Annotated in this window: 101 protein-coding genes, 2 tRNA genes and 1 pseudogene (2 of these 104 running past the window's edge); 40 read left to right on the forward strand and 64 right to left on the reverse strand. The window is 66.2% G+C overall.

Features of this window, described 5'->3' with window-relative positions; genetic code table 11:
• The 12 genes from SOM47_RS00570 to SOM47_RS00625 all read right to left on the reverse strand — a co-directional run.
• On the reverse strand, positions 1 to 345 hold the beginning of the coding sequence (locus SOM47_RS00570) for a TrbL/VirB6 family protein (RefSeq protein ID WP_249404424.1). 777 nt of this gene lie to the left of the window's left edge; 345 of the gene's 1122 nt are visible here — the first part of the coding sequence; the start codon lies at positions 343 to 345; its stop codon lies beyond the left edge, outside the window.
• 67 nt (positions 346 to 412) lie between these two features.
• Positions 413 to 1204 (reverse strand): hypothetical protein, encoded by a 792-nt coding sequence (locus tag SOM47_RS00575; RefSeq protein ID WP_152620544.1) that lies wholly within the window; start codon positions 1202 to 1204, stop codon positions 413 to 415.
• 33 nt (positions 1205 to 1237) lie between these two features.
• A complete protein-coding gene (locus SOM47_RS00580) occupies positions 1238 to 3685 on the reverse strand; it encodes a VirB4 family type IV secretion/conjugal transfer ATPase (RefSeq protein WP_320504467.1) in 2448 nt (815 codons plus the stop codon).
• Positions 3686 to 3735: 50 nt separating this feature from the next.
• Positions 3736 to 4065, reverse strand: a complete 330-nt coding sequence (locus SOM47_RS00585) for a VirB3 family type IV secretion system protein (protein WP_080335038.1) — start codon at positions 4063 to 4065, stop codon at positions 3736 to 3738.
• Positions 4058 to 4444, reverse strand: a complete 387-nt coding sequence (locus SOM47_RS00590) for a TrbC/VirB2 family protein (protein ID WP_042612597.1) — start codon at positions 4442 to 4444, stop codon at positions 4058 to 4060. Before SOM47_RS00590 ends, SOM47_RS00585 begins: the two co-directional genes overlap by 8 nt.
• 66 nt (positions 4445 to 4510) lie before the next feature.
• Positions 4511 to 5488 carry a lytic transglycosylase domain-containing protein gene (locus SOM47_RS00595; RefSeq protein WP_414715739.1) on the reverse strand — a complete coding sequence of 326 codons (978 nt, stop codon included), beginning with the start codon at positions 5486 to 5488 and terminating at the stop codon, positions 4511 to 4513.
• A gap of 49 nt (positions 5489 to 5537) precedes the next feature.
• The gene (virB11, locus tag SOM47_RS00600; RefSeq protein ID WP_042612595.1) at positions 5538 to 6581 is read right to left on the reverse strand and encodes a P-type DNA transfer ATPase VirB11; all 1044 of its coding nucleotides are present in this window, start codon (positions 6579 to 6581) and stop codon (positions 5538 to 5540) included.
• A 27-nt stretch (positions 6582 to 6608) separates the two neighbouring features.
• On the reverse strand, positions 6609 to 7832 hold the full coding sequence (locus SOM47_RS00605; protein ID WP_042612594.1) for a TrbI/VirB10 family protein: 1224 nt from the start codon (positions 7830 to 7832) through the stop codon (positions 6609 to 6611).
• Positions 7829 to 8602 carry a TrbG/VirB9 family P-type conjugative transfer protein gene (locus SOM47_RS00610; RefSeq protein WP_042612593.1) on the reverse strand — a complete coding sequence of 258 codons (774 nt, stop codon included), beginning with the start codon at positions 8600 to 8602 and terminating at the stop codon, positions 7829 to 7831. The genes SOM47_RS00605 and SOM47_RS00610 overlap by 4 nt, the downstream gene beginning before the upstream one ends.
• Positions 8599 to 9720, reverse strand: a complete 1122-nt coding sequence (locus SOM47_RS00615; protein ID WP_320504468.1) for a VirB8 family type IV secretion system protein — start codon at positions 9718 to 9720, stop codon at positions 8599 to 8601. The genes SOM47_RS00610 and SOM47_RS00615 overlap by 4 nt, the downstream gene beginning before the upstream one ends.
• Before the next feature lie 85 nt (positions 9721 to 9805).
• Positions 9806 to 10285 carry a hypothetical protein gene (locus SOM47_RS00620; RefSeq protein WP_042612591.1) on the reverse strand — a complete coding sequence of 160 codons (480 nt, stop codon included), beginning with the start codon at positions 10283 to 10285 and terminating at the stop codon, positions 9806 to 9808.
• Between the two features lie 407 nt (positions 10286 to 10692).
• Complete coding sequence (locus SOM47_RS00625) at positions 10693 to 12354, reverse strand: type IV secretory system conjugative DNA transfer family protein (RefSeq protein ID WP_414715762.1); 1662 nt, start codon at positions 12352 to 12354, stop codon at positions 10693 to 10695.
• A gap of 237 nt (positions 12355 to 12591) precedes the next feature.
• On the opposite strand from SOM47_RS00625, the gene SOM47_RS00630 reads away from it, so the two are divergent.
• The 3 genes from SOM47_RS00630 (at position 12592) to SOM47_RS00640 (ending at position 14829) form a co-directional block, all read left to right on the forward strand.
• Positions 12592 to 13068, forward strand: a complete 477-nt coding sequence (locus SOM47_RS00630; protein WP_042612589.1) for a DUF4189 domain-containing protein — start codon at positions 12592 to 12594, stop codon at positions 13066 to 13068.
• Positions 13052 to 14101 (forward strand): DUF4189 domain-containing protein, encoded by a 1050-nt coding sequence (locus SOM47_RS00635; protein WP_320504469.1) that lies wholly within the window; start codon positions 13052 to 13054, stop codon positions 14099 to 14101. Before SOM47_RS00630 ends, SOM47_RS00635 begins: the two co-directional genes overlap by 17 nt.
• A gap of 62 nt (positions 14102 to 14163) precedes the next feature.
• Positions 14164 to 14829: an NAD-dependent epimerase/dehydratase family protein gene (locus tag SOM47_RS00640; protein WP_320504470.1), complete on the forward strand. Its 666-nt coding sequence runs from the start codon at positions 14164 to 14166 to the stop codon at positions 14827 to 14829.
• 9 nt (positions 14830 to 14838) lie between these two features.
• Here the strand turns inward: SOM47_RS00640 and SOM47_RS00645 are convergent, their stop codons facing one another.
• The 3 genes from SOM47_RS00645 to SOM47_RS00655 form a co-directional block, all read right to left on the reverse strand.
• Complete coding sequence (locus SOM47_RS00645) at positions 14839 to 15228, reverse strand: DUF6180 family protein (RefSeq protein WP_320504471.1); 390 nt, start codon at positions 15226 to 15228, stop codon at positions 14839 to 14841.
• Between the two features lie 38 nt (positions 15229 to 15266).
• On the reverse strand, positions 15267 to 16469 hold the full coding sequence (locus tag SOM47_RS00650; protein WP_320504472.1) for an OmpA family protein: 1203 nt from the start codon (positions 16467 to 16469) through the stop codon (positions 15267 to 15269).
• Between the two features lie 199 nt (positions 16470 to 16668).
• On the reverse strand, positions 16669 to 17238 hold the full coding sequence (locus SOM47_RS00655; protein ID WP_320504473.1) for a nuclear transport factor 2 family protein: 570 nt from the start codon (positions 17236 to 17238) through the stop codon (positions 16669 to 16671).
• Positions 17239 to 17340: 102 nt separating this feature from the next.
• On the opposite strand from SOM47_RS00655, the gene SOM47_RS00660 reads away from it, so the two are divergent.
• On the forward strand, positions 17341 to 17595 hold the full coding sequence (locus SOM47_RS00660) for a DUF3253 domain-containing protein (protein ID WP_320504474.1): 255 nt from the start codon (positions 17341 to 17343) through the stop codon (positions 17593 to 17595).
• A gap of 46 nt (positions 17596 to 17641) precedes the next feature.
• On the opposite strand, the gene SOM47_RS00665 is transcribed toward SOM47_RS00660, so the two are convergent.
• The gene (locus tag SOM47_RS00665; protein ID WP_320504475.1) at positions 17642 to 18025 is read right to left on the reverse strand and encodes a winged helix-turn-helix transcriptional regulator; all 384 of its coding nucleotides are present in this window, start codon (positions 18023 to 18025) and stop codon (positions 17642 to 17644) included.
• 88 nt (positions 18026 to 18113) lie between these two features.
• Here SOM47_RS00665 and SOM47_RS00670 point away from each other — a divergent pair, with 88 nt between their 5' ends.
• Positions 18114 to 19178: an SDR family oxidoreductase gene (locus SOM47_RS00670; RefSeq protein ID WP_414715740.1), complete on the forward strand. Its 1065-nt coding sequence runs from the start codon at positions 18114 to 18116 to the stop codon at positions 19176 to 19178.
• A 60-nt stretch (positions 19179 to 19238) separates the two neighbouring features.
• On the opposite strand, the gene SOM47_RS00675 is transcribed toward SOM47_RS00670, so the two are convergent.
• Together SOM47_RS00675 and SOM47_RS00680 are read right to left on the reverse strand one after the other, a co-directional pair.
• Positions 19239 to 21344, reverse strand: a complete 2106-nt coding sequence (locus tag SOM47_RS00675; protein WP_320505041.1) for a TonB-dependent siderophore receptor — start codon at positions 21342 to 21344, stop codon at positions 19239 to 19241.
• A 275-nt stretch (positions 21345 to 21619) separates the two neighbouring features.
• Positions 21620 to 23044: a DUF4832 domain-containing protein gene (locus SOM47_RS00680; protein ID WP_320504477.1), complete on the reverse strand. Its 1425-nt coding sequence runs from the start codon at positions 23042 to 23044 to the stop codon at positions 21620 to 21622.
• Between the two features lie 380 nt (positions 23045 to 23424).
• On the opposite strand from SOM47_RS00680, the gene SOM47_RS00685 reads away from it, so the two are divergent.
• The 4 genes from SOM47_RS00685 to SOM47_RS00700 all read left to right on the forward strand — a co-directional run bounded on the left by SOM47_RS00685 (position 23425) and on the right by SOM47_RS00700 (position 25357).
• Positions 23425 to 23811: a DUF2628 domain-containing protein gene (locus SOM47_RS00685; protein WP_320504478.1), complete on the forward strand. Its 387-nt coding sequence runs from the start codon at positions 23425 to 23427 to the stop codon at positions 23809 to 23811.
• 183 nt (positions 23812 to 23994) lie between these two features.
• Entirely contained in the window at positions 23995 to 24249 is a 255-nt protein-coding gene (locus SOM47_RS00690; protein WP_042612573.1) for a FitA-like ribbon-helix-helix domain-containing protein, read from the forward strand.
• Positions 24246 to 24662 carry a type II toxin-antitoxin system VapC family toxin gene (locus SOM47_RS00695; RefSeq protein ID WP_320504479.1) on the forward strand — a complete coding sequence of 139 codons (417 nt, stop codon included), beginning with the start codon at positions 24246 to 24248 and terminating at the stop codon, positions 24660 to 24662. The genes SOM47_RS00690 and SOM47_RS00695 overlap by 4 nt, the downstream gene beginning before the upstream one ends.
• A gap of 218 nt (positions 24663 to 24880) precedes the next feature.
• A complete protein-coding gene (locus SOM47_RS00700; RefSeq protein ID WP_320504480.1) occupies positions 24881 to 25357 on the forward strand; it encodes a hypothetical protein in 477 nt (158 codons plus the stop codon).
• A 159-nt stretch (positions 25358 to 25516) separates the two neighbouring features.
• Here SOM47_RS00700 and SOM47_RS00705 read toward each other — a convergent pair whose 3' ends face one another.
• A complete protein-coding gene (locus tag SOM47_RS00705) occupies positions 25517 to 26596 on the reverse strand; it encodes a hypothetical protein (protein WP_320504481.1) in 1080 nt (359 codons plus the stop codon).
• Between the two features lie 253 nt (positions 26597 to 26849).
• Here SOM47_RS00705 and SOM47_RS00710 point away from each other — a divergent pair, with 253 nt between their 5' ends.
• The 5 genes from SOM47_RS00710 to SOM47_RS00730 all read left to right on the forward strand — a co-directional run bounded on the left by SOM47_RS00710 (position 26850) and on the right by SOM47_RS00730 (position 33540).
• Positions 26850 to 27971: a hypothetical protein gene (locus tag SOM47_RS00710; RefSeq protein ID WP_320504482.1), complete on the forward strand. Its 1122-nt coding sequence runs from the start codon at positions 26850 to 26852 to the stop codon at positions 27969 to 27971.
• Positions 27972 to 28016: 45 nt separating this feature from the next.
• Positions 28017 to 29993 carry a BCCT family transporter gene (locus SOM47_RS00715; RefSeq protein ID WP_320504483.1) on the forward strand — a complete coding sequence of 659 codons (1977 nt, stop codon included), beginning with the start codon at positions 28017 to 28019 and terminating at the stop codon, positions 29991 to 29993.
• Positions 29994 to 30140: 147 nt separating this feature from the next.
• Complete coding sequence (locus tag SOM47_RS00720) at positions 30141 to 32279, forward strand: TonB-dependent siderophore receptor (protein WP_320504484.1); 2139 nt, start codon at positions 30141 to 30143, stop codon at positions 32277 to 32279.
• Positions 32280 to 32287: 8 nt separating this feature from the next.
• Positions 32288 to 33418 carry a PepSY-associated TM helix domain-containing protein gene (locus SOM47_RS00725; RefSeq protein ID WP_320504485.1) on the forward strand — a complete coding sequence of 377 codons (1131 nt, stop codon included), beginning with the start codon at positions 32288 to 32290 and terminating at the stop codon, positions 33416 to 33418.
• Positions 33415 to 33540 (forward strand): hypothetical protein, encoded by a 126-nt coding sequence (locus tag SOM47_RS00730; protein WP_320504486.1) that lies wholly within the window; start codon positions 33415 to 33417, stop codon positions 33538 to 33540. The genes SOM47_RS00725 and SOM47_RS00730 overlap by 4 nt, the downstream gene beginning before the upstream one ends.
• 59 nt (positions 33541 to 33599) lie before the next feature.
• Here the strand turns inward: SOM47_RS00730 and SOM47_RS00735 are convergent, their stop codons facing one another.
• Positions 33600 to 34793, reverse strand: coding sequence for an MFS transporter (locus SOM47_RS00735; protein WP_320504487.1), 1194 nt, complete (start codon positions 34791 to 34793; stop codon positions 33600 to 33602).
• Between the two features lie 162 nt (positions 34794 to 34955).
• Here SOM47_RS00735 and SOM47_RS00740 point away from each other — a divergent pair, with 162 nt between their 5' ends.
• Positions 34956 to 35885 carry a LysR family transcriptional regulator gene (locus SOM47_RS00740; RefSeq protein ID WP_320504488.1) on the forward strand — a complete coding sequence of 310 codons (930 nt, stop codon included), beginning with the start codon at positions 34956 to 34958 and terminating at the stop codon, positions 35883 to 35885.
• A gap of 31 nt (positions 35886 to 35916) precedes the next feature.
• Here SOM47_RS00740 and SOM47_RS00745 read toward each other — a convergent pair whose 3' ends face one another.
• Both SOM47_RS00745 and SOM47_RS00750 read right to left on the reverse strand, forming a co-directional pair.
• A complete protein-coding gene (locus SOM47_RS00745) occupies positions 35917 to 36477 on the reverse strand; it encodes a DUF488 domain-containing protein (protein ID WP_320504489.1) in 561 nt (186 codons plus the stop codon).
• A gap of 123 nt (positions 36478 to 36600) precedes the next feature.
• Positions 36601 to 37191, reverse strand: a complete 591-nt coding sequence (locus SOM47_RS00750) for a hypothetical protein (protein ID WP_320504490.1) — start codon at positions 37189 to 37191, stop codon at positions 36601 to 36603.
• A gap of 120 nt (positions 37192 to 37311) precedes the next feature.
• On the opposite strand from SOM47_RS00750, the gene SOM47_RS00755 reads away from it, so the two are divergent.
• Positions 37312 to 37911: a hypothetical protein gene (locus SOM47_RS00755; RefSeq protein WP_320504491.1), complete on the forward strand. Its 600-nt coding sequence runs from the start codon at positions 37312 to 37314 to the stop codon at positions 37909 to 37911.
• Positions 37912 to 38072: 161 nt separating this feature from the next.
• Here the strand turns inward: SOM47_RS00755 and SOM47_RS00760 are convergent, their stop codons facing one another.
• The 3 genes from SOM47_RS00760 to SOM47_RS00770 all read right to left on the reverse strand — a co-directional run bounded on the left by SOM47_RS00760 (position 38073) and on the right by SOM47_RS00770 (position 41167).
• Complete coding sequence (locus SOM47_RS00760) at positions 38073 to 38447, reverse strand: hypothetical protein (protein WP_320504492.1); 375 nt, start codon at positions 38445 to 38447, stop codon at positions 38073 to 38075.
• 22 nt (positions 38448 to 38469) lie between these two features.
• Complete coding sequence (locus SOM47_RS00765) at positions 38470 to 40653, reverse strand: TonB-dependent siderophore receptor (RefSeq protein ID WP_320504493.1); 2184 nt, start codon at positions 40651 to 40653, stop codon at positions 38470 to 38472.
• A 148-nt stretch (positions 40654 to 40801) separates the two neighbouring features.
• The gene (locus SOM47_RS00770) at positions 40802 to 41167 is read right to left on the reverse strand and encodes a hypothetical protein (RefSeq protein ID WP_192083676.1); all 366 of its coding nucleotides are present in this window, start codon (positions 41165 to 41167) and stop codon (positions 40802 to 40804) included.
• A gap of 162 nt (positions 41168 to 41329) precedes the next feature.
• Between SOM47_RS00770 and SOM47_RS00775 the strand changes: the two genes are divergently transcribed.
• The gene (locus SOM47_RS00775; RefSeq protein WP_320504494.1) at positions 41330 to 41698 is read left to right on the forward strand and encodes a hypothetical protein; all 369 of its coding nucleotides are present in this window, start codon (positions 41330 to 41332) and stop codon (positions 41696 to 41698) included.
• Here the strand turns inward: SOM47_RS00775 and SOM47_RS00780 are convergent.
• Positions 41695 to 42939, reverse strand: coding sequence for an MFS transporter (locus tag SOM47_RS00780; RefSeq protein ID WP_320504495.1), 1245 nt, complete (start codon positions 42937 to 42939; stop codon positions 41695 to 41697). The two genes, SOM47_RS00775 and SOM47_RS00780, sit on opposite strands and share 4 nt — an antisense overlap.
• Before the next feature lie 104 nt (positions 42940 to 43043).
• On the opposite strand from SOM47_RS00780, the gene SOM47_RS00785 reads away from it, so the two are divergent.
• A complete protein-coding gene (locus SOM47_RS00785; protein ID WP_320504496.1) occupies positions 43044 to 44009 on the forward strand; it encodes an AraC family transcriptional regulator in 966 nt (321 codons plus the stop codon).
• A gap of 40 nt (positions 44010 to 44049) precedes the next feature.
• On the opposite strand, the gene cho is transcribed toward SOM47_RS00785, so the two are convergent.
• Both cho and SOM47_RS00795 read right to left on the reverse strand, forming a co-directional pair.
• Positions 44050 to 44910, reverse strand: coding sequence for an excinuclease Cho (gene cho / locus SOM47_RS00790; protein WP_320504497.1), 861 nt, complete (start codon positions 44908 to 44910; stop codon positions 44050 to 44052).
• Positions 44911 to 45028: 118 nt separating this feature from the next.
• Positions 45029 to 45346 carry a hypothetical protein gene (locus SOM47_RS00795; RefSeq protein WP_320504498.1) on the reverse strand — a complete coding sequence of 106 codons (318 nt, stop codon included), beginning with the start codon at positions 45344 to 45346 and terminating at the stop codon, positions 45029 to 45031.
• A 210-nt stretch (positions 45347 to 45556) separates the two neighbouring features.
• Between SOM47_RS00795 and SOM47_RS00800 the strand changes: the two genes are divergently transcribed.
• Both SOM47_RS00800 and SOM47_RS00805 read left to right on the forward strand, forming a co-directional pair.
• Entirely contained in the window at positions 45557 to 54265 is an 8709-nt protein-coding gene (locus tag SOM47_RS00800) for a glycoside hydrolase family 94 protein (RefSeq protein ID WP_320504499.1), read from the forward strand.
• A complete protein-coding gene (locus SOM47_RS00805; RefSeq protein ID WP_320504500.1) occupies positions 54262 to 54489 on the forward strand; it encodes a hypothetical protein in 228 nt (75 codons plus the stop codon). The genes SOM47_RS00800 and SOM47_RS00805 overlap by 4 nt, the downstream gene beginning before the upstream one ends.
• Positions 54490 to 54899: 410 nt before the next feature.
• On the opposite strand, the gene SOM47_RS00810 is transcribed toward SOM47_RS00805, so the two are convergent.
• Positions 54900 to 54989, reverse strand: a tRNA-Ser gene (locus SOM47_RS00810).
• 152 nt (positions 54990 to 55141) lie between these two features.
• Entirely contained in the window at positions 55142 to 56134 is a 993-nt protein-coding gene (locus SOM47_RS00815; protein ID WP_042612553.1) for a LysR substrate-binding domain-containing protein, read from the reverse strand.
• Between the two features lie 124 nt (positions 56135 to 56258).
• On the opposite strand from SOM47_RS00815, the gene SOM47_RS00820 reads away from it, so the two are divergent.
• A complete protein-coding gene (locus tag SOM47_RS00820; RefSeq protein ID WP_320504501.1) occupies positions 56259 to 56837 on the forward strand; it encodes an FMN-dependent NADH-azoreductase in 579 nt (192 codons plus the stop codon).
• Between the two features lie 279 nt (positions 56838 to 57116).
• Here SOM47_RS00820 and serS read toward each other — a convergent pair whose 3' ends face one another.
• Positions 57117 to 58397 (reverse strand): serine--tRNA ligase, encoded by a 1281-nt coding sequence (gene serS, locus SOM47_RS00825; protein WP_320504502.1) that lies wholly within the window; start codon positions 58395 to 58397, stop codon positions 57117 to 57119.
• Positions 58398 to 58512: 115 nt separating this feature from the next.
• On the opposite strand from serS, the gene SOM47_RS00830 reads away from it, so the two are divergent.
• Positions 58513 to 59157 carry an energy transducer TonB gene (locus SOM47_RS00830; RefSeq protein ID WP_320504503.1) on the forward strand — a complete coding sequence of 215 codons (645 nt, stop codon included), beginning with the start codon at positions 58513 to 58515 and terminating at the stop codon, positions 59155 to 59157.
• A 143-nt stretch (positions 59158 to 59300) separates the two neighbouring features.
• Positions 59301 to 59870 carry an energy transducer TonB gene (locus SOM47_RS00835; RefSeq protein ID WP_320504504.1) on the forward strand — a complete coding sequence of 190 codons (570 nt, stop codon included), beginning with the start codon at positions 59301 to 59303 and terminating at the stop codon, positions 59868 to 59870.
• Positions 59871 to 60064: 194 nt separating this feature from the next.
• Here the strand turns inward: SOM47_RS00835 and aroA are convergent, their stop codons facing one another.
• The 4 genes from aroA to SOM47_RS00855 all read right to left on the reverse strand — a co-directional run bounded on the left by aroA (position 60065) and on the right by SOM47_RS00855 (position 64860).
• Positions 60065 to 61378, reverse strand: a complete 1314-nt coding sequence (gene aroA / locus SOM47_RS00840) for a 3-phosphoshikimate 1-carboxyvinyltransferase (RefSeq protein ID WP_320504505.1) — start codon at positions 61376 to 61378, stop codon at positions 60065 to 60067.
• Positions 61379 to 61457: 79 nt separating this feature from the next.
• Positions 61458 to 62654 (reverse strand): prephenate dehydratase, encoded by a 1197-nt coding sequence (pheA, locus tag SOM47_RS00845; protein ID WP_320504506.1) that lies wholly within the window; start codon positions 62652 to 62654, stop codon positions 61458 to 61460.
• A gap of 62 nt (positions 62655 to 62716) precedes the next feature.
• Positions 62717 to 63802, reverse strand: coding sequence for a 3-phosphoserine/phosphohydroxythreonine transaminase (gene serC, locus SOM47_RS00850; RefSeq protein WP_320504507.1), 1086 nt, complete (start codon positions 63800 to 63802; stop codon positions 62717 to 62719).
• 257 nt (positions 63803 to 64059) lie between these two features.
• Complete coding sequence (locus SOM47_RS00855) at positions 64060 to 64860, reverse strand: FHA domain-containing protein (protein WP_320504508.1); 801 nt, start codon at positions 64858 to 64860, stop codon at positions 64060 to 64062.
• 114 nt (positions 64861 to 64974) lie between these two features.
• Between SOM47_RS00855 and SOM47_RS00860 the strand changes: the two genes are divergently transcribed.
• The 3 genes from SOM47_RS00860 to SOM47_RS00870 all read left to right on the forward strand — a co-directional run bounded on the left by SOM47_RS00860 (position 64975) and on the right by SOM47_RS00870 (position 67086).
• A complete protein-coding gene (locus SOM47_RS00860) occupies positions 64975 to 65250 on the forward strand; it encodes a polyhydroxyalkanoic acid system family protein (protein ID WP_042612543.1) in 276 nt (91 codons plus the stop codon).
• Positions 65251 to 65356: 106 nt separating this feature from the next.
• On the forward strand, positions 65357 to 65857 hold the full coding sequence (locus SOM47_RS00865) for a phasin family protein (RefSeq protein WP_320504509.1): 501 nt from the start codon (positions 65357 to 65359) through the stop codon (positions 65855 to 65857).
• 236 nt (positions 65858 to 66093) lie between these two features.
• The gene (locus SOM47_RS00870; protein WP_320504510.1) at positions 66094 to 67086 is read left to right on the forward strand and encodes a restriction endonuclease; all 993 of its coding nucleotides are present in this window, start codon (positions 66094 to 66096) and stop codon (positions 67084 to 67086) included.
• A 102-nt stretch (positions 67087 to 67188) separates the two neighbouring features.
• Here the strand turns inward: SOM47_RS00870 and hutC are convergent, their stop codons facing one another.
• The gene (gene hutC / locus SOM47_RS00875) at positions 67189 to 67920 is read right to left on the reverse strand and encodes a histidine utilization transcriptional repressor HutC (protein ID WP_320504511.1); all 732 of its coding nucleotides are present in this window, start codon (positions 67918 to 67920) and stop codon (positions 67189 to 67191) included.
• Between the two features lie 24 nt (positions 67921 to 67944).
• A complete protein-coding gene (locus tag SOM47_RS00880) occupies positions 67945 to 69315 on the reverse strand; it encodes a formimidoylglutamate deiminase (RefSeq protein ID WP_320504512.1) in 1371 nt (456 codons plus the stop codon).
• Positions 69316 to 69382: 67 nt separating this feature from the next.
• Between SOM47_RS00880 and hutI the strand changes: the two genes are divergently transcribed.
• From hutI to SOM47_RS00910, 6 genes are all read left to right on the forward strand, one after another.
• Positions 69383 to 70588, forward strand: a complete 1206-nt coding sequence (gene hutI, locus SOM47_RS00885; protein ID WP_320504513.1) for an imidazolonepropionase — start codon at positions 69383 to 69385, stop codon at positions 70586 to 70588.
• A 14-nt stretch (positions 70589 to 70602) separates the two neighbouring features.
• Positions 70603 to 72156, forward strand: coding sequence for a histidine ammonia-lyase (hutH, locus tag SOM47_RS00890; RefSeq protein WP_320504514.1), 1554 nt, complete (start codon positions 70603 to 70605; stop codon positions 72154 to 72156).
• On the forward strand, positions 72153 to 73007 hold the full coding sequence (hutG, locus tag SOM47_RS00895) for an N-formylglutamate deformylase (protein WP_320504515.1): 855 nt from the start codon (positions 72153 to 72155) through the stop codon (positions 73005 to 73007). Before hutH ends, hutG begins: the two co-directional genes overlap by 4 nt.
• On the forward strand, positions 73004 to 74671 hold the full coding sequence (gene hutU, locus SOM47_RS00900; protein WP_320504516.1) for a urocanate hydratase: 1668 nt from the start codon (positions 73004 to 73006) through the stop codon (positions 74669 to 74671). The genes hutG and hutU overlap by 4 nt, the downstream gene beginning before the upstream one ends.
• A gap of 395 nt (positions 74672 to 75066) precedes the next feature.
• On the forward strand, positions 75067 to 77181 hold the full coding sequence (locus SOM47_RS00905) for a TonB-dependent receptor family protein (RefSeq protein ID WP_320504517.1): 2115 nt from the start codon (positions 75067 to 75069) through the stop codon (positions 77179 to 77181).
• Between the two features lie 83 nt (positions 77182 to 77264).
• Positions 77265 to 79163 carry a sensor histidine kinase gene (locus SOM47_RS00910; protein ID WP_320504518.1) on the forward strand — a complete coding sequence of 633 codons (1899 nt, stop codon included), beginning with the start codon at positions 77265 to 77267 and terminating at the stop codon, positions 79161 to 79163.
• 22 nt (positions 79164 to 79185) lie between these two features.
• Here the strand turns inward: SOM47_RS00910 and SOM47_RS00915 are convergent, their stop codons facing one another.
• From SOM47_RS00915 to SOM47_RS00925, 3 genes are all read right to left on the reverse strand, one after another.
• On the reverse strand, positions 79186 to 79614 hold the full coding sequence (locus tag SOM47_RS00915; protein WP_320504519.1) for a hypothetical protein: 429 nt from the start codon (positions 79612 to 79614) through the stop codon (positions 79186 to 79188).
• Positions 79615 to 79729: 115 nt separating this feature from the next.
• Positions 79730 to 80170 carry a hypothetical protein gene (locus tag SOM47_RS00920; RefSeq protein ID WP_152620539.1) on the reverse strand — a complete coding sequence of 147 codons (441 nt, stop codon included), beginning with the start codon at positions 80168 to 80170 and terminating at the stop codon, positions 79730 to 79732.
• Between the two features lie 23 nt (positions 80171 to 80193).
• Positions 80194 to 80970 carry an SGNH/GDSL hydrolase family protein gene (locus tag SOM47_RS00925; RefSeq protein WP_320504520.1) on the reverse strand — a complete coding sequence of 259 codons (777 nt, stop codon included), beginning with the start codon at positions 80968 to 80970 and terminating at the stop codon, positions 80194 to 80196.
• A gap of 221 nt (positions 80971 to 81191) precedes the next feature.
• On the opposite strand from SOM47_RS00925, the gene SOM47_RS00930 reads away from it, so the two are divergent.
• A complete protein-coding gene (locus tag SOM47_RS00930; protein ID WP_414715763.1) occupies positions 81192 to 83354 on the forward strand; it encodes a translocation/assembly module TamB domain-containing protein in 2163 nt (720 codons plus the stop codon).
• Positions 83355 to 83372: 18 nt separating this feature from the next.
• Here the strand turns inward: SOM47_RS00930 and hisIE are convergent, their stop codons facing one another.
• From hisIE to hisS, 11 genes are all read right to left on the reverse strand, one after another.
• Positions 83373 to 83993, reverse strand: coding sequence for a bifunctional phosphoribosyl-AMP cyclohydrolase/phosphoribosyl-ATP diphosphatase HisIE (gene hisIE, locus SOM47_RS00935; RefSeq protein WP_320504522.1), 621 nt, complete (start codon positions 83991 to 83993; stop codon positions 83373 to 83375).
• Positions 83983 to 84759, reverse strand: coding sequence for an imidazole glycerol phosphate synthase subunit HisF (hisF, locus tag SOM47_RS00940; protein WP_042612530.1), 777 nt, complete (start codon positions 84757 to 84759; stop codon positions 83983 to 83985). The genes hisIE and hisF overlap by 11 nt, the downstream gene beginning before the upstream one ends.
• Positions 84753 to 85487 carry a 1-(5-phosphoribosyl)-5-[(5-phosphoribosylamino)methylideneamino]imidazole-4-carboxamide isomerase gene (gene hisA / locus SOM47_RS00945; RefSeq protein ID WP_320504523.1) on the reverse strand — a complete coding sequence of 245 codons (735 nt, stop codon included), beginning with the start codon at positions 85485 to 85487 and terminating at the stop codon, positions 84753 to 84755. Before hisA ends, hisF begins: the two co-directional genes overlap by 7 nt.
• The gene (gene hisH / locus SOM47_RS00950; protein WP_192083704.1) at positions 85484 to 86089 is read right to left on the reverse strand and encodes an imidazole glycerol phosphate synthase subunit HisH; all 606 of its coding nucleotides are present in this window, start codon (positions 86087 to 86089) and stop codon (positions 85484 to 85486) included. Before hisH ends, hisA begins: the two co-directional genes overlap by 4 nt.
• Complete coding sequence (hisB, locus tag SOM47_RS00955; RefSeq protein WP_042612527.1) at positions 86086 to 87159, reverse strand: bifunctional histidinol-phosphatase/imidazoleglycerol-phosphate dehydratase HisB; 1074 nt, start codon at positions 87157 to 87159, stop codon at positions 86086 to 86088. The genes hisH and hisB overlap by 4 nt, the downstream gene beginning before the upstream one ends.
• Positions 87156 to 88250 (reverse strand): histidinol-phosphate transaminase, encoded by a 1095-nt coding sequence (hisC, locus tag SOM47_RS00960; RefSeq protein ID WP_320504524.1) that lies wholly within the window; start codon positions 88248 to 88250, stop codon positions 87156 to 87158. Before hisC ends, hisB begins: the two co-directional genes overlap by 4 nt.
• On the reverse strand, positions 88247 to 89542 hold the full coding sequence (gene hisD / locus SOM47_RS00965; RefSeq protein WP_320504525.1) for a histidinol dehydrogenase: 1296 nt from the start codon (positions 89540 to 89542) through the stop codon (positions 88247 to 88249). Before hisD ends, hisC begins: the two co-directional genes overlap by 4 nt.
• Positions 89539 to 90450 carry an ATP phosphoribosyltransferase gene (gene hisG, locus SOM47_RS00970; RefSeq protein ID WP_192083707.1) on the reverse strand — a complete coding sequence of 304 codons (912 nt, stop codon included), beginning with the start codon at positions 90448 to 90450 and terminating at the stop codon, positions 89539 to 89541. Before hisG ends, hisD begins: the two co-directional genes overlap by 4 nt.
• Before the next feature lie 13 nt (positions 90451 to 90463).
• A complete protein-coding gene (locus SOM47_RS00975) occupies positions 90464 to 90790 on the reverse strand; it encodes a YerC/YecD family TrpR-related protein (protein ID WP_192083708.1) in 327 nt (108 codons plus the stop codon).
• Between the two features lie 171 nt (positions 90791 to 90961).
• Positions 90962 to 91228, reverse strand: a complete 267-nt coding sequence (locus tag SOM47_RS00980; RefSeq protein ID WP_320504526.1) for a hypothetical protein — start codon at positions 91226 to 91228, stop codon at positions 90962 to 90964.
• Between the two features lie 23 nt (positions 91229 to 91251).
• Positions 91252 to 92649 (reverse strand): histidine--tRNA ligase, encoded by a 1398-nt coding sequence (hisS, locus tag SOM47_RS00985; RefSeq protein ID WP_320504527.1) that lies wholly within the window; start codon positions 92647 to 92649, stop codon positions 91252 to 91254.
• Between the two features lie 140 nt (positions 92650 to 92789).
• Here hisS and SOM47_RS00990 point away from each other — a divergent pair, with 140 nt between their 5' ends.
• Positions 92790 to 93509: a Crp/Fnr family transcriptional regulator gene (locus SOM47_RS00990; protein WP_320504528.1), complete on the forward strand. Its 720-nt coding sequence runs from the start codon at positions 92790 to 92792 to the stop codon at positions 93507 to 93509.
• A gap of 213 nt (positions 93510 to 93722) precedes the next feature.
• Here SOM47_RS00990 and thrC read toward each other — a convergent pair.
• From thrC to SOM47_RS01035, 9 genes and pseudogenes are all read right to left on the reverse strand, one after another.
• Positions 93723 to 95003: pseudogene (thrC, locus tag SOM47_RS00995) on the reverse strand (threonine synthase); the annotation flags it as partial.
• A gap of 26 nt (positions 95004 to 95029) precedes the next feature.
• Positions 95030 to 95944 carry a homoserine kinase gene (locus tag SOM47_RS01000; protein ID WP_320504529.1) on the reverse strand — a complete coding sequence of 305 codons (915 nt, stop codon included), beginning with the start codon at positions 95942 to 95944 and terminating at the stop codon, positions 95030 to 95032.
• Entirely contained in the window at positions 95941 to 98454 is a 2514-nt protein-coding gene (gene thrA, locus SOM47_RS01005; RefSeq protein ID WP_414715741.1) for a bifunctional aspartate kinase/homoserine dehydrogenase I, read from the reverse strand. The genes SOM47_RS01000 and thrA overlap by 4 nt, the downstream gene beginning before the upstream one ends.
• Before the next feature lie 349 nt (positions 98455 to 98803).
• Positions 98804 to 99751 (reverse strand): DMT family transporter, encoded by a 948-nt coding sequence (locus SOM47_RS01010; RefSeq protein ID WP_320504530.1) that lies wholly within the window; start codon positions 99749 to 99751, stop codon positions 98804 to 98806.
• A gap of 66 nt (positions 99752 to 99817) precedes the next feature.
• A complete protein-coding gene (locus SOM47_RS01015; protein WP_192083715.1) occupies positions 99818 to 100516 on the reverse strand; it encodes an AraC family transcriptional regulator in 699 nt (232 codons plus the stop codon).
• A 46-nt stretch (positions 100517 to 100562) separates the two neighbouring features.
• The gene (locus SOM47_RS01020; protein WP_320504531.1) at positions 100563 to 101675 is read right to left on the reverse strand and encodes a hybrid sensor histidine kinase/response regulator; all 1113 of its coding nucleotides are present in this window, start codon (positions 101673 to 101675) and stop codon (positions 100563 to 100565) included.
• Positions 101672 to 102241 (reverse strand): chemotaxis protein CheB, encoded by a 570-nt coding sequence (locus SOM47_RS01025; protein WP_042612515.1) that lies wholly within the window; start codon positions 102239 to 102241, stop codon positions 101672 to 101674. Before SOM47_RS01025 ends, SOM47_RS01020 begins: the two co-directional genes overlap by 4 nt.
• Complete coding sequence (locus tag SOM47_RS01030; protein ID WP_192083716.1) at positions 102241 to 103065, reverse strand: CheR family methyltransferase; 825 nt, start codon at positions 103063 to 103065, stop codon at positions 102241 to 102243. Before SOM47_RS01030 ends, SOM47_RS01025 begins: the two co-directional genes overlap by 1 nt.
• The gene (locus tag SOM47_RS01035) at positions 103062 to 106205 is read right to left on the reverse strand and encodes a response regulator (RefSeq protein WP_192083717.1); all 3144 of its coding nucleotides are present in this window, start codon (positions 106203 to 106205) and stop codon (positions 103062 to 103064) included. Before SOM47_RS01035 ends, SOM47_RS01030 begins: the two co-directional genes overlap by 4 nt.
• Positions 106206 to 106349: 144 nt before the next feature.
• On the opposite strand from SOM47_RS01035, the gene SOM47_RS01040 reads away from it, so the two are divergent.
• Positions 106350 to 107507, forward strand: a complete 1158-nt coding sequence (locus SOM47_RS01040) for a two-component system sensor histidine kinase NtrB (protein ID WP_042612512.1) — start codon at positions 106350 to 106352, stop codon at positions 107505 to 107507.
• Positions 107500 to 107856 carry a response regulator gene (locus SOM47_RS01045; RefSeq protein ID WP_042612511.1) on the forward strand — a complete coding sequence of 119 codons (357 nt, stop codon included), beginning with the start codon at positions 107500 to 107502 and terminating at the stop codon, positions 107854 to 107856. The genes SOM47_RS01040 and SOM47_RS01045 overlap by 8 nt, the downstream gene beginning before the upstream one ends.
• A 14-nt stretch (positions 107857 to 107870) precedes the next feature.
• On the opposite strand, the gene SOM47_RS01050 is transcribed toward SOM47_RS01045, so the two are convergent.
• Positions 107871 to 108536, reverse strand: coding sequence for a MarC family protein (locus SOM47_RS01050; protein WP_052811794.1), 666 nt, complete (start codon positions 108534 to 108536; stop codon positions 107871 to 107873).
• Between the two features lie 233 nt (positions 108537 to 108769).
• Between SOM47_RS01050 and SOM47_RS01055 the strand changes: the two genes are divergently transcribed.
• Positions 108770 to 110005 carry a sensor histidine kinase gene (locus SOM47_RS01055; protein ID WP_320504532.1) on the forward strand — a complete coding sequence of 412 codons (1236 nt, stop codon included), beginning with the start codon at positions 108770 to 108772 and terminating at the stop codon, positions 110003 to 110005.
• Between the two features lie 32 nt (positions 110006 to 110037).
• Here SOM47_RS01055 and SOM47_RS01060 read toward each other — a convergent pair whose 3' ends face one another.
• The 3 genes from SOM47_RS01060 to SOM47_RS01070 form a co-directional block, all read right to left on the reverse strand.
• On the reverse strand, positions 110038 to 111066 hold the full coding sequence (locus SOM47_RS01060; RefSeq protein WP_320504533.1) for a TraB/GumN family protein: 1029 nt from the start codon (positions 111064 to 111066) through the stop codon (positions 110038 to 110040).
• A gap of 173 nt (positions 111067 to 111239) precedes the next feature.
• Positions 111240 to 111554: a hypothetical protein gene (locus tag SOM47_RS01065; protein WP_320504534.1), complete on the reverse strand. Its 315-nt coding sequence runs from the start codon at positions 111552 to 111554 to the stop codon at positions 111240 to 111242.
• A gap of 417 nt (positions 111555 to 111971) precedes the next feature.
• Positions 111972 to 112048, reverse strand: a tRNA-Arg gene (locus tag SOM47_RS01070).
• Positions 112049 to 112169: 121 nt separating this feature from the next.
• On the opposite strand from SOM47_RS01070, the gene SOM47_RS01075 reads away from it, so the two are divergent.
• From SOM47_RS01075 to SOM47_RS01085, 3 genes are all read left to right on the forward strand, one after another.
• Positions 112170 to 112802: a phosphatase PAP2 family protein gene (locus SOM47_RS01075; RefSeq protein ID WP_320504535.1), complete on the forward strand. Its 633-nt coding sequence runs from the start codon at positions 112170 to 112172 to the stop codon at positions 112800 to 112802.
• 94 nt (positions 112803 to 112896) lie between these two features.
• A complete protein-coding gene (locus tag SOM47_RS01080) occupies positions 112897 to 113241 on the forward strand; it encodes a hypothetical protein (protein ID WP_320504536.1) in 345 nt (114 codons plus the stop codon).
• A gap of 82 nt (positions 113242 to 113323) precedes the next feature.
• Positions 113324 to 114279, forward strand: partial view of a polysaccharide biosynthesis/export family protein gene (locus tag SOM47_RS01085; protein ID WP_320504537.1) — the 5' portion only. It continues 154 nt past the right edge of the window; only the first 956 of its 1110 coding nucleotides appear in the window; the start codon lies at positions 113324 to 113326; its stop codon lies beyond the right edge, outside the window.

Below are 114279 nucleotides of genomic sequence, written 5' to 3' on the forward strand. Positions count from 1 at the left end.
CTGCACGTAATGGGTCAGGAAGGAATGCACGTTCTGGCCGAAGATGGCCATCGTGGTGGCAGTGATGACGATCAGGGCGGCACGCGCCATGTCCGTCACCAGCGCCATCATCGAGTCCCGGCTGCGGCCGGTCACGATGCGGTAGCCCTGCAGCAGCAGCCAGATGGTCATCACCACCAATGCGATGATGCCCACCCACTCCATCATGCGGCTGAGGAAACCCAGGCCGAACTCGGATATCTCCCTGCTGAGATAGTCGAAGATCAGTTTGAAGAACACGAAATCGCCGATCGACGAGGTCGCGATCGGTCCGTGCAGCGCTCCTTGTGCCCACATACTGTCCATCATCCCTAGACTCATTGCTTCACCTGCCCCTTTTCGGGGCCTCGCAGGGGTGCATTACGCACGGTTTTCAATCGAGTGCCGTCTTCAACGCTGCAGCTTTGATCACCGAGCCGATCGGATTGGTTTCACCCTTCAGCGCACGCTGCGCCAGCGCACGCTGCTGGCTCTGCAGTGCCACGATCTGCTGGTCGTAGATGCGCATCTGGTTTTCCCAGGTTTTGAAGTTCGCATCGATCTGCAACTGCGATGCGGTTGCGTTCGCGGTGGTTTCCGCCAGCGCGCCTTCGTTGTCAAACAGCCGACGGATGTTGCGCAGCGTTCCCAGCGTCTGCTGCATGAGCGGCAACGACTGCTGCACGACCTTGACGGTCTCGTTGTATTTGCGGTTCTCCAGCGCCTGGATGTACGAGCAGATCGTCCGCTGCTGCGCCCCGATGTCGCCACCAGGGCTGATCCCCGCCATGGCCATGATGCCGGTGATGCTGAACACCGAACCGCCGCCGCAGCGCTCGGCAATGTTCCAGTCATCCGGAATGGTGGTGAGCGTCGGTGTCGCCGGCATGATCGGGTTGGCGATGATCTGCGACCAGTTCTGCAGCTTCTGCAGCCAGTTGTTCAAGGTCGCGGTGTAGTGCGAAGCGGTCTGGGTCCAGCGCCCGGCCGTTTCGATGTATTCCAGGCCGGTCGCGATATCGGCCTTCACGCTCTGGATAAGCGCTGGCGGGTCATTGACGATCCACTGTGCCTGCACCGGTGCAGGCGCCATCAGTGAAAACGATGCGCACAAGGCAAGCGTGGCCGTCGCCAGTGGCATCAGGCGACGACGAAGGGCGGGACGTTGGGGGGCAACGGTATTCATGGTGGCCTCCGGAATGAGGTGGGTGGTCATGGGTCAGGCTGCCTTGTCGCGGTCGTTGCTGGCCGGCTTTCCCGAACCCTTGCGGCGGCGGTAGAAATCCTCCAGCCACTGTTCGGGGGTCAGCATCGATTCCACAACATTTTCACGGGCAGCGGCGTCCTGCAGCACACGGTGCATGACGTCGATGTTGTCGGTGGAGGCAGAGATCACCGACAGGATATCGTCCATGCCGCGCATGTTGAGCTGGCAGACATTGGAGGCATGCCCCTGCTTGACCAGGAAGCAGCGTGAGCGCTCGTCCAGCGCGGTGACGACCTTGAATTCGGCATCGGTCAACTTCAGGCCGTCGATGTAATCGGTGCGGCTCGCATTCGGATTGGGCAGCAGGATCAGCGTGGCGGTCTGTTCGATCAGTGCGGCGGAAATATCGCTCTTCAGCGCGTCTTCCGGGCTCTGCGTGGCGAAGATGCCCAGGCCGTTCTGCTTACGGATGGTCTTCTGCTTGTTCTTGGCGAACTCCTTCAGTCCACCCTCGCCATCGAGGATCTTCCAGAATTCGTCCATCACATAGATCAGGCGACGCCCGTCGATGAGCGATTCAAGCCGGTGCAGAAGGTAGTTGATCACCGGCACGCGCACTTCCGGATTGTCGATCACGTCGGTGTAATCGAAGCCGATGATGTTCGCCCGCTCCAGGTCGATCGTGTCCACCGGATTGTCGAACACCCAACCCAGCGAGCTGCCGGCAGTCCAGCGGCGCATGCGCGCGTACAGCCCATCGTCACCGAGGTTCGGCAGGCTCTTCTGGAAGTTGGTCATGCTGCGCAGGTGCATGGGCGTATCAAGCATGTTTTCCACCGCGCGGAAGATGTCCTCTTCTTCGCGGGCGCTGTACTGGCCCTTACCGGCCAGCACCTTGACCAGATCGGCCAGGAACTGCACGTTCGCTTCGGTGCGTTCGCACTGGAAGGGATTGAAGCCGGTCGGCCGCCCGTTTTCCAGCGCCAGGTAGTTGCCACCACAGGCACGCACGAAGATCTCGGCGCCGCGGTCCTTGTCGAAGAAGAAGATGGTCGGCGCCGGATCATACTTCTGCACCTGGCTGAGCAGGAAGTTGATCAGCGCGGTCTTGCCGGTGCCGGACTTGCCGATGACCATCGTATTGGCGATGGCCTTCTCGCCCAGCGAGTTTTCCGCCGGATGGGTGGCGTGAAAATTGAAGTAGTACGGCTGCCCGTTGGTGGTCTGCAGCGTGGTCAGGCAGTCCCCCCATGGATTGTTGTGCTGCTTGCCGGTAGCGAAATTGTGCAACGGCGACAGCCCCAGGAAGTTCAGCGAACTGACGTTGGCCAGTCGCGTGCGGTAGCGCCAGTTCGCCGGAATCTGCGAATAGAACGATGCCGTGATCGCGATGTCTTCCTTGGCCGACACGAAGCCGGCGTTGGACAACTCCGCACGCGTGGTGGCCACGTTGGCCGAGAGCTGGCCCTGGCTGTCTGCAAACACCGCGACGGTGAAGTGATATTCGCCGAGTACGAAGTTGCCCGAGGACAGATGGTCCATCGCCTGGTCCAGCTCGATGATCTGGCTCACCGCCTTGTCGCCGGAGGAGATCATCATGCCCTTGGTACGGTCCAGGATCTTCAGCGCATCCTGGCGGCCCATCGGGCTGAAGGACTGGGTGACCACGTACTCGAAATCCAGGTACTTCAAGCCGTTCAGGATGCCGGGGTAGGTGCCCTCGGCGTATTCCTTGATGTTGAGGATCGCGCCGAAGTGATTCTTGCCGTTGGGCGTACTGATCACGAAATCGCCGGTCTTTGCCGAGAACATGTGGCGGCTCACCGGCAGGTATTCCTTCACCGGCGCAGCCAGCACCGGCACCGGCTCATCGATGCGGTTGATCAGGTAGCCGAAGAACTCCAGCGTCTCGGAAAACACCACGCCGTTGGCCGCTTCGTACATGCCCAGGCGGTACGGCGCATAGTCGCGCAGCACCGCTTCGACGTTGCCGGCCAGCTCCATCAGCTTCTCAACGGCCTGCTCCTGCTCAGCCTGCAGGCGTGGCACGTCGGCTGATTTCTCAACGAAACGCTTACCGGCCACCACCGGCCGATAGATCATCGTCAGGTACAGCTCGTTCTGCATGATCCGCTGGCTGGACAGCATGTCCAGGTAGGTGTCGGACACGTCCTGGTTGAAGCGCTGGGAGAACTTGCTGCGCTCCTTCAAATGCCTGCGGCGGCGGACGTCGTGCGTCCAGAACGCCACGTTGACGAAATCCGGCGCGCGCAGCGTCTGCAGCAGTCGGTTGAAGGTGTTGTGCTTGTGCTCAAGCTCCCATTCTTCCCGACCCACGAACGGCAATCCCTCGAGGTGCCACGTCAACAGGTAGTCGCCACCGCTGGTCTTCACCACCGATGGGGCCACGTGCGAGGACAAGGGAATGAACTCGCTGATCGACGTATCCGGACTGAACATGCCTACTCTCCAGGAACTGCCATATGCCTGCTGCTACGCCGCTGAAACATTCAGCGGCGGTTTCCACCCGGTGCCTTCGCAGGCGCCGGCTTGTCGCGGTAGTGGTTCGGGGTGAACACCCACATACCTTCATGGTCACGCACGTTCCGCGCCCGGAACTTGAACTGCAACCGCAGCCCCATCAGCCGGAAGATCATCTCGTCCCGACGCGCCATCTGCCGCATGATCATCACGGCTACCGGGATGCTGAGCAGAACCCAGAAATCCCAGTAGATGGCGAGCAGGAACAGGCCGCCGCATACCATGAAGAAGGGTACGTAGGGCACGCCCAGGAACATCGGTGGGCGCGTGCAGCCGCGGAAGACGACGTTCTTATGCACTGTAGTACTGGGCAGCGGTGCTCAGCATACCGACGGCCGAGCACTCGCCGTACTCATCACCCAGCAGCATGCGGGCGATCTGGCCAGCCGCGCCGATCAGCACGCCACCGATCAGGATCGGCGACACGTCGCTGATGCGCTTGTGGGCGAAGGCGATCTGGTAGCCGGCGAAGATCACCGCGATGGTCACCACGGCGATCGACACCAGGTTCAACAGGCCCTTGACGCTGTCGAAGAAGCCGCACACTTTCTTGTCGGTGCCCCCGAATTCCTGCGCGAAAGCCTGCGGGACGAACATCATGCCAACGAAGGCGACGGCCATTGCCAGGGTCTTCAGGGTGCGCTGGGCCTGGGCGAGATCATGGGTGTTCAGCTTCATGGGGACTTCCTTATTGATGGACGAAAAACAACATGTGCGGCCCCTGCCCGGCGGCCAGTGAACTGCTCAGAACACGAAAGCCGCGTCCCTGGCAGGTGCATCGGTGACAGGCGCGGCAGACGCGGGCATTGCCACCGCGCCGGTTGCCGCGGGTTGGTTGCGTTCACTCCAGGGACGCAGCAGCACCGGAGCGCCGGGGCTGCCAGCGGGCGCTTGCTGCGGACCCATGGGCGGTGCGGAGACGACCGGGTGGCCCTGCGGGTAGCCTTCATCGGCATAGCCGGCCATCGGCGCTGCGGAAGGCACCGCACGGTCGACCAGGTTGGTCACCGCACGCGCCAGCCCACCGTCAGCGGCGCGCAGCAGGCTGCCGCGCACCATGGCGCCGGTGTTGGGGTACACCACGTAAGCGCGCGCGGGGTCTTCCGGGAGCGGCATCACTACGCCGCCGCCCTGGGCGAGCATCTGTGTCTGCAGGCCTTCGATACGGGTGCGCAGGCGCGCGGCATCGGCGGATTCGGCCGGCGCGCGGGCTGCCGCAGTGGGTGTGCGCGGCGTGCGATCCACCACCGGAATCGGCAATGCACCGTTGGCGGAGGCGACCATCTGGCCGCGCTGCATCGAATTGAACACCTTCTGCACATAGCCGTGCCGGTAGCCGGTTTCAAAATTGCCCGAGTAGTAGCAACTGAATGCCTTGCCCCAGTCACCCTTCGAACGCGAATGGCATTCGGCCAGGATGCGCGATCCTGCCTGCAGGTTCGGGCATTGCTGGAAGGCTTTTTCGTAGGTTTCCAGCCCGTATTTCTGCAGGTTGTAACGATTGACCTGGGCCAGCCCCAGCGAGAAGTTGTAGCCGTTCTCTTCCAGCATCCGTGCCGTAGCCACCGCCTCGTCCAGAGCCTTCGGCTGGCGCGCAAGGCGACCGCCCACCACGCCGATGGCGTACGGGTTGCGCGAGGATTCCACGTTCACCACGTGGGCCATGACATCCATCGAAACGGCCAGCTCGGGGCAGGCCAACGCTTCCAGTCCGGGCAGCATCAGTGCACCTCCTGGCCAGCATGCGCGCAGTGACCGCCACGACGGGCATTCATACCGCGCCCCCTTGGCCCTGGGCACGTCCGGGATTGAAATCGATGCCGGTGATGTGCCGGTCGCCAGCGTGCGCCTTCACGTGCACAACGACGTCGATGGTCATCTGCAGCAGGCGCTTGATGACCGGGAACTCCAGCCCTGAGCCTTCGTTGGATGCCTTCACCATAAGCGCCAGCTGGTCCCAGGTCTGTTCCGGGCTGCCCGCATGGCAGCTGGTGATCGACCCGGGATGGCCGGAGGCGCAGTTGCGGATGAAGTAGAACGCTTCATCGCCGCGCAGCTCGGCCAGGATGATCCGGTCCGGCTTCATGCGCAGGCAGGCTTCCATGCAGGTTTTGGCACTGACATTGCTGCCACTCTGGCCACCCTTGGAATACAGCAGGTGCACGACGTTGGGCTGCTCGATGAACAGCTCGCGCGCATCTTCAATGGTGACCAGGCGTTCCCCTTGGGGAATGTGGTGGACCAGCGATTTCATGAAGGTCGTCTTGCCGCTGCCGGTGGCACCGGACACCACGATGTTCTTGCGGTACTGCACCGCACGACGGAAGAAGCCGGCGAAATCGCGCGCGCGGCGCAGCTCCATCAACTCCTCATCCTGCGCGCTGAGGCTGCCGTCGTGTTCGACGATGCGATCAAAGAAGCCATCGTCCTGATACTGCTGCAGGGTCCGCATCTGGCGTGAAGGAAGGCGGATGGTGATGGAGACCTTGCCCGCGTCACACGCGGGCGGAATCACGAACTGCGCACGCTGGCCGCTGGGGAAGGTCAGCGACACCATCGGATCGGCATCGGTGATGCGCTGCCCGGTGTTGCTTTCGTTCACCACTGCGGTGCAGAACTGGCGGGCCCGTTCGAAGGTCAACGTGGGCACCGCCACCTGCTGCCAGCCATCACGCGTTTCCAGGTAGATCTCACCAGGCCGGTTGACGCAGATTTCGGTGACTTCGGACGACCCCATGTAACCCGCGATACCCAGCACTTCGTACTGGTATTGCAGGAATTCGCTGGAAACCAGCGCGAGGGGTGAAGTCTCCATGTCCACGACGGGTCCTGTGCTCCTGGATCAGCGACGCGCCAGCACGGCGCTGAAGTCGACGTCCTTTGCGACGTAGACGTTGATGATGGTGCCCTGGTTGACCGTCACGGTCGGCGCGCGGCGCTGGCTCGCGGCCTGCTGTGCGAGGCTTTCCATGGTGCGGGCGGTTGCACTTTCATACGGCGACTGCATCGCAAAGCCACTGCTGTTGACCGTGGTGGTCTCCGGGCCATTTTCCGCGGCTGCGTATTTGAAGGCATCAGCGAGCAGGCTGATCATCAGGGCGCTGGCGATGCGCTGGCCCCAGTGAGCGGTGTACTGCCCCGGGATGCCTGCCCCGCCCAGCCCATCCGTGCCCGGGCTGGACATGGCAACGTCAATGCCGTTCGGCGTCGTGATGCGATCCCAGATCACATCCACGCGTTCGCCGATCGGGCCGCCACCGTAGCTGCCGTAGATCTTGGAACCCTTCGGCAACAGCAGGGTACGGCCGTTGATCGAGTAGACCGGTTCGGTCACCAGGCAGGAGGTGAACCCGGCCACGTCGGTGATGATGCGCGTTTCAAGCACGCAGCGCAGGTAGGTGCCGCGAACCAGAAGTGCATCCGGGCTGCGGATGAAAGCGGCGTTGGACACATCGTCCACATCCGCACCCCGACGCGTTTCTTCCGGCGCCTGACGGCCGTTCATCTGCTGCAGCGCCAGCAACGTCGGATCGACCGGCGCCTGGCGTTCGGAAGGATCACCGCCGCCACCGCTACCGGTGGCCGCAATGCGGCGATCGAGCAGCGAAGGCATGCGCGGCGCCTCGCCGATGGTGCGGCTGTTGCGCTCCATTGGCATCGGCATGTCGTCCGGCATCGGCGGCGGCGGCAGCATCGGAATTGGATCGGCCTGCATCGGCGGGGGTGTCTGCACCGTCGGCGCCACGCTCGGAAGGTCCGGCGTGCTCGGACGCGAAACTTCGGCGCCGCGCGCGGGGGCCTCCGCGTCGTCCCTGCCTTTGCGCAGCAGCAGGAAGCCCATCAGCAGCACCAGGGCGAGAATGCCGCCGATGAACATCAACGCCTTGCGATTCAATCGGCGTTCTTCCGCTGTGCGCAGCTGCGGCGCACTGGCATCAAGATCCGGCGCGTCCTGCGGCTGCACACGGTTGTAATACGGGTTACCCGGCTCCTGCGCGGTGCCTTCCTGGCGGTAGGCATCGTCGTCCTGGCGGGGGTCATTCCCTGGAGGCGTGTTCTGGCTCATTTCTTGGTATTCCTCCGCAGGCCGACCACGTTGTCACCGTGTCGGATCACCAGGTACGGGTGGGTGCCATGCACCACCAGGGTATTGCCCTCCACCGTCGTGTTGATGACGAAGTCCTCGCCATTCTCGGTCTCGCGGCCGAACACAGCCGGGAAGATGCCGGTCTTGAACTCCGGCGAAGACGGGAGGCGCACATAGGTGAAGCGGCCATCGTCGTAGGCATTGACCGGGATCAGCCAGCCCATCCGCTTGGCCTTGCGGGTCGAATAGGAGTAGTCGAAGTTGTAGCGACGATCCTTGGCGATGGTGGTGCTGAGCAGCGGCTTGCTCTCTTCCACCGACTCCTGGGCGACAGTGAACTCACTGTCACTGGGATAGGTGAAGGCGATCTTGTACTGCACGCCGGCCTTGCGCGCCTGGTCCAGCTGGCGCCAATCAGTCGCCACCACCTTCAGTTCGAAGATGTAGGAGTTGGTTTCCGTGCGCACCATCATGTTGGTGTCCACGTCCACGTTCTTCGGCTTCAGGTAGAACACGTTGCCGCGACGCGTCAGCTCCCAGCCACTGCTGAAGCCGGTGCTGTAGTCGAGGATCTTTTCATGCGGGCTCAACTCGATCTGGGTGGTGAGGCCCAGGCCGGTGCGGACCGTGTAGATCTGGTCCGGCACATAGGCGTAACGGTCCACGGCCTGGGCCGAGACGGTGGTGGCATACCCTGCCAGCATTCCCGCCAGCATCCAGGCACAGGCCTTGTTTCTGCGACTACTCATCGGTTGCTTGCTCCATCAGCAGTTCCGGTGGAAAGGTTGCGCGCGGGGACCGGCGTGCCGCGGCCTGGCGCTTGTTGAGCGGGTGCACCGGGAACCGGCGCGCTCTGCACCGGGTAGCCCTGCGCAGGTACGGCCTGTCCCGGCCCGGCAGCTCCGGGAATGCCCTGGGCAGGAATGCCTTGCTGTGCCGGAAGCATCTGGCCCGGGGGCGGCGGAGCCGGCGCCACCATGGGCTGGCCGGACACCGGATCAATCATGCCCTGGCCCATTTGCTGGTTCGGGTCAAACATCGCCGGGTCGGCCTGCACGGCAGCCTGCTGTTGTGCCTGCAGCATGGCCTGCTGCTGCGCCTGCGCGTCGGTGGCGGCCTGGTCAGGCAGCGGAACCGCGGCGGCGTAGTCGCTGTCCACGCGGTATTCGGTAACCTGGAAGCCCAACGGATTGAGCAGGCGATCCTGGTCGTTGAGCGCCAGCTTGGCGTCGTAGTTGAAGCGTAGGGTCACCAGGCGGTTGTCCATGAAGGTGGACGCACCACTGTTCTTGTCCACCAGGGTGCGCTGTACGCGCACCGATGCGCCACGGAATCCGCCGTTGTCCAGCTCGCCGATCGGGGTGATGCTGAGGATCTTCACCCGGATCGCCTTGGTGTTGCCGTACAGGACCACCGGGCTCTGCGGATTGGTGCGCGCATAGCGTGCCCGCAGCTGCGCGGCGATGTTGTCGGCGGACATGGTGAACACCAGGTTCCAGTCACGCAGCTGCATCAGCGCCAGGTCATAGGATTCGTGGGCCAGCACGTACTGCGCCACGTTGCTGCGGTTCACCGCCTCGACGTGGGTCACTGAACTGCTGCCGAAATCACCCTGCAGGCGCGCCACCGATGCGGTCCCGGTGTAGGCATCGGCCATCACCAGGAACGGCACCTTCTCCTTCAGCGGCAGCATGTAGTAATAGCCGCCGGCGAGCGCCAGCGACATCACCAGCGACGCACCGGCGACCCACCAGGCACGACGCTCGCTCTTGCGCGCCATGTCGGCCACGGTCAGCTCATAGCTCACCGCCTTGGCGACGGCCTGCTCCACCTTGGGACTATTGCCTGGGTCTTTCTTACGGAACATGGGGTTTTCCGGACTGCATGATCGTCAATGAGCGCCATGCCCCTGCGACCAGCGCAGGAGCATCACGACGGGAAAACGGCAGCGGTCAGCTACCGCTTGGCGCGATTTCGGCGGGTGCGGATGCGGGGGCGGCGCTGGGGGCGCTGGCTGGCGTGGTGGCCGCCGTCGGCACCGCGGCGCTGCTGCCGGCCACGATCTTGTTGCCCACGATGCTCACGTAGACGCCCTGCGCCGCATAAGCAGTCGTGACATCGGCCACGGCTTGCTGCGCACTGGTCGTGGAGATGCGGGAAACGCCGCTGTGCAGCGTGTAATCCGACCCCAGGCGGTAATCCAGCGACATCCCCGAATCGGCCGCCCAGCGCTCGAGCATGGCCTTCAAGGTGCCATCCATCGGCGATGCCTGGAAGGCATAGCTGGTGTACAGCGGAATTTCCGTGGGCGCGGCGTCAAAGCGATTGACCGGCTTCCACCGCCCGCCGAAATCCGGCGCAGGCTTGGTGGCACAACCCGACATCGCAACCGCCGCCACGGCGATGAAAATCTTCAGCAACGCTTGCCGCATACGAACATCCTTTGACGTACGAATAAGCAGCTTCGATGCGGGTGGTTCGGCAGTCCAGCGTTACATCTGCACGCTGGAACCGGTTACGCGGCGGCCTGTGCCGTCATGTGCAACCGTCTCCCCTGCGGCCAAAGCCGCCTGCCCAACGGGCGCTGCACCGCCCCATGGGCATGATGCATCGCCTGACACCTCGTTCGAAGCCATCCCTGTTCCGGTGATGTTCTGCACCACCTGATCGACTCCATCGGCTCGATGAACTGAACCGATGGCGAAGAGTGGCATAGAACGAGGTCAAGGATGCGTCAAGAACGCATGAAAGTTCAACGCATGCACGACAAATTGTTGACACCCGTCACCACTTCACGGGAGTGAATGCATTTATTTTCAGCGCCTTCGTCCCAGCTGATTCATATCTGCAAGCTGGGAACCTCAACCTTTGCTAGCAGGCGCGAAGTGAAGTGACGATCCTTGTAGTAGCGGATCTTGTCGCACATCACCGGGTGCGGAATGCCCTCGTAGAGGAACACTTCCTTGTCTGTGCCCATGGCCTTCAGCTCCTGCGGCAGCATCAGCGCCCGCCGCTCTTCACTGAAGCTGTGGCTCTTCTCGCGGCCCTTGGTGATGTTCTTCTTGCGCAGCGTGGTGTAACCCAGCATGTCCGAATAATCGTTGGCGTCCTGCTGCTCGCGCGGGGCAAACAGGATCTGCAGGGCGTGGTTGGTGATGATGGTGCGCGACACATCGCGGCCATAGGTGGCATCCAGCTGGGCCATGCTCTGGATGATCGGCAGCAGGCGCACGTTGTAGCCGGCCATGTAGGACACCGCCGAGGCGATGATGTCCACCTTGCCGATGGAGGTGAATTCGTCCATCAGCAGCAGCACCTGGTGCTTCAGCTCCGGATTGGACTTGGGCAGCTCCTTGGTGTTGAGGTTGATGATCTGGCTGAAGAACAGGTTGATGATCATCCGGCTTTCGGCCAGCTTGTTGGGCTGGATGCCGATGTAGATGGTCATCTTCTTCTTGCGCAGGTCGGTCAGCAGGAAGTCGTTGCTGCTGGTGGCGGCGTCCAGCACCGGATTGATCCAGGCGTTCAGCGGCTCCTTGAAGGTGCCCATGATCGAGGCGAAGGTCTCGTCAGCCTGCGACAGCAGGTTGGCAAAGGCCGACTTGGCATTGGCGCTCAGGAACGGACGGCTGGCCAGCGTCTGCAGGTACTTGCGCAGGTCCGTGCCGTCGCCGGAGGAGATCCGGTAGATCGCGCCCAGGGTCGGTACGCCCTGCCCGCCCGGGAAACCACTGCGGCGCTCGTCATCATGATTGTCGAACAGGTACAGCGTGAAGGCCATGAACGCGTTGCGCGCCTGGCTGACCCAGAATTTCTGGTCGTCCGAACCATCCGGATACAGCATCGCGGCGATGCTCATCAGGTCGGAAACGCGGAAGGCCGGGTCATCGGATACGTAGCTGAGCGGATTCCAGCGATGGCTGCGCCGGTCTTCGGCGAAGGGGTTGAACAGGAAGACTTCCTGCCCCTGCTTGGCGCGCCAGCCGCTGGTGAGCTCGTAGTTTTCCTGCTTGATGTCCAGCACCACCACGGACTCTTCGTATTCCAGCAGGTTGGGAATCACCACGCCCACGCCCTTGCCCGAACGGGTCGGCGCGGCCAGGATCACGAACTGCTGGCCGGACAGGCGCACCAGCTTGCCCTTGTAGCTGCCCACCACGATGCTGTCGCCGGTCTTTTTGAACAACCCGTGTGAAGACAGGTCCGAGCCCGTGGCGAAGCGCGCATCACCGTGCAGGCCCTTCTTCTTGCGCCGGAGCAGCAGGAAGCCGGCCACCACCACCAACAGGAACAGCGGGATGCCGAAGCCCACGTAACCGGCGGCCTTGATCTTGCCCACGAAGGGCGCGACCTGCGGCTGGTCCAGTGCGTTGACATACGGGTAGTAGGTGTTCCAGCTGAAGTGGCTGGTGTCCAGGCCAAGGAAAAGCAGGGTCAGGTAGCCCGAAAGCAGGTAGCCGATGACGAGGGCCGCGACGATGGCGACCGAATAACGAACCAATTTCTGCGTGGACAAACCCGATCCTCCGTGAGCGCATGATGGGCCGGACTCTACACAACTGACCGTGACACGGGTAGCTGCACCCGCACTGGAAACCTCCCGGTGGGTGACGACCGGCTCCGGTGGGTGACGACCGTTGGTCGCCACGCTCTTCTTCCCCAGCCCTACCACATCACACCATCCGGACCACTATCCGGGTATGCTCCGCGCGCCAAAAACAAAACCTGGAGCAAAGGAATGCAACGATCCTCTTCGTGGACGCGCTGTGCGCTGCTGGCCACCCTCGCCCTTGCTGGCCCTGTCTTCGCCGTCCCTCCGGCGAACGCGCCGTCGCGTACCGCGCCGGCACCGGGTGAAATCAGCAAGGCCATGCCCGAAGGCATGGACCTCTACACCAGCCTGGCCGTCAGTGACAGCAAACAGGTCGTAGGGACCGGTAACGGAATGGGCGCAGCGGAAGCGAAGGTGCGTGCGCGCAAGGACTGCCAGGACAGCGGCGCCACCGACTGCGTGGAACTGATCACCTTCCCTGTCCGCAATCACTGCATGGCGTTGGCCGTGGACAAGGGTGCCAAGCCTGGTGTCCGGGCCATCTTCGCCAGCAGCGCGCAGGCCGGCACCCCGGAAGCGGCAGCGCTGGGCAAGTCCTCGATGGATAAGTGCGTTGCGTCAGGCGCCAAGCAGTGCGGGGTGACCGTTGAACATTGCCTCTGACCGGATGATCCGCGCGGTGCTGGTGGCCGCCACGATGCTGGCCAGCGCCGGTATGGCACACGCGCAGAATGGTGCGCAGGCGCGGCAGCAGGCCCACGCCGCGCAGATGAACTTCCTGGGCTGGCAGCAGAGCCAGCAGGCCGCAACCTATATCAGCGCCGAAGAAGCCGCCGCGCAGCAGGCGGCATCCGCCGCAGCCGCCGCCGCCGCACGCCGCGTGCGCGACGACGCCAAGCGGGACTGGTGGGGCGCGCTGGTGGTCAACACCGCCGACGGCAGCTGGAACGTGATCCTCAACGAGTACGACCCGCGCATCGCAACCCGTAACGCCATGGGCAAATGCGATGGCACCTGCTGGCCTGTCGCCACCTTCGCCAACACCTGCGTGGCGCCGGCTTACAGCCAGCAGGGCGGCATGTACGTCAACACGGGCGAGAACAAGAAGAAGGCGGCCGAATCGGCACTGGCCAGTTGCCAGGCCGGCGGCGGCGCGCAGTGCCGCAGCGCGGAAGAACAGACCTTCTGCACCGGCTGGAAGTATGCCTATTCGGCGCTGGACCGCATCAGCTACCGCATGGAACTGATCGCAATCAACCGCGTGGCCAAGCCAAAGCTGGAGTTCTTCCCGGGCGGGGCCGAATTCGTGGCCAAGCCGCCGGAAGCCCGCGGCACTGCCACGCGCATGGCGGCCGGGGAAGGCCAGGATCCGAAGATGAACATCGCCCAGCCCTGGAGCGCCATTGCGGCGGAGCGCGGCGGTGACGCCTTCGCACTGCACTTGGGCGTGAACGAGAAGGACGCCAAGGACACCGCCATCAGCAAATGCGGCAAGCGCGGCTGCGAGACCGCCGTGGCATGGACCATGGGCGAATGCGCCGCCATCGTGCGCAGCAAGGCGGCGGGAGGCGGCTGGTCCACCTTCGGCGCGAAGGCCAGCAGCAAGGCAGCGGCCGAAGAAGACGCGGTCACCCAATGCATCGAGAGCGGCGCAAGCGTCTGCCCGGTGATGCTCAACGAATGCATGACCCGCTGATCGTCACCCCCTGTTCCTTCTGTTGCTTGTAGCGTTCCAGCAATCCTCCAGGGGGTTCTTCCATGCATATCCTTCTTACCGGCGCGACCGGCCTGCTCGGCCAGGGCGTCCTCAACGCCTGCCTCGCCTCGCCTGACGTCACCCGCATCACCGTGCTGGCGCGCCGGCCGCTGGACCGCGCCGACGCGAAGGTCGGTGTCGTGCTGCTGGAAGATTTCAGCCAGGCCGCCAGGGTCCAGGCACAGCTGTCCGGCATCGACGCGGCGTTCTACTGCGCCGGCGCTCCGCCCATCGGCACCGCCGAAAAGGAATACCGCCGTGTCACCTTCGAGCTGACCTTGGCAGTGGCGCGAGCTTATGCCGCGGCCAATCCACAGGGGCGCTTCTTCTACATTTCCGGCGCCAATTCCGATCCCGAAAGCCGGCTGATGCCGCTACGCATCAAGGGCGAAACCGAGGATGCGCTGCAGCGGCTGCCGATCACCACCGTGATGCTGCGGCCCGGCGGCATCCTGCCCGAAGAAGGCACGCACAGCCCACACGGTGTGATGCGCATGTTCCATGCGCTGGCCAGCCCGCTGCAGGGGATGATCGTCAAGAATGTGCCGGGGGCGGCCACCACCAACGGTGCCATCGGCCGGGCGATGATCTCCCTCGCCCGCTCCCCCAGCCCGCCTTCCATCGTCGAAAACCGCGAGATCAACCAGCTCGGCCAGCCTGTCACGTAACGCAGGGCTTCAGCCGCCGCGCGCGGCCTTGCGGACTTCCGCACCGACGCGCGCCTTGACGCGATCCACGTCCGGATTGTTCGGACCCGAATAGTCGAACGCCTGGATCACGAACACGGTGTGGTCGCCTGCGCTGATGCAGTACGAAATCAGCGAGCGCCCATCCTCGCGCGGGGCGGACACGTGCAGCACCAGCGTCTTCTGGTCCTGGTCCACGCGCGTGGTGTAGCCCACCGCTGCGGCCCCACGCGTCACCGCCGCGCGGCACGCCTGCATGCTCAACTTGGCCGCCGGAAAGCGGTCCACATCGTAGCCGAGGCTGAAATCATTCGCCTTGGCCGGCGAGGCCATTCCCAATGCGGCCACCGTGCCCAACGCCGCAAGTATCGCTGCCTTCATCCCGTTCTCCTGTCACTGTTGAACGTGCGCCGCCGAACTCACGAACGCACGAAGATTTCCACGCGGCGATTCAACTGCCGGCCGCTGGGGTTGTCCTTGCCCTCCAGCTCGTTGGGCGCCACCGGCTGCGTTTCGCCGTAGCCCTTTGACGCCGCCTGCTGGCCCGCACCACGCTGGCGCAATGCGGCCACTACCGATGCCGCGCGGCGTTCGGACAGGCTCTGGTTGTAGTCGTCCGCGCCCTTGGAATCGGTATGCCCGCGCACTTCCATGCCGGTCGTTTTCACTTCGGCCAGCGCCCCGGCCAGGGTATCCAGCAGATTCGCCGCGTCGGGACGGATGTCGGACTTGTCGAAGTCGAACAGTACCCGGTCGTTCAAGGTGATCACATAACCGCAGGGCGCACCGGGCGGAGCGAACTTCTTCAGCGGCGGGAACTTGCCGGCAGGCGCCAAGCGGGCCAGCGGCGGCATCCTGACCGGTCGCGCCGGCGGACCGATCGTCCCGGTGCCATCGCCATTGTTGGTGATCAGGCCTTCGTCGCCATTCCAGGTGCCCGAGCCATCTGCATTGACGCGCACCAGCCCCATCGGGCCGTTCCAGGTGCCGCTGCCATCGCCATTATTCGTGATCAGGCCACTGTCACCGTTCCAGGTGCCCGCGCCTTTGCCGTCCAGCCGGATCAGGCCGGCCACGCCGTTGTAGGTGCCCGACCCATCCGCTTCCACGCTGATGATGGCATCGTCGCCCCCTCCCCCGGGGTTGCCGTTGATGGTGCCGCTGCCATCGGCGTTCACGCGCACCAGTCCGCCTTCGAAGTTGGCGGTGCCGCTGCCATCAGGGTTTATCACGAAGATGCCTTCGTCGCCGTTCCGGGTCAGCTTGCCCTGCGCATCCACGCTGGTGATGCCGGCATCGTTGATCAGCGTGCCATCGGTACTGCAGCGTGCCGGGGAAACGGTAATCCCCTCCACCGGATTGAGGATCGACTGCAGTGAACGTTCCAGTGCACGCTGCGCCGGGGTGATGCCGATGATCTCCGGCACCACGATCGTCGGGATGACCGGGAATTCGGGGACATCGCTGTCCTGTTCCGCGTCCGCTTCCTCATTGGAAGCCGCAGTGGCGCTGCCGCTTACAGGCTCCGGAACTGCCTCAGCGGGCCCCTTGGAACACCCAGCAAGCGCAATCAACAGCACGGAAACAGCAGACAGCGGCAAAACACGGGTGGATGAGCTCATGTACTGGATCGATCCGTGATGGCAATGAGGCCAGCATCCTATCCGGCGCCCATTTGCACGGCGTGAACGTCCACAAATCGAACACATAGCCCCGCTTTGGTAGCGCCGAGCCATGCTCGGCGAGCGCACCGCGCGAACCGCGCGGACCGCGTCCGACATCGTGCTGCTGGAACGGAATGCCGCCGAGCACAGCTCAGCGCTAACGCGCGGTGTTCTCCGCCACCACCTTGTCATACGCCACCAAATCCAGGAATGCTTCGGCCTCCACCACAACGCCGTCTTCCATCCGGAAAATCCACACATACTGGTTCGTGTACGGGCGCCCCCCGGTGGTAGTGGATTCGGCTTCAAACCGGCTGATCACCGTATCGCCCACCGCCCAGATGGCATGCAACTTAGGCACCAACGGCCGCGCCAGCCGGCGTGTCAGCGGGGCCGCCGCCCCCTCCAGGAACGCTTCAACTCCCTCGTAAGTACCCGCCACCGTCCCGGAGCCATGAACCGTCCAGACGACATCGGGGGACAGCAGCGCAAACACGGTGCCGTTTCCCGTAGACCAGTTCGTGAACGCCCTCCGGACCAAGGCCTCGTTGTGTGCGGCGGTGGCGTGCACGGGCTCAGGCGTTGAGGCGTGGGCGGAACTCAGCGCTGCAATCGCCAAGGTGAGTACCAGCGCCAGGCGATTATTCGGAGTCGATCGGTTCACATGATTCTCCTTCCCGTTTCGTGGGAACGACAATGCGCTCACCCGCCCGGCGGCGGTATCCATCGGCCGCTGGACACGACGGTTAGCCGCTCTGGACAATCCCCTGCGCCCCACCACCACAAGACCTCCGCATGCCCATCACGCGCGCCGACGCATCGTGCAACGATGGATATCGCTGCTGCCATCATCGACCTGCTGGGCCAGCGCGCGCCGTCGGCCTCCCTCTGCCCGTCCGAGGTGGCACGGGCATTGCGCCCGGAGCCAGGTGACTGGCGCCCGCTCATGCAGCCGGTGCGGGAAGCGGCCGCTGCCTTGGCGCGGGAAGATCGGATCGTGATTACCCGGAAGAACGCCACGCTGGATCCAGATGACCCGGGTCCTGGCCCTGTCCGGCTGCGTCGGGGGCCTGGATTCCGCTAAGGCCCGCCTTCTGCGGCGCTGGAGCAACGCAAGGCCTTGGGACCGATCAACCACGCCGCCGCGACGTCGGCCGCGCTTTCAGCGCGTCCAGCGCATCGGCATTGCGTCGCGCCCAGTCGTAGATCAGCTCGATCGGCTCCACCAGCTGCCGGCCGAGCGCGGTCAGGCTGTATTCCACCGAAGGCGGCACGGTGGGATGTTCGGTCCGCAGCACGATGCCCGCCAGCTCCATCTCGCGCAGGGTCTGGATCAGCATCTTCTTCGAGATCGCAGGCAGGCTGCGGTGCAGGGCATTGCTGCGCGCCACCCCGTCATGGCGCACGGCCAGGGTGTGCAGCACCATCGACGTCCACTTGGTACTGAACAGCTCCAGCACCCGCCGCGGCGCACAGTCTTCGCGCCATTCCTGTTCCGGAGTGCCTGCTTTCATCGCGTGGTTACCATTTGGTGCCTTCTTTCGGGCCTGACCCCGTTATCCTAAGGTGTCTGCCTGTTATTTGATGCAAAGAGGCGACCCCATGACCTTGAAAGCGTTGGTAGTCGGTGCAACCGGCATTACCGGCAGTGCCCTGATCCAGCAGCTGCTCCAGGAAGGCTGGGAGGTTCACGGCCTGGCGCGCAACCCGGCTGCGCTGCCGGCGGGCGTCCACGGTGTCTCGGCCGATCTGCGCGATGCACAGGGCACCCGGGCCGCACTGGCAGGCCTGCGCCCCACCCATGTATTCATCACCACGTGGTCGCGGCAGGCCAACGAGGCCGAGAACATCCGCGTGAATGCGGCCATGGTGCGCCACCTGATGGATGCCCTGCAGCCGGCCGGCTCGGTGCAGCACGTCGCGCTGGTAACCGGGCTGAAGCATTACCTCGGGCCGTTCGAAGCCTACGCGCAGGGCGCGTTGCCACAGACCCCGTTCCGCGAGGAACAGCCCCGCCTGCCGATCGAAAACTTCTACTACGCGCAGGAAGACGAGGTATTCGCCGCAGCTGCGCGTGATGGCTTCAGCTGGAGTGTGCATCGTCCGCACACGGTCATCGGTGCAGCGGTGGGCAACGCCATGAACATGGGCACCACGCTGGCGGTGTATGCCTCGCTGTGCAAGCGCAGCGGCCGTCCGTTCTATTTCCCCGGCTCGCTGGCGCAGTGGAACGGGCTGACCGACATGACCGACGCGCGCCAGTTGGCACGCCAGCTGGTGTGGGCCACCCAGACCCCGACAGCAGCCAACCAGGCGTTCAATATCGTCAACGGTGATGTGTTCCGCTGGAGCTGGATGTGGGGCCGCATCGCGGACTGGTTCGGCATCGAAGCGGCGCCGTTCACCGGTGAGCTGCACCCGTTGGAACGGCAGATGGCGGACGACGCCGCATTGTGGGTGCAGCTGGCCATCGAACAGGGCCTGGCCGAGCCGGACATCCACCGGCTGGTGTCGCCGTGGCACACCGACGCCGACCTGGGCCGCCCGGTCGAAGTCATGACCGATATGTCCAAGAGCCGCCGGCTGGGCTTCCTGGATTACCAGCCCAGCGATGACGCCTTCTTCGACCTGTTCGCCACGCTGCGGGCACAGCGGCTGATTCCGTAGGCGCCAGCCAGCGTAGCCAGACGCCCCGGAATCCGTCCCGGGGCACCTGTGCCACAGCCATCAGAACCTGTAGTTCACCGTCAACCGCACGTTGCGCGGCTCACCCCAGGTGTAGGTGCTGTACCAGTTGAAGATGGTGTAGTAATGCTTGTCCAGCAGGTTGTTGACGTTGAGCGTGGCCGACAGCCTGTCATTGAACTCGTAGCGTGCCATCGCATCCAGCAGCCAGTACGGATCGGTGCGATGCACCAGGCTGCCCCCGTCCTGCGGGTTGCTGATGGTGCCGAAGGTGCTGCCCTGCCAGCGTGCGCCGCCGCCGATGCTCACCCCACGCAACGCGCCGTCCTGCACGCGGTAGGTGGTGTGCAGGCTGAACTGGTCTTCCGGCTCCAGCGTTGAGACCTTGGTGGACTGCTGCCGCGCAATCTTGTGCGCATAGCCACCCTGCACTTGCCAGCCCGGTGCGACCTGGCCGGACACATCGAACTCGTAGCCCTTGGTGCGCACGCCCATCAGTCCGCGGTAGGCGATGCCACCGCTCGGGGTCAGCCCGCCACTGGGCTCGGCATAGTTGTCCTGCTCCAGCTGGAACACCGCCGCGCTGGCGTTGAAGCGTCCTTCCAGGAACTCCGCCTTGACGCCGGCTTCGTAGCTGCGGCCTTCCAGCGGATCCAGCACCCTGCCCTGCTCGTCCTGGTTGCTCTGCGGCTTGAAGATGGAGCTGTAGCTGGCGAACACCGAGTAGTTCTGGTTGAGGTCGTACACCAGCCCGGCGTATGGCACGATCACGCCGCTCTCGTCGATATCCATGGCCTTGTAGTTGGCCACGCGGCTGCCCAGGATCAGCTTCAGCGGATCGGCCAGGTCGAAGCGGCCCACCACGTAGGCACCGCTTTCGCGGGTCACTTCATTGTTGCCGTAGCCCCACTGCCAGTCCGGCTCGGGCACATCGCCGGTCCAGCCGCGGTAATCGGCCACGCTGGTGACATAGCCCTCCTGCGGCGAGTAACCATCGTTGATCCAGCGCTTGCGCGACACGCTGCCGCCGACCACCAATTCGTGCTGGCGACCGAACCATTCGAACTTGCCGCTGACATACAGATCGGCCGCATTGCTGGTGGTCTCGCCCACGTACTTGCCGACCCACATGCTCACGCCTTCGCCGGTCACCGGATCCGGGTTGCCGCCGGCCGCCGCGCCCAACGGGGCGTCATACCCGTTGACCTGGTGATTCAGCTGCAGCTTGGCCACCCAGTCATTGCCGAAGGTATGTTCCAGCGTGGCGAAGGCGGTGCGGCTGTACTGCGCCCAGCTGCTCCAACGCGCGCCGTTGTTGAACGAACGCGGCATCTTGTTGAAGTTGCCGGTGCTGTCCAGCAGCGGAATGCCGCCCCAGCTGGAACCCTGCGGATCGCTGTCCTGGTAATCAGCGCCAACGGTCAGCAGCGTACTGTCATCGATGTCTGCTTCCAGGATGCCGTAGAACACCTTGTTGGTGCGCTGGTAGTGGTCGACATTGGAGTGCTTGTCCTGCTGCGCCGCCACCGCGCGACCGCGCACGCGACCGCTTTCGGTCAGCGGGCCGCTGACATCCACTTCGGCGCGGTAGCTGTCCCACGAGCCGACACCCAGGCCCACGCTACCGGCGAACGCGTGCGTCGGCTTCTTGCGGATCAGGTTGATGGTGGCACCGGGATCGCCCATGCCGGTCAGCAGGCCGGTGGCGCCCTTGAGCACTTCCACACGATCGTAGATGGCCATGTCACTGAGCGTATTGCCGGCCGAATAAGCCGAATCGCGCGCCATCGGAATACCGTCGTACTGGAAGTTCTGCACGGCAAAACCACGTGCGTAGTACTCGGTGCGCTCGCTGTCGTAGGTGACGATGCTGATGCCCGGGGTGACCTTCATGACATCGTCGATGCCGTTGAGGCCGAAGTCGTTCATCTCCTGCCGGGTGATCACGCTGATCGACTGCGGCGTCTGGCGCGGACTCAGCACCAGCCGGGTGGCGGTGGCGATGGTGCCTGGCGTGTAGGAGCCGCTGTTCTCGGTCACGGTACCCAGCTGGTTGGCGGTCACCTGCACGGTCTGCAGGGTCCGCGCGGCTTCGTCATCGGTCTGCGCGGCGGCGCTCTGTTGCGCGTGCGCGCTGGCGGTGAGCAGGCCCACGGTGAGCACGGCGGATACCGCCTGGGTCAGCGGCGAACGGGCAAGGGTGCGATGCAGGCGACCGCTACGGGTCGGGGCAACGAGGGACGGAACGACGGACACGGCAATGCCTCCAGGCAGGAAGTGATCCTCTGGCGGCGGCTGGAGGTAACAGAATGGGCGGCATGATGACGCAAATGTGACGACGGGGAAAGGCTGCGCCTGCCCCGCTGCCTGCGCGGCGATGCGGCCCCACGCCGCACCGCCATGCCCCAGTGAACCGCACTCCCTCAGTTCACCTGTACCTGCCCAAGCGGCAATCGACGCTGCGCATCCTGCCCATCGTTCTGCGGGGCGATGTTGCGGCGGCCCGGGGTGTCATCGGCCAGCGCAAGACGCAGGGCATAGCTTCCTGGCGCCAGGCTGCTGGGCACGGTGAAGGTGGTGCTGCGGCTCTGCACCGTGCCCGGCATGATCTCGCTCAGGGTCAACGCGGGTATCGAGGTACGCGCCTTGGTGCTGCCATCAGCCGCCACCCAGTGCAGTTCCACGTGGTAGGCGTTGTACAGCGGGGCCGAGCCGTGGTTCTTGATACCCAGCTGCAGCGCCGCCTGCTGGCCACGCACCTGTGTGTTGGGCCAGGTCACTGTGCTGATGCCCAGCCGGTATCCCAGATCGCTCTTCAGCGTCTTCAACTTGGCCGCATTGCCACTGGTTTCGTGCGCACCGGCCGGGCCGAGGAAGCTGAAGTGGTAATCGCGCAGCAGCTTGCGCACATCGGCGGTGCGATTGGTCCAGGTACTCTTCTGGTCGCTGTTCGGGCTCTCGCCGCTGACCGGGTTGACCATCCAGTTCTGTCGCGCCGCTGGCACCTCGTTGGCCAGCCCGTATTCCAGGTTCCACCAGCCATCGTCGCTGCAGCTGGGCATCTGCGGATTGAACGCGTTGCACTTGCCGGTGAACGAGGGGAAGTAATCCTCGTGGAAGCCAAACAGCGCCGATCCCACATCGGATGCCCGCGCATAGCGGGTCTGCAGCGGCGTCTTCAGGAAGGCAGCGGTGTAGGCATCGCGGATCAGCGAACGGGTCTGCGCGTTGGGCTGCAGGTCCTCGCAGCCACTGGTATGCCATTCGCCCCAGAAGCCAAGCAGGCCCACCTGGATGGCGGTGATGCGCGGATCGCCATCGAAGCGCGCGGCCAGTGCCTGCACGAACTGCTGCATCTGCTGGCGCGCCGCCGGATTGTTGTAATCCAGGCTGCGGATCGGACCGTCCGAATCGCATTTGGCGCGCACCGCATACGGAATGTTGAGTGGCGCCTGTTCGAGGAACTTCGGATAGTCACGTTCGTTCTCGCCGCCGGTGTAATGCGCGTCGATCTGGCTGGCGGCACTTTCCGGATAATCAGCGACGGGACGCAGCACGAAGGTCGCCAGCGGATCGTCGTTGAGGATCGGCTGCAGGTACAGCGTCTCCACCGCGTTCCAGTCGAATGCCTGGTCGGCAGTTTCGATGATCCGCCACGGCAGGTACACGTGATAGATGTGCGCCCCGTGGAAATTATCCACCCCGCCATCCACTGCATACGAACTGCCCCACAGCATGAAACCGCGATGCGGATTGTCGAACTCCTGGGTCGATACCGCGGGGGTCAGGGTGCCAGCATGGGCACAGGCGGCGGACAGGGCACTGGCGAGGACTGCGACAGCCAGCATTCCGGAACACGGACGTGACGACGACATGGACGTACCTCTTCGGTTGCACGGGGAGACGGCGACAGGGAGGCGTTGACCTGCCTCAGGGTTGTCGCAGACGACCTTATGCCATGTTTCGTTATGTATCAATATCGAAAGATACCGAAATTTCGCGACCGGATCACAGTTTCGATCTGTGCAGCGACTTCGGGTAGCGCCGAGCCATGCTCGGCGGCTTTCCACCCCGACAACACGATGTCCGACAGATGCCGCGCCCGCGCTCGCCGAGTGGGGCTCGGCGCTACCCTGCCCCCACGAGCGCGTAAATCGCAGGCGTTCCCGTGGTGAATGCGATTTGATCTCGCTATCATGTAAACGATTACATGGAGCTTTGATCAACAATGGAAACACCGAACACCGTCCCGCACAGTCCGAAATGGCAGTACCGCTTCGACTTCTTCGCGCAGCATGGCGCGCCGAAGACCAAGGAGTACCGACAGGCTCTGAAAGACCTGCCCTTCGCCGGCAAGCTCAGAGTGAACATCAACCTGTTCGCCCTGTTCTTCAGCTGGATCTATCTCTTCATCCTCGGCATGTGGCGCAAGGGCCTGGTTGTGTTTGGCCTGTACGTGGCGCTCATCACCGTCTCCTTCTTCGTACCGGACCTGCTGGTGCGCGCGCTGGTCGCAGCGCTTGGCCTGTCGGTGGCCATGAGCACCAACTACAGCTATTACGCCGAACGCGTAAAGGGCAAGGTGAGCTGGAACCCGTTCGAAGGCCTGTTCTAAGCAGGAAAACGGTAGCGCCGAGCCATGCTCGGCGGCTTTCCGGTCAGGCACCCGTGTCTGACTGCGGCCGCACCCAGAGCCGCCGAGCGTGGCTCGGCGCTACCGAAGAGGGGCATCTTAGCTGACTGATATCAAGCTAAACATAGTGATATCATCACCATCAATGCCAACAGGTGCCCTTACATGCCTGCCGTGACCATTCGAAATCTGTCAGACGAAGCCCACCGGGCGCTCAAGGTGCGCGCGGCACAGCATGGCCGCAGCACCGAGGCCGAAATCCGCGACATCCTGGAATCTGCCGTGCGGCCCGCCAGCCGTTTGCGGTTGGGGTCGGCTTTGGCAGCGCTGAGCGCCGACCATGGCCTCACCGACGCCGATGTCGATGCGATGGCGGCCACCCGCGATAAAACCCCGGCCAAGCCGATGGGGTTTGGGTGATCGTCCTCGACACCAATGTGGTCTCTGAAGCGATGAGGCCTGCGCCCTCCCCCGCTGTACTCGACTGGATGGACAGGCAGGCTGCAGAGACGCTCTATCTGTCCAGCGTGACGATCGCGGAGCTGCTGTACGGTGTCGGCGCGTTGCCGGCCGGACGCAGGAAGCAGACGCTGCTCAGCACGGTCGACGGCCTGATCAAGCTGTTCGACGGCCGGGTACTGCCATTCGATCTGGAGGCGGCGCGCTGCTACGCCGATCTCGCAGTGAGTGCACGAAGCGGCGGCAAAGGTTTTCGAACGCCGGATGGTTACATTGCCGCGATTGCGGTAGCTAATGGCTTCACCGTCGCCACGCGCGATGCCGGGCCGTTCGAGGCGGCCGGGCTGGACATCATCGATCCCTGGACCAGCTGAAGCATCCCTCCAGCCTCGGTAGAGCCGACTTCAGTCGGCTGCTTTCACCATCATCAGCCGACCGAAGTCGGCGCTACCGCGCTGCGCCGTCACCCGCGGCTGTGGCTGACTGGCTGTTATCTGCCTTCGGCTCATGCCGCACCGCATGCATTGCAACACCTGCACGCCAGCTCCATTACGGGGATGCGCCCGCGGTTGGGCGCTCTCAGGAGAAATGCATGCCGCACCACGAAAAGATCGCCCTTACCGGCGTCATCGAACACGTCTTTGCCCACCGTTTCACCTTCATCGCCGACGATGCCGCCTACCTGGCCGATCTCGGCCCGAAAGGCGCTGAAGCCTTCCCGCTAGCCGAAGGCCTTGCCATCCGCCTGGAAGGCGAGCAGCGCCCGTCGGAGATCAAGGTCAGCCGTATCGCCAAGAAGGGCGGCCGGTTTGTCGAGGTGGAACACAAGAAGCCGCACCACGGCCCCAAGCACCACCATCCAGACGTCCCCGCCGATACACGCGCGGTGCTGGCTGCGGTGAAGAAAGCGGGCTGGACGGTCAACGGCGCGCCTGAGCGCAAGCCCAAGCACTTCGAAGTGCTGGCCCATCGCGATGGCGGCGACTGGACCGAACTGCACGTCGATTTCTCCGGTGCCATCTACAAAGAGAAGCACGCCGACGCAGGCAAGTGGGACCTGCAGGACTGATCCAGAAAAACGCCAGGCCGCATCACTGCGGCCTGGCGTTTTTGCTTACTGGCGTGATGCTTAGAAGAAGATCGCGTACAGGATCAAGAGCGGAATCGGAACGCCCAGGAACCAGAGCAGCAGGGTTTTCATGTCGGTTCTCCTTGGTGGATACGAAAGTTACAGGTCGCGGCGGCGGCCGCCCCAGGTGGCGCTCAGGCTGGCGAAGAACGCGCCGATCAGCAGCGTGATGAACAGCCAAAGCGCGGCGTAGGCGGTGGCCTTGCGGGCATCATCCGCAGCGGTTTTGGCGGTGTTCTTGGCATCTTCCAGCGCGGCCCGCATGCGGGTCTGCACGTCAGTCACGCGTGCCTCTGCCTCGGCTTGGCTCATTCCGGTTTCGCGGGCGATCAGCTGGGCCAGGTACTGCTTGTCCGCCGGATCCAGGCCGTCGCTCTGCAGGCTGGAGACCACGATACGGTTGACCTCGGCACGCACCTCACGGCGATCCCCAGCGCGCTCGTTGCCCGGCATCGAGCGCGGCGGCGGCAGCATGGCGGCGTCACGCGGGCCGGCAGCCGGACCCATCGGTGCAGCCATCGGACCAGTGGGGGGTGCGCCTGCGCCGGCGCCCATCGGCGGAGCCGGCGGTGCCGGCGACGGGTTGGTGGAGGTGTTACGGAACAGGGAGTCGACCCAATAGTTCATGTCGCCTTCCTGCGGGCCCATCGCAGCCGCACCGGCGCCCGCACCTGCCGCAGCGGCGGTGGTCGCAGCGGCGCCAGCAGTGGCACCGGCCACCTTCGCGCCGGCACCCAGCACGCCGCCAATGGCGGAGGTGAGCAGGCCAGCGGTCAGCAGCGTGGCAACCGCCCACGACACGAAACCGTGCGCGGTATCGCGGAAGTAGGTCTCGTCACCGTGCAGGTTGGTCCACTTGGTCCGCAGACGGCCGGCGAGGTAGCCCCCTAGGCCGGAAGCCGCCAGCGCAGTGAAGGTCAGCCAAGCGACGCTGGTCCAGCCGAAGGTTTCCTTGGATACACCGTCGAACGACCACGGCGACACCGAAGACAGGCCCAGGCCGACGCCCAGGATCAGCAGCACCAGCGACAGCGCAGCGGCCGCCACGGCGCCGGCAATGATCGCGCCCCAGGACACCGCGCTTTCCGGCGTGGGGGTGATGACGGGGGTGGAGGTGACGACGGTTTCGAATTCGGTGCCGAGCGGCCGGCGGTCCGGGAATCCACTGGGTGTACTCATTGGTGATGCTCCATCTGAATGGCTGCGGGCGCAGCAAGCGTCGTGAGGCTGCGCGCTTTGCTGTGAACACGGGGAAATGGGGAAATCACGCGCATTTGATGGGCGGCGGTGAGCTACGCATCGATGGCCGATGATGGGGTGCACTGGAGGACGTCCGCGCTGTCCGCGACGCGTCGCCTGCAATCGCGGCGCCCCCTCGCACGTTTGGGTCTCCTGCGCCGCCGCGTTAGACTTGGACGCTTTCGTTCGCAAAATGGAGGCCACCGACACTATCGTGAAAGTATTTCCTCTCGTTTTTCTGTGTGCGGCGGCAACGGCCACGCATGCAGCACACGCTCAGGAAGCGCGCGGCGGACAGGTCGATCCGTTTGTCGACATCGGCGGTGCGGTGCGCTTCAACTACGGCTGGCTCGACTACGGCCCCACCAGCCGCCTGCAGCTGGAACTGCTCCGCGCAGATATCGAAGCCGGTGCCGGCCCGCTCTTCTTCTCTGCCCAATATCGCTGGTATGACGGGTTCGATGCCGTCCACCACGCCTACGCGGGATGGAATTTCAGCGAGACCACGCAACTCAAGGCCGGTATCCAACAGGTTCCCTTTGGCCTGCTGCCCACCGTTTCGCAGAGCTTCTGGTTTGGCTCGGGCTATTACCTCGGGATCGAGGACGATTACGATCCGGGCGTGACATTCAGCCATCAACAGGGCGACCACCACTGGACGGCGGGCTGGTTCTCAGGCGATGAATACGGAACCGGATCGCGCTATGACCGCTACTCGTTCGATGTGGCGCAGACACCCGAGCTGCCCTACCGCGAGCGCGGCCGCGTCCACGTCCGGTACGAACATACTGGCGTGTTGAACGAGGGCGAACTGCTGCTCGGCGCATCGGCATTCAGCGGCCGCGTCCAGGACACCACCACCGGCCGCCACCACGGACACCACGGCGCGGCATTGCACGCCCAGTGGAAGCGGGAGGGTTGGACCACCCAGCTCCAGTGGGCCCGCTACCGTTACAGCGTCCCGGGCGACCGGATTGCGATGTCAGCCTTCCTCGCCCCCTTCGAGATCGCCTCCGAAGCCGACGTGCCCAGTGCCAACGTCGCCTATTCCTTCGGCGCCCGGCGCTGGCTCGATGACATCACCTGCTACAACAACCTGAGCATGACGCGGCCGGTCGGTCGCCGCGCGGGCGTCAGGGAGTCCTGGCAGAACGTCACCGGATGCAGCCTGCAGAAGGGAATCATGCTGACCTACGTGGACTGGATCGCCGGCAAGAACATGTGGTTCGCAGGCGGCGATGGCATCGGCATCGACGACGGCGGCCCCTCCCGCTGGCACAGCCGGCTGAACCTCAACATCGGGTTCTATTTCTAAGAGCACTCCGCTCTCTCGCTCCAATCGCATCAACCGGAGGATTCCATGCAGAGCCCCGCTCCGCCATCCACTCCTGTTCGCCAGCGCATCCTGCCGCAGGTGTTCATCCCTACCGCGGCCATCGTCCTGCTCCTCGTGGCGCTGTCGATTTTCGTCCCGGAACAGGCCACCACCTGGTTTACCGCGGCCAAGAACTGGACCGCCAACGACGCAGGCTGGTTCACGATCCTGTCCGTCGCCGGCTTCCTTGTCTTCGTCATCGGCGTGGCCATCAGCGGTTATGGACGCATCAAGCTGGGTCCCGACCACAGCCGCCCCGACTACAGCTACGCATCGTGGTTCGCCATGCTTTTCGCTGCGGGCATGGGCATCGGCCTGATGTTCTTCGGCGTGGCCGAGCCGATCATGCATTACGCCACCCCGCCGACCGGCACGGCCGAGTCTGCCGAGGCAGCCCGCCAGGCCATGCGCATCACCTTCTTCCATTGGGGGGTGCACGCCTGGGCCATCTACGCGGTCGTTGCGTTGGCACTCGCTTACTTCGCGTATCGGCACAATCTCCCGCTGCGGGTGCGCTCGGCACTCTACCCACTGATCGGTGACCGTATCCATGGTCCCATCGGCCATGCAGTAGACACCTTTGCGGCCCTTGGCACCATCTTCGGTCTTGCCACCTCGCTCGGCCTCGGGGTCATGCAGATCAACTCGGGTCTGAATTATCTTTTCGGCCTGGAAATCAGCACTCTGGTGCAGGTGTCGCTGATCGGCGTGATCACTCTGGTGGCGACCGGATCGGTGGTTGCGGGCCTGGACAGCGGCGTGCGCCGCCTGTCCGAGATCAACATGATCATGGCCGTGGCACTGCTGGCGTTCGTGCTGGTCTGCGGCCCCACCGTGCATCTGATGCAGGCATTCGTCCAGAACACGGGCATGTATGCATCCCAGCTCTTCTCCATGACGTTCAACCTGTACGCGTATGAGCCGAGTGGCTGGCTGGGGGGCTGGACGCTGTTCTACTGGGGCTGGTGGATCGCCTGGTCGCCGTTCGTCGGCATGTTTATCGCGCGCATTTCCCGCGGCCGGACGGTGCGCGAATTCGTCGTCGGCGTGCTGCTGGTGCCGCTTGGCTTCACGTTCCTGTGGATGACCATCTACGGAAACTCGGCTTTGTTCATGGTGCGGTCCGATGGGGTCCAAGCGCTCGTCTCAGCTGTATCCAACGACAGCTCGATGGCGCTGTTCGAGTTCCTGCGCCACCTGCCATTGACGATGATCACCTCCTCGCTCGCCGTGGTGCTCGTGGCGCTGTTCTTCGTCACCTCGGCCGATTCCGGCGCGCTGGTGATCGACATGCTGACATCCAAGGGTGAAGAAGAATCTCCGGTCTGGCAGCGGATTTTCTGGGCACTGCTGGTCGGCGCCATCGCGGTTGCCCTGTTGATCGCCGGCGGTCTTGAATCACTCCAGGCCGCCACCATCGCCAGCGCCCTTCCCTTCACCGTGGTCATGATTCTGATGTGCTGGGGCCTGCTCAAGGCCATGCACCTGGACGCAACGAAGCGTTCGATCCTGCGTGAGGCGCGCATGCTTCCGGGCACCAGCGAAGACTGGCGGGCCAGGCTGAAGCTGCTGGCGCACAATCCCGTCAAGATCGAGGTGGTCGGGTTCATCAGGGACCATGTGCTGCCCGCACTGCAGGAAGTTGCCGTGGAGCTGCGCAAACAGGACCTGCCGGTCGAGGTGACCGCAGGCGATGATGGCCGGGCATGGCTGCGTGTAGGCCATGGCGAGGAAATAGACTTCTTCTATTCCGTGCGCCCCCAGCCTTACGAAGCGCCTACGTTTGCCCTGCAGGATCCCCGCCGTCCCGCCAGCGAGGGCACCCGTCACTACCGGGCGGAGGTCTACCTGCGCGAAGGCGGTCAGGACTATGACGTCATGGGATGGCCCAAAGTCCAGGTGATCCACGACGTGCTGGACCAGTACGAGCGTCACCGCCAGTTCCTGGATCACGTCCGCTGATGGCAATGCCGGAAAGCCTGCCCGGGCTGGCCGGCCTGCTTGAACGCTGGCATTCCGGCTTCATGGGTCAGATCGAAGTCTCGGCCACCAGCAGCCATCCGCTCTACATGCTAATCTTTCTCATTCTCAACCGCCTTTCGGCCTGCGATGACCCGCCCAACGCCTTCTCTCTCCCTGCTGGGCCTGGCCCTGACCCTCGCCTGTGCCTCGGCCCACGCAGCGCCGCCCTCTTCCGTCGGTGTGCAACAGCTGGATGCCGTGCAGGTGCATGGCCGGGCGCAGACCCTTTACCGGGTGGACGATGCGACGGTGGGGACGCGCACCGATACCCCGCTGGCGTTGGTGCCGCAGTCCATCCAGGTGGTTCCGCGCGAGCTGATTGAAGACCAGGCTGCGCGCCAGATCACCGATCTCTACCGCAGCATCAGCGGCATCAGCTTCTTCAGCTACGCCGGCGTCACCCTGCGCGGCTTCCGCCAGGAAAACGTGCTGTACGACGGCATGCGCGGCGACCCCTATGCCGGATTTTCGGTACCGCAACTGTTCAACATCGACCGCGTGGAAGTCCTGAAGGGCCCGGCCGGCGCGCTGTACGGCGGCGGCGACGCCGGAGGTGTCATCAACTACGTCACGCGCAAGCCCAAAGCCACGGCCGAGCGCCGCATCGAACTGCAGGCCGGCAACAACGATTTCAGGGCCGCATCGATCGACGCCACCGGGCCAGTAAACGCCGCGGGTAGCGTGCGCTATCGCGCCGGGCTGTATGGCGACACCGAACAGGGCGTGCGCTGGAACGCGGACAGCGAGAGCGTGATCGGCGATGCATCACTGGCCTTCGACGTGGGCGACACCGGCGAGTTGACCCTGCAGTTCACCGACATCACCCAGAACCTGGGCGGCAACCGCCTGCGCGGCGTGCCGGTGGACGACAACGGCAGCTTCCTGACCGACCGGCGATGGAACCATAACGAAGCCAGCGACTTCCTGGATATGCGTGCCAAGGTGGCGCTGGTGCAGTACCGCTTCTCGCCCGGCAGCAACCTGGACGTCGATTTTGGCGCACGCTGGTTCGAGAACAACGAGCATCAGATCTACCACGAGCCGATGGGCCTGATCGACCGCAACCGCGACGGCGTGCCCGAATGGATGACCCGCCAGCTGCGCAACCAGATCCGCGACAACGACGCGTTTACCGCCAACGGCAACGCCGTGTGGCGCTTCAATACCGGCAGCATCGGGCACAAGCTGCTGTTCGGCGCCGATGTCTACCAGCAGGATGCCGACTTCACCGCACAGACGGCCAACAGCGCCGACCTGGCGCGGGGTGCCGGCCCGGTGCCCGGCATCGACCTGTTCAACCCGGTGTATGGCGCCAGCTCGTGGCGCGACTACAACCTGGCCGCCCTGCCCTGGCGCAGCACCAGCACGCGCAGCAAGCGCTATGGCGGCTACCTGCAGGACGAACTGGCGCTGACCCCGCGCTGGCACGTGCTGGCCGGGCTGCGCTGGGACGGTTTCAAGGACGACGACCGCATCGCCGGCACCACCGTGGATGGCAACGACATCAGCTGGCGGCTGGGCAGTACCTACACCGTGCGCGAAGGCATCAATGTCTACGCCAACATCGCCAGCGGGTTCATGCCCCAGAACGCCGCCAACCAGAGCGCCGAAGCGGGCGGCCCGTTCGATGCCGAGCGCAGCAGGCAGTGGGAAGTGGGCCTGAAATCCCTGCTGGCCGAGCGCGTGACCTTGAACCTGGCCGCTTACCGGATCGACCGCAGCAATATCGTGCAGGCCACCGGTGAGATCATCGATGGCGTGAACCAGCTTGCTGCCTTGGGCCTGGTGCGCAGCACCGGCATGGAGCTGGACCTGCTGGCCGATGTGACCGAACGCTGGGTGCTCAACCTGACCTACGCCTACAACGATGCCCGGGTGAAGGATGCCGGCAGCGACGGCATCACCAATGCCTCCGGCGACCGATTCGCCAATGCCCCGCAGAACAAACTCGGCCTGTGGACCCGCTACGAGCTGCCGGCGATCAACTCCGCCATCGGCTTCGGCGCCGATTACGTGGATGAGCGCGTCAGCCTGGATGGCCAACGGGTAAAGCCGTACACCGTGTTCGACATGAGCTGGAAGACGCAGTGGCAGCAGTGGCAGTTCCAGGCCAACGTCAAGAACCTGTTCGACAAGGTCTACGCTGCCAGTGGTTTCACCGGACGCACCGGCCACTTCCCGGGTGAGCCGCGCCGGGTGTACGTGCAAGCCGCCTACGCGTTCTGAGCCCGCCCATGCGCCAGCCTTCGCCAGCGCCCCCCACCCGCCCGGCACGCGCCGGCAGTGGCCGGCGACTGTGGTTCGACCTGCATAGTTGGCTGGGCCTGAAGCTCTGCCTGTTCATGGGCTTTGTCTGCCTCACCGGCACGCTGGCGGTGTTCTCCCAGGAAATCGACTGGATGCTGCACGCCCCCATGCGCGTGGCCGATGGGGGTGAGCAGGCCGGCTGGGGCGAGGTCCTCCATGCCGCACAGACGGCACATCCGGATTGGGAACTGGAAGGCATCAGCGCCGGCCACACCCGCCTGTTCGCTGCGCGTGCGCAGATGCGCCTGCCCGACGGCAAGCGCCGCTTCGTCTGGATAAACCCGTATACCGCGCGGGTGACCGGCGACACCGGCTGGTTCAATACGCAACGGCTGCTGCGCAACACCCACCGCCACCTGATGCTGCCGGTAGCCTGGGGCGTGCCACTGGTGGCGGCGTTGTCCATTCCCCTGCTGCTCTCGCTGCTCAGCAGTCTCTACATCTACAAGAAATGGTGGCGCGGATTCCTGAAATGGCCCGACGCGTCGCGACCGCGCCGGTTGTGGGGCGATGTGCATCGCCTGGCCGGTGTGTGGTCGCTCTGGTTCCTGCTGCTGATCGGCCTGACCGGGGCGTGGTACCTGGTGGAATCGCTCGGTGGCGATGCACCGGCCGCGCCCACCCTTCAACTGGCCGAGGGCCGCGACCGGGTTGCCCCCGTAGACCCGGCTGCCGTCGACACGGCAGTGCAGACCGTCCGCCAGCAATGGCCCACCCTGGATATCCTCGCGGCCGTCCCCGCACGCGATGGCGACAGCATCCTCTTCATGGGCGAAGCTGACGCCTGGCTGGTACGCGAGCGGGCGAACAACATCGCCGTCGACCTGCGTACCGGGCAAGTGATGGGCCGGCATGACGGCCGTACGCTGAGCGTCCATCAGCGCATCGCCGAAATGGCCGACCCCCTGCACTTCGGCAGCTTCGGTGGCTGGCCCATCCGGCTGCTCTGGTTGCTGGCCGGCACCCTGCTGACCGGACTGTGCTTTACCGGCGTATATCTGTATGGACTGCGCACCGTGGATTCGCTGCGATCGGCGGCAAAGAGGAGGCCGGCATGAGTCACGAAAAGCTGCCGGGGCCTTGGCGCGCGGCATGGCATCGGATGGGCCGTTGGCGCTGGCTGTGGCTGGTGCTGCTGCTGGTATGGGCGTCGCTGGTGCCACTGGAAGCCATGAAGTAGCGGCGAGGCAGGCGCTGCCCGCGCGTCCACGCCATGGGTGCGCAAGCCGGTGAAGCGGCCTAGCGTGCCGGTGCCGGGAAACCATGCCGCCTGGCCGCCCATACCACCCCCAACGCAAGCGCTAGAAGCGCGACCAAGGCGGGGGCGAAAGCACCTGCGCCCACGCGTTCAAGCAGCACGCCCCCGACGATGGCCCCCCCGGCAATCGCCAGGTTCCAGGCCGTGACCAACATCGACTGCGCGACATCGGCGGCACTGCCTGCCACGTTGGCCAGCGCGGTCTGGAACAGCGTCGCCGAGCCCCCGAACGCCACGCCCCACGCGGCCACGGCCACATACACCACGCCAGGTACATCACGGGCCACACCGAGTGCCAACGCGGCCATCGCGAACACTCCGATGCTGCCCAGTGTCATTGCGCGCAGGCGACGATCAATCAGTACGCCGACAATCCAGATGCCCAACAACGATGCAACACCGAACACCAGCAGCACCGCATCGGTGCGCTGCGCCATGCCCGCCGCCGACAGGAACGGCGCGATATAGGTGTAGAGCACGTTGTGTGCCAGCACGAAGGCGAGCACTGCGACCAGCACCGGGCGCACGCCGGGCAGGGTGAACACCTGCCGCAGCGACAGCGCCCTGCCCGTCGCCTGCCCCGCGAAATCCGGCAGCTTGATGCGCGCCCACAGCATCAGTACCAACGCCAGTCCGCTCATGATGCCAAAGCACACCCGCCAACCCACCAGGTTGCCAACGAACGTGCCGGCAGGCACGCCCAACGACAGCGCCAGCGGTGTGCCGACCATCGCGACGGCAATGGCACGGCCCTTCTGGTGGTCGGGCACCATGCGCGCCGCATAACCGGCCAGCAGCGCCCACAACACGCCAGCCGACACCCCCGCCAGGAAGCGCGCCGTCATGGTCAGGGCGTAACTGGTGGAGAGCGTGGTCACCGTGTTGGCCAGCACAAAGCCCGCAAGAGCCGCCAACAGCAGCGGGCGGCGACGCAGGCCCTGCGTGGCGGCGGTCAACGGGATCGCCGCCATCAGCGACCCGATGGCATAGATCGTGACGGTCTGCCCAACCCATGCCTCGGACACTGCCAGGCTCTGCGCCATCTGCGGCAGCAGGCCGGCCGGCAGCGCCTCGGTCAGGATGGTGATGAAAGCCGCCATTGCCAGCGCAAGCAGCGACGCCAGCGGCAGCCGACCCTCCGCGGCGGCCCCCACCCGTGCCGTGGGCGCACTCATCGGTGAACCCTGCCGATGTGCGGGAAAACTGGGAGACGCGTCATGCTGTTCAACTCGCTGTGATTGCCAAGCCACAAAGATAGGAACCGGGCGATTAAAGAAAAAGTGGGCTACAGTTCCTCGATGTGCGGAACATCCTGTCCGCAATGAAGGGACTGGATCATGGACAGCCTGGGTGGCTTCGTCGTGTTCGTGCAGGTAGCCGAAACCCGGAGTTTCGTCTCCGCCGGGCGGCTGCTCGGCGTATCGGCCTCCGCCGTCGGCAAGAGCGTGGCGCGGCTGGAAGAAAAGCTGGGCGTGCGCCTGTTCCACCGCAGCACGCGCAGCGTCACGTTGACGTCCGAGGGCGCCCTGTTCCTGGAGCGCAGCCGCCGCATCCTGGCAGAGATCGAAGCGGCTGAAATGGAACTATCGCAGGCCACCGCCGCACCGCGGGGACGCCTGCGGGTCAGCCTGCCGCTGGTCAGCTCGCTGGTGCTGCCGGTGCTCGGCGAGTTCATGCAGGCGTATCCGGAGATCGAACTGGACCTGGATTTCACCGACCGCATGGTGGATGTGATCGAAGAAGGTTTCGACGCCGTGGTCCGCACGGGCGAACCTGCCGATTCACGGCTGTCCGCCCGTCGCTTGGGCGCCTTCCAGATGCGACTGGTCGCCTCGCCGGCGTACCTGGCGCGGCGCGGGACGCCCGCGCTGCCGGTCGATCTGCAGCAACACGCCTGCCTGCACTTCCGCTTTCCGAACAGCGGCAAGCTGGAGGCTTGGGCGCTGCGCCAGAAGCCCGGCGAACCCGAGCTGCAACTGCCAACCTCGATGATCTGCAACAACATCGAGACGCGCGTCTGTTTCGCGCTCCAGGGCCTGGGCATCGCCTACCTTCCCGACTTCGCCATCCGCGAGCCGCTGGATGATGGCCGGCTGCTGCCGGTCCTCGCTGACTACGTACAGCGCAGCGGGGTTTTCCACGTGCTGTGGCCGGCAAGCAAGCATCCCTCGCCCAAGATCCGGGCGCTGGTCGATTTCCTGTCCGCGCGGGTATTTCCTACATCGGAGGGCAAGGCTCCCGGATCCGAACGGAGGCGACGGCGGTAAGGTCGGTCATGACCCCGGGACGCGGGCGAACTCAGAACAGCGAGGCCTGCGCGGGCGGATAAATCAGGTCCTGCCCCACCGCCCGCGCCATCGGATTGAGCGGATGCGGCTTCGGTTCCGCGCCGGACACGATGTGCAGCACCTGATTGCCGCGGTGCGTCAGCAGGTCCGAGATCAGGCGCCGATGGCAACGCCACCAGGGCGCCTCCGCGCACATCAGCGCCGCCCGGTGCGTACCCGCCAGCGCGAGGACTTTCTCCAGCCCGCTGGCAAATTCGGCAGACGTCATATGGTCGGCATAGCCCTGAAACGCCGCGTTATCCCACGCGCCGTTGGGCGATGCCGGCTGCACCCTGCGACGCCCGCCCAATTCGGGAATCCATTGATATGTGACGCCGAGGGTTGGCAGCGTGTCTGCCATCTGCTCCGAAGCAAACCAGGGGTGGCGACGCGAGCCCGGAAAGCGACGCACGTCCGCAATGGCCGATATTCCGTGCGCGGACAGCAGCTGCAGGAACGTGTCCCAAGGCCGGGTGGAGTGGCCGATGGTCCAGAGCGTCAGCGGGTGCGGGGCAGGCAGATTGGACGGCATGAAATCATTAGACAGGGGTGCGCATAAAAGGCGCGTGGTCAGGGCATGGGGATGCTGCGCGAACTTGGAACGATGCGATTGCGAGGACACCCAGTGCGGCGGCGGTAAGTAGATTGGGTTTCGTCATTCCAGATCCTCCAGCCCGACCACGGCAGGCGTCGCTTGTCTGGCCTCGCCAATGGCCATGACGATGATCGGCAAGTCCAGTTCTGCTTCGGCCTCAGCGGCCCGATCCTGATAGGCCTTCATGGTCGAAGGCGCGTTCACGAGGACAACCACACGGCCATAGGTTGTGTCGGTGTAAATCCCTCTGGCATCAGGGAACCATTTGGCCATGAACTCGCCATCCGCCAACTCCTGCATATCGCGGACGGAATAACGGTATCCAGCGTCATAGGTGACTTCGGCAGGGCCTCGCGCTGTCTGGATCACTCGGCCCTGAAGGGGTGCCTCCCCCTTCAACAGCACCACCACCTTCAGCGGTTCGCAGACAATCCGCCGGCCTGCATATCGTTCCTGGGCCGCGAGGCGAAGTGGAATCACAGCGGTCACCAGATCCCGCTCGATAGAAGACCCTGCGCATGCAAGATCATCGTGCAGCCGTCCATCCGCCCGGTCTCCAGCGGACCCGGGATACGGCCGATCCTGCGAACAGCCCACTGACAGTGCAGTGCAGAAAATCAGCAGAAGGCGCGCCGAGCAGTACGCTTGCATGGGTTGAATGCTCCTGGGTCGTCCGGGTTGACCATTCTGATGATGAGCTTAACTGCTAGCCTACCTGCTTCAGGGCGTTGAAGATGCCCCCAGTTCACCCACCGGGATGCGGGCACCTATATGGAATGGAAGATTCTCGCTTGTACGCTCCTCCTGAGCCTGTCCACGACGGCCTGGGCACAAGTGCCTGAGGCAGACTCTGAGTTGGGCCAGGAGATGCAGACGCTGGTGAAGAACTACGTCGCAGAGCATCCTGGGATATCCATCGACGAAGCCATCAACAGGCTCGCAGTTCAGACGGAAATCCTGCAATCAATGCAGGACCTGCGCCGGGAGTTCGCGGGCAGATTGACGGAGATATCCATCCAACCAGCGCCGGATCAACACATCCTTGTTGAACTGAAAGGCTCAGCGCCTGTCGCCAATAGGCTTCTCGTTACCCCCAGTGGTAGCACGCGGGTGGTCTTCGAAGAGGGCCACAAGCACACCGCGGAAGAGTTCCACGCACGCATTGATAAGCACAAGGATCTTCTTTACAGCGCCATACCGGGCATGACCGGCTTGCTCGGTCGTCCAGGTGAAGATCGCTTGATCATCTACATCGAAGGCAATGAGCGGCAAGCGGAGGAGCTACAGGCTGCAGTCGAAAGGCTCGAGCGCGAGCTGGGCCTTTCGATATCCCTGCGGCCAAACATGGCCAGATCCCGGATCAGCTTATAGACATCGCTCGCGTCTACAACCAGAGGAAGATCCCAGCGTAGACCACCATCGCTATTCCGCTGACGGCCAGTCGACGACGATCCAGGCAAAAAGCGGTCGCAAGGCGGATCAGTATTGCGCCTACACCGAACCATCTACCTGCCCCTCCGCGTGCACTCTGTCTAGCTGGGGCGCCCCGGCGGCCACCCACACCAGTAGGCGCGGCCGCCCAGCCAGCGCGTCAAGTACGTGTTGGTCAACCAACCGCGCCAGCGCATCTGCAGTGCCTGCTCGAACCAAACCCTTGCCCTGCCGGCCACGACGATGCCGGCGATGATGAAGCCCAACTCCAGCATCTGGCGCCAGAATCCGTTGAGATCCCGTTCGACCAAGGCGTCGAAAAAGTTCTTCTGCCAGTATGTCTGGCGCACCCCGATGTAGGTCAGGAACACGCCCAGGCCCAAGATGGTGCCAAGCAGCGCATAGGCGCGCCACCGATCCTCGGACACCCAATAGGGGCTGACCAGACGCCACACGTCCCGCGTGGAAAGCTTCATGGCGCCTGGTCGTCCTTCCCGATCAGAACCGGGAACGCAGTGTCACCATCACGTTCCGGGGTTCGCCGGGCGTGTTGTAGGTGTTCAGTGCGCCAACGCGCTCGTAGTAGCGGCGATCAAACAGATTGTTCACCGCAACGGTCATCCGCAGCTCTTCCGTGAAGCGGTAACCGGCCTGCAGGCTCGCCACCGCGTAGCCCTTCTGCTCGCGCACGCCTGCGACGCCGGATCCAAGGATGCCGCTGTAAACATGCGCCCCGCCGCCGAATGACACACCGCGCAACAGCCCGGACTCGATGCGGTAGTTGGCGAACAGTTTCACCGTGTGGTCGGGCTCGAACAATGCAAATGGTGAGCCTTCCTGGAGTGACTGATGGCGGACATACCGGGTCATCAGACGGGTATAGCCCGCCGTCAGGTCCAGGTTGGGCAGCGGACTGCCGCTGGCCTCCACTTCCCAGCCCTTGACCTCCACCTCTCCGGCCTGCAGGAAGAAGCCGGGGTTGGCGGTGTCGGGGTAGGAACGGTTCACGTCGCGGGTACGGAACGCGGATGCTGCCACGTTCAGCGCCCCACCGCGCAGACTCGCTTTGGTGCCGATCTCCATCTGCTTGCCTACGCGTGGATCAATGGCTTCACCCGACACCTTTCGCTGTGTCTGGGGTATGAAGGTATCTGCGTAACTCGCATAGGCAGTCAGATCGTTGGTGAAATGAAGGACCAGACCCGCATAGGGCGTGAACTCACCGTCCGCATCGGCACCCGCCGCCCACGCACTCAGCGGTTGCGGAGCAACACTCCTGCTTTTGACGTCGAAGTTGCTCCAACGGCCACCGGCCACGCCTGTCAGCCGATCGGTCAACGACAAGCGAAGTTGTGCATAAAGGCCGCTTTGGCGCGTGATTGAGTTGTACCCGGAGGTCGGCGCGATCGGCAGGTTTTCTACGACGTCTGGCGTGGCTACCGGCACGTTCCTGACCGGAGTGCCTTGACCATATCGACTGGTACTCTCGTACTCTTCCACGTTCGCCCCCACCGTCGCGTGGTGTTCGCGCCCCAGCAACAGGAAGGGACCGGATGCGAACACATCCACGCCCTGCCTGACTTCATCATTGTCGCTCTGGCGGCGCGCGTAGCTGGCCACCGTACCGGTACCGGGAGCGACTCCGCTGGTGGGATAGCTGTCCTTGTAGAACCAATCCAGGCGCTGCCGGCTCGCGCGCGCCTTCAGGACCCAGTCGTTCTGGAACGCGTGCTCCAGGTCAAGCGCGAACGACTGCTTGTCCCAGCGCTGGATCACCCAACTCGGGTAGGCATAGAACGAGCGCGGAACATCGAGAAAACGTTGATCGGTGGACGCCGGCTGTCCCATGTACGGCATGACGTCATCGGACTGTTGCGTGGCCGACAGCGATACGGTCGTGTCCGGGGTGAGGTCGAAATCCAGCGTTCCGTAGAAAAGCTGCTTGCTGGAGTCGGCCTTTCTATAAAAGTATTCGCGGTCCTGGCTGGAAATGACCGCCCGGCTGCGCAACGTGCCGGCAGCATTCAAGGGTCCGCCAACATCGATCTCGCCTCGATGATTCGACCAGGAACCTGCAGACAGTGCCACAGCACCACCGAACACGTCCCTGCCTCGTTTCCGAACGAAGTTCGCCACCCCGCCCGGCTGGCTTGAACCCTGGAAGATACCGCCGGGGCCGCGCAGTACTTCTACCCTGTCATAGACGGCCAGATCGAACTGCTGGAACGCCGACAACGCGCCGTAGGCGGGGATGCCATCGTAAGAAGCTTCCAGGTTATATCCACGGGAGCGGATCTGGCTGGTGGCACCATCCCACGGTGTAACCGTGATGCCGGTGACTTCGCGCAGCGCGCTTTCCACGGTGACCAGGTTCTGGTCTTCAATACGCTGGCGCGTGATGACGCTGACCGAGTTGGGCACGTCCAGAATCCGCACGGGCGATTTGCCGCCCCAGGTCACCAGCGGCGATGTATACGAGCCGCTTCCTTCCGTCGTCCCCTCCCGCTTGGCTTTCACCCGGACCGTATCGAACTCGGAAACGCTGACATCGGATGGGCTGTTCGCAGCCTGTGCCTGGCAGGCGAGCGAAACGGTAAAGGCAAGCAGGGTCGTGGCAAGGCGGTCAGTCCGGCGGCCAGCTGCGTGGCGTTCCGGGGGCAAAGGCAGGGGGCTTCGTGGCATGGGCGTTTCGCAAAGAGTGGAATGCGGTCGGCCTGTCGAAGGGCGCCGCATGTGCCCCGTCACCTCAGCGGGCCGACGCTCGATTGTAACGTTATGACATTACACTTGGCTACGGACGGATCGCTGCTTGAAACGGAACCGACGTCGATCAATGAGAAGAAGCCACATCCTGAGGGTCCAACGGCCCGCCCCTGCCTCTCAGCACCACGTTGTCCTGGATCCATTGAAGCTTTATCGCCACTTTGCGGCGCAGCGCACGTTCGTGGCGCAGGGCCCATAGTTCGCAGCCTTTGCGGCCGGCATCGAAGGAGGTGCAGCGGCGCATTACCAGCGGGGTATCCAGGCCATCGTCCGCATGGAGACGAGCCAACCATGCGCCGTCGATTCGCTGGTGCATGCTGGCTACGATCTCGCCGTGGAGGAAGAGCCCGGTGGGGAGCGTGTCGAGGTGGCAGCGCGGCTTCCAGCGGAAGTCGTCTGGCATTGGGGTAAGGGTCTGGTGGGCGGCGTCCATGGGGCTGGAGGATAGGTTGGGCTGGTCTCAGGGATGGAGACGGAAATCGATGCGTCGACACGTGGTTGCGGAGCGGGTGCGCCCGGCATCCTGATGGCGTCACTGGTCATACGCCGTCAACGGCGACAGTGGCATGCTGCGCATTCGTGCGGGGGACCAACGATGCGGATGACGGGTAGTTTGCTTGCAGCAAGTGCGGTAACGCTGAAAGTCGGCGTGGTGTTCTGGGTGCTGGTGGCCTGGCGAACTCCGGGCGCCGAGCCTTGGGACGCGCCCGCGTTCTGGACTGTGGTCTATCCCATCGCACTGGGCATTGCCGCAGTCCTGGGCGCCTGCTTTCCCCGGCACGCGTGGCTGTGGGGGCTGTTGCTCATGGCGCTGCAGGTGCCGGTGGTGGCCGTGGTGTCGGGCTTTGGCCCGTTGTTGCTGGCCGGACTGATATACGCGCTGGTGCTGGCGGTGCCTTCCATGGCTATCGCGGCCGCGGCCGGCGCCCTGCGGCACCGCCTGGCTCCCCTGCGAAACGGCTAGATATGAAACGTCGGACCCGCTGAGAGCGTCCGCGAACTTACCTTGACTCGCAACGCAATGAGCAGGCTGGCGAGCAGCATCACGGCCGCGGCGACGATGAGCACGGCCACGATGCCGCCCAACCCGAACACCAGGCCGCCCAGCGCCGCCCCCGCCGCGATGGAGGACTGCACAGCGGCGACGACCATCCCACCGGCACTCTCGGCCTGGTCGGGCACCGCGCGCGCGACCCAGCTCGACCAGGCAACGGGCACGCCACCGAAAGCCAGCCCCCAGAGCGCGACAAGGATCGACAGCCCGCCAACGCCCACCGGCAACAGCAGCATGCCGAGAGCGGCCACGCCAACCAAGGCGGGCATGATCACCAACGTGACTTTCAGACTGCGCTCCATCAGCCAGCCGGCCAGTAGTGTGCCGATAAAGTTCGCCACACCGAATCCAAGCAGGATCAGCGCCAGGCCGTCAGCGCTCATCTGCCCGAGGCTTTCCAATGTGGGGCGGATATAGGTAAACAGCGAGTACTGACCGGTGTGCGCCAGAACGCAGCCCAGCATTCCTACGGCAATGCCCGGCCGGCGCAAGAGCCCCACCACCGACTCCGGGACTGCCGACTTGCGCGGGGCCATTCGGGGCAACGTGAACCACTGGAATGCAAAGGTGAGGCCACCTACCGCCGTCGCCGCCCAGAAGGCGCTGCGCCAGCCCAACAACCCTCCCAGATAGCTGCCCAAAGGAACCGAGACCACCGTGCCGACCGCGATGCCGCTGAAGATGATTGAAAGCGCGCGCGGCACGCGCTGTGGCGGCACCAAGCGCATGGCGACGGCCGCTGCCATGCTCCAGAAACCGCCCAACGCGATGCCTAGCAGGACACGCATCACCAGCAGGACGCCCATGCTGGAAGACAGCGCCACCAAGGCGTTGGAGAGGATCATCAAGCCCGTGAAACCCAGCAGCACCACGCGCCTGTCGATGGAACGGGTCAACCGAGGCACCAGCAGGCCGGCGAACAGGGCGACCACGGCAGTGACCGTCACGGCCTGACCGGCCAGTGCCTCGGACACACCCAGATCCGCCGCCATCGGCGTCAACAGGCTGGCAGGCAGATATTCGGCCGTGAGCAGCCCAAAGACGCCCATCGCCAGTGAAACCACGGCCACCCATGCCGATGAGGACGGCTCCGCCCTATCCCACTCCACAGCGTCAGACGCGCCTGCGGCATCCACTACGTCATTACTCATCAAAGATCCCAGTTCAATCGTGCAGCCGAGAGTCTAGGGAGCGAAATCAGGATGATCTATGATTGTATGACCTGACTTTTTGATCGAAACCCCGAGCCACTCCGATGAACCAAGCTGCGCCCCCGCCCACCGATCTGATCAGCAAACTGCTGATCGGCATGCGGATTCAGGGTGTCCAATACCGGCGCATCCAGACCGGGCCGACCTTCGGGCTTGGATTTCCCCCGAAGCCAGGGCATGCCTACTTCCACTACCTGGCGGTAGGCAATGCGATTCTTCGCGGCGCGGATGGCAGCCAACACCTTCTATCCGCCGGGGATGTGGTGCTCATTCCCTGCGGCGAAGGCCACTCGCTGTTGTCTGGCGAGGACCTTCCGGTCCAGTGTCTGGAAACGATAGATGCGGCCCCACTGGGTGACGCGGTGAGCGGCATCGACACATGCCCGAGCACGCATGCCGTGCCGAGCGCTGTGCTCTTCCATGGGTGCATGGTGTTCGATCTCGGCGGCATGCAAGGGTTGAGCAAGTTGATGCCAGCTGTGATGCGGGCCGATGGCAACGCCGCTCAGTTTCCTGGGCTGTTGCCGATGGTCGATGCGATGAAGCGCGAGGTGTGCTCAGGACGTATTGGATATGCTGGAATACTCGCACGGCTGGCGGATGCAGTAGCCGCCATGATCGTGCGTGACTGGGTGGAACGTGGTTGCGAAGGTGCATCCGGATTGGTCATGGCCATGCGCGACCCTCGGCTATCGCTGTCGTTGCTTGCCCTGCACCGAAACCCTGGGCGCGCTTGGACCGTCGAAGCGCTGGCTGCAGAATCAAACATCTCACGTTCTGTATTTGCAGACCGTTTCCAGGCCGTCATTGGAACCGCGCCGCTGCGGTATGTGACTGAGCTGCGAATGCAGTTGGCGAGTCAATGGTTGAGCGACCAAAGGCTGTCGATAGAGGTGGTGGCAGAGCGTCTTGGGTACGCGTCGCAGGCGGCTTTCAGTCGCGCTTACAAGCGGGTTATGGGGCGCTCGCCTGGGGTGGCTCGGCGAGGGGAAGGTTTGGCGTCCTTGTAGATGGCGCCGACAGCCATGATGCGTGCGCGACCTGAGAGCTTCAGGAAAGCAGATGGACAACCGCTGTGCCACGGTCCAGCGCATACCGGAGAATCTTGTAGGAGTCACGGTCGAACTGCTCGGCAGCTGCCTTGATGCCCCGCGCTTTCGCCAGCGTCGGCGCACTACCGTGGTAGGCCCAGTTGTCTACAACATGAAACTGGGTCATATCCTCCCCGGCCTCCTCGATCGCGACGCGGCCGCCGTAAGGCCACGCGGTGACCTCCAGATGCGCAAGCGCAGCACGCAGGCGCAGCTCATGCTCTGCGGGTGTCTCCTTTCCGCAGCAGGCGCCAAGGCATTGGCGCAGCATGGAACGGAAGCACGGGCGCCCCTTGGGCAAGCGCTCCAGGCCCAGCAGCGAGTAGCACAATGCCTGATCGTCGGCGACGCGCCTCAGCGATTCCAACGCTGACCGTTCGCTGGAATACAGGCCATAGAGCATCGGAGCACTGGCGAGCTCATAGTCGGCCGAATTGACCACAGAAACCTCGCCGCGATAAAGCCGCAGGCTGAACTGCCGAGGGAGTTTCCGCAGCAGCCGGTTGTAGAGCGGCATCTGGCGCTTGACCAATTGCGCCTCCAGCAGCCGGGCGCCCAGGTCGCCCGCCGTTCTTACGCAGCTGATGCTTCGGCTTTGCCGCAGCAGCGAGGCTTCTTCGCGCGTGCGCAGGTGATCCATCACACGGGTACGAACATTGATGCTCTTGCCGATATAGAGAGGCAAGCCGCCTTCGACGCCGTGAAACGTATACACCCCTGGCAGGCGGGGTAGCGCTGCGGCGACCTCCCGCAGGTGGTCGGGATACAGATACTCAGATGCGTGGCTTGATCGACGGGCTTGAGCGGCAGATGAAGGCATGACTTCAAGGTTACCAGCGAGATTCAGACTGCCAGCTGTATCGACGGGTGCGGAATAATGCCGTTCCTGTCCTTTGACAGCGAACGCACTGGCACCATGCGAGCCGCATCGTAGTCGGTCACACGCTCACGCTGTTGAACCAGTCGGCGTACGGTGTGTGGCTGATCATCCGCCGGTTGAGGTCGGGGGAACCGTCGGTCCACCACACGGGGCCTCGTTCGCCCAGACCGACCTTGGCTGTGTTTACTGCCTGCCGCGCAGCGGCAAGTGCCTTCTCATCTGCCGAGGCCTTGGCCGCCTTGACGGCCCGCCGTGCATCCATCAGCGCATGGACCAACTCGTTTCTGCGTTGCTCATCCAGGCCAGGATTGGTGGCTCGCCATAGTCGCCCTCGGACGATGAGGTAACGGCCGTCCGGGGTCATCAAGGTTTCCATGTGAGGGCGCCTGTGGGGTTGCTGAGCCTGCGGGTTCGAGGTTGCCACATCCGAAGCCGACGTGGTCGTCCGCTATTGATGCACCCCGCTGGAGCGGACAGATGGTGCCTGCCGGGTAAGCCATGCACGCGTTCCGGCTACCGGCCTTCACAGCCACCACGGCACCCTCAATGCAACTATGCATATCGCGACCTGCCTCATGGGTAATCTATGCCCCACTTTCGCCGTCTTCTAGGTCGTTGGCTCCGTCTGCGTCGTCTGGTCCGTTGGCGCTGGCGTGAGCGCCAAGCCTCAGTCCCGGCCATCGAAGCCGCCGAGGTCCCACTGCGTGCCGCGCTGTACAGCGTTGAACAGATGGAGGTGTATGGCCGCGCGCTTGCGCGCCAGCATCGCGTGCGGATGCGACCCGGTGCAGAGCGCCTGCTCGGCCGCCTGCAGGCCAATGAACGTGTATTGGAAGACGCCAACACGCTGCTCAGCAACGTGGTGCGCGAACAGCGGCCGGTGACCCCGGCCGGGGAATGGCTGCTCGACAACTACTACCTGATCGAAGAACAGATCCAGACCGCGCGACGCCACCTGCCGCGTGGTTACAGCCGGCAGTTGCCTTCGCTTGCCGCTGGCCCTTCGGCCGGACTGCCGCGCGTGTATGACCTGTCGATGCAGGCCATCGCGCATGGCGATGGCCGCATCGACGCCGACACGCTGGGCCGCTTCATCACCTCCTACCAGTCGCTCGCTCCGCTGAGCCTGGGCGAACTGTGGGCTGTTCCCATCATGCTGCGGCTGGCCCTGCTGGAGAATCTGCGGCGCATGGCGGCGCGGGTGATGCGCGACGGAACCGACCGCGGCCTGGCGGCGCAGTGGGCGGACAACCTCAATCGCGCGGCCTCCGACACCCCTACCGATGTGGTCCTGGTGGTGGCCGACATGGCACGGTCCCAGCCACCTCTGACCGGCGCCTTCATCGCCGAACTCACCCGCTCGCTGCAGGGGCGCGGTGGCGCGTGGGCCATGCCCGTCGCCTGGCTGGAACAGTGGGCAGCCGCAGCGGGCCAGCGCATCGAGGAACTGGTCGCCGCCGAGGGACAGCAACAGGCGGCCGACCAGGTCTCCATCGGCAACAGCATCGGCAGCCTGCGCTTTCTCTCCACGATGGATTGGCGCACCTTTGTCGAAGATATGAGCGTGGTCGAACAGCGGCTGCGCGACGACCCCATGGGCGTCTATGCGCAGATGGATTTCGGCACCCGCGACGCCTATCGCCATGTCGTAGAAAAGATCGCCCGCGGTAGCCGCGTGGCAGAAGAACGCGTGGCGACCATCGCGCTGGACCTGGCACGGGCTGCGCCGCTCGACGGGCCACGCACGCACGTGGGCTACTGGCTGGTCGGCGATGGCGTGAACGCTACCATCGACGCGGTGGCCGAGGTTGCACCACGCCACCGCAAGGCACCGCGACTGGCGCATCGCGTACCGCTGTCGCTGTACCTGCTGCCGATCACCCTGCTCGCGGTGCTGGCCACCGGTGGCCTGCTGGCCAGCGGCAGTGGTGCGGCGCCGGTCTGGCTGGCCGCGCTGCTCGGGCTGCTGGTGTTCAGCGAGCTGGGCATCGTGCTGGTGAACTGGACCGCAACGGTGCTGGTGACGCCCAGGCCGCTCCCCAAGCTCGATTTCAGTGAAGGTATTCCGGCCGCCTATTCTACCGTGGTCGCAGTCCCCTCGATGCTGTCCAGCATCGACGGCATCGATGTCCTCACCGAAGCGCTGGAAGTGCGCTTCCTGGCCAACCGCGATCCCCAGCTGCGCTTCGTGCTGCTGACGGACTTTCTCGACGCCGCCGATGCTACGGCGCCGATGGATGACACCCTGCTTGCACACGCCGTGGAGCGGATCGACGAATTGAACCGACGCTACGCTCCAGAGCGCGGCGATCGCTTCTACCTGCTGCACCGCCCCAGGCAATGGAACCCCGGCGAAGGGGTATGGATGGGACACGAGCGCAAGCGCGGCAAGCTGGCAGCGCTCAATGCCCTGCTCCGCCTGGGGAATGCGACCGCGTTCATGCGCACTGTCGGTGATGTGGCGGCCCTGATCGGTGTCCGCTACGTCATCACCCTGGATTCGGACACGCAACTTCCGCGGGATGCTGCACGCGCCTTCGTCGCCACCCTGGCGCACCCGCTCAACCGCCCGCGCTTCGATCCGGCCCTGCAACGCGTGGTGGAGGGCTACGGCATCCTGCAGCCCAGCGTCGGCACCAGTCTGGGCACGCGCCGCACCTCGCGGTTTGCCCGGATGTTCGGCAGCGAGCCCGGCATCGATCCCTACTCGCGCATGGTCTCGGATGTCTACCAGGACCTGTTCGACGAAGGCTCATTCGTGGGCAAAGGCATCTATGACGTCGAAGCGTTCGAGCACGCGCTCGAGGGCCGCCTGCCCGAGAACCGCATCCTCAGCCACGATCTGCTGGAAGGCTGCTATGCACGCGCCGGCCTGGTCAGCGATGTGCGCCTGTACGAGGACTACCCCGAACGCTACGCCGCCGATGCCAAGCGCCGTGCGCGCTGGATCCGCGGCGACTGGCAGCTGTTGCCCTGGTTGATGCCGTGGACACCGCGCCCGGGATCGGGGTGGGAACGCAACCGGCTCAGCCTGCTCTCGCGCGGCAAGTTGCTGGACAACCTGCGTCGGAGCCTGGTGCCGATCGCTGCCTTGGCCTTGCTGATGGCGGGTTGGCTGTATGCCGAAAGCCCGGCTGCGTGGACGGCGTGGGTGCTGGCGCTGTGGTTCGCGCCGCCGCTGATCGGCATGCTCCGCGATGCGCTGAGCGTTCCGGACGACACCCCGCTGGAAGCGCACTACATGATGGTCGGGCGTGGCACGCTGCAGTCGTTGCTGCGCGCGGCCACCCAGGTTGCGTGTCTGCCTTACGAAGCGTTGCTGGCCGGTGGCGCAGTGCTGCGCACGCTCTGGCGCATGACCGTCACCCGCCGCCACCTGCTGCAATGGAACCCCTCCAGCGAAGTCGAGCGCCGCCTCGGCGGTGACCGCAGCGCGGAATGGCGGGTGATGGCGCCGGCGTCGGTGCTGGCGGTTGCGCTGGCGGCGGTCGTGGCCAACGTGGCTCCGCACGCGCTGCCCGTCGCCCTGCCCCTGCTGTTGGCGTGGACCTTCGCCCCTGCGTTGATGGCGTGGCTCGGCCGGCCACCGGCTGCAAGCGTGGCCGAACTTTCGGTGACACAGCGTGCGTTCCTGGGCCGGCTGGGACGGCGCACCTGGTCGTTCTTCCAGGCATGGGTGCGCGAGCAGGATCACTGGCTGCCACCGGACAATATCCAGGAGCACCCGACGTTGGTGGTGGCGCGGCGCACCTCGCCGACCAACATCGGCCTCTCCCTGCTGGCTAATCTGTCCGCGTGGGATTTCGGCTGGCTGCAGCTGGGCGCGGTCGCCGAACGTACCGCGCTCACCTTCGATACGCTGGACCAGCTGCCGCGCCATCGCGGCCACTTTTTGAACTGGTACGACACCGAAACCCTGGCGCCGCTGCAGCCGCGCTACGTGTCCACCGTGGACAGCGGCAACCTGGCCGGCCACCTGCTTACCCTGCGGCAGGGTCTGCTCGCGCTGGTGGACGCGCCGGTACTGGCGCCACACACGTTCGACGGCCTGGCCGATACGCTCGGTGTGCTGGAAGAGGAACGGCAGCGCCATCGCCCCGCCGACGCGCTACTGGGCGAGGCGCTCAACCACCTTCGCCAGCGCCTGGCGGCAACGCGTACCGACCAACCCCGTGGGACGGCACAGCTGCTCGCCCGGTTGCAGGAGCTGGCCGCACTGGCCGACGCCGTGCTGGCGCAGTGGCCGGCACCGCCAGCGCCTGAGGAAGGTGCGCTGCACTGGCCGGCCCTGTTCGCTGCCGAATGCCATGCCGCCCACGCAACACTCGCCGACCTGCCTGCCGATGCCGCCGTGGACGGCGAGGCACCGGTGCCCAGCCTGCGCCAGTTGGCCGCCCTGCCCGGTTCCGCCGGTGCGGACGCGCGCGCGCGCATCGAGCGGCTGCAGGCGCTGGCGCACCGCGCCGGGCAGTTCTCGCTGATGGAATACGGGTTCCTGTTCTACCGTACCCGCAACCTGCTCTCGATCGGTTACAACGTCGACGACCACCGCCTCGACAACAGCTTCTACGACCTGCTGGCCTCCGAAGCGCGGCTGTGCGCCTTCGTCGCCATTGCCCAGGGTCAGTTGGCGCAGGAGAGCTGGTTCGCGCTCGGCCGGATGCTCACCGAGGTCAACGGCACGCCGACGCTGTTGTCATGGAGTGGCTCCATGTTCGAGTACCTCATGCCGCAGCTGGTAATGCCCAGCTATCCGGACACGCTGCTCGACCAGACCGCGCGGCATGCGGTGGAGGCGCAGATCGTCTACGGCCGCACCTTGAACCTGCCGTGGGGCGTGTCCGAGTCCGGCTATAACGCGGTGGATGCCCGCCTGAACTACCAGTACCGCGCGTTCGGCGTGCCCGGATTGGGACTCAAGCGCGGCCTGGGCCAGGATCGGGTCATCGCGCCCTATGCCAGCATGATGGCGCTGATGGTGGCGCCGGAGGCGGCGTGCCAGAACCTCCAGGCACTCGAAGACCTTGGGTTCTCCGGGCGCTTTGGCATGTACGAAGCGATCGACTTCACCCCCGCCCGGGTGCCGCCGGGGCAGGATCACGTTCTGTTGCGTTCGTTCATGGCCCACCACCAGGGCATGGGCCTGCTGTCGCTGGATTACCTGCTGCGTGACCAGCCGATGCAGCGCCGTTTCGTTGCCGATACCGAGTTCCAGGCCACCTTGCTGCTGCTGCAGGAACGCATCCCGCGCATCGGCCTGTTCCATCCGCATGAAGTCGAAGCCCTGGGCGAGCACTCCGCCATGGCCGAGCACGAGACCTCCCTGCGCGTCCTGCGTGACCCGGGTGGTCCGCGCCCGGAAGTGCAGCTGCTCTCCAACGGGCGCTACCACGGCATGCTGACCCATGCCGGCGGGGGCTACAGCCGCCACGGCGACCTGTCGCTCACCCGCTGGCGCGAAGACGGCACCACCGATGCCTGGGGGTCGTTCTGCTATCTGCGCGACGTGGACAGCGGCGAGTTCTGGTCGGCCGCCTACCAGCCCACCTGCGTGGCGGTGGACAACTACGAAGCGATCTTCTCCGACGCCAAGGCAGAGTTCCGCGGTGCCCACCGCGGCTGCGAGAGCCATCTGCAGGTCGCCATCTCCGCCGAGGACGACATCGAGCTCCGGCGCCTGCGCCTGACCAACCGTGGCCGTCGTCAGCGCACGGTGGAGATCACCACCTATGCCGAAGTGGTGCTGGCGCCCGCCGCCTCCGACGACGCGCACCCGGCCTTCAGCAACCTCTTCGTGCAGAGCGAGATCCTGGCCGCCAAGCAGGCCGTGCTGTGCACGCGCCGGCCCCGTTCGCATGACGAGGTGCCACCGTGGATGTTCCATCTGGTCGCGGTGCATGACGCTGCGGTGGTGGCGATCTCCTATGAAACCGACCGTGCGCGCTTCCTCGGTCGTGGCAACACGCCGCGCACGCCGCAGGCGCTGACCACCGATGCAGAGCTCTCCGGCACGGACGGTTCGGTGCTCGACCCGATCGTGGCGATCCGCGTCCGCGTGGTGCTTCAGCCCGAGCAGACCGTGCAGCTGGACATGGTGTTCGGCATCGGCGCCGACCGCCCCGGTTGCGAGGCCTTGGTAGACAAATACCGTGATCGCCGGCTGGCCGACCGCGTCTTCGACCTGGCCTGGACGCACAGCCAGGTGGTGCGCCGCCAGATCAACGCCAGCCAGGCCGAGGCCTCGCTGTACGAGCGCCTGGCCAGCCACGTGCTGTATGCCAATCCGCTGCTGCGCGTGGGCGACGCCGTCCTGCAGCAGAACCAGCGAGGACAATCCGGGCTGTGGGGCCATGCCATCTCGGGCGACTTGCCCATCGTCCTGCTCAAGGTCACCGATGCGGAGAACGTGGAACTGGTCAGGCAACTGGTGCAGGCGCACGCGTATTGGCGCCAGAAGGGGCTCAACACCGACCTGGTGATCTGGAACGACAGCAAGGCCGGCTATCGGCAGGAACTGCAGGACCAGATCCTGGGGATGGTAGCCGCCAGTTCGGAGACGGGCCTGCTCGATCGCCCCGGCGGCATTTTCGTGCGGCCGGTGCAGAACATGAGTCATGAGGACCGCATTCTGCTGCAGGCGGTGGCACGGGTGGTGATCAGCGACGAGGACGGCACGCTGGCCGCGCAGGTCGGACGCCAGCCGCTGCCTGTCCGGCGCATTCCGGCCCTGGTGCCGCAGGCGGAGCAGCAGGAGCTGGCACTGGCGATGGACGCGACGCCCGGGCTGCCAGTCGTCGCCGATCCGGGCCCCGAACCTGGGCTGCCCCCAGGCGTCGAGCACGACGAAGAGGTGGACGATCCGTGGCCGTTCCTTCCGTATCGCGGCGCCGGCCAATTCGACAACGGCACCGGTAGTTTCAGCGAGGACGGCCGCGAATACGTTGTGGTGCTGCGCGAAGGTGCCCCGACCCCGGCACCGTGGGCGAACGTGATCGCGAACGCCCGCCTGGGCACGGTCGTCAGCGAGAGCGCGCCGGGCTACACGTGGTTCGAAAATGCACACGAATTCCGCTTGACGCCCTGGCTCAACGATCCGGTGTCCGACACCGGCGGCGAAGCTTTCTACGTGCGCGACGAGGACAGCGGCCGTGTCTGGTCGCCGATGCCGCTGCCCTGCCGCGGCACCGGTGCGTACCGCACCCGCCACGGCTTCGGCTACACGGTGTACGAGCATATCGAAGACGGCATCGCCAGCGAGTTGTGGATCTTCGTCGATGTCACTGCGCCACTGAAGTTCTCGGTCCTGCGGTTGCACAACCTCTCGGGCCGGCCACGGCGGCTGTCGGCCATCGGCTATGTTGAGTGGGTAATGGGTGACCTGCGCCCGAAGTCGCGCATGCACGTGGTTACCGAGCGCGACCCGCAGACCGGGGCGCTGCTGGCGCGCAACAGTTACAGCACCGAGTTCGGCGGCCGGATGGCCTTCTTCGACACCGATGCCGAGGGCCGTGGCTGGACCTGTGACCGCCTGGAGTTCATCGGCCGCAACGGCGGATTGCACGCACCTGCGGCGTTGCGTCGCGAACGTCTGGATGCACGGGCCGGCGCCGGCCTGGATCCCTGTGCGGCGATCCAGGTGCCGCTGGAGCTGGCGCCGGGTGAGCGCAGTGAAACCACGTTCCGGCTTGGCGCGGGGCGCGACCGCGAGGAAACGCTGGCGTTGGCACGCAGCCGCCAGGGCAATCAGGAAGCCATCGATGCGCTGGACGCCGTGCGCATCCACTGGCGCAACGTGCTGGCCACGGTGCAGGTACGCACCCCGGACCCGGCGTTGGACGCACTGGCCAATGGCTGGCTGGTCTACCAGACCCTGGGCTGCCGCTACCTGGCACGCAGCGGCTACTACCAGTCAGGCGGCGCGTTCGGCTTCCGTGACCAGCTGCAGGACGCGCTCGCTTTGGTACACGCGCGCCCGGACCTGACCCGCGAACACCTGCTGCTCTGCGCCGCGCACCAGTTCACCGAAGGCGATGTGATGCACTGGTGGCACCCGCCGCAGGGTCGCGGCGTGCGCACCCGCTGCTCGGACGATTACCTGTGGCTGCCCCAGGGCGCATGCCGCTACCTGGAGGTCACCGGCGACGCCAGCGTGCTGGATGAGGTGGTCGGCTTCATCGAGGGGCGCGCGGTGACAGCCGAAGAGGAAGGCTACTACGACATGCCTACCCTTTCGGCACAGCGCGACACACTGTATGCGCACTGCGTCGTCGCGCTGGAGCGCGGGTGCCGGTTGCTCGGCGAACGTGGGCTTCCGTTGATGGGCAGCGGCGACTGGAACGATGGCATGAACCGCGTCGGCGACCAGCAGCGCGGTGAAAGCGTGTGGCTCGGCTTCTTCCTGCATGACACGCTTCGCCGCTTCATCGGGCTGGCCAACGCCCGTGGCGATGCCTCCCGTGCGCAATGGTGCGAAGAACAGGCCGAACGCCTGCGCCACAACCTGGAACAGCATGCCTGGGACGGCGCGTGGTATCGCCGCGCCTGGTTCGACAACGGCGCCCCGTTGGGCTCGTCACAGAACCAGGAATGCCGCATCGATTCGATCTCCCAGAGCTGGTCGGTGCTGTCGGGCGTGGCCGCGCCCGAGCGTGCCCGCCAGGCCCTGGATTCGCTGTACACGCATCTGGTGCGAAAGGACGCCAAGCTGATCCAGCTGCTCGACCCGCCCTTCGACCAGACTACCGAGGACCCCGGCTACATTCGGGGTTACGTACCGGGCGTTCGCGAGAATGGCGGCCAGTACACCCACGCGGCAGTGTGGGCGGCGATGGCATTCGCACAGCAGGGCGATGCGGTGCGCGCGTGGGAGCTGGCCGGCATGATCAACCCCCTGAACCACGCGCTGGACGCCGCGGCGGTCCAGACCTACCGCGTTGAACCCTATGTGCTGGCGGCCGATGTGTACGCCGTGTCGCCGCATGTCGGACGAGGCGGTTGGACGTGGTACACCGGGTCGGCCGGGTGGATGTATCGCCTGCTGATAGAGTCCCTGCTCGGCATCCGTCGCGACGGCGATCGTCTTTCGCTTGAACCTTGCCTGCCCGATCACTGGCCGTCATTCGAATTGAGTTACCGCTTCGGGCGCAGCCTGTATGAGTTCGTGGTGACCCGTACTGCGCAGGGTGCGCCTACGCTGCATGTGGATGGCGTTCTGCAGCCGGACCTCACCGTCCGGCTCCGCGACGACGGACATTGCTACCACGTCGCGCTCGACCTCGGTTCGTCCTCTGGATGAGCCTGCGGCCGGAAGTGCAGGTGCAGCTTGATGCGCTGGCGGAAATGCTGGACTACTGGGTGGCGCGCGTGCGCCATCCGGCGCAGTTCTGGCCTCAGTTTGAGATGCTGGCGGAGGAGATTCTGGAGCAGTGCGGGGACACGGAGAAGGAGCAGGTGCGGGCGTTGATCCAGACCATGCTCAGGGGGCATGGGTTGGAGCTGATGCCGGGGTGTAAGGAATGATGACACCGTATGAAGAGCGTCCCTTTCGGGGCTTCGTGAACTTTGGATTTCCTGAGTGGGATTGTTGGGTGTATCCATGCACCCAGCCCTTCCGCGCTGCGCTTTAGGGCCGGCCATTCGGCTATCCGGATTCGCTCTAAGCGAATTTGTCCAACCCACGCAGCTTCTGCCACCTCACTCTCTCCGCCAGATACGCAAAACGCCCCTTTCGGGGCGTCTGATCTTCGGATTTCCCGAGTGGGATTGTGAGGTGCATCCATGCACCTCACCCTCGTCCGCAAGCGGCCGAGGGCCAGCCAGTCGGCTGTCCGGATTCGCTCCAGGCGAATCCGTCGAACCCGCGCGGCTTCTGCCAGCCCACTCTCTCCGCCAGATACGCAAAACGCCCCTTTCGGGGCGTCTTGTGTATCTGGCGGAGAGAGTGGGATTCGAACCCACGGAAGGTTTGACCCTTCGCCGGTTTTCAAGACCGGTGCCTTAAACCGCTCGGCCATCTCTCCGATGTGCTGCAGTCCCGGAGGCTGTCCGGGGAGGCGTATTCTCGCATGCGTCGGGGGCGTTTGCCCATGGTCCGGCGCGTGCCAGTCGGCTGGGCGGTGATGGTTTACGCCGAGCGTGGCTCGGCGCTACCAGAGCTTGCCGGCGTGTTGCGTCAGCCGGCGTCTACGGCCAGCGCGCCCAGGGCCGTGGCCTTGATCTTCTCCTTGGCCCGCTCGCAGGCGCCACCGCAATCCAGGCGCGAGGCCTCCAGCTGCGGCGGCAGGTGCTCGGCCAGGAAGTCGATGAACACGCGCACGGCCGGCAGCAGGCCGCGGCGCGAGGCGAACACGGCATGGCAGATGCCCTGCGGCAACGACCAGTCCGGCAGCACCACTTCCAGTTCGCCCTTGCGTACGGCATCGGCGCAGACGGTTTCCGGCAGCATGGTGATGCCGAAACCGTCCTTGACCATGCTCTGCAGCAGCGGGAAATCGAAGCCGGCCACGCGCGGCTGCAGGTCCACGCGGCGTACCGCGCCTTCCGGGCCGTGCAGTTCCCAGCGCTGGCGGGCTTCGTCTTCGCTGATGCTCAGGGTGACATGGTTGGTCAGTTCGTCCGGGTCCTTGGGGCGGCCGGCGCGGTCCAGGTATTTGGGGCTGGCCACCAGCAGTTCCTGGACCTGGCCGAAGCTGCGCATCACCAGGCTGCCATCGTCATCCAGCCGCGAACGCACGCGCAGGGCGACGTCGTAGCCTTCGTTGATGATGTCCACGCGGCGGTTGCTGATGTTCAACTGCAGCCGCACCTTGGGGTACTGCTCCAGGAACTTCGGCAGCAGTTTGGGCAACTGCATCTGCGCCAGTGATACCGGCACGCTCGCACGCACCAAGCCGCGCGGCTCTGCGCTCAGGCGGTCTACCACTTCGCGCGCGGCTTGGGCTTCGGCCAGCATGGTCTGCGCGTGTCGGTGTACGCTGGTTCCCACGTCGGTAACTGCGAAACGGCGCGTGGAGCGCTGCAGCAGGCGGACGCCCAGATCGGTCTCCAGCTGGCTGATGCGGCGGCTCAGGCGGGACTTGGGGATGCCCAGCGCGCGTTCGGCTGCGGCAAAACCACCATGGTCCACGACCATGGCGAAGTAGTAGAGATCGTTGAGGTCTTGCATGCTGCAGTTCCATATCTAGAACAATACGTGGCATTCAACCATCTTTATCCCAGATTGGCAACAACCTATCGTTTGCTCCGTCGGCAGCACGGCTGCCCACCCCCACAAACCTCAGGTGACTGCCATGAAGCTTCTTCACATCGACGCCAGCGCGCTCGGCGACAACTCGGTCTCCCGCCAGCTGTCGGCGGCCGTGGTCGCCCGTTTCAAGGATTCGGTCGAATCCCTCGACGTGTCCTACCGTGATCTGGACGCCAATCCGATCCCCCACCTGCGCGGCAGTTCGCTGGCCGGTGCGGATGCGGCCGAGACTGCGGATGCTGAAAACGTCATGGCGCAGTTCCTGGCGGCGGATGTGGTGGTCATCGGTGCGCCGATGTACAACTTCAGCATTCCGTCCACGCTGAAGGCCTGGATCGACCGCGTGGCCGTGGCTGGCAAGACCTTCAAGTACACCGAGGCGGGCCCGGTGGGCCTGGCCGGCGGCAAGCGGGTGATCATCGCCAGCAGCCGCGGCGGCATCTATGTCGATTCGCCGGCGGACTTCCAGGAGCCCTACCTGCGCCAGATGTTCGCCTTCATGGGCATCACCGAGGTGGAATTCGTGCGTGCCGAGGGCATCGCGTATTCGCCCAAGCACCGCGAAGAGGCGATTGCGGCCGCGCTGGCGAGCCTGCCGGAAGCGGAATTCGCTGAGGCCTGAGTAAAGCGTTCAAGACGGTTGCTGGCGGGCTCGTCGTCGGCCGGTAACCGCGGGCTGGAAGATCCCCTCCCCCATTCCAGCCCGACCCGGCGGCCCTGCTTTTGCGGGGCCGTTTTTTTTGTGTGCGCGATGGGTAGCGCCGAGCCACGCTCGGCGAGCGAAGCGGCAGGCGCGCAAGCGTGACGACTGACAGTCGTCACCCACCAGAGCAGCTGCTGACGGCCAGCGGCCGTCACTACCAAGGCAGGAGCTGACGGCCGGCGGCCGTCACTACCGCTCTCAGCCGATGGTTTCCATGCCACCCATGTACGGGCGCAGGACGTCCGGGACGGTGATGCTGCCGTCTTCGTTCTGGTAGTTCTCCATCACCGCGATCATCGCGCGACCCACCGCTACGCCGGAGCCGTTGAGGGTGTGCAGCAGCTCGGGCTTGCCCGTGGTGGGGTTGCGCCAGCGGGCCTGCATGCGGCGGGCCTGGAAGTCACCGGTGTTGGAACACGAGCTGATCTCGCGATAGGTCTCCTGCGAGGGCAGCCATACTTCAAGGTCGTAGGTCTTCACTGCCGAGAACCCCATGTCGCCGGTGCACAGCAGCACCTTACGGTACGGCAGGCCCAGCTTTTCCAGCACCACTTCGGCGCAACGGGTCATGCGCTGGTGCTCGGCATCGCTGTCTTCCGGGCGGCAGGCGGTGACCAGCTCCACTTTCTCGAACTGGTGCTGGCGGATCATGCCGCGCACGTCGCGGCCGCCGCTGCCCGCTTCGGAACGGAAGCACAGCGAGTGGGCGGTCATGCGCAGCGGCAGGCGCTCGGCGTCGATGATTTCATCGCGCACGATGTTGGTCAGCGAGATTTCCGAGGTCGAAATCAGGTAACGCTTCTGCTCACCCAGGTGGGTGATGAACATGTCCTCTTCGAACTTAGGCAGCTGGCCGGTGCCATACAGGCTGTCGGCGTTGACGATCACCGGTACGTTGGTTTCCTGGTACTCGTGCTCGCCGCTGTGCAGGTCGAGCATGAACTGGGCCAGGGCGCGGTGCAGGCGCGCGATCGGGCCGCGCAGCACGGTGAAGCGCGAGCCGGACAGCTTGGCTGCGGTTTCGCCGTCCAGCCACTTGTTGCGGGCGCCCAGCTCCACGTGGTCCAGCACCTTGAAATCGAACTGGCGCGGGGTGCCCCAGCGCGACTGTTCCACGTTTTCACTTTCGTCAGCGCCGGCCGGCACGTCGTCGGCCGGCAGGTTCGGGATCATCATCGCGACCGCGTCGATCTTCTCGCGCAGTCCGTCCAGGGTGACTTCCGATGCCTTCAGTTCGTCGGCGAACGCAGCCACTTCGGCCATGATCGCAGCCACGTCTTCGCCCTTGGCCTTGGCCTGGCCGATGGCCTTGGAGCGGCTGTTGCGCAGGCTCTGCAGTTCCTGGGTGCGCACCTGGATGCGCTTGCGGTCTGCTTCCAGCGACTCCAGCGCGGACACGTCCAGCTCGAAGCCGCGACTGGTGCGCAGGCGTTCGGCGAGGTCGGCGGGCTGGTTGCGGAGCAGGGCTGGATCGAGCATGGCGGCGGTCGGTGGTTGTGGTTCAGGAACCGGATTATCGCCTGTTATGCGGATTTCTGCCGGACGGTTCATCGCGGCTGTGCCAGAATCGCCCGGTCCCGTATTGGTTTGCGTCATGCCTGCTACCCGCACCTCATCCGGCAAGTCCATCACCCTGCAGATTCCCCGCAACGCCTTGAAGATCGCCGGCATCGCGTTCGCGGTCGGGCTGCTGCTTTTCGTGGTGGTGTGGTTGAGCAGCCGCGACAAGGGCTTCTTCCAGGCCGAACCGGCCGCCAAGACGCCGCAGGAAGTGGCCGAGGTCGAGCCGCTGCCCGAGCCGCTGGCCGCCGCGGCCGGCTCCAGCGACATGCCTGACGCGCGCCCTGCCCCGACGCCGGAAGAAACCCCGACCTTGGTGGAAACCGCGCCGGCACCCGCGCCGATGGCCGAAGGTATGCCGGCCCCGGGCGCCACACCGGGCACCGCCGGGCAGGTGGCCAACGACCGGCCGATGCCGATCGCCGGTCAGTCGCCGCCGCCGAACTACCCGCCTGCCGCACTGCGCCGTGGCGAGTCCGGTTCGGTGGTGCTGCGCGTGGAAGTGGATGCCACCGGCCGCCCGTATGGGGTGGCGCTGGTGCAGCGCAGCGGGTCGCGCGACCTGGACCGTGCGGCCACCGAGGCCGTGCGCCGTTGGAAGTTCACCCCGGCGATGAGCAATGGCCAGGCCGTGCCGGGCACCATCGAGGTGCCGTTCGATTTCACGCCTGGCCGTTGATCACGCACGCGCTGCATCGCTGAACGGTCCCCGCACCCGAACCTGAACTCCGTGCACTGCATTGACGTGACGCTTACACCCGCGCCTGCGTTAGCGGCAAGACTCGGGGCGTCGTCGGAAACGACAAGTGCAGGAGATCAAACATGAGTGCGACCCATGCTCCGGAAATGCCGGCCTCGCCGCGTCACCAGGCCGATGCCGACCTTGCCCACGAACGCCGCCGCCCGTCTCCGTTGTTGTGGATGGCGCTGATCGTGGCGATGTTCGCCGCCGCGCTGGTGTGGCTGCGTACGTCCAACACCGAAGTCGCGCCGGCGCCGATTGGCGAGCGGATGCTGCCGGCCACCCGCACACCGGTTGCCAATGCGCCGGCCACCACGCCGCGCGCTGCACCGGCACCGACCCAGCAGCGTGCAGCCCCGGCCGTGCGTAACCGTGAGGCGCGTCCGCTTACCAGCAATGCCAAGCCGTCGTATCCGCCGAGCGCACTGCGCAATGGCGTGCAGGGCAGCGTAGTGGCCAGCCTGAAGGTGGCCCCGAGTGGCAGCGTGACCGAGGCGAGCATCGTCTCGCGTACCGGCCAGCGCGACCGCGAGCTTGATCGTGCGGTGCTGACCACCGTGCGTGACTGGAAGTTCGAGCCGGCGATGCAGAACGGCCGTGCGATTGCCAGCGTGGTCAACGTGCCGGTGGATTTCCGTACCGGGCGTTGAGTGCGGTGAGGGTGTGAAATAAAAATGCCGGCCCCCTCTGGGCCGGCATTTTTTGTGCGCGTAAGGAGAACCGACACCTGGTAGCGCCGAGCCATGCTCGGCGAGCGCAGCGGCAGCAGAGCAACAGCGTGACGACCAACGGTCGTCACCCACCAGAGCAAGGGCATGACGGCCAGCGGCCGTCACTACCTGGTCTACGCGGCGCTCAGTCCGAAGCCTGCGCCACCGGCGAGACTGTCAAAGCCGGGGAACGAGGTCGCTACGTTCGCCACGTCATTGATCCGTACTTCGCCATCGGTCAGCTGGCCAGCAATGGCAAAGGCCATCGCGATGCGGTGGTCGCCGTGGCTTTCAATCGTGCCGCTGCCCAGTACGGCGCCGCCGTGGATGGTGGCGCCGTCTTCGGTTTCGTCCACCTGCACGCCCAGCGTGCGCAGGCCGGTGGCCATCGCGGCCAGGCGATCGGATTCCTTGACCCGCAGTTCGGCCGCACCGGTCACTACGGTCTGGCCTTCGGCCGCAGCGGCCGCCACGAACAACGCCGGGAACTCGTCGATCATGTCCGGCACCAGCGCTTCGGGAATCCGTGCGCCCTTCAGCGGGGCATGACGCACCAGCAGGTCGGCCACCGGCTCACCGCCCTGCTCGGCCGGGTTTTCTTCGGTGATGTCCGCGCCCATCAGCCGCAGTGCGTGCAGCAGGCCGGTGCGTCGCGGGTTCAGGCCGACCTGCTGCAGGCGCAGTTCGGAACCGGGAATGATGCTGGCCGCCACCAGGAAGAACGCGGCCGAGGAGAAGTCCGCCGGCACCACGATATCGGTGGCACGCAGGCGCTGGCCGCCGCGCAGGCGGGCCTTGCCGGGTGAGTAGTCGATCTCCACGCCGAACGCGGCGAGCATGCGTTCGGTGTAGTCGCGGGTGGGATGTGGTTCGACCACGGAGGTCTCGCCATCGGCGTACAGCCCGGCCAGCAGCACCGCGGACTTGACCTGCGCGCTGGCCACCGGCGAGGCGAACGCGATGCCCTTCAGTGGCTGGCCCCCATGCACGTGCAACGGTGGGGTGCCGTCGGCCTGGGTATCGATGCGAGCGCCCATCTGGGCCAACGGGCCAGTGACGCGGCGCATCGGGCGGCGTGACAGCGACTCATCACCGATCAGCACGCTGTCGAACGCCTGCCCGGCCAGCACACCGGCAATCAGGCGCATGCCGGTACCGGCGTTGCCGCAGTCCAGTTCGCCCTCCGGGGCCTGCAGGCCATCGATGCCCACGCCGTGCACCACGCGCCGCGACGGCGACGGGGTTTCCATGCGCGCGCCCATCTGGCTGAAGATGCGCGCGGTAGCACGGGTGTCTTCGCCTTCCAGGAAGCCATCGATGGTGGAGGTGCCATCGGCCAGCGCGGCGAACATCACCGCGCGATGGGAAACCGATTTGTCGCCCGGGATGACCAGGCTGCCCTGCAGGGGCCGGCCCTTGCGGGCGATCCAGTGTTGCGCGTTGCTCATCGTCTGTTGCTTCCGTCAGCGCCGCAGTGCGGCGAGGGATCTGGGCGCGGGGACGCGTAGGCGCCCCCGCGGAACTCACTCAGGGCACGGCTACCGGATAGGAGCCGAGCACCTTGATCTGTGCCGCATGCCCTTCCAGTTCGGCCAGCGCGGCCTGCATCGGCGCGTCGTCGATGTGGCCGGACAGGTCGATGAAGAAGCCGTATTCCCACTTGCCGTGGTGCGAGGGCCGCGATTCGATGCGGTTCATGCTGATGCCATGGCGGGCGAACGGGCTGAGCACATCGAACAGCGCGCCGGGTTTGTCATGGATCAGCACCAGCACCGAGGTGCGGTCGTGCCCGGAACTGGGGAACAGGCTACGGCCGATCACCAGGAAGCGCGTGGTGTTGTCGGCATCGTTCTGGATGGGTTTGGTGACCACCTTTTTCAGGTTGTACACGTGGCCGGCGTTCTCACCGCCGATCGCCGCCGCGTCGTCGGCATTGCGGGCACGCCGCGCGCCTTCGGCATTGCTGGACACCGGGATCTTCTCGGCATTGGGCAGGTTGGCGCGCAACCAGGCCGAGGTCTGCATGAACGACTGCGGATGCGCGTAGATGCGCTCGATGTCTTCCAGGTGGCCGCTGCGCGACATGATGTACTGCTGCACGCGCAGTTCGGCTTCGCCGCAGATCTTCAGGTTGGAGGTCAGGAACATGTCCAGGGTGATCTGGATGGTGCCCTGCCCCGAGTTTTCCACCGGCACCACGCCGAAATCGGCGTTGCCCGCTTCCACTTCCTGGAACACTTCTTCGATGCTGGCCATCGGCAGGCCCAGTGCCGAACGGCCGAAGTGCTTGAGCACGGCCTGCTGGCTGAAGGTGCCTTCCGGGCCGAGGTAACCGATCTTCAGCGGCTCCTGCTGGGCCAGGCAGGCGGACATGATTTCGCGGTAGACATGTACCAACAGCTCATCGCTGAGCGGGCCTTCGTTGCGATCCACCACCATCCGCAGCACCTGCGCTTCGCGTTCGGGACGGTAGTAGTCCACGGCCGCGGCCAGCTTGCCCTTGGCCTTGCCGACCTGATGGGCGAAGCGCGCGCGCTCGGCGATCAGCGACTGGATGTCACGGTCGATCTGATCGATCTTGCCGCGCACATCGGCCAATACCGGCGGTGCGCTGGTAGCGGTTTCCAGCTTGGCCGGCTTGTTCGCCTTTGCCTTCGGCTTGGCGGTCTTCGGCGTTGCAGCCAGGGCCTTGGGGCTGGCCGGCTTGGCAGGTTTGCGTGCCATCGGTGTTCCTTGGTGCAGGGCGCGCGGTCAACGCGCGCCGGGGGTAGACACAGTGAAGCGACTCAACCGTGACGCTGCTGGAAATCAGCCATGAAGGCAACGAGCGCTTCGGCGCCCGCTACCGGAATGGCGTTGTACAGCGAGGCACGGATGCCGCCTACCGCCTTGTGGCCCTTCAGCGCGAGCAGTCCGGCGGCCTTGGCATCGGCGACGAATCGCGCGTCCAGGTCGGTGCTGGGCAGGAAGAACGGGATGTTCATCCGCGAGCGCGCCGAGACGGCCACGTCGTTGCGGTAGAAGCCGCCGGAGGCGTCGATGGCGGCATACACCAGCGCGGCCTTGGCGGCATTGCGACGAGCGAATTCCACCACCCCGCCTTCGGCCAGCATCCACTTGAACACCAGCCCGGCCAGGTACCAGTTCCAGGTGGGCGGGGTGTTGAGCATGGAGTCGCGGGCGGCGTGCGAGGCGTAGTTGAAGATGTCCGCACGCGGTTGGCCGGTGCGTTCGAGCAGGTCGCGGCGGATGATCACCACGGCGATGCCGACCGGGCCGAGGTTCTTCTGTGCACCGGCGTAGATGACGCCGAAACGGCTGATATCCAGCGGTTCGCTGGCAATGGACGAACTGAAATCGGCCACCAGCGGGACATCGCCGGTATCGGGAATGTGACGGAACTCCACGCCATGGATGGTTTCATTGGCGGTGATGTGCACGTAGGCGGCATCCGGCGACAGCTGCCAGTCGGCGCGCGCGGGGATGTCACGGAAGGCGTTGGCTTCGCTGCTGGCGGCGATGTGCGCGCTGACGTACGGCGAGGCCTGCTTGACCGCGGTCTTTCCCCAGTGGCCGGTGAGCACGTGATCGGTGCGCTGGCCGTGGCTGGCGAAGTTCATCGGGATCAGCGCCTGCTGGGTGGTGGCACCACCGGGCAGGAACAGCACCGCGTAGTCGTCGGGCACGCTGAGCAGCTGGCGCAGGTCGGCCTCGGCTGCGGCCGCCACGGCCATGAACTCCGGGCCGCGATGGCTCATTTCCACGATGGAGGCCCCGGCGCCATGCCAGTCCAGCATCTCTTCCTGCGCCTGGCGCAGGACCACTTCCGGCAACGCTGCAGGGCCGGCACTGAAGTTGTACGCGCGGGTCATGTCACACCTGTGGGGCAAGATCCCTAGTATGCCGCAGCGCATCAGGCTTTAGGCCGCGCCGTTCAAGGGAAATTTGGTTGCATTGGTATCCATCGGGACACGATCTGGTAGCGCCGCGCCATGCTCGGCGAGCGCAGCGGTGAGGGAGCAACAGCGTGACGACCAACGGTCGTCACCCACCGAGGTGGGATCTGACGGCCAGCGGCCGTCACTACCGACGCAGGACCTGACGAGCAGCGGCCGTCACTACCACCACGTCAGCGGGCGCCGAACCACAGCAGCAGGCTCAATACGCCGGCCAGCAGCAAGGCGCTGACCAGCAGCCAGGGCCAGCGACGCACGCGCCGCGGGGCGTGCGGTTCGGCCGCTTCGTCGAGGTCGTTGAAGACGAATTCTTCGGTCGGCAGCGGGCGCTGGCGCGGGTCGTCGGGCAGTTCCAGCACGAAGCGGTGCTGGCCGTCGAACACCACCTGGTCGCCGCCCTGCAGCCAGCAGTGGCGCACTGCCACGCCGTTGACCCGGCTGCCTTCGCCGGTGCCGAGGTCGCGCAGCAGGATCCGCTCACCATGGCTTTCAATGCGTGCGTGCTGTTCAGCGAAGGCCGGCTCGTTGATTTCGATGTCCGCTTCACTGCTTCGGCCCACCAGCAACGGTCCGTGCAACGGGTAGCCGCGGCCGTGGTGTGGCCCGCCCACGCCGCGCAGCAGGCGCGGTTCGTCGGACTGCACCGCCGCCTGTGGCGAGGGCGGCAGCATCGGCGTATCCACTTCGCCCTGGATCAGCAGTTCCACGCCTTCCACGTACACCGCATCACCGGCGCGCAGCAGCGCCATGCGCTTCACCGGGCGTCCGTTGACGTGCACCCCCCGCACGCCGGCGGCCACCTGCAGCCACAGGCCGCGCTGGTCCAGGCTGAGCTGGGCCAGCAGCAGGCTGCCTTGGCTGGCTTCGACCAGGCGGATGCAGCCGTTGGCCTGGCGCACGATCTTCTGCACGCCCGGCACCAGCGGCTGGTCGGGTTGCGAGGGTTGGCTGTAGTGCACGAGCAGTTTAGGCATGCGGCGCAGACTAGCAGTTGGCTGGCAATCGCAGAAGAACCCTCGCTTGGCGTTTGCGCGCCTGATGCGCACAATGCTCGCCCTGTCATCGCTCCACCCCGCAAAGGAATCCGCATGTCCAGCATCGATATCGTCCACGCCCATGCCCTGGCCGCACCGGCCGCGCGCCAGGCGATCGAGGAAGTGGCCGCAAAGCTGGCCGATCGTTTCGGCCTGCAGTCCACCTGGCGCGGCGACGTGCTGGATTTCTCCGGCAGTGGCGTGGACGGGGCCATCGAACTGCAGCCCACTGCGGTTCGCGTAACCGCCAAACTCGGCTTCCTGTTGTCGGCGATGAAGGGCATGGTGGAAAGCGAAATCCAGCGCGTGCTGAAGGAAAAGCTCGGCTGATCCCACCGCCGGCTGAACTGCTGGCCGGCGCTGCTGGCGGCCATCACACCGCCCCCGCATTTGCAGCGCTAGTCTGGTCCCTGCATCCGCCCATGCAGGAGACCCCATGAACCAGTATGACGAGCACGACCCCCGCAACGACGGTCAGGACAAGGCGTCCTTCCAGGACCAGGCCGAGCGCGTTTCGCGCAGGCTCAGCGATTCGGCGCAGCAGGTGTGGCTGGCCGGCCTGGGTGCGCTGGGCCGCGCGCAGGCCGAAGGCAGCCGCTTCTTCGATAGCCTGGTGAAGGAAGGCGAGGCCTTTGAGAGCCGCCGCCGCGAGAAGAGCACCGAAGACGGCCCGGGCTGGCGGGACAATGTGGAAGAACAGCTGGGGCAAGCGCGTGAAAAGGCCGCCGGCACGTGGGACAAGGTGGAAAAAGCCTTTGAAGACCGCGTGCACGGGGTGCTGAAGCGCCTGCACGTGCCCAATGCCGAGGACGTGTCCACGCTCAATGCGCGCATTGATGCGCTGACCACGCGGTTGAATCGGCTGGAAAGCCGGCAAGCCAGCGCGGCAAGCGGGGAACCGACCCCGGGCAGCCACCAGTCGCCCACCGGTAGCTGATCCTGCCGGAACACTGTGTTACCCGCCGCTTTGTTGCAATGCAACAGGCGGTGGGTGACACTGCATCCAACCCGTCATTGCCCCGTTTGTCCCTCCCCTCACGGATTCGGTAATGGCGGGTTTTTCGTGCCTGCGATTTGAGATGCAGCACCCAGTTGTAGGGGGCGCCCTGACGCGATCAGCACTGCGCCCCAGTACACTGTCCGCCCCTTCCTGCGTTGTGCCTTGCTGCCTGCATGTTCTCCTGGATACTGGCCCTGCTGTTGGCCGTCACCTGTTTCGTCCTCGCCACCGGCTACTTGTGGCTGGTCAAACGGCGTCGCAAGGAAATGCAGCTGGGGCTGCAGGCCCTTGCCGGCATGCACTGGCGCAACTTCTCCGAGCTGGTCAAGCGCGCTCTGCACGAACGGCGCGGGCTGACCGAGATGAGCCGGCACGAGGATGACACCCGTGAGCCGCGCAGCGACTTCCTGATGGCCGATGCCAGCGGCCACTTCCTGGTGACCTGCAAGCATGGACTGGCGTACCGCATCGGCACCGCGGCGATCAACGAACTGGGCGCGGCGGCGCGGCTGGCGGGTGCCCGCGGCGGCATCCTGATCACCGAAGGCCTGGTGGATGGCGATGGCCAGGCCATTGCGGAGAAGCAGGCCGTGGAAGTGCTGGATGGCCGCCGGCTTTGGCCGCTGCTGTCACCCTACCTGCCCGGTGACATCGAATCCGGCGTCAAGAATGCCGCCCGCCATGAGGCGATCCGGCGCATCGTGATTGCGGCATTTGCCTCCAGCACGCTGGGCCTGCTGGTGGGCATGGGCTACCAGACCGTACACGTAGCCACGCCAGACCCGGCGCCCGCCCCGGCCGTGACCAGGGCCGCGCCTGCAGCGCCTGCCGTTGACGAAACCACGCCTGCAGTTGCCGCCGATCCGGCGCCGCGCGCCACGCAGGCGACCGTGGCCGGTCCGGACCTCAACCCGGATACCCAAACACTGGATCGCTACCAGCAGGAGATCTCCCGCGCGCTGAGCAAGTTGCCCGGCGTGCACAGCGGCATCTGGCAGACCCGGCAGACGCTGGCGGTGAACCGCACCGGCGAACTGGAGCAGGTGTGGCCGATGATCTGCGACCAGGTGACCCGCTACCCCGCGCTGAGCAACGTGCGCATCCAGCTCAATGCCCGCCCCGGCGTGGACGAACCCGTCCGCTGGCGCCAGTGCAGCACCCTCTAACCCGGTAGTGACGGCCGCTGGCCGTCAACCAGGCTGACGGATGGCGTGGGTGACGACCAACCGTCGTCACCCACCGAAGCCAAGCCAAGCCCACCCAAGCAATCAGCGATTATTCCCGGGTGCGAACCGCGCCACCAGATCCCACGCATCGCCCAGGAATATCTGCCGTACCCGGGTGATCGCCTGATCCCCGCGCCACGTATGCCGCTCGATCACCAGGCACGCCGTGCCGGCTTTGACATCCAGCAGCCTGGCACTCGCTGCATCGGCGCCCCACGCACTGATGCGGTGCTGGGCACGCGTCCACGACACGTTCTGCAGCAGCCAGCTGCCGGGCGCGGTGACTTCGAAATCCACCTCCAGCACCTCCGGCACGCCGGCCGGGCTGATCAGCCGGTGCTCCAGCGCCAGCGGCCGGTCATCGGCCAGGTGCAGGCAGTCCATCGCCAGCAACCTCGCCTCACCGGCCAGTTCCTGCTCGCCGGCATCGCCGTCGCGCGCGGTGCGCAGTTCGCGGCGCAGCAGCCGGTACGCGTAGTGGTGGCCCATCGCGGTGACCTGCATGGCGATGTCCGGTATCGCCAGCGCCACCTGTTCCAGGTGCGGTGACTGCCGCGCCACGAACGAGCCGGCACGCCGCCGGCGTTCGATCATCCCGCTTTCAGCCAGCGCGGTCAGCACCTTGTTCACCGTCATCCGCGAGCAGTCGTACTGCTCCATCAGTTCGTGTTCGTACGGGATGCGGAATCCCGGCGCCCATTCGCCACTGAGGATGCGGCCTTCCAGTTCGCTGCGGATGCGCTGGTTGAGCGTGGCGGACTTGCTGGCCTTCACTGTGGTCTCGATCTGGAAAGAGGATCAGCCCAGCACGCTGCGCAGGGCCTGGGCGAAACGGGCGGTGATGACGTCGCGCTGCAGGTGGCGGCCGTTGGCCACGCACTGGCGGCCGCGGCGCCATACCGAACGCAGCGCGCCATTACGTGCGGCGAACACCCAGCTGTCAAGCAAGGCATCCCCCTCGCGGGCGATCATCGCCGGGTGGTCGGCGTCCAGTTCCAGCAGGTCGGCACTGGCGCCGGGCCGCAGTCCGGCCATCACGCCCAGGGCCTGCGCACCACCTTCCTGCGCACCATCGAACAGGTAACGGCCGCTGCTGCGCTGCGCATCCGGGGCAATGACATTGCGCCCGCGCAGGCTCAGGCGCTGGCCGTATTCCAGCAGGCGCAGCTCTTCGGCCGCATCGATCAGCACGTTGGAATCCGAACCGACGCCGAAGCGGCCGCCCTCGCGGGCGAAGGCCTGCATCGGGAACAGGCCATCGCCCAGGTTCGCTTCGGTGATCGGGCACAGGCCGGCCACGGCCCGGCTGGCGATGATGCGCGCGCGTTCGTCGTCGTCGATATGGGTGGCATGTACCAGGCACCAGCGCGCGTCCACCGCCGCGTTTTCATACAGCCAGCGCACCGGGCGCAGGCCGCTCCAGGACATGCAGGTGTCTACCTCGCGCAGCTGTTCGGCGATGTGGATGTGCACCGGCCCATCGTTCAGCGGCAGCAGCGCGGACAGCTCCTCGCCGGTCACCGCGCGCAGGCTGTGCGGCGCGATGCCGAGCACCGCATCGGGCAGCGGCCGCAGGGCCGTGCGTGCACCGTCCAGCAGCTGCGCGAAGCCGTCCACGTCGTGGATCAGCCGCCGCTGGGCCGGATTGGGCGCGGCGCCACCAAAATCGGCATGCGCGTAGAACACCGGCAACAGGGTCAGGCCGATACCGGTCTGCGCGGCGGCGGCGGCGATGCGCGCGGACATCTCGGCGGGATCGGCATACGGCCGGCCGTCGGCATCGTGGTGCAGGTAATGGAACTCACCGACCCGGGTGAAGCCTGATTCGAGCATTTCCATATAGGCCTGGGCGGCAATCGCTTCGACCGCATCGGGCACCAGCTTGGCCAGGAAAAGGTACATCAGCTCGCGCCAGCTCCAGAAACTATCGCCGTCCCCCCCGCCGATTTCGGTCAGCCCGGCCATGCCGCGCTGGAAGGCGTGACTGTGCAGGTTGGGCACGCCCGGCACCAAGATCTGCACGCGCTGGTCGCCTGCCCGGGCCGCAACGCCGGTGTGCACCTCCCCTATGCAGCCATCCACCACCGTCAACCGGACATCACGCGCCCAGCCTTGTGGCAACAGTGCGCGGGCAGCGTGGAAGGCAGGGGGAGACAACGGATCCGTCATGGCTGGACAACCGGAAAGGGACGCCTATATTGTATAGACATATAAGCTCATCCGTGTAGCCCCGCCCATGCACTGCGACATCCTCTGGACCAACGTACACCTGATGACCCTGCAGGGCGACGGCTTGGCCGTGATCGCCGATGCCGAACTGGCCTGCCTGGATGGGCGCATCGTGCATGTCGGCGCGGCCGGCAGTGGCGCTCACCTGCAGCCGGCCACGCGCATCGACGGCGAAGGCCGCTGGATCTCGCCCGGCCTGATCGACTGCCATACCCACCTGGTCTACGCCGGCAATCGTGCCAACGAATTCGAGCAGCGCCTGCAGGGTGTCAGCTATGCCGACATCGCCCGCGCCGGCGGCGGCATTGTCTCCACGGTGCGCGCCACCCGCGCGGCCAGCCAAGAAGAACTGGCACGCCAGAGCCGCCCTCGCCTGCTGGCAATGCGCGCCGAAGGCATCACCACGCTGGAGATCAAATCCGGTTACGGGCTGACCCTGGACGATGAGCGCAAGCAGCTGCAGGTCGCACGCCAGCTGGGCGTGGAGGGCAATGTGCACGTGGTGCCGACCTTCCTGGGCGCGCATGCGGTGCCGCCGGGACGGCAGGCGCAGGAGTACATCGATGAAGTCTGCAACCTGATGATTCCCGCCATCGCCGCCGAAGGGCTGGCCGAGGCGGTCGATATCTTCTGCGAGAACATCGCGTTTTCCACCGCGCAGGCGGCGCAGGTCTTCGACGCGGCACGCGAGCACGGGCTGGCGGTGAAGATCCATGCCGAGCAGCTGAGCAACCAGCACGGTGCTGAACTGGCCGCGCGCCACGGGGCGCTGTCGGCCGACCATATCGAGCACCTGGACGCGGCCGGCATCGCGGCGATGGCCGCGGCCGGCACGGTCGCCGTGCTGCTGCCCGGCGCGTTCTACTTCACCCGCGACACCACCCTGCCGCCGATCGCGGCGCTGCGTGCGGCCGGCGTGCCGCTGGCGCTGGCCACCGACAGCAACCCCGGTACCTCGCCACTCACCAGTCCGCTGCTGGCGATGAACATGGGCGCCACGCTGTTCCGGCTGACCGTGGACGAATGCATCGCCGGCTTCACCCGCAACGCCGCGCGCGCGCTCGGCCGCGCCGACCGCATCGGCCAGCTGGCGGTGGGCATGGACGCCGACCTGGCGATCTGGGACATCGACGCCCCGGCCGACCTGGTCTACCGCATCGGCTTCAACCCGCTGCACGCGCGCGTGGTGCGCGGGCAGCTCGACCCCCTCTGATGGAGCACGCTTCAATGCAGCATGAAACACCCGACACCCTGGTGCTTCGCCCCGCCCATGTGCCGCTGGCGCAGTGGCGGCAGGTCTACCGCGGGGCGCGCATCGCACTGGATGCCGCCGCCCTGCCCGCGGTGCGTGCCAGTGCTGCCACCGTGGACGCGATCGTGGCCCGGGGCGCGCCGGTGTATGGAATCAACACCGGCTTCGGCAAGCTGGCCAGCGTGCGCATCGAACCGGAAGACCTGGCTACCCTGCAGCGGAACATCGTGCTGTCACATGCCGCCGGCGTGGGCGAACCGATGCCGTTGCCGGTGGTGCGGCTGATGATGGCGCTGAAGCTGGTCAGCCTGGCACAGGGCGCCTCCGGCGTGCGCGTGGAGACGCTGCAACTGCTGGAAGCACTGCTGCAGCACGACGTGGTGCCGGTGATTCCGGCGCAGGGTTCGGTCGGTGCTTCCGGCGATCTGGCGCCGCTGTCCCACCTGGCCAGCGTGATGATCGGCGTGGGCGAAGCCTTCGTTGACGGCGAACGCCTGAGCGCGGCCGATGCACTGGCGGGTGCCGGCCTGCAGCCGCTGCAGCTGGGTGCGAAGGAAGGCCTGGCGCTGCTCAACGGCACCCAGTTCTCCACGGCCTATGCGCTGGCCGGCCTGTTCGAGATCGAGGTCGTGTTCCAGGCCGCCCTGGTCACCGGTGCACTGTCGGTGGAAGCGGCCAAGGGCTCGGACACGCCGTTCGACCCGCGTATCCACAGCATCCGCGGCCAGCGCGGGCAGATCCTCACCGCCGCAGCGCTGCGCGCATTGATGCAGGGCTCGGCGATCCGCGAATCGCACCGCGACAACGACGTGCGCGTGCAGGATCCGTACTGCCTGCGCTGCCAGCCGCAGGTGATGGGCGCAGCGCTGGACATCATCCGCCAAGCCGCCACCACGCTGGAAATCGAGGCCAACGGCGTGTCCGACAATCCGCTGGTGTTCACCGATACCGGCGAAGCGCTGAGCGGTGGCAACTTCCACGCCGAGCCGGTGGCCTTCGCCGCGGACATGTTGGCGATGGCGATCTGCGAGATCGGCTCGATCAGCGAACGCCGCACCGCGATGCTGGTGGACCCGGCGCTGTCCGGCCTGCCGGCCTTCCTGACACCGCGTCCGGGCTTGAACTCCGGCTTCATGATTCCGCAGGTCACCGCCGCCGCGCTGGTGTCCGAAAACAAGCAGCGCGCCTACCCGGCCAGCGTGGATTCGATCCCCACTTCGGCCAACCAGGAAGACCATGTGTCGATGGCCGCGCACGGCGCGCGCCGCCTGCTGCAGATGGCCGAGAACGCCGCCAACGTGGTCGGCATCGAGCTGCTGGCCGCCGCGCAGGGCTGCGATTTCCACGCCCCGCTGCAGTCCAGTGGCCCGCTGGAAGCGGTCCGCGTGCTACTGCGCGCGCAGGTGCCGACGCTGGAAGAAGACCGCTACTTCCACCCGGACATGCTGGCCGCCACCGACCTGGTGCGCAGTGGCGCACTGGCCGCGGGCTTGGCCGACGTGCTGCCCAACGTGGAGCCGGTGGCATGAGTACGCATCCGCCATGGCTGGAAGTACACGAAGGCGATGCGCCGCTGCTGATCAGCTTCCCGCATACCGGCACCGAACTGCCGGGCGAGCTCGCCGGGCGCTTCGTCTCACCGTGGTTGGCCCGGCGCGATGCCGACTGGTGGGTGCATGAGCTGTACGCGTTCGCGCGCGGGCTCGGCGCGACCACGGTGCGTTCGTCGATTTCGCGTTCGGTGATCGACCTCAACCGCGATCCCAGCGGGGTGTCGCTGTACCCAGGCCAGAACACCACCGGCCTGTGCCCGCTGACCACCTTCGACAACCAGCCGCTGTACCAGCCCGGGCAGGAACCGGAGGAGGCGGAGATCCTGCGTCGCCGTGAGATGTACTTCGCGCCCTACCACGACGCGTTGGCATCACAGATCGCACGGCTGCGCGCACGCCACGGCACCGTGGTGGTGTATGACGCACACTCGATCCGCTCGCGCATCCCGCACCTGTTCGACGGCGAGTTGCCGCAGTTCAACCTGGGCACCGCCGGCCCCACCGGCGAGGTCGATACGTCCTGTGACAACGCGCTTTCCGACGTGGTGGAGAACCTGTGCCGCCTGAGCGGGATGCCACACGTCCGCAACGGCCGCTTCAAGGGCGGCTGGATCACCCGCCATTACAGCGACATCCCCGGCGGCGTGCACAGCCTGCAGATGGAACTGGCCTGCCGCGGCTACATGGCCGAACCGTCCGCCGAGGCGCTGGATGCGCACAGCTGGCCCACGCCGCTGGATGACGACCACGCCACGCCGCTGCGCCACACGCTGGCGCAGGTACTCACCGCCTGCCTTGAATTCGCATCGAACCGGAGCGCCGCATGACCCGTAACGACCCGTCCCGCACCATCATCGCGCCGACCGGCACCACGCTGACCGCCAAGAGTTGGCTGACCGAAGCGCCGTTGCGGATGCTGATGAACAACCTGCACCCGGACGTGGCCGAACGTCCGCAGGAACTGGTGGTCTACGGCGGCATCGGCCGCGCCGCGCGGGACTGGGAAAGCTTCGACGGCATCGTCGATGCACTGACCCGGCTGGAAGACGACCAGACACTGCTGGTGCAGTCGGGCAAGCCGGTGGGCGTGTTCCGCACCCATGCCGATGCGCCGCGCGTGCTGATCGCCAATTCCAACCTGGTGCCGCGCTGGGCCAACTGGGACCACTTCAACGAGCTGGATAAAAAGGGCCTGGCGATGTACGGCCAGATGACCGCCGGCAGCTGGATCTACATCGGCGCGCAGGGCATCGTGCAGGGCACCTTTGAAACCTTCGTGGAGATGGGCCGCCAGCACTACGACGGCAGCCTGGTCGGCAAGTGGCTGTTCACCGGCGGCCTGGGTGGCATGGGCGGCGCACAGCCGCTGGCCGCGGTGATGGCCGGTGCCTCGTGCCTGGCGGTGGAATGCCGCAGAACCAGCATCGAAATGCGCCTGCGCACCGGCTACCTGGACACCTGGACCGACGACCTGGATGAGGCGCTGCGCCTGATCGAAGAGTCCTGCACGGCGAAGAAGCCGCTGTCGGTCGGCCTGCTCGGCAATGTCGCCGATGTGCTGGACGAACTGCTGGTGCGCGGGATCAAGCCGGACCTGCTGACCGACCAGACCTCCGCGCATGACCCGGTCAACGGCTACCTGCCGCAGGGCTGGACGGTGGAAGAGTGGGACGAAAAGCGCGTGTCCGCACCGAAGACAGTGGAGAAAGCCGCGCGCGAATCGATGGCCAACCACATCCGCGCGATGCTGGCCTTCCATGCGCTGGGCGTGCCGACCGTGGACTACGGCAACAACCTGCGCCAGATGGCGCTGGAGGAAGGCGCCGAAGATGCGTTCGATTTCCCTGGCTTCGTGCCGGCCTACATCCGTCCGTTGTTCTGCCGCGGCATCGGGCCGTTCCGCTGGGCCGCGCTGAGCGGTGATCCGGAAGACATCGCCAAGACCGATGCCAAGGTCAAGGAGCTGATTCCGGACAACCCGCACCTGCATCGCTGGCTGGACATGGCGGCCGAGAAGATCAAGTTCCAGGGCCTGCCGGCGCGTATCTGCTGGGTGGGGCTGGGCGATCGTGACCGGCTCGGCCTGGCGTTCAACGAGATGGTGGCCAACGGTGAACTGAAGGCGCCGGTGGTGATCGGGCGCGATCACCTTGATTCGGGCAGCGTGGCATCGCCGAACCGCGAAACCGAAGCGATGGCCGACGGCTCCGATGCGGTGTCGGACTGGCCGCTGCTCAACGCGCTGTTGAACACCGCCAGCGGCGCGACGTGGGTGTCGCTGCATCATGGCGGCGGCGTGGGCATGGGCTTCTCGCAGCATGCCGGCATGGTGATCGTCTGCGACGGCACGGAAGCGGCCGCCAAGCGCATCGCCCGCGTACTGTGGAACGACCCGGCCACGGGCGTGATGCGGCATGCCGATGCGGGCTATGAGATCGCCATCGACTGTGCGAAGGAAAAGGGCCTGGACCTGCCCGGCATCCTGCGCTAACGAGGTAGTGACGGCCGCTGGCCGTCCGCCTTTCGCTCTGGTGGGTGACGACCGTTGGTCGTCACGCTTCTGCTGCTGCCGCTGCGCTCGCCGAGCATGGCTCGGCGCTACCTGCCCCCCGGTAGTGACGGCCGCTGCCCGTCCGCCCTTCGCCCCGGTAGTGACGGCCGCTGGCCGTCCGCTTTCGCTCTGGTGGGTGACGACCGTTGGTCGTCACGCTTCTGCTGCTGCCGCTGCGCTCGCAGAGCGCGGCTCGGCGCCACCAACACCACCCGACCTCATGTCTCGATGAGGCTCGACAACGCCGGAACACCCTGTTAACTTTCGCCGCCTCAAAGCGGTTTACAGGGTGCATGCCCAGCCGCGACCCCACTCCGCTGCTGGCTCTACTGCTCATGACCTCTGCTGCCCCACGTACCTGCGCGCTCACCGTCGCCGTGCTGACCGCCCTCGCTGCCCTCCCCGCGCGCGCTGAAACGGCTGTCCAACCCACCACCTTGGACCGCGTCGAGGTCACCGCCGCCGGGAACACCCACGATGTCCGCAAGATGCTGGCGCGTGTGCCCGGCGCCAGCAACGTGATCGACCTGGCCAAGGTCGCGCAGGGCCGCGTCGGCAACACCGCCGATGTGCTGGCCTACCAGCCGGGCATCAGTGCGCAGTCCCCGGGCAACGAAGGCACCAAGGTGTCCATCCGCGGGTCGGGCATCAACCGCGGCCCGGGCGCGCATGCCTCCGGCATCGCGGTGTCGCTGGATGGCCTGCCGCTGACCGCCGCCGGCGGCACGCCGTACGAGCTGCTGGAGCCGCTGTGGCTGTCGCGCGTGGAGGTGCTTCGCGGTGCCAACGGTTTCGGACGCGGCGCACTGGCCCTGGGCGGTGCGATCAACTACGTCAGCCGCAACGGTCGCGATGCACCGGGCCTTGAACTGCACTATGAAGCCGGCAGCCGCGGCTACCAGAAACGCAGCCTGGGCTACGGCGGCGTGCAGGACACCCTGGACTATTACTTCGCCTACACCGAAACCGGATTCGACGGCTACCAGGACCATGCAAGCGGCGATGGCAAGGGCGCGATGGCGAACATCGGCTGGCAGATCAACCCGGACCTGCAGACGCGCTTCTACCTGCGTTACCGCGAAACCAACCACGAAACACCCGGACGACTGACCCGCGCGCAGATCCGCAACGAACCGCGCGCGGCCAACCCGGCCAACGTGGCGATCGACGCGAAGCGGCCGCAACCGGGCAGCACCTGGATCGGCAACATGACCACGCTGCAGTTGGATGAAGACGCCTCGCTGCAGGCCGGGCTGGTGTACCACAAGTACCCGATGGACTTGAACGAGAGCCTGTACCGGCAGCAACTGGACTACGCCAACCTCAATGCCACACTGGATTACCGCCGCCGACACACCCTGTTCGGCCATGACAGCGTGACCACGCTCGGCGTGCGCGTCACCCATGACCTGGATGCCGACGTGCGCGAGACGCTGCGCTCCGCCAGCAACGGGTATGCGGTGGGCACCCACACGCGTGACTTCTCCCACCACGGCACCGACAGCACGCTGCACCTGAGCAACGAACTGCAGCTGAGCGATGCGCTGCGTGTGCAGGCAGGGCTGGCGCTGGTGCAGACCCGCCGCGCGGTGGAAGTGACCTGGCCGCGTACCGATCAGCGCTTGAACGAGCGCGACTGGGACTACGCGCCGCGTCTGGGCTTCACCTGGCAGGCCTCGCCGGCCACGCAGTGGTTCGGCAATCTCAGCCGCTCGGTGGAACCGGCCCATCCCTGGTCGATGATCTGGGGCTCCAACCAGTACTTCGCCGCCGGCAACGGCGCGTCCAGCGGCCGCCAGCGCGCGCCGGTGAAGCTGGACAACCAGACCGCCACCACGCTGGAACTCGGCGCACGCGGCGAGGGCCGCATCGGCCGCTGGGAGCTCACCGGCTACTACGCGCACGTCAACCACGAACTGCTGAGCGTGGAAGTCGTGCCGGTGCCGAACCTGTTCATCGCCGAAAACAATGCCAGCCCCACCGTGCACCGTGGCATCGAGGCCGGACTGGACAGCACGCTGTGGCAGGCAGGAACCGGACGCCTCTCGCTGCGCCAGGCGTATACCTTCAGTGACTTCCGCTACCGCCACGACGACCGCTTCGGTGACAACCGCCTGCCCGGCCTGCCGATGCACTTCTACCAGGCTGAACTGCGCTATGACCATGCCTCCGGCCTGTATGCCGCAGTGAACACCGAGTACGCCTCCAAGGTGTTCGTCGACTATGCCAACAGCTACCGCGCCGACAGCCACCTCATCTTCGGCAGCCGCGTGGGCTTTGACGCGCCCAGTGGGCGCTGGCAGGGCTGGTTGGAGCTGCGCAACCTGGGCGACCGCCACTACGCCGCCACGGTGACGCCGGGCTATGACGATGGCGGCCGTGATGTAGCGCGCTCCACGCCGGGCGAAGGTTTCGGCGTGTACGCAGGGCTGCGCCTTCGCTTTGACTGAACCTGACTGGAGCCTTGCCACCTTCACGGCACGTTGGCGGCAAGCTTGGCAAAAAAGGCGATCCCTGAACGTCCGCGCCTGCCATGCCCCCTGTCCTGACCGACGCGCTCGCCATCGACGCCATCCTCGACGACACCCGCGTGGGCGTGTGGCAGTTCGACATCGCAACGCGCCAGCTGAGCGGCTCGGACATGGCCAGCGCACAATTGGCCGGTATCGGTACGCACGCATTGCGCAGTGCGTGGCGGCGGATCCTGCGGCAGGAACGGGACCAGCCGGTCTTTGAAATCGAGCTGCCCTGGACCGATGGCATCAGCCGCCGCTGGCTGATGCTGCGCGGCCGGCATGATCGCGCGCTGGGGCAGGTGCGCGGCATGTGCGTAGACATGACCCGCCGGGTGCGTGCCGAACAACTGGTCCGCGAGCAGGCAATGCTGCTGGATACCCTCGCCCGGGGTACGCCGCCGCGCGAGTGCCTGCGCGTACTCACCGAGGCCATCGAACGGCTGAAGCCCGGCCTGCGCAGTGCTTTCTTCGTCACGCCCGGCGACCGGCAGCGGTCCGGTTATGGCAGCAGTTGCAACGTGCACCCGGCGATCACCGCGCTGCTGGAACATCCCGGCGCGGCGCCGAAGTCGACGGATCTGGAACTACCGGGTGGCGGCGACGTCGCCACCGATACGCCGTGGCGCAGGAACTGGCAGGCTGCGTGCGGCCAGCACGACATGCCAGCCTGCAGGCCCATCGCGGTCCCTCGGCAAGCCCACCCCGAACGTGCATGGCTGCTGCTGTTCCTTTCCACGCCGCGCGCGCTTACCGGATGGGAACAGGAAGTGGCCAGCTTCGCCACGCGCATCGCCGCGCTGGTGCTGGACCGCGAAGACCAGCAGATCGCCCTGCAGCAGGCCGCCGATGCGGTTGGCAACGCGCTGCATGACACCGAGCGCGAGCGGCGCAGGCTGAAAGCCTTCCTGGACAGCTCGCCCGATCTGGCCTATGTGTTCAACCTGGAACACCGTTTCACCTACGCCAACCGCGCACTGTTGCGCATGTGGGGCAAGACCGAAGAGGAGGCGCTGGGCCGCAACTGCCTGGAGCTGGGCTATCCGGACTGGCACGCGGCCATGCACAGCCGCGAGATCGAGCAGGTGATCGCCACGCGTCGTCCGATCCGCGGCGATGTGCCCTTCGAAGGTCCGTTGGGGCGGCGGATGTACGACTACATCTTCGTGCCGCAGTTGGGGCTGGATGGCGAGGTCGAGGCGATCATCGGCACCACGCGCGATGTCACCGAACGCAGCGAACACGAAGAGGAACGTGCGCGCAACGAGTCGCTGCTACGGATGCTGGTGGACGAACTGCAGCACCGCACGCGCAACATCATGTCGGTGGTGCGCGCGATGGCCAGCCGCACGCTGGCCACCAGCCGTGACATGGCCGATTTCGCCACCCGTTTCGATGCCCGCCTGGATGCACTGGCACGCGCGCAGAGCCTGCTGTCGCGGCTGGGTGAACTGGATCGCGTGCAGTTCGACGCACTGCTGCGTGCCGAACTTTCCGCGCATGTGGATCCGGCCATGCATGGCACCCAGATCGTGCTGGAAGGACCGGCCGAAGTGGCGCTGCGTTCGGGAACGGTGCAGCCGCTGGCGATGGCCCTGCATGAGCTGGCCACCAACGCGGTGAAGTACGGGGCGCTGCGCCAGCAGGGCGGCCGCCTGCACGTGCGCTGGAACCTGGTGGATGCGGAAGCATCCGAAGCAGCCAGCCCGCGGCTGCGCGTGGACTGGCAGGAGCATGGCGTGCGCGACCTGCCCGCCGATCCATCGAGCATTCGAGGTGGCGGCGCCGGCCGCGAGCTGATCGAACGCGCCCTGCCCTACCAGATAGGCGCGAAGGTGGATTACGGTTTCGCCGAAGACGGACTGCGCTGTTCGATCCTGCTGCCGGTCTCGGAGCAGGCGGTCGCGCTGGCGTCGTGAAGGGGGCTACCGGGCGGCGTCGCTATGGGGCGTCCACCGGAAGCTCAGGGTCAGCGCGGGAAGGTGCGGCCGGCGACCGCTGGACCCGCCGCCAACCGAGCAGGTGCCATACGCACAGGTAAGACGCGAACAGTACCCCGGGGGCGACGAACAGAGCGAAAATCCAGCCGTGCGGCAGCATCCAGCAGGTGGCCAACAGCGTGCCGATCAACGGCCATCGCCAGTGCAGCGGACGATTCTCCAGCCAGCGCAGGTTCAACACTCCCAGCATCGGCCACGCAGCCAGGCTGGCCAGAACGGCACACAGCAACCAGACGCTTTGCCACGATGGCGGCCACGCCAGATCGGCCAGTTGCATGCCGAACAACGCCGTCCCCATCGTGCCGTGCACGAACATGCCCGGGACGCAACTCAGCCAGACCAGCAGCGACACCACGCCGCGCCCGGTCATGGCATGTTTCCCCGCGCGATGGGCGCGATCGGGCCGGCATCGGCGGGCCGTTTCTTGCGGAGCACGATTGTCATCGCGCACACGGTAGCGGGCTTGTCAGGGCGCCTCAAGGCACTCAGCGCAGGAAGCCGACGATGGCAAAGCCCAGCCCCACCAGACCAGCGACCAGCAGCGGATAGGTGGCCCAGACCGGCGTGCCCTGGCCATGGCTGAAGGCGACGAATGCCGCCCGCACACTACGCCCGCTGAGCCATGGCACCACCATCAGCGCCAGCAACGGCAGCAGCGAGGCCAAGCCGAAGGCCAGCAACAACGGCCGCGGATCATTCCGCGCAAAGCCGCCCAGCGGATACAGCGCCACCCCGAACAGCAATCCGGCGAAGAACAGCGTATTGGCAATGCGTATTTCCGTGCGATGGCGACGCGACAACGCACCGCGCGACCAGCCTTTGTAATGGCGGGGCAGCCGCCGCGTCCACCAGGCCACCAGCATGCTGGCCAGCGCACCGCCCACCACCCCGCTTTCCACCGCGCCCCACGCCTGCATCCCCACCATGCCAGCCCCCTGTATGGAATCGCTCAGTGCGCCAATGCCGCCGCCACTGCGGCTTCGGCCAAGGGGGCCATCTTTGCATAGCCCGCCGGCGTCGGATGCACGCCATCTTCGGCCAGCGCTGTGTCCAGTCCGCCGTCCGCATTACCCAGCGCTGCGTGGTAATCCAGGTATACCAGCCGTTGTTGCTCCGCGTAGCGCTTAAGCGCGGCATTCAGCGCGCGCACGCTGGCGGCCGGCTGCAGGCCGGGACGCCAGGGATAGGCGCTGACCGGCAGCACCGAAGACAGCACCACCTTGATGCCGTGCGCCTGCGCCAGCTCAACCATTGAATGCAGGTTGTCTTCGATCATCGCCTGGCTGGCCGGGCCGGTGTTGCCGGCGATGTCATTGGTGCCGGCCAGGATCACCACCACCGCAGGATGCAGCGCGATGACATCCTGCCGGAAGCGCAGCAGCATCTGCGCGGTGGTCTGCCCGGAGATGCCGCGGTTGACATAGCCCTTGCCCGGGAAGAAGCGCTCACTGCCGGTCGGGCCCCAGCCTTCGGTGATCGAATCACCGTAGAACACCACGCGCGCTTCGCCCTTGCGGGGCGCCGGCAATGTGGCGTTCTGTTCGCGGTAGTAAGCCAGCTGCGGCCAGTCCGACAGGCGCTGCTGCAGCGAGCGAACCTGCTGCGGCTGCAGCGATTCCGGCGCGGCGGTGAACAGCGGATCGGTCGCGGCGGGCTGCGCGTGGACCGTACCCAGCAGCGACGCAGCGGCAACAAGGATCGACAGAGGGTGCGACAGCTTGATCATCGGGCATCACGGAAAACACGGTACGGCGAAGGTACCACCCGCCCCATTACCAATTACATGGTTGACACGCCGCCGCGCCGCGCAGGAGCGTCGAACACGGCCCGGCGCGGGCGTATTACCGCCGCCGCTGCGCCCTGCGACCGCCGCGCCTTCACGCCACGGCGCGCCGCCACTGCCGATAGTGGCGGCATTCTTTCCAACTGCGCCCCGCCATGTCCCTGATTCCCGAGCGCCTGCAGCGTTTGCGGCGCTGGCCGCGCCCGGTGCGCATCCTGTTGGCCATACTGCTGGCGCTTTACCTGCTGTACCTGATCGCTGGTAATGTGTTTCTCAACACGCCGTTGTTCGACATGGTGACCAACCGCAAGCCGGAGAAATTCCAGCTGCGCAACGGGCCGGCGCTGACCCTGGTACCGGGCCATGCGGTGTTGTGGAACGTGCACGTGCGCGGCCAGGCCAATCGCACGGTCTACGTCTTCAGCGCCGAACGGGCCAGTGCCTTCATCTCGCTGCCGGCGCTGGTGCGCCGTGAGATCCACATCCCGCGCGTGGATGCGGCCGGCGTACGCGCGGTGGTTGAGCGCGTGGAAAAAGCGATTCCGCCGCCGCCGCGCGGTAACCGTGGCTGGACGGTGCGGATGGATGCGATCCACAGCGACAGCATCCGCAGCGGCCAGTTCGGCAAGCTGCTGATCTCCGGCAAGGCCAGCGCCACGGTGGGCTTCCTGAAGCAGATGAAGGGCGGCCCGTCCGAACTGTTCGATTCGAACGCCACCTTCGACGATGCGCGGATCAGCTGGGATGGCACCACCCTGCTGGACCAGGCGCACATCGAGGCGCGGGCCAGCTTCCCGCGCCACTACCGCGACGACGCGCCGGGGCTGCGCAAGCTCGGCATCCTGACCGCTGAGCTGGCCATCGATGGCCGCAGCCAAGCGGTACGCATCGACACCGCCGGTGCCCGTGCCACGGTGGGCACGGTGCCCTCCACGGCCCGCCTGCAGGGCCAGCTGGCGATGGACAATGGCACGTTGCGCCCGGGCGGACATGTAGTGTGGCGCCTGCCGGTGCACGCCGGCGAGCACGCCAAGGATCGTGGCCTGCTGGCACTGCAACTGGACGTGGCCGATGACATCCGGCTGCAGGCGCGCCTGCCCCGCGATGAGGCCAGCGGCAGCGAACTGGATGCCGACCTGCACATCGCCGGGCGCGAGATCCCCTTCCACGCGATGTCCGGGCTGCTGCCGCGCACGTCCGGGCAGCTGAAGGCGGCGTGGACCTTTGATTCGCTGAACTGGATCTCCGACTTGATCGTGCGCAAGCCATGGTTCCGGCTGGATGGCGGCGGCCTGTTGCGGGCCGACGTGAAGCTGGCCGATGGGCAGCTGGCACCGGGCAGCACCGCGGAGATTCCCAACGTGGCCGCCATCGCCGAGGTGGCAGGGGTACGGATGCAGGGCGATGCGCGGGCGCAGGGCCGGATTGTCGAAGGTCGCACCCCGCAGGTGCATATGCAGGTGGACGTGGACCAGTTCCGCGCCGCGCCGTCCGATGCGCCGTCGCAGGTGCTGTTCGACGGGCGCGCGCTGGTGTTGGAACTCAGCGGCGATGCGCGCCTGCAGGAACTGAAGGAAGGCGTGCGTGCGCGGCTGCGCTTCAACAACGCGCAGGTGCCGGACCTGACGCGCTACAACCGCTACCTGGGCAACGAACAAGTGAAGCTGCTGGGCGGCACCGGGCTGATCAGTGGGGACGTGGAGCTGGACGCCACCGGCCGCATCGGCACCGGCCGGGCCGACCTGAGCGGCCAGAATGCGCGCATGCAGGTGGCAGGCGTGGCGATGCGTGGCAATGCGCTGTTGAAAGCCCGCGTTCGGCGCGCCGATTTCAGCCAGAAACAATTCGACCTCGGCGGCACCACGGTACGCCTGCAGGAGGTGCGCGTGGCCGATTCCAAGGATGCCGGCTGGTGGGGCGAGGTGGCAGTGCGCAGTGGGCACCTGGCCGCGGCGGCGCCGCTGAGCGCCGATGCGGTGGCCGACATCACCCTGCGCGATGCCGGCCCGCTGCTGGATGCCTTCGGTGAGCGCAGCAGCTACCCGCGCTGGGTGCTGGGGCTGGTCGATTCCGGGCAGGTGCAGGCCAGCGGCCAACTGCGGCTTCGCCATGGCCAGTGGGTGGTGGATGACCTGCAGGCAGAAAACGCGCGGCTTTCGCTGCGCGGCCGGCTGGACCTGGGCAAGGCCGGCAAGCGCGGCGACCTGTACCTGCGCTGGGGCGTGCTGGGTGCCGCAGTGGAGCTGGACGGCAAACAGCGGCAGTGGCACCTGGCCGGTGCACGCGAGTGGTACGAACAACGCCCACGCTACCTGCCCGCCAAATAAACCGCGTCACCGCCCGGTTCAGCGGTGGCGTGATTCCAGCAGCGTGCGCACATCCTGCAGGCCCAGCCCGCGCGCGCGCAGCAGCACCAGCAGGTGGAACACCAGGTCGGAGGCTTCGCCCAGCAGGTCGTCGTCGCCCTGCACCACCGCGGCCAGCGCAGTCTCCACGCCTTCCTCGCCGACCTTCTGCGCGATACGGCGGATGCCACCGTCGAACAGCGAGGTGGTGTAACTGCCGGCCGGGCGCTGCGCCTCGCGCGTGGCCACCAGCTGGTCGAGCTGGCCGATGAAATCCTTCGGCGCCTGCGGGAAGCAGCTCTCCGCCCCGGTGTGGCAGGTCGGCCCGGCCGGGCGTGCCCGCACCAGCAACGTATCGGCATCGCAATCCACCGCGATCGACTGCACCGCCAGCACGTTGCCGGACTGCTCGCCCTTGGTCCACAGGCGCTGCTTGCTGCGGCTGAAGAAGGTCATGTGTCCGGTCTGCAACGTGACCTGCAGCGACTCCGCACTGACATAGCCCAGCATCAGCACCTGCAGGCTGTCAGCATCCTGCAGCACGGCCGGCAGCAGGCCATCCCCCTTGCTCCAGTCCAGGCCTTCCAGCGCCGCCGATCCCGGCAATACTTCAATAGACATCACGTACCTCGATCTGGTGCTCGCGCAGATAGCGCTTCAGTTCTGGAATGGCGATGGCGCCGCTGTGGAACACGCTGGCAGCCAGGGCACCATCGACATCGGCCTGGTCGAAGACCTGGGCGAAGTGATCGGGGGTGCCCGCCCCACCGGAGGCGATCAACGGCACGTGGCAGGCCGCACGCGCATGGCGCAGCTGCTCTACGTCGTAGCCGCGGCGCACGCCATCGCTGTCCATGCAGTTCAGTACGATCTCACCCGCGCCGCGTTGCTGCACTTCGCGCACCCAGTCCAGCGTACGCACGGCGACGGCCTGGGTCTTGGACGGGTCACCGGTGAAGCGGCGCACGCGCCACTGGCCATCGGCTTCGCGCACCGAGTCGATGCCCACCACGACGCACTGCACGCCGAACGCTTCGGCCAGTTCGGTGATCAGCTCCGGGCGGCCCAGCGCGGGCGAGTTGATCGAAATCTTGTCGGCCCCGGCATGCAGCACGCGCCGCGCGGTTTCCACGTCACTGATGCCACCGGCCACGCAGAACGGGATGTCGATCAGCCGCGCGATGCGCTCGATCCATCCCACGTCCACGCTGCGGCCATCCGGGCTGGCGCCGATGTCATAGAACACCAGCTCATCGGCCCCCTGGTCGCGGTAGCGCAGCGCCAGTTCGGCGATATCGCCCATGTCCACGTGGTCGCGGAAGCGCACGCCCTTGACCACGCGGCCATCGCGTACGTCCAGGCAGGGAATGATGCGGCGGCTCAACATGCCAGTGCCTCGGCCAGGTCCATCCGCTGCTCCAGCAGCGCCTTGCCAAGCACTGCGCCGCTGCAGCCGGCAGCGCGCGAGGCAGCCACGTCGGCCACGTCGCGGATGCCGCCGGAGGCCTGGATCGCCACGCCCGGCAGCAGCCCGGCCAGATGGCGGTACAGGTCAAGATTGGGACCGGCCAGCATGCCGTCGCGGGCAATATCAGTGCACAGCAGGTGGCGCATGCCGGCGGCGGCGTAGCGCTGGGCCAGGACATCCAGGGTGACGCCGGCGTTCTCGGTCCAGCCGTGGATCGGCAACTGCCACTGGCCGTCGTCATCCTGGCGCGCGTCCAGTGCGATGGTGATGCGCTCCGGCCCGAACTCGGCCAGCCAGCCGATCACCGCCTCCGGCTCGCGCACGGCCAGCGATCCGACCACGACCCGGCTGGCACCGGCCTGCAGGATGCGCTCGACGTCCGCGCGACCGCGCACGCCGCCGCCGGTCTGCACGTGCAGGCCCGCCTGCTGGCGGATCTGCGCCAGCAGCGGCGCCAGCGTATAGCCGCCGGCACGGGCGGCATCCAGGTCGACCAGGTGCATCCACTGTGCGCCCTGCCCGGCGAAGGCCTGCGCGCGCGGCAGCGGATCGTCGCCGTAGCGGGTTTCCTGGGCGTAGTCGCCCTGGCGCAGGCGCACCACGCGGCCTTCGCGGATATCAAGGGCGGGATAGACGATGAAACTCATTCGGCGGTGTCCTGCAGGAAGTTGCGCAACAGCAAGGCGCCGGTGTCACCGGAGCGTTCGGGGTGGTACTGCGCACCGAAGTAGCGGCCATGTTCGACCACCGCACTGAACAGCCCGCCATGGTCGCAGGCGGCCACGGTGTGCGCGTTCAACGGGGCGGCATAGCTGTGCACGAAATAGGCGCTGGCGCGTTCGGGGATATCGCGCAGCAGCGGCGACCCGCGCAGCGGCAACAGGCGGTTCCAGCCCATGTGCGGCACGCGGATGCCGGTGGCCGGTACGAGCTTGCGCACGGTGCCGGGGATCAGCCCCAGCGTCTGCACGCCACCGCCTTCTTCGGATCGCTCGAACAGCAGCTGCATGCCCAGGCAGATACCGAGCAGCGGTACTTCCAGCTGGCGCAGCGGCTCGAACAGGCCCTGCGCATGCAGGCGCTGCATGGCCGGCACCGCCGCACCGACGCCGGGCAGGATCACCCGCCGCGCGTCGCGCAGTCCGTCGGCATCGCGCACCAGCCGGACCTGCGCGCCCAGCCGCTCCAGCGCGTAGCGCACCGAACCGAGGTTGGCACCGCCGGCATCGATCAAGGCAACTTCGGTCACAGCGCCCCCTTGGTGCTGGGCAGCTCGGTGCCCTGCCGCGCCACGGCAGTGCGCAGCGCGCGCGCCAGCGCCTTGAAGCAGGCTTCCACCTTGTGGTGGTCGTTGTCACCGCGCACCTGCAGGTTCAGGTTCAACCCGGCCGCGTCGCACAGCGAGCGGAAGAAGTGCGGCACCAGCTCAGTGGGCAGGTCGCCGACGCGCTCGCGCTTGAATTCGCCATCGAACACGAAGTACGGACGTCCGCTGAAATCCAGCGCGGCGCTGGCCAGCGTCTCATCCATCGGCAGCGTGAAGCCGTAGCGGCCGATGCCGCGCTTGTCACCCAGCGCTTCACGCAGCGCCTGGCCCAGCGCCAGCCCGGTGTCTTCGATGGTGTGGTGTTCGTCGATGTGCAGGTCACCCTCGGCCTGGATGCGCACGGAGATGCCACCGTGCTTGCCGATCTGCTCCAGCATGTGGTCGAAGAACGGCAGGCCGGTGTGGATCCGTGGTTCGGCCTGGGCATCAAGGTCCAGTTCGACACGGATGCGGGTTTCCTTGGTGTTGCGCTGTACCACCGCGGTGCGCGGCGCATCGGCCAGCGCGTGGGCGATGGCCGGCCAGTCCCACTCACCGCCGAACTCTTCGGTACGCAGCTGGAAGCCGCGGATGTTGAGGTTCTGCGCGAACTGGATGTCGGTCAGGCGGTCGCCCACCATCGCCGAACGCGCCCAGTCGATGCTGCGGTCCTGCAGGTAGGCGGTCATCAGCCCGATACCCGGCTTGCGCGTGGGCAGGTTCTCGTGCGGCCAGCTGGCGTCGATCAGCACGTCACGGAACACGATGCCCTGGCTTTCGAACACATGCATCATCAGCGCGTGCGGTGCATCGAAGATCGCCTGCGGGTAGCTCTCGCTGCCCAGGCCGTCCTGGTTGCTGACGATGACGAACTGCCAGCCCGCGTCACGCAGCTTGATCAGCGCGGGAATGACATCGCGCACGAAGCGCAGTTTTTCATACGCGTCGATCTGGTGGTCGGCGGGCTCTTCGATCAGGGTGCCGTCGCGGTCGATGAACAGGATGGGGGTCATGCAGCGGCCCTCCAGGCCGAGAGCGCGGCAAGCACGCGTTGGTTTTCTTCGGTGCTGCCGATGCTGATGCGCAACGCATCGCCGAGCTGCGGCGCGGCGCGCTGGTCACGCACCACCACGCCTGCGGCCAGCAGCGCGTCGAACGCACCCTGCGCGTCGTCGAAGCGGACCAGCAGATAGTTGCCGGCCGAGGGATACACCTGGCGCACCCCGGCCACGGCCGCCAGTGCGGTGGACAGCCGCGCACGCTCCTGCACCACCTCGTCGATGCGGGCGCGGGTGGCGGCCAGCGCGGCCGGCTGCAGTGCCGCCAGTGCCAGTTCGGCACACGGCTGCGGCACCGGATACGGCGCCTGGCAACGGCGCAGCGCGGCGATGATTTCCGGCGCGGCGATCAGGCTTCCCACGCGCGCGGCGGCCAGCGCGTGCGCCTTGGACAGCGTGCGCAGCACGGCAAGATTGGGATGTTCGGCCAACAGCGTTGTTGCCGAGCGCTGGCTGCTGTATTCGATGTAGGCCTCATCCACCACTACGATGGCCCGGCCCTGCAGCGCCTGCGCGGTGCGGATGATGTCCGCGCTGCTGATCTCACTGCCTGCCGGGTTGGATGGCGAACACAGGAACACCAGCCGCGCACCCTGCCCGCATGCGGCGGCGATCACCGCATCGATGTCGACCTGCAGGCCGGCGGGGCCCTCCACCAGCGGGACCTCCAGCAGCGGTGCGCCCTGCAGCCGCGCGCAGACCGCGTACATGCCGAACACCGGCGGCGTGGCCAGCACCGCATCCACGCCAGGGCGGCAGAAAGCGCGCACCAGCAGATCGATGGCTTCATCGCTGCCGCGCCCGACCAGCACCTGTTGCGGCGTCACGCCGTACAACCCGGCCAGGGCCTGCAGCAAAGCCGGCGGCTGCGGATCCGGATAGCGCCGGCTGCTGCCAGTGGCATCGGCCGGATTGGCCCATGCCGATTCGTTGGCGTTCAGCCACACATCCCCCTGCAGCGCCGTGCTGCGCGCCGAGCTGTAGCCGGCGAAGGACTGCAGGTCCGGTCGCAGCAGCGCCAGCACGTCCTGCACGCTCGCGCTCATGCCACCACCTCCATGCGCAGCGCAACCGCACGTTCGTGCGCGTCCAGGCCTTCGGCGCTGGCCAGGATGCGCGCACATCCGCCGATGGCGGCGATGCCCTCGGCGCTGGCGCTCTGCACGCTGATGGTGTTCTGGAAGCTGGCCACGCTGACCCCGCTCCAGGCCCGCGCTGCGCCGGCGGTGGGCAGCACGTGGTTGGTGCCGCTGCAGTAGTCACCGAGCGCTTCGGGGGTGTAATCGCCGAGGAACACCGAACCGGCCGCCTGCACCTGGCTCAGCCAGGCGCGCGGTTCGCGCAGCGCCAGGATCAGGTGTTCCGGTGCATAGCGGTTGCTGATATCGAAGGCGTCCTGCAGGCGATCCACCTGGATCAGCCGGGACGCGCCCAGTGCCTGGCGTGCGATGGTTTCGCGCGGCAACAGCGCCACCTGGCGCTCCACTTCGGCTTCCACCGCCTGCAACATCGCGGCATCGTCGGTCAGCATCAGCACCTGCGAATCCGGGCCGTGTTCGGCCTGGGACAGCAGATCGGCGGCAACGAAGGCGGGGTTGGCGCCGGCATCGGCGATCACCAGCACCTCAGACGGACCGGCCGGCATGTCGATGGCCACCATGCCGTCCTGCGCCACTTGCTGTTTGGCTTCGGTCACGAAGGAGTTGCCCGGGCCGAACAGCTTGTCGCAGGCCGGTACGCTGGCCGTGCCATAGGCCATCGCGGCAATGGCCTGCGCGCCGCCCAGCTTGAACACGCGCTGCACGCCGGTCAGGCGCGCGGCCACCAGGACAGCGGGGTCGGCACTGCCATCGGCGCGCGGCGGCGTGCACAGCACCACCTGCGGGCAGCCAGCCAACGCCGCTGGCACGCCCAGCATCAGTGCGGTGGACGGCAGCGGCGCGCTGCCCGCCGGCACATATAGACCGACCCGGCCAATCGGCCGGATCATCCGCTCGCAGTGCACGCCCGGCGCGGTTTCCACCGCATAGCCCTGGCTCATGCCGGCTTCGTGGAAACGCCGGATGCGCGCGGCGGCTTCTTCCATCGCCGCGCGCAGCTCGGCGGCCACGGCCTGCTCGGCTGCGTCGAACTCGGCGGCGGTCACTTCGATGTCATCCAGCTGCACCCGATCAAAGCGGGCGGTGATCCCACGCAGGGCCTCGTCGCCGTCGGCACGTACCTGCGCGATCAACGCGGCTACCGCTTCGCGGGTCTGCGCGGCGACGGCATGCACGGGGCGCTGCAAGGCCTCGGCGCGGGCCAGTTCAGTGAGTTCCGACCAGTTCAGACGGTTCATGCCAGCGACCGCTCCACGCTCAATACCATCAGGCCCTGGGCGCCTGCGCGCTCCAGATCTTCCAACCGCTGCCAGGTCAAAGCGCCGTGGCACATGGTCTGCAGACGCAGGTGCCCGCCGTCGTCGGGAAGCTGCACCAGCGGGTCGGCATCGGGCAGCAGGCGGGTCAGTTCGGACACGCGGTCCAGCGCGGCGCGGAACATCAGCAGCTTGCTGTCGCGCACCTTGACCACGCCATCCAGCCGCCGCAGCAGCATCGCCATCAGGCCGGCGCGGGCGTCGTCGGGGGTTCTTACCGGGCCGGCCAGCACCGCTTCGCTTTCCAGCAGCGTTTCCACCGGCTTGAGCTGGTTGGCGGCCAGCGTGGCGCCGCTGGATACCAGATCGCAGATCAGGTCGGCGGTGCCCAGACGCGGCGCGATTTCCACCGAGCCGGACAGCTCCACTACCTGCGCATCCACGCCGCGCGCGGCCAGCCAGTCGGCCAGGATCGCCGGGTAGCTGGTGGCGATGCGCTTGCCGGCCAGCTGCTCAACGCCGGTCCATTGCCATTCCTCGGGCACCGCCAGCATCAACCGGCACTGCCCGAAATTCAGGCCACGCAGCGCCTGGTAGGCGTCCGGCAAGCCGATCCGGCGGCGGGCAGCACCCTGCTCGTCCAGCTCGTTGCGGCCGACGATGCCGAAGTCGCAGACACCATCGGCGATCAGCCCCGGGATGTCGTCGTCGCGGACCAGCAGCAGGTCCACCGGCAGCGATTCGCCGTAGCAGAACAGCTTGTCGCGGCTCTGCCGCCAGCTCAGCCCGCAGGCCGTGAGCAGGCTGCGCGCCGGCTCGGCCAGCCGCCCGTTCTTCTGGATGGCGATCCGCAGCCGGTCACGGGCCGGGGCGTTCTGGGTTGCACTCATGGGGGAGGCTCTCTTACTTGGATTCGGGGAACGAAGGCGTGGCAATGACAGCAATGGCGGCGGCATAGCCGCCGTGGCCATGCTCCAGCGAACGCGCCACGCGCCCGGTGGTGGTAACACTGACGCCGGTCAGTTCATGGATTTCGCGATACGGCACGCCCTGCTGCAGCAGCGGCACCACCTTCCAGCGGTCCGACAGCGCCTCCAGCTCGGCCGGCGTGCACAGGTCGCGCAGGAACGCGGTGACCTGTTCGGCGCTGGACAGCGCGGCGAGGGCCGCAGCCAAGCAGGCCAGATCGGCCTGGGCGTCTTTTTCTCGGGGAGCAGGGCGTAGTTTCATCGTACCAATGTAATAGCGTGCTATTACATTAGCGCAAACCGCGGTGCAGGGTCAAACCGGGTTGCTGCTGGGGCCGGTTGGTCGGGGACGGAAACGAAAAACGCCCGCTGAGCGGGCGTTTGTATTGGTATCGGGTGGTCAAGTGCGTACCGACGAACGGTCGTTACCTATCTAACGGCACCTTACCTCGGCGCGGAGGGCGCCGCTGCGCAGGCATTCGCCGAACAGGCTGCCCTGGCGGCTCGGGACGGACTGGACGGCCTCCAGCTCCCCTGCCCCGTCCGGGCACTTCTGCGCGGCCAACCCGCGCAGGTCACGCTGCAGCTGCTCCGGGTCGAACACGTGGCAGCGGTCGGCCGTCAGCTGGTACTGGCCCGGCCCGATGCGCTGGCCATGCAGCGCAGGATCGGTCCGGCACGCGGTCAGCAGGAGCAGCAACGTTGCCGCCGCCCCCAACCGCCTCACGGCATGACCTTGGCCTGCTCCAGTTCCACCTGCAGGGTGCTGGCCAGGTCCTCGCGGGAGACCTCGAACTGCTGCTCCCGCAACAGGTCCTTCACCGCCACCACGCCACGGGCCAGCTCATCCTCGCCCGCCAGCACAACGAAGCGGATCCCGGCCTTGGCCGCGTACTGGAACTGCTTGCCGATCTTCTTCGGCTCCATCTGCACTTCGGCGTTGATGCCACCGGCGCGCAGGCGGCGGGCGATGTCCAGCGACTGCGGCAGGCTGGCCTCGTCCATCAGCGCGACCAGCGCGTGCACGCTGCTGTCTTCGATCCCGGCGATCAGGCCGGCTTCGCGCAGCTGCCAGAACAGACGGGTCAGGCCGATGGAAATGCCCACGCCCGGCAGCTTGGACTTGCTGTAGTGGCTGGCCAGGTCTTCGTAACGGCCACCGGAGCAGATCGAACCGATCTGCGGGTGGTCGGTCAGCGTGGTTTCGTACACGGTGCCGGTGTAGTAATCCAGGCCGCGCGCGATGGAGAAATTCAGGCAGTACGCGGTTTCCGGCACGCCCAGCGCCTTGACCAGCTGCAACACTTCGCGCAGCTCGGCCACGCCCACCCTCAGCGTCTCGCTGGCGGCCGGATCAGCCAACAGCGCATCCAGCTGCGCCAACGCGTCGGCATGGCTGCTGGAGCGGACCGCGACGAAGGCCAGGATCCGCTCGACCTGCTCGGCCGGGATCCCAAAGCCTTCGCCCACCAGCGTTTCGCGCACGTAGTCGGGGCCGCGCTTGTCCAGCTTGTCCACTTCGCGCAGCACCGCCAACTGGCGTTCGCCTTCGGCCACGCCGAGGGTTTCGAAGAAACCACGCAGCAGCTTGCGGTTGTTCAGCTGGACAGCGAAATCGCCGATGCGCAGCTCCGAGAACACCGCGTGGATCACCGCCAGTACTTCAGCGTCGTAGCGGATGCTCAGTGCATCCTTGCCGATCACATCGATATCGCACTGGTAGAACTCACGGAAGCGGCCGCGCTGGGCGCGCTCGCCACGGTAGACGCGCTGCATCTGGTAACGGCGGAACGGGAAGGTCAGCTCGTGCTCGTGTTCGGCCACGTAACGCGCCAGCGGCACGGTCAGGTCGAAGCGCAGCGCCAGTTCCGGCAGGGAGGTATCACCGGTCTGCGCGGCATTGGCCAACGCACCGGTGGACTGCACGAAATACACCTGGCGCTCGGTCTCGCCGCCGGATTTGGTCAGCAGCACATCGGACAGCTCGAACACCGGGGTTTCCACCGGCAGGAACCCGAACCGCTCGTAGTTGCGGCGGATGACGTCCAGCATGCGCTGGAACGCAATCTGCTCGCGCGGCAGCAGTTCCATGATGCCGGGCGGGGTACGGGGCTTGATCACGTGGGGCTCCTGCGAAAAACGGGGGGAAGGACAAGGGCGGTTATTGTAGCGGTTGCGCCGCCTGCCGCGCCCGCGCCAGGCCAACGGGGGCGCATGGCGTATCATGAGCACTTCCCTGCTGCGCGCCTCGTCCCCACGCCATGTCGCGTCCTGATCCCGCCCCCGCCGGCTGTACCACGCTGGACTGCACCCACTGTTCGGTGCGCCACCTTGCCGTGTGTTCGGCGCTGTCGCCCGAAGAAGGGCAGGCACTGGAAGCGGTGACCGCGTCCCAACAGGTCGCCATGGGCGCGACCCTGGCGCGCAGTGGTGAGCCGCGCCAGCATGTCTACACCTTGACCCACGGCGCATTGCGGCTGGTGCGCACGCTGTCCGATGGCCGCCGCCAGATCACCGGCTTCGTGCTGCCCGGCGATTACCTGGGCTTGAGCAGCAGCGACCATCATCGCCACGACGTGGAAGCCATCGCCGACAGCCGGGTCTGCCGGGTATCGGTGGCGCACATGCGCGTGCTGCGCAGCCGCTACCCGCACCTGGAACGCAAGCTCCTGCAGCGTGCCTGCCAGGCGCTGGATGACGCGCAGGATGCCGCATTGTCGCTGGCCCGCCTGCAACCCACCGAAAAAGTGGCCGACTTCCTGCTGCGGCTGGCCGAGCGCGAAGCGCGGCTGGGCGGTGACCCCCTGCGGGTTACCCTGCCGATGGGCCGCGGTGACATTGCCGACCATCTCGGGCTGACCATGGAAACGGTCAGCCGCACCTTCACCCGCTTGCGCCAGCAGGCGTTGATCGCCCTGCCCCACCTGAACGTGGTGGAGCTGCTGGACGAACCGGCGCTGCGGACGCTGGCAACCGGGTAAGGGGCTCCACGCGGGCGGCAGCTGGGGTGCAGCCGGACACCGGCCGCGCTGCGCGCTCGCCGACCATGGGTCGGCGCTACCGCACTCCGGCGCCATGTGGTGGTCTGGGCGCTGGCCGACCGTGGGTCGGCGCTACCGTGCACCGGCACCATGTTCTGGTAGCGCCGAGCCATGCTCGGCGGCTTCTCGTTCCGGCATCGGGAAGCCGGCCTGCAGCACCGTACGGAATGCTGCATAGTCGGCTGCCAGCGGCTCGGCATGTGCTGGCCTGCGCAGCAGCGCGCCCAGCGTCGGCGGCACGGGCAGCGCCTCGCCGATCAACGGCTCCACCACTGATTCGAACTTGGCCGGGTGTGCGGTGGCCACCACCGCCCAGTCCCCCTTGGCTCCCTTGGCGCGCAGCGCGTTGAGCACCGTGACCGCAGTGGCGGTATGCGGGCAGAACACTTCGCCACTACCGGCATGCGCGCTGGCGATGGTCGCGCGGATCGCCACGTCATCCACCGCCTCCGCAGTGAAGGCCTGGCGCAACGCCACGTCATCGCCGTTGAACAGCCAGCGCAGCCGTTCGAAGTTGCTCGGCGTGCCCACATCCATGGCGTTGGCGGTGGTGGCCACGCTGTGGGCGGGCTGGTAGTCAGCGCCGGCGAAGTAGCGCGGCAGCACGTCGTTGGCATTGGTTGCCAGCGCGATGCTCCCGATCGGCAGGCCGATGCCCCGGGCCAGGATCGCGGCCATCGCGTTGCCCAGGTTGCCGGTCGGGATCACCAGGTTCAGCGCTGCCCTGCCCGCCTGCTGGTGCTGGAGTGCGGCGTGGGCGTAGTAACTCATCTGCGGCAGCAACCGGCCCAGGCTGATGCTGTTGGCCGAGCTGAGCGGAACCATAGCCTGCAGCTCGCCATCGCCGAGTGCCTGCTTGACCAGCGCCTGGCAGTCATCGAACGAACCGGCAACGCGGAAGGCCTGGATGTTGTCGCCGAAGCAGCCCAGCTGGTGCGCCTGGCGCGGCGACACCCGGCCATCGGGATACAGCACCACCACGCGCAGACCCGGCTGGCCGTGGAAGGCCGCCGCCACCGCCGCACCGGTATCACCGGAGGTGGCTACCACGATCGTCAGCGGCTTCGGCTCGCCATTGCGCAAGCGTGCCAGGGTGGCGGCGAGGAAGCGCGCACCGACATCCTTGAACGCGGCGGTCGGTCCATGAAACAGCTCCAACACGTGGTCGCCGCGACGCGGCAAGGCTCGTAGCGGTACCGGGAAATCAAAGGCTTCGGCGCAGATCGCCGGCAGCGCGTCGGCCAGCGGATCGCCTTCGAAGAACGGTGCCAGCACCTGCGCGGCGGTCTGCGCCAGGCTCGGCGTGGCGATCCATTCGCGCGGCGCGGGCAGCTGTTCGGGCACGTACAGGCCGCCATCCGGAGCCAGCCCGGCGGCGATCGCCGCACTCAACGAAACGGCCGGGGACTGGCCGCGGGTAGAGACAAAGCGCATCGCACGATCCTGTAAGGAAGAAGAGTTCACAGCAGCACCGCCGCCGGCGCCGCCAGCGAAGACACCCAGGCCTGGCTGTCGAAGCCGGCCGCAGAGAAGGCCGCCTGCACCGGCGCTGCAGCGGCTTCGGCACTGGCCTGGTCTTCGAACCAGGCGAATACGCTGGGGCCGGCGCCGGAAATGCTGGCACCCATCGCACCGGCCGCCAGCGCGGCATCACGCGCGGCATCAAAGCCGATGATCAACGGCGCGCGGCGCGGCTCGACCAGCACGTCACGCAGGCCGGCACGCACCAGCGCAGCATCGCCCTGGTGGCAGCCGGCCAGCACCAGCGCCAGGTTGGCGCTCTGCGCCACGAAATCGCCCAGCGCGTAACTGCCCTGCAGCGCGGCGCGCGCGCGGCGCGTTTCCAGCACCGCGTCCGGGTGCACCAGCAGGCTGTGCCACTGCGCCGGCACCGGGATCGGCACCAGCCGGTCGGCGGTGCTCAGCACCAGCCCACCCAGCAGCATCGGTCCCAGGTTGTCGCCGTGGCGGCCGCCGCTGGCTACCAGTTCGCCTTCCAACGCGAAGCGATACAGCGCGTGCCGGTCCAGCGGACTGTCCAACAGTGCATTGGCGGCTACCAGCGCGGCCACGCACGAGGCCGCCGAGCCCCCCATGCCGGACCCCAGCGGAATGCCCTTGTCGATCTCCACGGCGAAGCCGAACGGCAGGTGCAGCCCTTGTTGCAACGCCAGCAGCGATGCACCGGCCGTGTTCAACGCAGCCTCCCGTGGCAACGGCACGTCGGCCCCGCGGATGGCCTCGATGCACACCTCGCGCTCGGCGATGCGGCGCACCGTCACCGTGTCACCGATACCGGCGATGGCATGGCCAAGGATGTCGAAGCCTACCCCGACATTGCCCACCGAGGCCGGTGCGAAGGCACGTGCGATCACAGGCGCGCTCCCTCGCCCGCGGCCACCCGCAGCAGATCGGCGAACACGCCGGCCGCGGTGACTTCCGGACCCGCGCCCGGCCCTTGCACCACCAGCGGGTTGTCGCAGTAGCGCCGGGTGCGGAACTGCACCACGTTGTCGGTCAGTTTGAGGTTGGCAAAGGCATGGTCCACCGGCACTCCGACCAGCCCGACCGATGCGCCCTGCGCTGACAACGCGGCGACGTAACGCAGCACGGCGCCGCTTTCGCGCGCCTGCTGCAGGCGTTGCAGCAGCGCCTCATCGTTATCGCCCAGACGCTGCATGAACTCCTCCACGCTGCCGGCACGCAGCGCCTCGGGCACCAGGCTTTCCACCTGCACCTGTTCCAGGCTCAGCTCGCGGCCGGCTTCGCGCGCCAGGATCACCAGCTTGCGTGCTACGTCGATGCCGGACAGGTCATCGCGCGGGTCTGGTTCGGTATAACCCATGCCGCGCGCCTGCTCTACCAATGCGGAAAACGGCTGGCTGCCATCGAAGCGGTTGAACAGCCACGCCAGGGTGCCGGAGAAGATGCCTTCGATGGACAGCACTTCATCGCCGGTATCGACCAGGTCGCGCAGCGTGGTGATCACCGGCAGGCCGGCGCCCACGGTAGCCTCGTAGCGGAAGCGCGCGCCACTGGCAGCGGCGGCGGCGCGGATCGACTGGTAGCGCGCCAGTGGACCGGAGCCGGCCTGTTTGTTCGGCGTCACCACATGGATGCCGGCCGCCAGCCAGCCTTCGTAGCGCCCGGCAACCTCGGCACTGCCGCTGCAGTCGATGACCACCGCGTGCGGCAGGTGCGCTGACAACAGGTGCGCGGTGAAGGCATCCAGGTCACTGGCCGACGCTGCATCGGCGAGGGCGGCGCGCCAAGGCCCCTGCAACGCGCGCGGGGCCAGGTGCATGCCGCGCCGGGACGCCACCGCGCGTAGGCGCAGGTCGATGTTGGCCTTGCCCAGCAGCTGCGGCTGCGCGGCCTGCAGCTGGTCCAGCAGCGCCGCGCCGACATTGCCCGGCCCGATCACCCCGACAGCGAAGGTCTGCGGTGACAGCCAGAATCCAGCATGCGCCGCGCGCAGCGCGCGCGTGGCGTCACCGCTGTCCACGGCCACTGAAATATTGCGCTCGCTCGAGCCCTGCGCGATGGCCAGGATGTTCACCTGCGCCCTGCCCAGCGATTCGAACAGGCGCGCGGCCACGCCGGGCTGGCCGGCCATGCCGTCACCCACCGCCGCCAGTACGCTGACCCCGCCGCGCAACTGCACGCGCTGGACCTGGCCGACCGCCAGCTCATGCGCGAAGGCCTGCAGCAACGCGTCACGACCGCGTTCGGATTCGTTGCCGCGGACCACGCAGCAGATGGAATGTTCAGAAGACCCCTGCGAGATCATCACCACCGACACATGCGCCTGGCGCAGCGCGGAGAACACCCGCTCGGCCGTGCCCGGCACGCCGATCAGGCCGGTGCCTTCCAGGTTCAGCACGGCCAGTTCCGCGCTCAGGGTCAGGCCCTTGATCGGTCCACGCACCGAGCGCTCCGCACTGATGCGGGTACCGGGATGCTCGGGTTGGAAGGTATTGCGGATCAGGATCGGCAGGCCGCGCAGGATGGCCGGGGACATGGTCTGTGGGTGCACCACCTTGGCCCCGAAATAGGCCAGCTCGCAGGCCTCGTCATAGCTCAGCGCCTCGAGCTGCACCGCTTCGGGCACCAGCCGCGGATCAGCCGACAGCACACCATCGACGTCGGTCCAGATCTGCAGCTCGTCGGCATTGAACAGCGCTGCAAAGATAGCCCCGGAGTAATCACTGCCGTTGCGGCCGAGGGTGGTGATGCGATCGTGGCGGTCGCGTGCGATGAAGCCGGTGGCCACGACGCGCTGCTGCAAGTTCGCCTGTCGCCACACGTGCAGGCGCTGTGCGCTGGTTTCCCAATCGACGTTGACGCCCAGCTCGCCGTGCTCGACCACCAGCACCTCGCGTGCATCCAACACTGCGCACGGCTCGCCGCTGGCCAGGAAATGCTGGCCCAGCAGGTGCGCCGAACAGACTTCACCCAAGCCCTGCACGCGATCAAGCACTTCCTCGGGCAGGCCGCCGATCACCGCCAGCGCGGCCAGCAGTTCGGCGAGTTCATCGAAACGGGCATCGAGCCATTCCACGCTGGCGCCGGCGTGTTCGCCGAGCAGCGACGCCGCCGCGCCGCGATGGCGGGCGCGCAGGTCATGCCAGTGTTCGCGCCACTGTGCATCGCCGGCCGCGGCCAACCGCGCCAGCGCGATCAGCGCATCGGTCACGCCCTTCATCGCCGACACCACGGTAACCTGCAACGCTTCCGGACGCGCCTGCAGCAGTCGCGCGACGTGGCGGTAGCAGTCGGCATCGGCGACGGAGGTGCCGCCGAACTTGTGCACCACCACGCGCGGTTGCGCGGCGGAACGTGGCGGAGCGGAATCGGCGGACGGTGCAGCAGCGGCAATGGACATGGTGACCTCGGTGGGAGGCCCCGCATCGCGCCAGTGGAAGGTTTCCCCGCCACCTGGTTCGGTGCGGGGCCGTGGTTTTCGTGAGTTACGCGAAGACGACGGACCGCACCCTGCGGGTGGTGGTAATGGTGGTAATGGTGGTGGTGCCGGCCGTGGAGCTCGCGCGCAGGCCTGCCGCGGAAGCGGCAAGGAGCGAGGCGAAGGTGGCGTAGGCAAGGACCATGACGCTAGAAAACACCGCCGGGCAAGCGGCTGTCAAGTGCTGCAGTGCAAAAGATCACGCGCCTTTATCAGCCGCCAACGCCGGCGAAAAAGGTTGCATCGGAGACGAAGCAGGCCGCTCTAGGGTTCAACCCGCATGTTCAGCAATCGCCGGTGGTGCACGGTGTGCGTGCGCGCACCACAACACGCCTGCCACCAGGCAGCCGATGGCAACGGTTTCCAGCACGGTCGGCCAGCGGCGTTGCCAAACGAAGCCATACAGCAGCGCGAAAAGGGTCTCGAACACGATCATCTGTCCGGTCAGGGTCAGCGGCAGCAGGCGGCTGGCGCGGTTCCAGCAGGCGTTGCCGAGCAGCGAGGCGACTACCGCTACGCCCGCGCTGACCGCCCAGAACAGGCCCCATTGGCGGGGCGCGTGCACCGCCCCGTTGAACACGAACGCCGACGGCACCAGCAGCAGCGCCAGCGCACCGGTGACCACGCCGGTCAGCAGCGACCAATCGTGGGCGGACAGATCCGGACGGCGCGCCAGCCATCGGCTGTTGCCCACCGAATACGCCGCCCATGAAAGCAGCGCGCCAAAGGCGCACACAAGACCAAGCACGCGCTGCCGCCACGGCGTCTGCACATGTTCGGACACCAGCGCTTCATAGCCCACCAGTGCCACGCCAAGCAGGCACAGCAGCAGCGCGGGCGCCAGCTGGCGCAGCTGCACCGCGCCCTCTTCGCGCACCGCCACCAAGGTCACCACCACCGGAATGAGCCCGACGATCAGCGAAGCAGCGGCACCGCCGGCCCACTGCACCGCCGTGGCCAAAAGCAGGAAATACACCAGGTTGCCGGCCAGGCTCAGCCACACCAGTCCGCGCCACTCGGCCATGCCGAGCTGCGGTGCCAGCCGCTTCCAGCGCGGCGCCAGCAGCAACAGCGCGACCAGCCCGTAGATGAGGTAGCGCCCGGCCGACAGTTGCAGGGCATCAAACGCCAGCAGCACCGCAGGCGCCAGGAACACCACACCCCACAGCGCACCGGCCATCACGCCGTTGCCGATCCCCACGCCCATCGAACGATTCATCGCACACACCTGCAGCTGACAGGCGCGAAGTCTAGTGCGCTCCGGCGACGCGCGTCTTGACCCGGCCTACGATGGCTGGCTTCGCCACATCGCCGGGGTCCGCCCGGTCTCGCGGCGCAGTGCACGGGTCAGCGCGCTCTGCTCAGAGTAACCGGCCAGCTGGGCGACCGTGCTGATCGGCAGTTGGGTGCTGCGCAGTAGATGACGGGCCCAGCGCAACCGCAGCGCACTCAGCCAGGCCTGCGGCGGCAGCCCCAGTTCGCGCAGGAAGCGGGCGTGCAGATGACTGGTACTGAGCCCTGCCAACTGCGCCATGCGCTCCACCGGCCAGGCTTCGGCGGGGGCGGCCTGCATGCGCGCGCACAGGGCCTGCAGGCGTGCACCGCTGCCATCGGGCGCGAACGCCTGCAGCAGCAGCGGCAGCAAGTCCTCGCCGCGGCTCCCGGCCGGCAGCGCCTGCAACGATGCGCGCAGTGCCTGTGGCAGCGACAACCAGCGCTGCCCGCGCAGGTGTTCCAGGGTGGGGCCATCGAACCAGGACGCGTCGCAGTCGATGATCAGGTGCTGGTTGACGCCCCGCCCGACCTGGTCATGGGATTCGCCGGGTGCCACGAAGACGCCCTGCAGGGCATCCAGCCGCGCACCGTGTCCGTCCAGTTCGAACTGCAGTTCGCCATGCAGCGGCAACACCCACTGCGCGTAATCGTGGCGATCGCCACCGCAGGCGTCGCCATAACTGCGGACATGGAAGCGCGGCGCGTTCATACCAGCAGTCTGCCGCCGCCATCGCGGCCGCGCAATGCCGGCCGGGTCAGGCCCGGCGCGGCAAATGGGCTTCGAACACCACGTCCTGCGCTTCATTGCGTGCCTGCAGCTTTCCGCCGTGTGCGCGTACGAACTGGTCGGCGATGAACAGCCCCAGGCCCAGCCCCTTGCTGGCATGGAAGCTGGCCTTGAAGGGCTCGAACAGACGCGGCAGCAGGCTTTCACCGATCTGCCCGCGGTTGCGCACGCGCAGCACCACCTGGGCGGGGTCCTCGCCATCCACCTGCACCTGGATGGGCGCCTGCCCGCCGTGCAGCAATGCGTTGCCGATCAGGTTGGAGGCCACCTGGGCCAGCCGGTCCGGGTCGCCCTGCATGCGCGCATCGCCCACCGCGACGACTTTGATCGCCGCCGTCGCGTTGCCCTGCTCCACTTCCTGCACCACCGCATCGATCACGGTGGCCGCATTGCACGGGGTGCGCTCCAGGCGCAGCCCGCCGGAGCGGATGCGCGAGAAATCGAGCAGCTGGTCGACCATGCGCGCCATCCGCAGCGTGCTGGCTTCCAGGTGGTGCAGGGTCTGCTGCGCGCTGGCATCGGCCGGGATATCCAGCGACAGTTTGTCTGCACACAGCAGAATCGCCGACAGCGGCGTGCGCAGGTCGTGGGTCAGCACCGCCATCATGGTTTCGTTGAGCGTCAGCGCGCGCTCCAGCGCTTCGTTGCGCGACTTCAACAGGCGCTTCTGCTGGTAGAGCTCGATGAACACGCCGAGCTTGCCGAGGATGATCTGCGGCTCGATCGGCTTGTGCAGGAAGTCCACCGCACCGCTTTCATAGCCCTTGAAGGCGCGCACCGGATCCTGCGGCGAAGCGGTCAGGAAGATGATCGGCACGTCGCGGCTGCGCGCCGAACCGCGCATCAGTTCGGCCAGCGCGAAGCCATCCATCTCCGGCATCTGCACATCCAGCAGGGCCAGCGCCACTTCGTGTTCAAGCAGCAGTTCCAGCGCCTCGTTGCCGGAGCCCGCGCAGAGGATGCGCAGGCCATCACGGCGCAACAGCGCTTCCATCGCCACCAGGTTCTGCGGCACGTCATCGACGATCAGTATGTTGACCGGCGCCGCGTCTTCCACAGGCGCAGGAGCAAGCAGGTTCATTTCAATTCCTTCAGGCATTCGCATAGTTCATCCAGCGTGAGCACCGCATCGGCACCCGCACGCTGCAGGGCCGAGGCAGGCATCATCGGCGCCTCGGCATCTTCGGGACATTGCAGCCAGGCTTGGCCACCGGCCTGGCGCACGGCAGCCACGCCTTCGCTGCCATCGCTGCTGGCCCCGGTCAGCAGGATCGCCAGTACATCAGCGCCAAACACCGCCGCGGCCGATTCGAACAACGGGTCGATGGCCGGGCGTGAGAACAGCACGGCCTCATCCAGAGACAGCGCGATGGAGCCCTCGTCTTCGACCAGCATGTGGTAGTCCGGCGGCGCGAAGGTCACCGTGCCCACCTCCAGCGGCTGCTTGTCCTCGGCCTCGCGCACCCGCAGCGCCGAGCCCGGATCGAGCAGTTCGGCGATGCGGCTGGGCCGGTCACGCGGTATGTGCAGCACTACCAGCGCCGGGCACGGCAGCGCCGCCGGCAACGCACCCAGCACGCGCTGCAGCGCCGAAACGCCGCCTGCCGAGGCACCGATCACCAACAGGCGCGGGACCGGACCGTCCATCAGGCCGCCTTCCGGTACAGGCGCTGTTCGCGCGCAGCGGCTTCAAAGGCATTGCCGTGCTCGCCGAACTGCAGCGATTCCTTGCTGCCCAGGCCCAGGAAGCCACGATGGACCAGGGCTTCGCGGAACAGGCCGACGGCGCGGTCCTGCAGCGGCCGGTTGAAGTAGATCAGCACGTTGCGGCAGGACACCAGGTGCACTTCGGAGAACACGGTATCGGTGGCCAGACTGTGGTCGGCGAATACCACGTTGCGACGCAGCCGACGATCGAACACCGCCCCGTCGTAGCCGGTGGTGTAGTAGTCCGACAGCGACCCCTGGCCGCCCGCCTGCAGGTAGTTGCGGCTGAACTGGGCGATGCGGTCGATGCCGTAGGTGCCCGATTCGGCCGCGGCCAGCGCGGCCGGATTGATGTCGGTGGCGTAGATGATGCTCCGGTCCAGCAGCCCCTCTTCCTGCAGCAGGATCGCCAACGACCAGACTTCCTCGCCGGTGCTGCAGCCGGCCACCCACAGCTTGATCGACGGATAGGTCTTCAGCACCGGCACGGCGTGCTCGCGCAGCGCCAGGAAGTAGGACGGGTCACGGAACATCTCCGACACCTGCACGGTGAAGAACTGCATGGCCTGGGTGAACAGTTCGGGCTCGTGCAGCAACCGGTGCTGCAGGTCCGACAGGCGTGCGCAGTCGTAACGCTGCATCGCCTGGTGCATCCGACGCCGTAGCGAAGACACCGCATAATTGCGGAAATCGTAGTGGTAGCGCTGGTAGATCGCCTCCACCAGGACCTTCAGCTCCAGGTCGAACAGCTCCTGCTCGTTCATTGCCGCGAGCACCATACCCGGCACAGCGACACCAGCTTGTCGACATCGATGGGCTTGGCGATGTAATCGTTGGCGCCGGCCTGCAGGCAACGCTCGCGGTCGTCGGGCATGGCCTTGGCGGTCAGCGCGATGATCGGCAGGTCCTTGTGCTGGCGCTGGCTGCGGATCTCGCGCATCGCGGTCAGGCCGTCCATCTCCGGCATCATGATGTCCATCAACACCAGGTCCACTTCCATGCTGGCCAGGCGATCGACGGCTTCGCGACCGTTGCGGGCGATTTCGAGTTTCACCCCCAGCGGCTCGAGCACGCTGGACAGGGCGAAGATGTTGCGCACATCGTCTTCGGCCAGCAGCACGGTGCGCCCATCCAGCACCGAATCGCGGCGCCGCGCTTCGCGCAGCAGGCGCTGCTGGTCGCTGGGCAGGTTGGCTTCCACGCTGTGCAGGAACAGGGTGACTTCATCGAGCAGGCGCTCGGGCGACCGTGCGCCCTTGATGATGATGCTCTTGGAATAGCGGCGCAGGCGCTGTTCTTCTTCGCGGCCCAGCGCGCGGCCGGTATAGACGATCACCGGCGGGAAGCTGACGTCCTCGCTGCCGGCCATGAACTCCAGCAGGTCGTAACCGCTGCCATCGGGCAGCGCCAGGTCGGTCACCATGCAGTCGAAGGTCGCGCTGCTGAGCTGTTGCACCGCCTCGGCGAGGGTGCCCACGGCAGTGATTTCCAGCTGTTCCCGGCCCAGCAGCAGTTCAAGGTTGCCGCGCAGTTCGGTGTCATCTTCGACGATCAGCAGGCGGCGCACGTCGCGCTGGCTGGTTTTTTCCAGGTGCTGGATCGCCTCGACCAATCGCTCACGGGTGGCCGGCTTGATCACGTAACCGATGGCGCCCAGCTCCATCGCCAGCTGGCTGCGCTCCATGCCCGATACCACGTGCACGGGGATGTGGCGGGTCAGCGGATCACGCTTCAGGCGTTCGAGCACGCTCAGGCCGGACACATCGGGCAGGCCGATGTCCAGCAGCACGCCGCTGGGGCGCAGCTCGCGCGCCAGCGACAAGGCTTCCTCAGCGGTGGTGGCCACCACGCAGTCGAAATCGAGTTCGCGTGCCAGCGCGACCAGCGCTTCGGCGAACGCGGCATCATCTTCCACTGCCAGGATCAGGCGCTCGCTGCGCTGGGCGCTGGCGCCATGGGCCACGGCCGTCTTCCAGGCGCCCAACGATGGCGCAACCGCTTCGCTGCGCACCGCCGGCGAGCCGGCATTGGACCCTGCGCGAGCCGGGGACGGTGACGCTGCCGAGGCGACCACCGGCTGCGGCGCATGCGCGCTGCCCAGCGTGGCCGGCGCGTCGGGCTGTTCCGGCGCCCCGCTCAATGGAAGTTCCACGCTGAAGGTGCTGCCGCGGCCCGGCTCGCTGTCCACGCGGATGTCACCGCCCATCCGGGTGGCCAGGTCGCGCGAAATCGACAGCCCCAGGCCGGTGCCACCGTAGCGGCGGCGGGTGCTGCCATCTGCCTGGCGGAAGGCCTCGAAGATGGCGTCCAGCTGTTCGGCGGCAATGCCGATGCCGCTGTCGCGCACCACGAAACGCACGCGATCGCGCCCGGCGGCCTGCACCTGCAGACTGACCGTGCCGTGTTCGGTGAACTTCACTGCGTTGGCCAGCAGGTTCTTCAGGATCTGCTGCAGGCGCTGACTGTCGGCGGTGAACTGGCTGGGCGCACCGGCGTCGGCGACGATCTCCAGCGCGAGGCCTTTCTCCCGCGCCAGCGGCTCGAAGGTCTCGCGCAGGCGCTGCAGGGCGCCTTCGACGACGACGATCTCATCGGCCAGTTCCACGTGACCGGCCTCGATGCGGGCCAGGTCCAGGATGTCGTTGATCAGTGCCAGCAGGTCGTTGTTAGACGACAGGATGGCCTGCGCGTACTTGACCTGCTCGTCGCTGAGCGTGCCATCGCGATTGTCCGACAGCAGCTTGGCCAGGATCAGCGAGCTGTTGAGCGGGGTGCGCAGCTCGTGCGACATGTTGGCGAGGAACTCGGACTTGTAGCGCGAAGCAGCAGACAGCTCATTGGAATTGCGCACCAGCTGCGCCTGGGCCACCAGCAGGGCCTGCTTCTGGCCTTCCAGCTCATGCGTGCGCTCTTCCAGCTGCACGTTGGTCTGCTCCATCTCGGCCTGCTGCTGCTCCAGGTTGGTCTGCGAATGCAGCAGGCTGCGGCTCTGTTCTTCCAGCTCTTCGTTGGCCACCCGCAGCTCTTCCTGCTGGGCCTGCAGCTCTTCGCTCTGGCGCTGGGATTCTTCCAGCAGTTCGGCCAGCCGCGCGCGCAACACCGCCGCGCGCAGCGCGATGCCGATGGTGTCGGCGCAGCGCTGCAGCAGCTCACGGTCCAGCTGCGGCGCACGGCCCGCGCGGATGCGGCCCAGTTCCACCACGCCCACGATCTGGTCATCGCTGAAGATCGGCGCCAGCACGCGTTCGCGCAACGGGGTGCTGCCCAGGCTGCTGCTGATCTGCAGCACGCTGCCTTCGCCTTCCTGCAGGTGGCGCACCTTGCCTTCGCGGATCACCTCGCCCAGCTGCCCTTCGTTCAGGCCCAGCGACTGCGGGACGGTGGCCGGCAGGGCAACGCCGCCGGTCAGCAACAGCTGATGGTTCTCGATGCGGTACATCACCGCGGTCTGCGCTTTCAGCTGCTCGGCCAGGGTGGTCATCGCCGCCTCGGCGATTTTTTCCGGCCCCAGGTCGCCGCGCAGGCTCATCGCCACGACGTTTTCGCTCTCCTGCAGCCACAGCGCCTCGGCCGCTTCGCGGCGCGCCTGGATTGCGCGGTTGACGATCAATCCGATCATCAGGAAGGCGAATCCGCCAATGCTGCGGTTGACGTATGAGAAAGCTGAATTGGTACTCGCCGGCGCGATGTTGTAGCCGACCGCCAGGAACACACAGGCAGCCACGGCGACCACCAGCGGCAGCCCGGCGTGGCGCTGGAACACCGTCACGCCAATCGCCAGGAAGTACGCCAGCCAGACCGCATACCCAAGTGGGACAACCAGTTCAAGCGCAGCGGTTGCCGCTAGCAGGGCGGCGGACAGGCCCCATATCCAGGGGTCACGCGTACTTGAAGCTGACGTCATGGGTGGAGATCCCGACACAAAGAAGTGCGATGTTAACTGAATGCCCGTCGTTTCCGGCACGACTTTCGGCACGTGACCGCGTACACAATTCCTTCACACTGTCGCTTCTAGCGTCACCGGCCTCAGGGGTTTCAGCGCAGTCCCGTGGTAAACGCCGTCTCCAAGCTCACCGCTCAGACAGATACGTCCAGACAGTTGACTCTCCTTATCGAGAGCGTCACTGACCATGCCCTGTACCTGATGGATCCGGACGGCGTGGTGTGCACCTGGAATCCCGGCGCGCAGCGGATCAAGGGCTACAGCGCCGAGGAAGTGATCGGCACCCATTTCAGCCGTTTCCACTGCCCCGCCGACCGCGATGCCGGCGAGCCCGAGCGCTCGCTGTCCATCGCTGTCAGCGAAGGCCGCTACGCAGGTGAGGGCTGGCGGGTGCGCAGTGACGGGAGCCGTTTCCGCGCCAGCGTAGTCATCGAACCGGTGTATGAAGGCGAGCACCTCGTCGGCTTCGTCAAGGTGACCCGCGATATCACCGAAAGCTACCAGGCGCAGGTGCTGCTGCGTGATGCGCAGCGGGCGCTCGCCAGCACCCAACAGTTCGAAAAAGTGAGCCAGCTCAGCCGCGGGCTGGCGCACGAGTTCAACAACCTGCTGACCACCATCCACAATGCGCTGGACCTGATCGCCCTGCGTTGCGCTTCAGATGAAACCACCGAACGCCTGATCGGCAATGCGCAGGCCGCCGCCGACCGCGGCGCGCTGCTGACCCGGCAGCTGCTTGCCTTCGGTGCCGGCCAGACGCTGGTGCGCGAACGCGTCACCACCGCGAACTGGCTGCAGCCGGCGATGGCGGCGCTCCAGCAGCGCTGCCTGGCTCATCATTCGCTCAGCCTGCAGCTGCGCAGCGACCTGCCGGACGTGCTGCTGGATCCCGGGCAACTGGAGGCGGCGCTGTCCAACCTGGTCGGCAACGCCTGCGATGCCATGCCGGAGGGCGGTCGTATCTGTATCATCGGGGACATCGAGCGTCGCCTGGACCCCCAGGCCGACACGCCCACGTACCGGAATTTCGTCGCCATCCGCGTGCAGGATGAGGGCCACGGCATGGCGCCAGACGTCGCCGCCCGGGCCAGCGAGCCATTTTTCACGACCAAGGACATCGGCAAGGGCAGCGGTCTGGGCCTGAGCCAGGTGTTCGGTTTCATCACCCAATGCGGCGGTTTCGTCGATGTGTCCAGCACCGAAGGTGGTGGCACGACGGTCAGCCTGCTGCTGCCTGCCCTGGAGGTTCCTGCCAATGACTGATTCCATCCGCGTACTCATGGTCGAAGACCAGGAAGACCTGCGCGACATGATCGGCCTGGCCCTGCAGGACATGGGCATCAACGTCGATACCACCGCCGATGGCCACGAAGCGCTGGCAATGATGGCTGGCGAGCATCAATACGATGTGGTGTTCAGCGATGTCAGCATGCCCAACGGGATGTCCGGGATCGAGCTCAGCGAACACGTCGCCCGTACCCAGCCGGGCGCGCGGATGATCCTGTCCTCCGGCTATGCGCGTTCGCAGCTGCCGCCATTGCCGGGGCACGTGGAATTCCTGCCCAAGCCGTATCGGCTGCGGCAGCTGGTGGAGCTGCTCACCGCACGTTGAGCGGCCGCTTGCTTTCAATGGGCTGCGCTCAGGTCCAGCCAGCCCGACCACACCAACTGGATGCCGATGCACAACAGCACGAAGGCAACCAGTTGCTGCATCACCACCGCGCCTGACGGCCCCAGGCGGGTGACCACCACGATCGAGTTGCGCAGGATCAGGTAGATCACCACCGCCACCATCAGTGCCCCGCCGACCGCGACGATCGCGCCGGAAAGAAAATGCAGCGGATTCATCGATTCGCCGTGCGCGCCCAAGGTGATGCAGGCGGAAATCACACCCGGGCCGGTGGTCAGCGGGAACGTGAGCGGATAGAAACTGCGCTGCATCAACTGGTTGTCGGCAATTCCCGCCGCCTCGGTCTCCTGCACCGTCGGTGAGGTATCCGGGCGCGGCGCCAGCATGCGCCAGGCACTGGCCGCCACCAGCAGGCCACCACCGAAACGCACCACCGCCAGCGAAATGCCGAAGATGGTCAGCACGTAGGTGCCGACCAGCATCGAAGCGATGATCACCCACGCCACGTTCATCCCGATCTGGCGCGCCAGCACGCGCGCCAGGGCGTGCTTGTTGCCAACGGTTGAGACGAATATCGAGGCGATGCTCAGCGGATTGATGATCGGCAGAAGGGTTACCGGGACCAGCGCCATTTCTTTCAACAGCGCGATCATGTATTCCATGGCAAAACTCCATGCCAACGGGGCGTCAGCTGTTGCGGCGCAAGCGTGCAGCCTTGGACGCACCCAGCCCATCAGACGCGACTGATTTCCTTCGGCATCTGGAGCGCTACGTAAACCCGGCCAATCGCATGAACGATTAAGGATTCAGGGCGACGCCACAGAACGGGATACGAATGACAATGTCACAATCGACCTATCGCGACCGACGTTCGGCCCAGTGTTCCTGAAACGGCATGCCCCGCCCTATGCATGACAGATCCACCAAGGAAGGTCCCCTGCCCTCGTTCCACTCCTGCCTGGAACTTGCCTGTGCCGTAAGCGGCATGCGTGTGGCGCTGATCGGCGAGGTCGGTGAGCAGCAATGGCGCGCCGTGCACGCACTGGACCGCGCTGGACTCGGCATCTCCGCCGGCCTTCGGCTGGATCTGATCAACACCTTCTGCCGCGACGTGACCGCGACCGGGGAAGCGATCTGGTTCGGCGATTGCCGCCAGGACCAGAAGCGCTGCGACAGTCCAATCCCGGCGATGCACGGCTTCCGCAGCTACGTCTCGGTGCCGGTGGTACTGGCCGATGGGCGGGTGTTCGGCACGCTGTGCACGCTGGATCCCGAGCCGCGCGTGATCACCGATGAAATCGTGCACGCCATGCGTGCGCTGGGGGCGGTGGTGGCCGAGCAGATCGGCGCGGCCGAAGCGCACGATACCGATGACCAGCACGACGGCGACAAGCGGCAACCGAACGCGTCGCCCGAAAGCCGCCTGCAGGCCTCCGAAGTGCTCAACAGCGCGCTGCGCCAGGAAGGCAAGGAGCGCGAGGAGTTCATCGCCGTGCTGGCCCATGACCTGCGCAATCCGCTGCAGGCGATCCGGGTCACCTCCGACCTGCTGTCCTTGTCGGCCACCAGCGAGGCGCAGCAGAGCCTGCTGCGGCACCTGGACGACAGCGCGGACCGGATGGCGGAACTGATCGATGTGACGCTGGATTTCGCACGCGGCCGGCTGGGCTCGGGCATCGCCCTGCGTGTGCGGCCCTGGCGTGATCTGTCTGCGCTGCTGGCCAACGCCGCCGCGCAGGCACTGGCCCCCTACCCCGGCTGTCCGTTGATCGTTGAACTGGCGCTGCCCGAGGTGGTGACCTGCGATGCGGACCGCCTCTCGCAACTGGTCAGCAACCTGCTGATCAACGCGGCCATCCACGGTCGCAAGGGCCGTCCGATCGTACTGCGCGGCCACGCCGACGACACCGCGCTGGTGCTGGAAGTGCGCAACGAAGGGGTGATTGCCGAGGCGTCGATGAAGACCCTGTTCGAGCCCTTCCACCGCACCGGCGACCAGCGGCTGGATTCCGGCCTGGGCCTGGGGCTTTACATCGCTTCGCAGATCGCCGTTTCGCATGGCGGCGCACTGACGGTGCAGTCCGGCGAGGCTATCGGGACCACCTTCACCCTGCGCATGCCGCTGCGCTGAGCACTACGCGCGTCAGTGCCAGCGCCGGCAGGTCATTCCGGCGGCGGCTCGATCTCGTAGCCACGGGCGCGCAACGCACCCAGGTAGTCCTCCGGGCCCAGCAGCAGGCTGACCGGTACCGTGGAGAACGTGCTGGCGTGCTGGGCCAGCGCCTTGTCGGCCAGGCCCATCCACTGCGTGCGCGCCTGCTGCGGCAAGTCGTTCCAACCGCGGCTGCGCGCGAAAGCCGAATCCTGCACCACGTCCCGGCAGGTGCGCGCCATGGACATCACGGCCAGCCGGCGCAGGGCCCGGATATCCCCCGATGCCCATGCGTTGGCACGCTCGCGCAGCACCGGGGCTTGGAATTCCACGGTATCCAATGTGCGTTCGAAGCAGGCACGGTCGTCCACCTCGGTACCCTGCAATTCCTTCAGGGCGCCCCGCGCATCGGCAATGGGAAGCTTCACCCGCGCCTCTTCCGGCTGCAGCTTGTTGGCCTTGTAGGCACGTTCAAGGGCTTCGGTCACCTGCCCGCTGTCGCGCAGGCCCTGGCGCTTGAGGAAGGCCATGTACAACTCGCCCGAAGCGATCATCGGGCGCTTCTTCTCCACCCCGCCATCGCGGCCAAGATAGGTGGCCTTCAGGCCCAGCCAGCGCGCGTAGGTTTCCGGCGCCACGATCTGCTGCAGGGTGCGCCCCTGCGGATCCTTGGCGGTTTTCATCGCCAGCGGCAGCAGGGTAAGGCCGCGCAGCAGGCCGAGCTTGACGTCCGGTGTCCAGCCAGGCGGACCGAGCACGTGGTCGGAGGTGGCAATGACCTGCTGCACCTGGTCCGAACGCCAGGTCACGCCGGCCGGCAACGGCGCCACCGTACCCAGCAGCCACAGCACGTGACCCTGCGCGTTGCTCACCTTCCACAGCCCCGGGCCGGGCTGCTCGCCGGTGACCTGGACGGCCGCCATGTCGACCACCGGTCCTTCTGCCGTCACGGCCTGCGCGGCGACGGCGAGAGGTGCCAGCAGCAGCGCGGCAAGGGTGATGCCGCAGCTGATCCCCTGCCGGTTACGTCGGTGCTGCATGGCCAATCCCCTGAATGATCGCGCACTGTATCCAGTGCTGCTTCCTGCTGTGTAAAACGTTCGTTGGCGCGGGATGGCGCTGGAACCGCGGGCGGCCGGGCGCTACTGGAGGGCATTCGCCTGCATATCGGGCTGCGGGCCCCGCGCCCCGTCAGTCGGCCACTTCCCGTCGGCTACGTCCTGCGGTCAAACCGCGAAAGGGCCTTGAAGCCTTGTCCAGTGCGCTCAGTCGGCCTTGTAGGCGCAGCGGCATCATCGACCGCGCCGCCGGGGCAATGCGGCGTACACCCTTCTACTCCGTTGCAATCGGGGCAAACGTTGTCCATGCAGGGTTCTTCGCCCACCCCTCGGAACAGGGCGGCAACAGCCAGCACCGCTGCTCTCACCGTTCTGACGATGACGGCCGTGAAAGTCAACAAGGCAGCGAACAGCAAACTGAAGACAGCCAGCGCGATGCCGAAGGACAGGATGCCGCCGATGATGCTCATGCCCTGACCGTATCACTGCGATACGCCCGCATCTGGCGTGGGTCCGTTCCCGTTATTCCACCAACCCCGATCGTTCGCACACCCGGTGTCGGCTGTCGGGACGGGGGAATGACGGCAACGTCGGCCATCGCGTCGCCTACGCAGGCGGGGATGCTGCATTCTGGCTGCCCATGAAAGCCAGGCAACTAAGGCCGAGGTTGATCAGGTCAACGGAATCCGCCCCTTCCATATCGGAATCGATATCGGAAACGGTAAGTGCAGGGGCGGAGATGCGCAGCAGAAACGTGCGACTTACGACAACATCAAAATGCGTGTCGCCGGCGACCACAAGCCGCTGTGCAACTGTGCCAGAAGCGATCCAAAACGTAGCGAAACATTGCATTTACGACCACGCCACTCGGCGTAACGCTTTGATTCTGGTGACCCCGGCCCGATTCGAACGGGCGACCTTCCCCTTAGGAGGGGGACGCTCTATCCAGCTGAGCTACGGGGCCAGATCGAGGGTGTGAAGGATACAGCCTGAGCGCACGCAGGACTACCTCGTAAGGTCTGCGGTCAGCTGGGCGGTGCACCTGCGCCGTATTCTGTCCCACCCCACCCGGTGCCTCCCCCTGCATGCCGTCCACGTGGCACCTCCTTTCAATCCTGGGCGACAGCCGTTTACTCGTACCGGCAGCGCTGGTCCTGATTGTCATGGGCTGGCATCGCGCCAGCCGCTGGCACCTTCGATGGGCGGTGACGCTCTGCGTGATCGGCGCCATGGTATTGGCCTCCAAGCTGGCCTTCCTCGGTTGGGGCATCGGCTCGGCGCGCCTGGACTTCACCGGCATCAGCGGCCACGCGGCCGTGTCTGCTTCCATCTGGCCCGTGCTGCTCGCGCTGTGCATGCCAAGGCGTGGCGCGTACTGGGTCGCAGTGGCCGGCTTGCTGCTGGCAGCGGCCATTGCTTACTCGCGCTTGCCGTTGAACGCGCATTCCTGGTCGGAAGTGGCGAGCGGATGGCTGCTGGGCGCGATCGGCTCGGCATGGACCTTGCGGCGACTTGACGCAACCGCCCCCGCATCGCCCAGATGGGTTGCCGCCGCGCTCATCGCAGGCGCGTTCATGCCGGCCGCCTTTCCTCAGGCGACCACGCACGAGGCCGTAGTGCATCTGGCCACCGCACTGTCAGGCGCGAAGAAGGCCTACGTACGAAGCGCGTTGCATGAGAAGTCCGTCACATTGCAACGTAAAATGCTGACGCCATAGGCCTTTCATGTCGTGTTTACCTTGACAGCCATCCCGCATGCCCTGACCATAGGGGTGTTCAAATCCCCCCAGACGGAGTAGGAGACCCCGTTTTATGAAGAAGATCTTTGCAGTACTGGCCCTCGTCGGCCTGTCTTCCCCCGTCCTGGCTCAGGATGCACAGGTTGAGCAGTCCTCGACCACCACCAGCGCGGAAGTTGCAGGCGCAGAAGCAACGGGTTATTCGACCGTTGCCATCGCCAGCACCGCTGTGGCGGCTGTTGCGACCGCAGCCGTTCTCTACAGCATTGGCGGCGACAGCTCCAGCGGTGAAAATGACGCAGGCGGTGGCGGCGGCGGTGGTGGCGGCGACGGCGGTGGTGGTACCGGCGGTACCGGCGGTACGGGTGGCACCGGCGGTACGGGTGGCACCGGCGGTACCGGTGGCACTGGCGGCTGATCACCAGCCCGCTTGAATCCCAGCCCTCGCCGGGCAATGCTTGGCGAGGGTTTTTTTTGCCTGCTGGAAATCAGATAGATTCATGAAAACCAAGCTCTCCTGCCTTGCTGTCGCCCTTGTCGCGTCTGCCACCCTTTCCGGCTGCCTGTTGGCGCCTGGCCAGCATCTGCGGCAGGGCGATGTCTCGCGCTCCACGCAGAGCGACGATGGTCGCCTCGAAATGGCCACGATCACCCCCAAGCTGATCGCTATGGACCGGGCAACGCAGGCCGGGCAGGTGCTGCCCGCAGAGCTTTTCGACTACCAGCCGCAGGAATACCAAGTCGGCATCGGCGACGTACTGTATGTGACGGTGTGGGACCATCCGGAATTGACGGTGCCTGCCGGCTCGCAGCAGCAAGGCAACCTGGCCGGCCGGCTGGTGCAGAGCGACGGTTCGATGTTCTACCCCTACATCGGCAAGATCACCGCACAGGGCAGGACGCCGGTCCAGCTGCGTGAAGAGATCACCCAAAGGCTCGCCAAGTACATTGAATCCCCGCAGGTCGACGTCTCCGTGCTGACCTACGGCAGCCAGCGGGTATGGATCACCGGTGCAGCCGAGCGCTCCACGCCGCTGTCGCTGGGTACGTCTCCGTTGACACTCTCCGACGCGATCAGCCAAGGCGGTTTGAATGCCAGCCAGGCCGACCTGTCCGGCGTGCGCCTCAGTCGTGCCGGGGTGACCTATACGATCAATCTGGAGACGCTGGCAAACCAATACGGCGGGCGCCAGCTGTACCTGAAGGACGGCGACTCGATCTTCGTGCCGTACCTGGACCGCAAGGAAATCTTCGTCGTTGGCGAAGTTAACCTGCCCGGCGCCTACAGTTTCCGTACAGGCGATGTATCGCTGAACCAGGCGCTGGGGCGTGCCCGCGGCATCACGCAGGCCACCGCCAGCGGCAATTCGGTATACGTCATCCGTGGTGCGAAGGACCTGATCGCCGAGCCGTCGATGGTCTACCAGCTCGAAGCACGCTCGCCGACCGCCTTTGC

Origin of the sequence: Stenotrophomonas sp. CFBP8980 (genome assembly GCF_034046095.1) — a bacterium.
Taxonomy (GTDB): Bacteria; Pseudomonadota; Gammaproteobacteria; order Xanthomonadales; family Xanthomonadaceae; genus Stenotrophomonas; species Stenotrophomonas lacuserhaii.

Bases quoted from the DNA above. Each gene is read 5' to 3' on its own strand.
- SOM47_RS01030 (WP_192083716.1), bottom strand. From the start codon at position 103,065: ATGAACGAGCAGGAGCTGTTCGACCTGGAGCTGAAGGTCCTGGTGGAG.
- SOM47_RS00785 (WP_320504496.1), top strand. From the start codon at position 43,044: ATGAACCAAGCTGCGCCCCCGCCCACCGATCTGATCAGCAAACTGCTG.
- SOM47_RS00700 (WP_320504480.1), top strand. From the start codon at position 24,881: ATGCCGCACCACGAAAAGATCGCCCTTACCGGCGTCATCGAACACGTC.
- SOM47_RS00680 (WP_320504477.1), bottom strand. From the start codon at position 23,044: ATGCTGGCTGTCGCAGTCCTCGCCAGTGCCCTGTCCGCCGCCTGTGCC.
- SOM47_RS00855 (WP_320504508.1), bottom strand. From the start codon at position 64,860: ATGCCTAAACTGCTCGTGCACTACAGCCAACCCTCGCAACCCGACCAG.
- SOM47_RS00905 (WP_320504517.1), top strand. From the start codon at position 75,067: ATGACCTCTGCTGCCCCACGTACCTGCGCGCTCACCGTCGCCGTGCTG.
- SOM47_RS01020 (WP_320504531.1), bottom strand. From the start codon at position 101,675: ATGAACCTGCTTGCTCCTGCGCCTGTGGAAGACGCGGCGCCGGTCAAC.
- SOM47_RS01050 (WP_052811794.1), bottom strand. From the start codon at position 108,536: ATGGAATACATGATCGCGCTGTTGAAAGAAATGGCGCTGGTCCCGGTA.
- SOM47_RS00775 (WP_320504494.1), top strand. From the start codon at position 41,330: ATGCGGATGACGGGTAGTTTGCTTGCAGCAAGTGCGGTAACGCTGAAA.
- SOM47_RS00780 (WP_320504495.1), bottom strand. From the start codon at position 42,939: ATGAGTAATGACGTAGTGGATGCCGCAGGCGCGTCTGACGCTGTGGAG.
- aroA (WP_320504505.1), bottom strand. From the start codon at position 61,378: ATGAGCAACGCGCAACACTGGATCGCCCGCAAGGGCCGGCCCCTGCAG.
- SOM47_RS00575 (WP_152620544.1), bottom strand. From the start codon at position 1,204: ATGAATACCGTTGCCCCCCAACGTCCCGCCCTTCGTCGTCGCCTGATG.
- SOM47_RS01010 (WP_320504530.1), bottom strand. From the start codon at position 99,751: ATGAATCGTTCGATGGGCGTGGGGATCGGCAACGGCGTGATGGCCGGT.
- SOM47_RS00745 (WP_320504489.1), bottom strand. From the start codon at position 36,477: ATGCCGTCCAATCTGCCTGCCCCGCACCCGCTGACGCTCTGGACCATC.
- SOM47_RS01080 (WP_320504536.1), top strand. From the start codon at position 112,897: ATGAAGAAGATCTTTGCAGTACTGGCCCTCGTCGGCCTGTCTTCCCCC.
- SOM47_RS00820 (WP_320504501.1), top strand. From the start codon at position 56,259: ATGAAGCTTCTTCACATCGACGCCAGCGCGCTCGGCGACAACTCGGTC.
- SOM47_RS00595 (WP_414715739.1), bottom strand. From the start codon at position 5,488: ATGCTGCCCGGACTGGAAGCGTTGGCCTGCCCCGAGCTGGCCGTTTCG.
- SOM47_RS00830 (WP_320504503.1), top strand. From the start codon at position 58,513: ATGCCTGCTACCCGCACCTCATCCGGCAAGTCCATCACCCTGCAGATT.
- SOM47_RS00730 (WP_320504486.1), top strand. From the start codon at position 33,415: ATGAGTCACGAAAAGCTGCCGGGGCCTTGGCGCGCGGCATGGCATCGG.
- SOM47_RS00925 (WP_320504520.1), bottom strand. From the start codon at position 80,970: ATGATCAAGCTGTCGCACCCTCTGTCGATCCTTGTTGCCGCTGCGTCG.
- SOM47_RS01075 (WP_320504535.1), top strand. From the start codon at position 112,170: ATGCCGTCCACGTGGCACCTCCTTTCAATCCTGGGCGACAGCCGTTTA.
- SOM47_RS00815 (WP_042612553.1), bottom strand. From the start codon at position 56,134: ATGCAAGACCTCAACGATCTCTACTACTTCGCCATGGTCGTGGACCAT.
- serC (WP_320504507.1), bottom strand. From the start codon at position 63,802: ATGACCCGCGCGTACAACTTCAGTGCCGGCCCTGCAGCGTTGCCGGAA.
- SOM47_RS00670 (WP_414715740.1), top strand. From the start codon at position 18,114: ATGACCTTGAAAGCGTTGGTAGTCGGTGCAACCGGCATTACCGGCAGT.
- SOM47_RS01060 (WP_320504533.1), bottom strand. From the start codon at position 111,066: ATGCAGCACCGACGTAACCGGCAGGGGATCAGCTGCGGCATCACCCTT.
- SOM47_RS00655 (WP_320504473.1), bottom strand. From the start codon at position 17,238: ATGGATACCGCCGCCGGGCGGGTGAGCGCATTGTCGTTCCCACGAAAC.
- SOM47_RS00580 (WP_320504467.1), bottom strand. From the start codon at position 3,685: ATGTTCAGTCCGGATACGTCGATCAGCGAGTTCATTCCCTTGTCCTCG.
- SOM47_RS01015 (WP_192083715.1), bottom strand. From the start codon at position 100,516: ATGAACGCGCCGCGCTTCCATGTCCGCAGTTATGGCGACGCCTGCGGT.
- hisB (WP_042612527.1), bottom strand. From the start codon at position 87,159: ATGACCCCCATCCTGTTCATCGACCGCGACGGCACCCTGATCGAAGAG.
- SOM47_RS00725 (WP_320504485.1), top strand. From the start codon at position 32,288: ATGCGCCAGCCTTCGCCAGCGCCCCCCACCCGCCCGGCACGCGCCGGC.
- SOM47_RS00720 (WP_320504484.1), top strand. From the start codon at position 30,141: ATGACCCGCCCAACGCCTTCTCTCTCCCTGCTGGGCCTGGCCCTGACC.
- SOM47_RS01065 (WP_320504534.1), bottom strand. From the start codon at position 111,554: ATGAGCATCATCGGCGGCATCCTGTCCTTCGGCATCGCGCTGGCTGTC.
- SOM47_RS00685 (WP_320504478.1), top strand. From the start codon at position 23,425: ATGGAAACACCGAACACCGTCCCGCACAGTCCGAAATGGCAGTACCGC.
- SOM47_RS01035 (WP_192083717.1), bottom strand. From the start codon at position 106,205: ATGACGTCAGCTTCAAGTACGCGTGACCCCTGGATATGGGGCCTGTCC.
- SOM47_RS00835 (WP_320504504.1), top strand. From the start codon at position 59,301: ATGAGTGCGACCCATGCTCCGGAAATGCCGGCCTCGCCGCGTCACCAG.
- SOM47_RS00665 (WP_320504475.1), bottom strand. From the start codon at position 18,025: ATGAAAGCAGGCACTCCGGAACAGGAATGGCGCGAAGACTGTGCGCCG.
- hisD (WP_320504525.1), bottom strand. From the start codon at position 89,542: ATGAACCGTCTGAACTGGTCGGAACTCACTGAACTGGCCCGCGCCGAG.
- SOM47_RS00715 (WP_320504483.1), top strand. From the start codon at position 28,017: ATGCAGAGCCCCGCTCCGCCATCCACTCCTGTTCGCCAGCGCATCCTG.
- SOM47_RS00605 (WP_042612594.1), bottom strand. From the start codon at position 7,832: ATGAGCCAGAACACGCCTCCAGGGAATGACCCCCGCCAGGACGACGAT.
- hutG (WP_320504515.1), top strand. From the start codon at position 72,153: ATGAGTACGCATCCGCCATGGCTGGAAGTACACGAAGGCGATGCGCCG.
- SOM47_RS01025 (WP_042612515.1), bottom strand. From the start codon at position 102,241: ATGGACGGTCCGGTCCCGCGCCTGTTGGTGATCGGTGCCTCGGCAGGC.
- SOM47_RS00740 (WP_320504488.1), top strand. From the start codon at position 34,956: ATGGACAGCCTGGGTGGCTTCGTCGTGTTCGTGCAGGTAGCCGAAACC.
- hutH (WP_320504514.1), top strand. From the start codon at position 70,603: ATGCAGCATGAAACACCCGACACCCTGGTGCTTCGCCCCGCCCATGTG.
- SOM47_RS00865 (WP_320504509.1), top strand. From the start codon at position 65,357: ATGAACCAGTATGACGAGCACGACCCCCGCAACGACGGTCAGGACAAG.
- SOM47_RS00920 (WP_152620539.1), bottom strand. From the start codon at position 80,170: ATGGTGGGGATGCAGGCGTGGGGCGCGGTGGAAAGCGGGGTGGTGGGC.
- SOM47_RS00800 (WP_320504499.1), top strand. From the start codon at position 45,557: ATGCCCCACTTTCGCCGTCTTCTAGGTCGTTGGCTCCGTCTGCGTCGT.
- SOM47_RS00640 (WP_320504470.1), top strand. From the start codon at position 14,164: ATGCATATCCTTCTTACCGGCGCGACCGGCCTGCTCGGCCAGGGCGTC.
- SOM47_RS00735 (WP_320504487.1), bottom strand. From the start codon at position 34,793: ATGAGTGCGCCCACGGCACGGGTGGGGGCCGCCGCGGAGGGTCGGCTG.
- hisA (WP_320504523.1), bottom strand. From the start codon at position 85,487: ATGAGTTTCATCGTCTATCCCGCCCTTGATATCCGCGAAGGCCGCGTG.
- cho (WP_320504497.1), bottom strand. From the start codon at position 44,910: ATGCCTTCATCTGCCGCTCAAGCCCGTCGATCAAGCCACGCATCTGAG.
- SOM47_RS00645 (WP_320504471.1), bottom strand. From the start codon at position 15,228: ATGAAGGCAGCGATACTTGCGGCGTTGGGCACGGTGGCCGCATTGGGA.
- SOM47_RS00660 (WP_320504474.1), top strand. From the start codon at position 17,341: ATGGATATCGCTGCTGCCATCATCGACCTGCTGGGCCAGCGCGCGCCG.
- SOM47_RS00860 (WP_042612543.1), top strand. From the start codon at position 64,975: ATGTCCAGCATCGATATCGTCCACGCCCATGCCCTGGCCGCACCGGCC.
- thrA (WP_414715741.1), bottom strand. From the start codon at position 98,454: ATGTCCATTGCCGCTGCTGCACCGTCCGCCGATTCCGCTCCGCCACGT.
- hisG (WP_192083707.1), bottom strand. From the start codon at position 90,450: ATGAGTGCAACCCAGAACGCCCCGGCCCGTGACCGGCTGCGGATCGCC.
- SOM47_RS00805 (WP_320504500.1), top strand. From the start codon at position 54,262: ATGAGCCTGCGGCCGGAAGTGCAGGTGCAGCTTGATGCGCTGGCGGAA.
- SOM47_RS00755 (WP_320504491.1), top strand. From the start codon at position 37,312: ATGGAATGGAAGATTCTCGCTTGTACGCTCCTCCTGAGCCTGTCCACG.
- SOM47_RS00610 (WP_042612593.1), bottom strand. From the start codon at position 8,602: ATGAGTAGTCGCAGAAACAAGGCCTGTGCCTGGATGCTGGCGGGAATG.
- SOM47_RS00620 (WP_042612591.1), bottom strand. From the start codon at position 10,285: ATGCGGCAAGCGTTGCTGAAGATTTTCATCGCCGTGGCGGCGGTTGCG.
- hisIE (WP_320504522.1), bottom strand. From the start codon at position 83,993: ATGTCTATTGAAGTATTGCCGGGATCGGCGGCGCTGGAAGGCCTGGAC.
- SOM47_RS00750 (WP_320504490.1), bottom strand. From the start codon at position 37,191: ATGCAAGCGTACTGCTCGGCGCGCCTTCTGCTGATTTTCTGCACTGCA.
- SOM47_RS00710 (WP_320504482.1), top strand. From the start codon at position 26,850: ATGGAGGCCACCGACACTATCGTGAAAGTATTTCCTCTCGTTTTTCTG.
- SOM47_RS00880 (WP_320504512.1), bottom strand. From the start codon at position 69,315: ATGACGGATCCGTTGTCTCCCCCTGCCTTCCACGCTGCCCGCGCACTG.
- SOM47_RS00760 (WP_320504492.1), bottom strand. From the start codon at position 38,447: ATGAAGCTTTCCACGCGGGACGTGTGGCGTCTGGTCAGCCCCTATTGG.
- SOM47_RS00590 (WP_042612597.1), bottom strand. From the start codon at position 4,444: ATGAAGCTGAACACCCATGATCTCGCCCAGGCCCAGCGCACCCTGAAG.
- SOM47_RS01055 (WP_320504532.1), top strand. From the start codon at position 108,770: ATGCCCCGCCCTATGCATGACAGATCCACCAAGGAAGGTCCCCTGCCC.
- SOM47_RS00870 (WP_320504510.1), top strand. From the start codon at position 66,094: ATGTTCTCCTGGATACTGGCCCTGCTGTTGGCCGTCACCTGTTTCGTC.
- SOM47_RS00690 (WP_042612573.1), top strand. From the start codon at position 23,995: ATGCCTGCCGTGACCATTCGAAATCTGTCAGACGAAGCCCACCGGGCG.
- SOM47_RS00630 (WP_042612589.1), top strand. From the start codon at position 12,592: ATGCAACGATCCTCTTCGTGGACGCGCTGTGCGCTGCTGGCCACCCTC.
- SOM47_RS01045 (WP_042612511.1), top strand. From the start codon at position 107,500: ATGACTGATTCCATCCGCGTACTCATGGTCGAAGACCAGGAAGACCTG.
- SOM47_RS00910 (WP_320504518.1), top strand. From the start codon at position 77,265: ATGCCCCCTGTCCTGACCGACGCGCTCGCCATCGACGCCATCCTCGAC.
- hisF (WP_042612530.1), bottom strand. From the start codon at position 84,759: ATGTTGAGCCGCCGCATCATTCCCTGCCTGGACGTACGCGATGGCCGC.
- SOM47_RS00650 (WP_320504472.1), bottom strand. From the start codon at position 16,469: ATGAGCTCATCCACCCGTGTTTTGCCGCTGTCTGCTGTTTCCGTGCTG.
- SOM47_RS00795 (WP_320504498.1), bottom strand. From the start codon at position 45,346: ATGGAAACCTTGATGACCCCGGACGGCCGTTACCTCATCGTCCGAGGG.
- virB11 (WP_042612595.1), bottom strand. From the start codon at position 6,581: ATGGAGACTTCACCCCTCGCGCTGGTTTCCAGCGAATTCCTGCAATAC.
- serS (WP_320504502.1), bottom strand. From the start codon at position 58,397: ATGCTCGATCCAGCCCTGCTCCGCAACCAGCCCGCCGACCTCGCCGAA.
- SOM47_RS00975 (WP_192083708.1), bottom strand. From the start codon at position 90,790: ATGAAACTACGCCCTGCTCCCCGAGAAAAAGACGCCCAGGCCGATCTG.
- SOM47_RS00765 (WP_320504493.1), bottom strand. From the start codon at position 40,653: ATGCCACGAAGCCCCCTGCCTTTGCCCCCGGAACGCCACGCAGCTGGC.
- SOM47_RS00615 (WP_320504468.1), bottom strand. From the start codon at position 9,720: ATGTTCCGTAAGAAAGACCCAGGCAATAGTCCCAAGGTGGAGCAGGCC.
- hisC (WP_320504524.1), bottom strand. From the start codon at position 88,250: ATGAGCGCGAGCGTGCAGGACGTGCTGGCGCTGCTGCGACCGGACCTG.
- SOM47_RS00705 (WP_320504481.1), bottom strand. From the start codon at position 26,596: ATGAGTACACCCAGTGGATTCCCGGACCGCCGGCCGCTCGGCACCGAA.
- hutI (WP_320504513.1), top strand. From the start codon at position 69,383: ATGCACTGCGACATCCTCTGGACCAACGTACACCTGATGACCCTGCAG.
- SOM47_RS00915 (WP_320504519.1), bottom strand. From the start codon at position 79,614: ATGACCGGGCGCGGCGTGGTGTCGCTGCTGGTCTGGCTGAGTTGCGTC.
- SOM47_RS00770 (WP_192083676.1), bottom strand. From the start codon at position 41,167: ATGGACGCCGCCCACCAGACCCTTACCCCAATGCCAGACGACTTCCGC.
- SOM47_RS00990 (WP_320504528.1), top strand. From the start codon at position 92,790: ATGTCGCGTCCTGATCCCGCCCCCGCCGGCTGTACCACGCTGGACTGC.
- hutU (WP_320504516.1), top strand. From the start codon at position 73,004: ATGACCCGTAACGACCCGTCCCGCACCATCATCGCGCCGACCGGCACC.
- pheA (WP_320504506.1), bottom strand. From the start codon at position 62,654: ATGGCACGCAAACCTGCCAAGCCGGCCAGCCCCAAGGCCCTGGCTGCA.